At 27.7% G+C, this 115,343-nt stretch carries 139 protein-coding genes, 1 tRNA gene, 3 pseudogenes and 1 riboswitch (1 of these 144 only partly in view); of the genes and pseudogenes, 37 read left to right on the top strand and 106 right to left on the bottom strand.

Annotated features, from left to right (window positions below):
• Positions 1–188 carry the 5' end (the start) of an IS3 family transposase gene (locus ACOBWH_RS01385; RefSeq protein ID WP_424527367.1) on the bottom strand. The gene continues 613 nt to the left of window position 1, outside the view, so the window shows 188 of its 801 coding nt (coding positions 1–188); it begins with the start codon at positions 186–188; its stop codon lies off the left edge, out of view.
• A gap of 32 nt (positions 189–220) precedes the next feature.
• Entirely contained in the window at positions 221–496 is a 276-nt protein-coding gene (locus tag ACOBWH_RS01380; RefSeq protein WP_424526013.1) for a transposase, read from the bottom strand.
• A 343-nt stretch (positions 497–839) separates the two neighbouring features.
• Here ACOBWH_RS01380 and ACOBWH_RS01375 point away from each other — a divergent pair, with 343 nt between their 5' ends.
• The 10 genes and pseudogenes from ACOBWH_RS01375 to ACOBWH_RS01330 all read left to right on the top strand — a co-directional run bounded on the left by ACOBWH_RS01375 (position 840) and on the right by ACOBWH_RS01330 (position 8,072).
• A complete protein-coding gene (locus ACOBWH_RS01375) occupies positions 840–1,655 on the top strand; it encodes a M60 family metallopeptidase (RefSeq protein ID WP_424526752.1) in 816 nt (271 codons plus the stop codon).
• Positions 1,656–2,138: 483 nt separating this feature from the next.
• The gene (locus ACOBWH_RS01370) at positions 2,139–2,288 is read left to right on the top strand and encodes a hypothetical protein (protein WP_424526751.1); all 150 of its coding nucleotides are present in this window, start codon (positions 2,139–2,141) and stop codon (positions 2,286–2,288) included.
• Positions 2,288–2,539 (top strand): hypothetical protein, encoded by a 252-nt coding sequence (locus ACOBWH_RS01365; RefSeq protein ID WP_424526750.1) that lies wholly within the window; start codon positions 2,288–2,290, stop codon positions 2,537–2,539. The genes ACOBWH_RS01370 and ACOBWH_RS01365 overlap by 1 nt, the downstream gene beginning before the upstream one ends.
• Before the next feature lie 734 nt (positions 2,540–3,273).
• Positions 3,274–3,714 (top strand): DUF3627 domain-containing protein, encoded by a 441-nt coding sequence (locus ACOBWH_RS01360; protein WP_424526749.1) that lies wholly within the window; start codon positions 3,274–3,276, stop codon positions 3,712–3,714.
• A gap of 153 nt (positions 3,715–3,867) precedes the next feature.
• Positions 3,868–4,071 (top strand): DUF2649 family protein, encoded by a 204-nt coding sequence (locus ACOBWH_RS01355; protein WP_424526748.1) that lies wholly within the window; start codon positions 3,868–3,870, stop codon positions 4,069–4,071.
• Positions 4,071–5,084, top strand: coding sequence for a hypothetical protein (locus tag ACOBWH_RS01350; protein WP_424526747.1), 1,014 nt, complete (start codon positions 4,071–4,073; stop codon positions 5,082–5,084). The genes ACOBWH_RS01355 and ACOBWH_RS01350 overlap by 1 nt, the downstream gene beginning before the upstream one ends.
• On the top strand, positions 5,077–5,475 hold the full coding sequence (locus tag ACOBWH_RS01345; RefSeq protein ID WP_424526746.1) for a hypothetical protein: 399 nt from the start codon (positions 5,077–5,079) through the stop codon (positions 5,473–5,475). Before ACOBWH_RS01350 ends, ACOBWH_RS01345 begins: the two co-directional genes overlap by 8 nt.
• Complete coding sequence (locus ACOBWH_RS01340; protein WP_424525843.1) at positions 5,475–5,711, top strand: hypothetical protein; 237 nt, start codon at positions 5,475–5,477, stop codon at positions 5,709–5,711. Before ACOBWH_RS01345 ends, ACOBWH_RS01340 begins: the two co-directional genes overlap by 1 nt.
• An 11-nt stretch (positions 5,712–5,722) precedes the next feature.
• On the top strand, positions 5,723–5,992 hold the full coding sequence (locus tag ACOBWH_RS01335) for a hypothetical protein (protein ID WP_004027877.1): 270 nt from the start codon (positions 5,723–5,725) through the stop codon (positions 5,990–5,992).
• Positions 5,992–8,072: pseudogene (locus ACOBWH_RS01330) on the top strand (spiroplasma phage ORF1-like family protein). Before ACOBWH_RS01335 ends, ACOBWH_RS01330 begins: the two are co-directional and overlap by 1 nt.
• Before the next feature lie 22 nt (positions 8,073–8,094).
• Here ACOBWH_RS01330 and ACOBWH_RS01325 read toward each other — a convergent pair.
• Positions 8,095–8,541, bottom strand: a complete 447-nt coding sequence (locus ACOBWH_RS01325; RefSeq protein ID WP_424526745.1) for a lipoprotein — start codon at positions 8,539–8,541, stop codon at positions 8,095–8,097.
• A 119-nt stretch (positions 8,542–8,660) separates the two neighbouring features.
• Between ACOBWH_RS01325 and ACOBWH_RS01320 the strand changes: the two genes are divergently transcribed.
• Both ACOBWH_RS01320 and ACOBWH_RS01315 read left to right on the top strand, forming a co-directional pair.
• Positions 8,661–9,239 (top strand): UPF0236 family transposase-like protein, encoded by a 579-nt coding sequence (locus tag ACOBWH_RS01320; RefSeq protein ID WP_424527365.1) that lies wholly within the window; start codon positions 8,661–8,663, stop codon positions 9,237–9,239.
• Between the two features lie 382 nt (positions 9,240–9,621).
• Positions 9,622–10,149, top strand: coding sequence for a putative mucin/carbohydrate-binding domain-containing protein (locus ACOBWH_RS01315; protein WP_424526744.1), 528 nt, complete (start codon positions 9,622–9,624; stop codon positions 10,147–10,149).
• A 134-nt stretch (positions 10,150–10,283) separates the two neighbouring features.
• Here ACOBWH_RS01315 and ACOBWH_RS01310 read toward each other — a convergent pair whose 3' ends face one another.
• The 5 genes from ACOBWH_RS01310 to tpiA form a co-directional block, all read right to left on the bottom strand.
• Positions 10,284–11,231 (bottom strand): hypothetical protein, encoded by a 948-nt coding sequence (locus tag ACOBWH_RS01310; RefSeq protein WP_424526743.1) that lies wholly within the window; start codon positions 11,229–11,231, stop codon positions 10,284–10,286.
• Positions 11,218–11,490: a lipoprotein gene (locus ACOBWH_RS01305; RefSeq protein WP_424526742.1), complete on the bottom strand. Its 273-nt coding sequence runs from the start codon at positions 11,488–11,490 to the stop codon at positions 11,218–11,220. The genes ACOBWH_RS01310 and ACOBWH_RS01305 overlap by 14 nt, the downstream gene beginning before the upstream one ends.
• Positions 11,491–11,529: 39 nt before the next feature.
• Positions 11,530–11,736: a hypothetical protein gene (locus ACOBWH_RS01300; RefSeq protein WP_424526741.1), complete on the bottom strand. Its 207-nt coding sequence runs from the start codon at positions 11,734–11,736 to the stop codon at positions 11,530–11,532.
• Positions 11,730–11,993, bottom strand: a complete 264-nt coding sequence (locus ACOBWH_RS01295) for a hypothetical protein (RefSeq protein WP_424526740.1) — start codon at positions 11,991–11,993, stop codon at positions 11,730–11,732. The genes ACOBWH_RS01300 and ACOBWH_RS01295 overlap by 7 nt, the downstream gene beginning before the upstream one ends.
• A 453-nt stretch (positions 11,994–12,446) precedes the next feature.
• A complete protein-coding gene (tpiA, locus tag ACOBWH_RS01290) occupies positions 12,447–13,184 on the bottom strand; it encodes a triose-phosphate isomerase (protein WP_424526739.1) in 738 nt (245 codons plus the stop codon).
• A 111-nt stretch (positions 13,185–13,295) separates the two neighbouring features.
• Between tpiA and ACOBWH_RS01285 the strand changes: the two genes are divergently transcribed.
• Positions 13,296–13,652: a rhodanese-like domain-containing protein gene (locus tag ACOBWH_RS01285; protein WP_424526738.1), complete on the top strand. Its 357-nt coding sequence runs from the start codon at positions 13,296–13,298 to the stop codon at positions 13,650–13,652.
• A gap of 21 nt (positions 13,653–13,673) precedes the next feature.
• Here ACOBWH_RS01285 and ACOBWH_RS01280 read toward each other — a convergent pair whose 3' ends face one another.
• The 4 genes from ACOBWH_RS01280 to ACOBWH_RS01265 form a co-directional block, all read right to left on the bottom strand.
• A complete protein-coding gene (locus ACOBWH_RS01280; RefSeq protein WP_424526737.1) occupies positions 13,674–15,053 on the bottom strand; it encodes an APC family permease in 1,380 nt (459 codons plus the stop codon).
• 81 nt (positions 15,054–15,134) lie between these two features.
• Positions 15,135–16,070: a DNA-binding protein WhiA gene (gene whiA, locus ACOBWH_RS01275; protein WP_424526736.1), complete on the bottom strand. Its 936-nt coding sequence runs from the start codon at positions 16,068–16,070 to the stop codon at positions 15,135–15,137.
• Positions 16,071–16,139: 69 nt separating this feature from the next.
• Positions 16,140–18,527 carry a preprotein translocase subunit SecA gene (secA, locus tag ACOBWH_RS01270; protein WP_424526735.1) on the bottom strand — a complete coding sequence of 796 codons (2,388 nt, stop codon included), beginning with the start codon at positions 18,525–18,527 and terminating at the stop codon, positions 16,140–16,142.
• A gap of 102 nt (positions 18,528–18,629) precedes the next feature.
• The gene (locus tag ACOBWH_RS01265) at positions 18,630–19,097 is read right to left on the bottom strand and encodes an Lrp/AsnC family transcriptional regulator (protein ID WP_424526734.1); all 468 of its coding nucleotides are present in this window, start codon (positions 19,095–19,097) and stop codon (positions 18,630–18,632) included.
• A 259-nt stretch (positions 19,098–19,356) separates the two neighbouring features.
• Between ACOBWH_RS01265 and argF the strand changes: the two genes are divergently transcribed.
• The 3 genes from argF (at position 19,357) to ACOBWH_RS01250 (ending at position 22,601) form a co-directional block, all read left to right on the top strand.
• Positions 19,357–20,424, top strand: coding sequence for an ornithine carbamoyltransferase (gene argF, locus ACOBWH_RS01260; protein ID WP_424526733.1), 1,068 nt, complete (start codon positions 19,357–19,359; stop codon positions 20,422–20,424).
• A gap of 340 nt (positions 20,425–20,764) precedes the next feature.
• A protein-coding gene (locus tag ACOBWH_RS01255) for an IS3 family transposase (RefSeq protein ID WP_424526732.1) occupies positions 20,765–21,873 on the top strand; the annotation gives its coding sequence in 2 pieces (ribosomal slippage) (positions 20,765–21,005 and positions 21,005–21,873; 1,110 coding nt in all).
• Positions 21,874–21,938: 65 nt separating this feature from the next.
• The gene (locus ACOBWH_RS01250; RefSeq protein WP_424526731.1) at positions 21,939–22,601 is read left to right on the top strand and encodes an agmatine deiminase family protein; all 663 of its coding nucleotides are present in this window, start codon (positions 21,939–21,941) and stop codon (positions 22,599–22,601) included.
• A gap of 34 nt (positions 22,602–22,635) precedes the next feature.
• Here the strand turns inward: ACOBWH_RS01250 and ACOBWH_RS01245 are convergent, their stop codons facing one another.
• The 12 genes from ACOBWH_RS01245 to ACOBWH_RS01190 form a co-directional block, all read right to left on the bottom strand.
• Positions 22,636–23,871, bottom strand: coding sequence for a phosphoglycerate kinase (locus tag ACOBWH_RS01245; RefSeq protein WP_424526730.1), 1,236 nt, complete (start codon positions 23,869–23,871; stop codon positions 22,636–22,638).
• Positions 23,872–23,936: 65 nt separating this feature from the next.
• Complete coding sequence (gene trxB, locus ACOBWH_RS01240; RefSeq protein WP_424526729.1) at positions 23,937–24,878, bottom strand: thioredoxin-disulfide reductase; 942 nt, start codon at positions 24,876–24,878, stop codon at positions 23,937–23,939.
• Positions 24,862–26,067: a prolipoprotein diacylglyceryl transferase gene (locus tag ACOBWH_RS01235; protein WP_070406379.1), complete on the bottom strand. Its 1,206-nt coding sequence runs from the start codon at positions 26,065–26,067 to the stop codon at positions 24,862–24,864. Before ACOBWH_RS01235 ends, trxB begins: the two co-directional genes overlap by 17 nt.
• Positions 26,068–26,085: 18 nt before the next feature.
• Positions 26,086–27,009 (bottom strand): HPr(Ser) kinase/phosphatase, encoded by a 924-nt coding sequence (hprK, locus tag ACOBWH_RS01230; RefSeq protein WP_424526728.1) that lies wholly within the window; start codon positions 27,007–27,009, stop codon positions 26,086–26,088.
• A gap of 39 nt (positions 27,010–27,048) precedes the next feature.
• On the bottom strand, positions 27,049–29,013 hold the full coding sequence (gene uvrB / locus ACOBWH_RS01225) for an excinuclease ABC subunit UvrB (RefSeq protein ID WP_424526727.1): 1,965 nt from the start codon (positions 29,011–29,013) through the stop codon (positions 27,049–27,051).
• Between the two features lie 100 nt (positions 29,014–29,113).
• A complete protein-coding gene (locus ACOBWH_RS01220; RefSeq protein ID WP_424526726.1) occupies positions 29,114–29,392 on the bottom strand; it encodes a hypothetical protein in 279 nt (92 codons plus the stop codon).
• Positions 29,393–29,786: 394 nt separating this feature from the next.
• Complete coding sequence (locus ACOBWH_RS01215; protein WP_424526725.1) at positions 29,787–30,452, bottom strand: hypothetical protein; 666 nt, start codon at positions 30,450–30,452, stop codon at positions 29,787–29,789.
• Positions 30,421–30,594 carry a lipoprotein gene (locus ACOBWH_RS01210; RefSeq protein ID WP_424526724.1) on the bottom strand — a complete coding sequence of 58 codons (174 nt, stop codon included), beginning with the start codon at positions 30,592–30,594 and terminating at the stop codon, positions 30,421–30,423. Before ACOBWH_RS01210 ends, ACOBWH_RS01215 begins: the two co-directional genes overlap by 32 nt.
• 13 nt (positions 30,595–30,607) lie before the next feature.
• On the bottom strand, positions 30,608–31,108 hold the full coding sequence (locus tag ACOBWH_RS01205) for a hypothetical protein (RefSeq protein ID WP_424526723.1): 501 nt from the start codon (positions 31,106–31,108) through the stop codon (positions 30,608–30,610).
• Positions 31,109–31,129: 21 nt separating this feature from the next.
• The gene (locus ACOBWH_RS01200; RefSeq protein WP_424526722.1) at positions 31,130–32,584 is read right to left on the bottom strand and encodes a hypothetical protein; all 1,455 of its coding nucleotides are present in this window, start codon (positions 32,582–32,584) and stop codon (positions 31,130–31,132) included.
• A gap of 223 nt (positions 32,585–32,807) precedes the next feature.
• Positions 32,808–33,506 (bottom strand): hypothetical protein, encoded by a 699-nt coding sequence (locus ACOBWH_RS01195; RefSeq protein ID WP_424526721.1) that lies wholly within the window; start codon positions 33,504–33,506, stop codon positions 32,808–32,810.
• 108 nt (positions 33,507–33,614) lie between these two features.
• Positions 33,615–34,847, bottom strand: a complete 1,233-nt coding sequence (locus ACOBWH_RS01190) for a hypothetical protein (RefSeq protein ID WP_424526720.1) — start codon at positions 34,845–34,847, stop codon at positions 33,615–33,617.
• Positions 34,848–35,118: 271 nt separating this feature from the next.
• On the opposite strand from ACOBWH_RS01190, the gene ACOBWH_RS01185 reads away from it, so the two are divergent.
• Complete coding sequence (locus tag ACOBWH_RS01185) at positions 35,119–35,367, top strand: hypothetical protein (protein ID WP_424526719.1); 249 nt, start codon at positions 35,119–35,121, stop codon at positions 35,365–35,367.
• Between the two features lie 531 nt (positions 35,368–35,898).
• Here ACOBWH_RS01185 and ACOBWH_RS01180 read toward each other — a convergent pair.
• Positions 35,899–36,927: a ribose-phosphate diphosphokinase gene (locus ACOBWH_RS01180; RefSeq protein ID WP_424526718.1), complete on the bottom strand. Its 1,029-nt coding sequence runs from the start codon at positions 36,925–36,927 to the stop codon at positions 35,899–35,901.
• Between the two features lie 137 nt (positions 36,928–37,064).
• Here ACOBWH_RS01180 and ACOBWH_RS01175 point away from each other — a divergent pair, with 137 nt between their 5' ends.
• The gene (locus ACOBWH_RS01175; protein WP_424526717.1) at positions 37,065–37,292 is read left to right on the top strand and encodes a NifU family protein; all 228 of its coding nucleotides are present in this window, start codon (positions 37,065–37,067) and stop codon (positions 37,290–37,292) included.
• Here ACOBWH_RS01175 and ACOBWH_RS01170 read toward each other — a convergent pair.
• From ACOBWH_RS01170 to ACOBWH_RS01150, 5 genes are all read right to left on the bottom strand, one after another.
• On the bottom strand, positions 37,285–37,626 hold the full coding sequence (locus ACOBWH_RS01170) for a hypothetical protein (protein WP_424526716.1): 342 nt from the start codon (positions 37,624–37,626) through the stop codon (positions 37,285–37,287). The genes ACOBWH_RS01175 and ACOBWH_RS01170 overlap by 8 nt on opposite strands.
• A gap of 226 nt (positions 37,627–37,852) precedes the next feature.
• Positions 37,853–38,449 (bottom strand): hypothetical protein, encoded by a 597-nt coding sequence (locus ACOBWH_RS01165; protein WP_424526715.1) that lies wholly within the window; start codon positions 38,447–38,449, stop codon positions 37,853–37,855.
• A complete protein-coding gene (locus tag ACOBWH_RS01160; protein ID WP_424526714.1) occupies positions 38,449–38,778 on the bottom strand; it encodes a hypothetical protein in 330 nt (109 codons plus the stop codon). The genes ACOBWH_RS01165 and ACOBWH_RS01160 overlap by 1 nt, the downstream gene beginning before the upstream one ends.
• Positions 38,779–38,786: 8 nt before the next feature.
• Positions 38,787–39,218, bottom strand: a complete 432-nt coding sequence (gene rpiB / locus ACOBWH_RS01155; protein WP_424526713.1) for a ribose 5-phosphate isomerase B — start codon at positions 39,216–39,218, stop codon at positions 38,787–38,789.
• Positions 39,219–39,284: 66 nt separating this feature from the next.
• Positions 39,285–39,572 (bottom strand): hypothetical protein, encoded by a 288-nt coding sequence (locus ACOBWH_RS01150; protein ID WP_070406368.1) that lies wholly within the window; start codon positions 39,570–39,572, stop codon positions 39,285–39,287.
• A gap of 142 nt (positions 39,573–39,714) precedes the next feature.
• On the opposite strand from ACOBWH_RS01150, the gene rpsT reads away from it, so the two are divergent.
• Positions 39,715–39,966: a 30S ribosomal protein S20 gene (gene rpsT, locus ACOBWH_RS01145; protein WP_070406367.1), complete on the top strand. Its 252-nt coding sequence runs from the start codon at positions 39,715–39,717 to the stop codon at positions 39,964–39,966.
• Positions 39,967–40,043: 77 nt separating this feature from the next.
• Here rpsT and ACOBWH_RS01140 read toward each other — a convergent pair whose 3' ends face one another.
• The 41 genes and pseudogenes from ACOBWH_RS01140 to ACOBWH_RS00940 all read right to left on the bottom strand — a co-directional run bounded on the left by ACOBWH_RS01140 (position 40,044) and on the right by ACOBWH_RS00940 (position 75,267).
• The gene (locus ACOBWH_RS01140; RefSeq protein ID WP_424526712.1) at positions 40,044–41,528 is read right to left on the bottom strand and encodes a hypothetical protein; all 1,485 of its coding nucleotides are present in this window, start codon (positions 41,526–41,528) and stop codon (positions 40,044–40,046) included.
• A gap of 29 nt (positions 41,529–41,557) precedes the next feature.
• On the bottom strand, positions 41,558–42,523 hold the full coding sequence (gene holA, locus ACOBWH_RS01135) for a DNA polymerase III subunit delta (protein WP_424526711.1): 966 nt from the start codon (positions 42,521–42,523) through the stop codon (positions 41,558–41,560).
• 179 nt (positions 42,524–42,702) lie between these two features.
• Entirely contained in the window at positions 42,703–43,266 is a 564-nt protein-coding gene (locus tag ACOBWH_RS01130) for a ComEC/Rec2 family competence protein (protein ID WP_424526710.1), read from the bottom strand.
• Positions 43,267–43,799: 533 nt separating this feature from the next.
• Complete coding sequence (locus ACOBWH_RS01125) at positions 43,800–44,618, bottom strand: ComEC/Rec2 family competence protein (RefSeq protein ID WP_424526709.1); 819 nt, start codon at positions 44,616–44,618, stop codon at positions 43,800–43,802.
• A 43-nt stretch (positions 44,619–44,661) separates the two neighbouring features.
• On the bottom strand, positions 44,662–45,225 hold the full coding sequence (locus ACOBWH_RS01120) for a hypothetical protein (protein WP_424526708.1): 564 nt from the start codon (positions 45,223–45,225) through the stop codon (positions 44,662–44,664).
• Positions 45,226–45,289: 64 nt separating this feature from the next.
• Positions 45,290–47,905 carry an ABC transporter permease subunit gene (locus tag ACOBWH_RS01115; protein ID WP_424526707.1) on the bottom strand — a complete coding sequence of 872 codons (2,616 nt, stop codon included), beginning with the start codon at positions 47,903–47,905 and terminating at the stop codon, positions 45,290–45,292.
• Positions 47,889–48,860 carry a spermidine/putrescine ABC transporter permease gene (gene potB, locus ACOBWH_RS01110; protein ID WP_424526706.1) on the bottom strand — a complete coding sequence of 324 codons (972 nt, stop codon included), beginning with the start codon at positions 48,858–48,860 and terminating at the stop codon, positions 47,889–47,891. Before potB ends, ACOBWH_RS01115 begins: the two co-directional genes overlap by 17 nt.
• A 9-nt stretch (positions 48,861–48,869) precedes the next feature.
• Positions 48,870–49,922, bottom strand: a complete 1,053-nt coding sequence (gene potA / locus ACOBWH_RS01105) for a spermidine/putrescine ABC transporter ATP-binding protein (protein ID WP_424526705.1) — start codon at positions 49,920–49,922, stop codon at positions 48,870–48,872.
• Positions 49,923–49,945: 23 nt separating this feature from the next.
• Positions 49,946–50,479 (bottom strand): helix-turn-helix domain-containing protein, encoded by a 534-nt coding sequence (locus tag ACOBWH_RS01100; RefSeq protein WP_070406360.1) that lies wholly within the window; start codon positions 50,477–50,479, stop codon positions 49,946–49,948.
• Positions 50,480–50,594: 115 nt separating this feature from the next.
• Positions 50,595–51,416, bottom strand: a complete 822-nt coding sequence (locus ACOBWH_RS01095; RefSeq protein ID WP_424526704.1) for an HAD family hydrolase — start codon at positions 51,414–51,416, stop codon at positions 50,595–50,597.
• A 44-nt stretch (positions 51,417–51,460) separates the two neighbouring features.
• Positions 51,461–52,612, bottom strand: coding sequence for a methionine adenosyltransferase (gene metK / locus ACOBWH_RS01090; RefSeq protein WP_424526703.1), 1,152 nt, complete (start codon positions 52,610–52,612; stop codon positions 51,461–51,463).
• 105 nt (positions 52,613–52,717) lie between these two features.
• Positions 52,718–52,823: riboswitch (SAM riboswitch) on the bottom strand.
• Positions 52,824–52,867: 44 nt separating this feature from the next.
• Positions 52,868–53,140, bottom strand: a complete 273-nt coding sequence (locus ACOBWH_RS01085; protein ID WP_424526702.1) for a hypothetical protein — start codon at positions 53,138–53,140, stop codon at positions 52,868–52,870.
• A gap of 167 nt (positions 53,141–53,307) precedes the next feature.
• Complete coding sequence (locus ACOBWH_RS01080; RefSeq protein ID WP_424526701.1) at positions 53,308–53,811, bottom strand: hypothetical protein; 504 nt, start codon at positions 53,809–53,811, stop codon at positions 53,308–53,310.
• 16 nt (positions 53,812–53,827) lie between these two features.
• Positions 53,828–54,628, bottom strand: a complete 801-nt coding sequence (locus ACOBWH_RS01075; protein ID WP_424526700.1) for a TIGR00282 family metallophosphoesterase — start codon at positions 54,626–54,628, stop codon at positions 53,828–53,830.
• 12 nt (positions 54,629–54,640) lie between these two features.
• Positions 54,641–54,961, bottom strand: a complete 321-nt coding sequence (gene ylxM / locus ACOBWH_RS01070) for a YlxM family DNA-binding protein (protein ID WP_424526699.1) — start codon at positions 54,959–54,961, stop codon at positions 54,641–54,643.
• Complete coding sequence (gene ftsY / locus ACOBWH_RS01065; protein WP_424526698.1) at positions 54,961–55,947, bottom strand: signal recognition particle-docking protein FtsY; 987 nt, start codon at positions 55,945–55,947, stop codon at positions 54,961–54,963. The genes ylxM and ftsY overlap by 1 nt, the downstream gene beginning before the upstream one ends.
• A gap of 28 nt (positions 55,948–55,975) precedes the next feature.
• Positions 55,976–56,425, bottom strand: coding sequence for a zinc-binding dehydrogenase (locus ACOBWH_RS01060; RefSeq protein ID WP_424526697.1), 450 nt, complete (start codon positions 56,423–56,425; stop codon positions 55,976–55,978).
• Complete coding sequence (locus ACOBWH_RS01055; protein WP_424526696.1) at positions 56,379–56,894, bottom strand: alcohol dehydrogenase catalytic domain-containing protein; 516 nt, start codon at positions 56,892–56,894, stop codon at positions 56,379–56,381. The genes ACOBWH_RS01060 and ACOBWH_RS01055 overlap by 47 nt, the downstream gene beginning before the upstream one ends.
• 103 nt (positions 56,895–56,997) lie before the next feature.
• Positions 56,998–57,756, bottom strand: a complete 759-nt coding sequence (locus ACOBWH_RS01050; protein ID WP_424526695.1) for a hypothetical protein — start codon at positions 57,754–57,756, stop codon at positions 56,998–57,000.
• Positions 57,757–57,906: 150 nt separating this feature from the next.
• Positions 57,907–58,338 (bottom strand): SsrA-binding protein SmpB, encoded by a 432-nt coding sequence (smpB, locus tag ACOBWH_RS01045; RefSeq protein WP_424526694.1) that lies wholly within the window; start codon positions 58,336–58,338, stop codon positions 57,907–57,909.
• A 17-nt stretch (positions 58,339–58,355) separates the two neighbouring features.
• Positions 58,356–60,473 (bottom strand): ribonuclease R, encoded by a 2,118-nt coding sequence (gene rnr, locus ACOBWH_RS01040; RefSeq protein ID WP_424526693.1) that lies wholly within the window; start codon positions 60,471–60,473, stop codon positions 58,356–58,358.
• A gap of 76 nt (positions 60,474–60,549) precedes the next feature.
• The gene (gene secG, locus ACOBWH_RS01035; RefSeq protein WP_070406349.1) at positions 60,550–60,846 is read right to left on the bottom strand and encodes a preprotein translocase subunit SecG; all 297 of its coding nucleotides are present in this window, start codon (positions 60,844–60,846) and stop codon (positions 60,550–60,552) included.
• An 84-nt stretch (positions 60,847–60,930) separates the two neighbouring features.
• A complete protein-coding gene (locus ACOBWH_RS01030; RefSeq protein ID WP_424526692.1) occupies positions 60,931–61,782 on the bottom strand; it encodes an HAD-IIB family hydrolase in 852 nt (283 codons plus the stop codon).
• A gap of 14 nt (positions 61,783–61,796) precedes the next feature.
• Entirely contained in the window at positions 61,797–62,627 is an 831-nt protein-coding gene (locus ACOBWH_RS01025; protein WP_424526691.1) for a Cof-type HAD-IIB family hydrolase, read from the bottom strand.
• A 99-nt stretch (positions 62,628–62,726) separates the two neighbouring features.
• Positions 62,727–62,990 (bottom strand): FoF1 ATP synthase subunit delta/epsilon, encoded by a 264-nt coding sequence (locus tag ACOBWH_RS01020; protein ID WP_070406346.1) that lies wholly within the window; start codon positions 62,988–62,990, stop codon positions 62,727–62,729.
• Between the two features lies 1 nt (position 62,991).
• Positions 62,992–64,389 carry a F0F1 ATP synthase subunit beta gene (atpD, locus tag ACOBWH_RS01015; RefSeq protein WP_424526690.1) on the bottom strand — a complete coding sequence of 466 codons (1,398 nt, stop codon included), beginning with the start codon at positions 64,387–64,389 and terminating at the stop codon, positions 62,992–62,994.
• A gap of 15 nt (positions 64,390–64,404) precedes the next feature.
• Positions 64,405–65,262 (bottom strand): ATP synthase F1 subunit gamma, encoded by an 858-nt coding sequence (gene atpG, locus ACOBWH_RS01010; protein ID WP_424526689.1) that lies wholly within the window; start codon positions 65,260–65,262, stop codon positions 64,405–64,407.
• Between the two features lie 15 nt (positions 65,263–65,277).
• Positions 65,278–66,849: a F0F1 ATP synthase subunit alpha gene (gene atpA, locus ACOBWH_RS01005; RefSeq protein WP_424526688.1), complete on the bottom strand. Its 1,572-nt coding sequence runs from the start codon at positions 66,847–66,849 to the stop codon at positions 65,278–65,280.
• Between the two features lie 17 nt (positions 66,850–66,866).
• Entirely contained in the window at positions 66,867–67,412 is a 546-nt protein-coding gene (locus tag ACOBWH_RS01000; RefSeq protein ID WP_424526687.1) for a F0F1 ATP synthase subunit delta, read from the bottom strand.
• A 6-nt stretch (positions 67,413–67,418) separates the two neighbouring features.
• Positions 67,419–67,946: a F0F1 ATP synthase subunit B gene (atpF, locus tag ACOBWH_RS00995; RefSeq protein ID WP_424526686.1), complete on the bottom strand. Its 528-nt coding sequence runs from the start codon at positions 67,944–67,946 to the stop codon at positions 67,419–67,421.
• A gap of 49 nt (positions 67,947–67,995) precedes the next feature.
• Entirely contained in the window at positions 67,996–68,283 is a 288-nt protein-coding gene (gene atpE / locus ACOBWH_RS00990) for an ATP synthase F0 subunit C (RefSeq protein WP_040094327.1), read from the bottom strand.
• Between the two features lie 51 nt (positions 68,284–68,334).
• On the bottom strand, positions 68,335–69,153 hold the full coding sequence (locus ACOBWH_RS00985; protein ID WP_424527363.1) for a F0F1 ATP synthase subunit A: 819 nt from the start codon (positions 69,151–69,153) through the stop codon (positions 68,335–68,337).
• Positions 69,143–69,523, bottom strand: coding sequence for an MG406 family protein (locus ACOBWH_RS00980; protein WP_424527361.1), 381 nt, complete (start codon positions 69,521–69,523; stop codon positions 69,143–69,145). Before ACOBWH_RS00980 ends, ACOBWH_RS00985 begins: the two co-directional genes overlap by 11 nt.
• A gap of 49 nt (positions 69,524–69,572) precedes the next feature.
• Positions 69,573–70,196 (bottom strand): uracil phosphoribosyltransferase, encoded by a 624-nt coding sequence (gene upp, locus ACOBWH_RS00975; RefSeq protein ID WP_070406339.1) that lies wholly within the window; start codon positions 70,194–70,196, stop codon positions 69,573–69,575.
• 107 nt (positions 70,197–70,303) lie between these two features.
• The gene (locus tag ACOBWH_RS00970; protein WP_424527359.1) at positions 70,304–71,092 is read right to left on the bottom strand and encodes a MupG family TIM beta-alpha barrel fold protein; all 789 of its coding nucleotides are present in this window, start codon (positions 71,090–71,092) and stop codon (positions 70,304–70,306) included.
• Positions 71,093–71,136: 44 nt separating this feature from the next.
• Positions 71,137–71,421: a MupG family TIM beta-alpha barrel fold protein gene (locus ACOBWH_RS00965; protein WP_424526685.1), complete on the bottom strand. Its 285-nt coding sequence runs from the start codon at positions 71,419–71,421 to the stop codon at positions 71,137–71,139.
• A 5-nt stretch (positions 71,422–71,426) separates the two neighbouring features.
• A complete protein-coding gene (locus ACOBWH_RS00960) occupies positions 71,427–71,759 on the bottom strand; it encodes a PTS lactose/cellobiose transporter subunit IIA (RefSeq protein ID WP_424526684.1) in 333 nt (110 codons plus the stop codon).
• Between the two features lie 19 nt (positions 71,760–71,778).
• Positions 71,779–72,570, bottom strand: coding sequence for an ROK family protein (locus tag ACOBWH_RS00955; RefSeq protein WP_424526683.1), 792 nt, complete (start codon positions 72,568–72,570; stop codon positions 71,779–71,781).
• Positions 72,554–72,688 carry a hypothetical protein gene (locus ACOBWH_RS00950; RefSeq protein WP_424526682.1) on the bottom strand — a complete coding sequence of 45 codons (135 nt, stop codon included), beginning with the start codon at positions 72,686–72,688 and terminating at the stop codon, positions 72,554–72,556. Before ACOBWH_RS00950 ends, ACOBWH_RS00955 begins: the two co-directional genes overlap by 17 nt.
• Positions 72,689–72,748: 60 nt before the next feature.
• Positions 72,749–73,783 carry a Gfo/Idh/MocA family protein gene (locus tag ACOBWH_RS00945; protein WP_424526681.1) on the bottom strand — a complete coding sequence of 345 codons (1,035 nt, stop codon included), beginning with the start codon at positions 73,781–73,783 and terminating at the stop codon, positions 72,749–72,751.
• Positions 73,784–73,793: 10 nt separating this feature from the next.
• Positions 73,794–75,267: pseudogene (locus ACOBWH_RS00940) on the bottom strand (glycoside hydrolase family 1 protein).
• 73 nt (positions 75,268–75,340) lie between these two features.
• Between ACOBWH_RS00940 and ACOBWH_RS00935 the strand changes: the two are divergent.
• Complete coding sequence (locus tag ACOBWH_RS00935) at positions 75,341–75,541, top strand: hypothetical protein (RefSeq protein WP_424526680.1); 201 nt, start codon at positions 75,341–75,343, stop codon at positions 75,539–75,541.
• Between the two features lie 35 nt (positions 75,542–75,576).
• Here the strand turns inward: ACOBWH_RS00935 and ACOBWH_RS00930 are convergent, their stop codons facing one another.
• Together ACOBWH_RS00930 and ACOBWH_RS00925 are read right to left on the bottom strand one after the other, a co-directional pair.
• Positions 75,577–77,694 carry a PTS sugar transporter subunit IIC gene (locus tag ACOBWH_RS00930; RefSeq protein WP_424526679.1) on the bottom strand — a complete coding sequence of 706 codons (2,118 nt, stop codon included), beginning with the start codon at positions 77,692–77,694 and terminating at the stop codon, positions 75,577–75,579.
• A 54-nt stretch (positions 77,695–77,748) separates the two neighbouring features.
• On the bottom strand, positions 77,749–78,039 hold the full coding sequence (locus ACOBWH_RS00925; protein ID WP_424526678.1) for a PTS sugar transporter subunit IIB: 291 nt from the start codon (positions 78,037–78,039) through the stop codon (positions 77,749–77,751).
• Positions 78,040–78,187: 148 nt separating this feature from the next.
• On the opposite strand from ACOBWH_RS00925, the gene ACOBWH_RS00920 reads away from it, so the two are divergent.
• A complete protein-coding gene (locus ACOBWH_RS00920; protein WP_424526677.1) occupies positions 78,188–78,379 on the top strand; it encodes a hypothetical protein in 192 nt (63 codons plus the stop codon).
• Positions 78,380–78,433: 54 nt separating this feature from the next.
• Here ACOBWH_RS00920 and ACOBWH_RS00915 read toward each other — a convergent pair whose 3' ends face one another.
• From ACOBWH_RS00915 to ACOBWH_RS00890, 6 genes are all read right to left on the bottom strand, one after another.
• Positions 78,434–79,051, bottom strand: a complete 618-nt coding sequence (locus tag ACOBWH_RS00915) for a hypothetical protein (RefSeq protein WP_424526676.1) — start codon at positions 79,049–79,051, stop codon at positions 78,434–78,436.
• Positions 79,052–79,058: 7 nt separating this feature from the next.
• Positions 79,059–80,465 (bottom strand): glycoside hydrolase family 1 protein, encoded by a 1,407-nt coding sequence (locus tag ACOBWH_RS00910; RefSeq protein WP_424526675.1) that lies wholly within the window; start codon positions 80,463–80,465, stop codon positions 79,059–79,061.
• 162 nt (positions 80,466–80,627) lie between these two features.
• Positions 80,628–81,170: a DUF402 domain-containing protein gene (locus ACOBWH_RS00905; RefSeq protein WP_424526674.1), complete on the bottom strand. Its 543-nt coding sequence runs from the start codon at positions 81,168–81,170 to the stop codon at positions 80,628–80,630.
• 288 nt (positions 81,171–81,458) lie between these two features.
• Positions 81,459–81,534 (bottom strand) — tRNA-His (locus ACOBWH_RS00900).
• Between the two features lie 340 nt (positions 81,535–81,874).
• Positions 81,875–82,165 carry a hypothetical protein gene (locus tag ACOBWH_RS00895; RefSeq protein ID WP_424526673.1) on the bottom strand — a complete coding sequence of 97 codons (291 nt, stop codon included), beginning with the start codon at positions 82,163–82,165 and terminating at the stop codon, positions 81,875–81,877.
• On the bottom strand, positions 82,117–82,344 hold the full coding sequence (locus tag ACOBWH_RS00890; RefSeq protein ID WP_424526672.1) for a hypothetical protein: 228 nt from the start codon (positions 82,342–82,344) through the stop codon (positions 82,117–82,119). The genes ACOBWH_RS00895 and ACOBWH_RS00890 overlap by 49 nt, the downstream gene beginning before the upstream one ends.
• Positions 82,345–82,750: 406 nt before the next feature.
• Between ACOBWH_RS00890 and ACOBWH_RS00885 the strand changes: the two genes are divergently transcribed.
• Both ACOBWH_RS00885 and ACOBWH_RS00880 read left to right on the top strand, forming a co-directional pair.
• A protein-coding gene (locus ACOBWH_RS00885; RefSeq protein ID WP_424526671.1) for an IS3 family transposase occupies positions 82,751–83,859 on the top strand; the annotation gives its coding sequence in 2 pieces (ribosomal slippage) (positions 82,751–82,991 and positions 82,991–83,859; 1,110 coding nt in all).
• A 95-nt stretch (positions 83,860–83,954) separates the two neighbouring features.
• Positions 83,955–84,560: a YigZ family protein gene (locus ACOBWH_RS00880; protein ID WP_424526670.1), complete on the top strand. Its 606-nt coding sequence runs from the start codon at positions 83,955–83,957 to the stop codon at positions 84,558–84,560.
• A 33-nt stretch (positions 84,561–84,593) separates the two neighbouring features.
• Here the strand turns inward: ACOBWH_RS00880 and ACOBWH_RS00875 are convergent, their stop codons facing one another.
• From ACOBWH_RS00875 to ACOBWH_RS00840, 8 genes are all read right to left on the bottom strand, one after another.
• Positions 84,594–87,659, bottom strand: coding sequence for a 2-oxo acid dehydrogenase subunit E2 (locus tag ACOBWH_RS00875; protein WP_424526669.1), 3,066 nt, complete (start codon positions 87,657–87,659; stop codon positions 84,594–84,596).
• A 167-nt stretch (positions 87,660–87,826) separates the two neighbouring features.
• Positions 87,827–89,503, bottom strand: a complete 1,677-nt coding sequence (locus ACOBWH_RS00870; RefSeq protein WP_424526668.1) for an MATE family efflux transporter — start codon at positions 89,501–89,503, stop codon at positions 87,827–87,829.
• 108 nt (positions 89,504–89,611) lie between these two features.
• Positions 89,612–90,322, bottom strand: a complete 711-nt coding sequence (locus tag ACOBWH_RS00865) for a hypothetical protein (RefSeq protein WP_424526667.1) — start codon at positions 90,320–90,322, stop codon at positions 89,612–89,614.
• A 168-nt stretch (positions 90,323–90,490) separates the two neighbouring features.
• Positions 90,491–90,646, bottom strand: coding sequence for a hypothetical protein (locus tag ACOBWH_RS00860; protein WP_424526666.1), 156 nt, complete (start codon positions 90,644–90,646; stop codon positions 90,491–90,493).
• A gap of 46 nt (positions 90,647–90,692) precedes the next feature.
• Positions 90,693–90,938 carry a hypothetical protein gene (locus ACOBWH_RS00855; RefSeq protein ID WP_424526665.1) on the bottom strand — a complete coding sequence of 82 codons (246 nt, stop codon included), beginning with the start codon at positions 90,936–90,938 and terminating at the stop codon, positions 90,693–90,695.
• A gap of 84 nt (positions 90,939–91,022) precedes the next feature.
• The gene (locus tag ACOBWH_RS00850; RefSeq protein ID WP_424526664.1) at positions 91,023–92,288 is read right to left on the bottom strand and encodes a PTS fructose transporter subunit IIC; all 1,266 of its coding nucleotides are present in this window, start codon (positions 92,286–92,288) and stop codon (positions 91,023–91,025) included.
• Complete coding sequence (locus tag ACOBWH_RS00845) at positions 92,263–93,231, bottom strand: fructose PTS transporter subunit IIA (protein ID WP_424526663.1); 969 nt, start codon at positions 93,229–93,231, stop codon at positions 92,263–92,265. The genes ACOBWH_RS00850 and ACOBWH_RS00845 overlap by 26 nt, the downstream gene beginning before the upstream one ends.
• Positions 93,232–93,361: 130 nt before the next feature.
• Positions 93,362–94,270 (bottom strand): type I phosphomannose isomerase catalytic subunit, encoded by a 909-nt coding sequence (locus tag ACOBWH_RS00840; RefSeq protein ID WP_424526662.1) that lies wholly within the window; start codon positions 94,268–94,270, stop codon positions 93,362–93,364.
• A 111-nt stretch (positions 94,271–94,381) separates the two neighbouring features.
• Between ACOBWH_RS00840 and ACOBWH_RS00835 the strand changes: the two genes are divergently transcribed.
• Positions 94,382–94,876 (top strand): hypothetical protein, encoded by a 495-nt coding sequence (locus ACOBWH_RS00835; protein ID WP_424526661.1) that lies wholly within the window; start codon positions 94,382–94,384, stop codon positions 94,874–94,876.
• On the opposite strand, the gene ACOBWH_RS00830 is transcribed toward ACOBWH_RS00835, so the two are convergent.
• The 7 genes and pseudogenes from ACOBWH_RS00830 to ACOBWH_RS00800 form a co-directional block, all read right to left on the bottom strand.
• On the bottom strand, positions 94,866–95,072 hold the full coding sequence (locus ACOBWH_RS00830; protein ID WP_424526660.1) for a hypothetical protein: 207 nt from the start codon (positions 95,070–95,072) through the stop codon (positions 94,866–94,868). The two genes, ACOBWH_RS00835 and ACOBWH_RS00830, sit on opposite strands and share 11 nt — an antisense overlap.
• Entirely contained in the window at positions 95,072–95,203 is a 132-nt protein-coding gene (locus tag ACOBWH_RS00825) for a DUF3137 domain-containing protein (protein ID WP_424526659.1), read from the bottom strand. The genes ACOBWH_RS00830 and ACOBWH_RS00825 overlap by 1 nt, the downstream gene beginning before the upstream one ends.
• Positions 95,204–95,222: 19 nt before the next feature.
• Positions 95,223–95,774, bottom strand: a complete 552-nt coding sequence (locus ACOBWH_RS00820; protein WP_424526658.1) for a hypothetical protein — start codon at positions 95,772–95,774, stop codon at positions 95,223–95,225.
• Between the two features lie 165 nt (positions 95,775–95,939).
• The gene (locus ACOBWH_RS00815) at positions 95,940–96,554 is read right to left on the bottom strand and encodes a LemA family protein (RefSeq protein WP_424526657.1); all 615 of its coding nucleotides are present in this window, start codon (positions 96,552–96,554) and stop codon (positions 95,940–95,942) included.
• Positions 96,555–96,814: 260 nt separating this feature from the next.
• On the bottom strand, positions 96,815–97,561 hold the full coding sequence (locus ACOBWH_RS00810) for a UPF0236 family transposase-like protein (RefSeq protein WP_424526656.1): 747 nt from the start codon (positions 97,559–97,561) through the stop codon (positions 96,815–96,817).
• Positions 97,562–97,577: 16 nt separating this feature from the next.
• A pseudogene (locus ACOBWH_RS00805) lies at positions 97,578–97,676 on the bottom strand (single-stranded DNA-binding protein); the annotation flags it as partial.
• On the bottom strand, positions 97,676–97,864 hold the full coding sequence (locus ACOBWH_RS00800) for a hypothetical protein (protein WP_424526655.1): 189 nt from the start codon (positions 97,862–97,864) through the stop codon (positions 97,676–97,678). The pseudogene ACOBWH_RS00805 and the gene ACOBWH_RS00800, both read right to left, overlap by 1 nt.
• 846 nt (positions 97,865–98,710) lie before the next feature.
• Here ACOBWH_RS00800 and ACOBWH_RS00795 point away from each other — a divergent pair.
• The 9 genes from ACOBWH_RS00795 (at position 98,711) to ACOBWH_RS00755 (ending at position 103,149) form a co-directional block, all read left to right on the top strand.
• Complete coding sequence (locus tag ACOBWH_RS00795; protein ID WP_424526654.1) at positions 98,711–98,890, top strand: hypothetical protein; 180 nt, start codon at positions 98,711–98,713, stop codon at positions 98,888–98,890.
• Position 98,891: 1 nt separating this feature from the next.
• Positions 98,892–99,110 (top strand): hypothetical protein, encoded by a 219-nt coding sequence (locus ACOBWH_RS00790; RefSeq protein WP_424526653.1) that lies wholly within the window; start codon positions 98,892–98,894, stop codon positions 99,108–99,110.
• 75 nt (positions 99,111–99,185) lie between these two features.
• A complete protein-coding gene (locus ACOBWH_RS00785; protein WP_424526652.1) occupies positions 99,186–99,584 on the top strand; it encodes a hypothetical protein in 399 nt (132 codons plus the stop codon).
• The gene (locus tag ACOBWH_RS00780; protein WP_424526651.1) at positions 99,584–99,985 is read left to right on the top strand and encodes a hypothetical protein; all 402 of its coding nucleotides are present in this window, start codon (positions 99,584–99,586) and stop codon (positions 99,983–99,985) included. The genes ACOBWH_RS00785 and ACOBWH_RS00780 overlap by 1 nt, the downstream gene beginning before the upstream one ends.
• Positions 99,985–100,566, top strand: a complete 582-nt coding sequence (locus ACOBWH_RS00775) for a hypothetical protein (protein WP_424526650.1) — start codon at positions 99,985–99,987, stop codon at positions 100,564–100,566. The genes ACOBWH_RS00780 and ACOBWH_RS00775 overlap by 1 nt, the downstream gene beginning before the upstream one ends.
• 207 nt (positions 100,567–100,773) lie before the next feature.
• Positions 100,774–101,634 (top strand): recombinase RecT, encoded by an 861-nt coding sequence (locus tag ACOBWH_RS00770; protein WP_424526649.1) that lies wholly within the window; start codon positions 100,774–100,776, stop codon positions 101,632–101,634.
• Entirely contained in the window at positions 101,628–102,101 is a 474-nt protein-coding gene (locus ACOBWH_RS00765; protein ID WP_424526648.1) for a hypothetical protein, read from the top strand. The genes ACOBWH_RS00770 and ACOBWH_RS00765 overlap by 7 nt, the downstream gene beginning before the upstream one ends.
• Positions 102,101–102,874, top strand: coding sequence for a DNA-methyltransferase (locus ACOBWH_RS00760; protein ID WP_424526647.1), 774 nt, complete (start codon positions 102,101–102,103; stop codon positions 102,872–102,874). The genes ACOBWH_RS00765 and ACOBWH_RS00760 overlap by 1 nt, the downstream gene beginning before the upstream one ends.
• A 98-nt stretch (positions 102,875–102,972) precedes the next feature.
• Positions 102,973–103,149 (top strand): hypothetical protein, encoded by a 177-nt coding sequence (locus ACOBWH_RS00755; RefSeq protein ID WP_424526646.1) that lies wholly within the window; start codon positions 102,973–102,975, stop codon positions 103,147–103,149.
• Between the two features lie 271 nt (positions 103,150–103,420).
• On the opposite strand, the gene ACOBWH_RS00750 is transcribed toward ACOBWH_RS00755, so the two are convergent.
• From ACOBWH_RS00750 to ACOBWH_RS00740, 3 genes are read right to left on the bottom strand one after another with little or no spacing between them, the layout of a single operon-like run.
• Positions 103,421–103,900, bottom strand: a complete 480-nt coding sequence (locus tag ACOBWH_RS00750) for a hypothetical protein (RefSeq protein ID WP_424526645.1) — start codon at positions 103,898–103,900, stop codon at positions 103,421–103,423.
• Positions 103,843–104,499, bottom strand: coding sequence for a hypothetical protein (locus ACOBWH_RS00745; protein ID WP_424526644.1), 657 nt, complete (start codon positions 104,497–104,499; stop codon positions 103,843–103,845). Before ACOBWH_RS00745 ends, ACOBWH_RS00750 begins: the two co-directional genes overlap by 58 nt.
• 46 nt (positions 104,500–104,545) lie before the next feature.
• Positions 104,546–104,884 (bottom strand): hypothetical protein, encoded by a 339-nt coding sequence (locus ACOBWH_RS00740; protein ID WP_424526376.1) that lies wholly within the window; start codon positions 104,882–104,884, stop codon positions 104,546–104,548.
• A 144-nt stretch (positions 104,885–105,028) separates the two neighbouring features.
• On the opposite strand from ACOBWH_RS00740, the gene ACOBWH_RS00735 reads away from it, so the two are divergent.
• Both ACOBWH_RS00735 and ACOBWH_RS00730 read left to right on the top strand, forming a co-directional pair.
• Positions 105,029–105,799: a DUF3800 domain-containing protein gene (locus ACOBWH_RS00735; RefSeq protein ID WP_424526643.1), complete on the top strand. Its 771-nt coding sequence runs from the start codon at positions 105,029–105,031 to the stop codon at positions 105,797–105,799.
• 146 nt (positions 105,800–105,945) lie between these two features.
• On the top strand, positions 105,946–106,413 hold the full coding sequence (locus ACOBWH_RS00730) for a lipoprotein (protein WP_424526642.1): 468 nt from the start codon (positions 105,946–105,948) through the stop codon (positions 106,411–106,413).
• 28 nt (positions 106,414–106,441) lie between these two features.
• On the opposite strand, the gene ACOBWH_RS00725 is transcribed toward ACOBWH_RS00730, so the two are convergent.
• From ACOBWH_RS00725 to ACOBWH_RS00685, 9 genes are all read right to left on the bottom strand, one after another.
• Positions 106,442–106,564: a hypothetical protein gene (locus ACOBWH_RS00725; protein WP_424526641.1), complete on the bottom strand. Its 123-nt coding sequence runs from the start codon at positions 106,562–106,564 to the stop codon at positions 106,442–106,444.
• A gap of 86 nt (positions 106,565–106,650) precedes the next feature.
• Positions 106,651–109,347, bottom strand: a complete 2,697-nt coding sequence (locus tag ACOBWH_RS00720; RefSeq protein WP_424526640.1) for a hypothetical protein — start codon at positions 109,345–109,347, stop codon at positions 106,651–106,653.
• Positions 109,347–109,481, bottom strand: a complete 135-nt coding sequence (locus ACOBWH_RS00715) for a hypothetical protein (protein ID WP_424526639.1) — start codon at positions 109,479–109,481, stop codon at positions 109,347–109,349. The genes ACOBWH_RS00720 and ACOBWH_RS00715 overlap by 1 nt, the downstream gene beginning before the upstream one ends.
• Positions 109,482–109,727: 246 nt before the next feature.
• Positions 109,728–110,675 (bottom strand): hypothetical protein, encoded by a 948-nt coding sequence (locus tag ACOBWH_RS00710; RefSeq protein WP_424526638.1) that lies wholly within the window; start codon positions 110,673–110,675, stop codon positions 109,728–109,730.
• Positions 110,676–110,782: 107 nt separating this feature from the next.
• A protein-coding gene (locus ACOBWH_RS00705; protein WP_424526637.1) for an IS3 family transposase occupies positions 110,783–111,891 on the bottom strand; the annotation gives its coding sequence in 2 pieces (ribosomal slippage) (positions 110,783–111,651 and positions 111,651–111,891; 1,110 coding nt in all).
• Positions 111,892–111,968: 77 nt separating this feature from the next.
• Positions 111,969–112,388, bottom strand: coding sequence for a hypothetical protein (locus ACOBWH_RS00700; RefSeq protein ID WP_424526636.1), 420 nt, complete (start codon positions 112,386–112,388; stop codon positions 111,969–111,971).
• Between the two features lie 3 nt (positions 112,389–112,391).
• Positions 112,392–112,862 carry a hypothetical protein gene (locus ACOBWH_RS00695; RefSeq protein WP_424526635.1) on the bottom strand — a complete coding sequence of 157 codons (471 nt, stop codon included), beginning with the start codon at positions 112,860–112,862 and terminating at the stop codon, positions 112,392–112,394.
• Between the two features lie 66 nt (positions 112,863–112,928).
• Complete coding sequence (locus tag ACOBWH_RS00690) at positions 112,929–113,063, bottom strand: hypothetical protein (protein WP_424526634.1); 135 nt, start codon at positions 113,061–113,063, stop codon at positions 112,929–112,931.
• A gap of 145 nt (positions 113,064–113,208) precedes the next feature.
• On the bottom strand, positions 113,209–113,835 hold the full coding sequence (locus tag ACOBWH_RS00685; protein ID WP_424526133.1) for a hypothetical protein: 627 nt from the start codon (positions 113,833–113,835) through the stop codon (positions 113,209–113,211).
• A 404-nt stretch (positions 113,836–114,239) separates the two neighbouring features.
• Here ACOBWH_RS00685 and ACOBWH_RS00680 point away from each other — a divergent pair, with 404 nt between their 5' ends.
• Together ACOBWH_RS00680 and ACOBWH_RS00675 are read left to right on the top strand one after the other, a co-directional pair.
• Positions 114,240–114,542 (top strand): hypothetical protein, encoded by a 303-nt coding sequence (locus ACOBWH_RS00680; RefSeq protein WP_424526633.1) that lies wholly within the window; start codon positions 114,240–114,242, stop codon positions 114,540–114,542.
• Between the two features lie 17 nt (positions 114,543–114,559).
• Positions 114,560–114,712 (top strand): hypothetical protein, encoded by a 153-nt coding sequence (locus ACOBWH_RS00675; protein ID WP_424526632.1) that lies wholly within the window; start codon positions 114,560–114,562, stop codon positions 114,710–114,712.
• Positions 114,713–115,343: the final 631 nt, after the last annotated feature.

The raw sequence follows: 115,343 nt of genomic DNA, 5'->3' as shown, positions 1-115,343 counted from the left end.
CGTGACAATATAATATTTTGTTGTGCTAACATAACTTTAATTTTTCTTGTACCATAGTTTTTTCTACTTTTTAAGAAAATACTGATAATAGTATTATCAATATGTTGGGCTTGACTAAGTTTATTTGATTTTAATTGATAATAAAATGTTGATCTAGCAACTTTTAGTGTTTTACATAAATTAGTAATTTTATACTTTTCTTTGTTATTTTTTATAATTACTATTTTTTGCCTATTATCAGTGCTGCTTGCTTTAAAATATCATTTTCCATTCGTAATTGTTTGTTTTCTTTTCGCAACTGAATAAGTTCATTTTCTTCAACAAAGCGATTGTCTTTAGCTTTAAATGATCCTGAATTGTTAAATTCATGCACTCATTTTCAAACAGTGGATTTACCAATTTGATAGTCATTAGATAATTGACCAGATGTTTTGCCTGATTTATAAAGACCAACAATTTGTTGTTTAAATTCATCGGTATAATGATTCTTTGCCATATAATTACACCTCCATTGTAACTTAATTATAATCTTTTACTCTACATTATTGTTGTCCAATTTATCTTAACCCATCCAAAACTATAATTTTTTAAATAGTAGAGAAATTGCTGATCAAGAAAATCGTATTTTTAGTCATTCAGAATTTAAACCAACAGGTTATTATTTACAAGGAAAACATACTTATACAGTAACATTAAACCGGGATTTAACAAACGATGAATTAGGGCAGATTAAGCTATCAATTGGCCAATGAGGACAATACAAAAACATAAATCAAAACCAAAACAGTGTTTTTAGTCATATTTTAATTCCAACAAAAGCTAACTTTGTTACTTTTTATTTGGAGACTGATGGTGTTCTTTATCTTGCTGATAATAATCAAACTAATTTACAAGTAACTAGCGTAACAGCAGAAAATTCTAATGCTGTTATTAAAATGCCAACTTTTAAAATAAATAAATCTAATCAAAATAATTTTATTAATGATGTTTTAAACACAAATTCACCTTTTGTTGAATTTGTTTCTAATCACTTTATTGCTACAATGCAAACAGAAATGATTATTAAAAAAGTTCTGCCTCGTTTAAAACAACATTTTAATGCTATTTTAGCAGGATGAGACAAAACATGAAAATATACTAATGAACTTCTTGGCTTAAATGAAGCAAATGATGGAATCAATAAAAAATATTCACAATATATTCATATTGCTAATGAAGACGACAGTGGTGGTTATGCTAATGCAAGTAATAATCGAATAATGTTTCAAAACAGTACTTCTGCTGGACAAAATTTATTTTTAGATAAAATTTCTGATCAATGAGCACTATGGCATGAAACTGGTCATACTTATCAAAGTTCACAATATAAATGAAATAATTTAACTGAAGTTACTAATAATATTAGTGCCCTGTATGTCCAAGAACATTTTAATGTTCCATTGCGAATTTTTAATTATATGGAAGAAATTGAATTATTTTTCCAAACTCCAATTAAAGAACGAGATTTTAATAAGATAAAACAAGAGCCTTTATGAGTTAAACTAGCAATGTTTTGACAATTAAGAATGGCATTTGGAGAAAACTTTTATCCACAATTAAATCAAACTTATCGAGCAATGCTCAATACTGAAAAAAATGGACTTTATAATGACTAAATTAAAATTCAACAATTCATTATTCATGCATCAGAAATATCAGGATATAATTTATCACCATTCTTTGAAGTGTGAGGTTTACGACCAACTAAAGAAACTGAAAATATTATTAATAAAGGATCCGTTGCAAAGATACGGGTTTTAGTTAAAAACAAGATATAATCTTGTTTTTTCTTTTATACATAGAAATTATTAATATTAAAGTTATTATTTTTTAAAAATTTTAAGGAGTTGAAATTATGCAAACAAAGCAATATTTTATTTTGCAGTCGTTAGTGAAAAAGTATGGTAAAGATATTGTTATTAATATTGTCAATAAGATTGCAAAAGATATTAAAATTAAAAAGTAAAAGAATAAATTATTCCGCGTAATTTATTAGCGGATAATTTATTCAATTAATGTTTTTTAAATGGAGCAAAGCGACAACGAGCGGAGCGAGTTTGCAAATTTCAATTTTTTAATTTATTGAAAGGAGATATATTATGCCAGTTTGATTAACGACAATATTTAGTGTTGTTATTATATTAGGTATTTTTGCTTGAATTGGTTTGTCAATTTATCAAAAAATTCGCCAAATTCGAGGTAAGAAAAAAGATAAAAAAGAAATTGAAAACAAGGAGGATACGAAATAATGTTAGGGATGTATTTAACAACAGCAATTATTTTTTTAGCAGTTGGTGATAAGCCTACTATTTCAGATGGAATGGGTTCTATTTGAAGTGGTTTAGGACAAGCAATGATGAAAGTTAAAGATGCTGTTTATGCTGTATTACCACAATTAATGACTTTTTTAGGTGATGCGTGAATTATTTTAATTCCATTTGGTATTTTTGTTATTGTTAAGATATTAAACTTTTTCCGTGTTATGGTTAAAGGATTTTAATATTTAGTATAACTGATCATATATTTTAGCTATGGCACACTAGCTTTTATGTGAATTGTATAAATAATTTTGTTGTTTATTTTTGCATTATACACTGTCTACAAATTTATTTTTAAATAAATTTAATTGTTTTGGTTATTATTGATAATGTTAACTGAAATGAATATGACTATATCGCCAATAGTAGTTACATTTATATTGTTTATTGTTCATAATATTGAGTTTATTAGTAGGATTTAATATAAATAATGTTGTAAAAAATATTTCTTTTTCTAATAAAATATTTATAAATTTGTTAATTTATTAAAAATTCAAATAATAAAGTTAAAAGTTATTATTAAAACTATTATTATTGAAATAATTGTTTTAATTGGTGATACCATTCATAATAAGCAAAAAATAGATGGTATCACGTTTGTAAAAAATATTTCTTTTTCTAAAAACTTGTAGGCAGTATATAGTGTAAAAATATCAACTTAATTATAAAAGTATAATTTTATATTTTAATAACTATTAATTATAAATTAAATAGTATTTTTCAGTGTGCCAATTTTTACTATTTTATATATTTAACATTGTTAATAACATTGTTTATTAAACATTAAATAAACAATATATTAGCATTATGTATAACATTGTTAATAATCAATGTTTTTATCAATAAATAAGCAATATATGAACATTAAATATAACATTGTTAATTAGAAACAATGTTTATTAAGGAGTTGATAAAATTGAGTAATTTTATTAAGAAAAATAAAAATATAGAAAATTATTTTATTCGTAAAGAGTTAATAGTTTTTGAAACAGATAAAGCAAGTTTTATAAATTTGCCTAATCATAATAAACATATTGGTTTTTGATTAAGTAATAAGTTTATTTATCTTAGTAAAAAACATTCTGATCAAGTAGCTATTGGTTTGATTTATTATAATTCTTATCCTATTGTAAAATATGATGAAAATTTAAAACGCCATATTTGAAAATATTTAACTGGAACAGAATTAATTAATTTGTATAATCAATATAAACAAAATTATTTTAAAAGTATGCACAAAGCATTATTTTCAAATGAACCTAAAAAAGTAAAAGTAAATAATAACAATAATAATTTAACAAATTGAAGTGTTGAAAAAGAGCAAGAATTAATTAATGATTTAGAAAGTTTAAATTAAATGAGTTTATATGACTATTGAGTTCAATTTGTTAGTTATATTATTGGTTCAAATGCCCCTGAATTTTTATATGTTATATCGTTTGTATTATTTATCGTTTTATTTTTTTGGGATATTTTTTAAACTTATTCAAAAAATGTGGAGTTTTTAAAAATGCAAAATGATTGAGAAAAATTAAAAGAGTTTTTTATTCATATATTTTTGTTTATAGATAAAATAAATGTTGAAAGTATTACAACTTGGTCTTTGACTCAAAATGAATATTTAACTCTGATAGTTGGTGTTTGAATTGTTATTTTGTTTTTAACTTGGTTTTTGTTATGAATGATTTTTAAAATAGTTGGGTATTTTAAGTAATGAAAAAGTTTATATTTTTCTTAAAAAATTATTGTTATATTAGCGGTTCAATGAGTTTGTTTAGTTTAATTGATTTATTGCTTTGAATAATTTCATTAAATTATACTGGTTTAGTATTCTGATTATTGTTTGCTTTGCAATGTGTTTATTTTGTATGATGAGTTTGAAAAAACATATTTTATCAGTTAAATGCTTTTCGGTTAGTAAATTTTGTTTGAGATAATCCGTTATCGGTAATTATTGGTAAATTAGGAACGGGAAAAACATTACTTTTAACTTATTTATCACAAACTATGAAACTATTAACAGATAAGATTTATAGTAATTATTCGTTAGAAGATGATAAAGTTAAAGTTTTAACATTTAAAAATTTAGATTTTACAGATAGAACAAAACCGGTTCTCTCTGATGATAGTGTTATCTTATTTGATGAAAGTTATTTATATATTGATGGAACTAGTCCCCATGATGAGAAAAAAGTTCACAGTGGTAAAATTCCGTGAATTGTTTTAGCAAGACATTTTGGTAATCGTGCTTTGTTTACAGCTCAGCGTGAGGGTATGATTTGAAATAATATTCGCCAATTAGCAAGTGGTATTATTATTCCAATTTCACTGAAAAAACCGATTGCTAAAAAAGGATTTAATTTTTTTAATCGTTTCTTTATTATGCGAATTGGTATTTTTCAAGATATTACTGATTATGAAATTTGAAAAACAAAATCAGTAGAACGAACAGCAGAAGGTAAACGAGCAAAACATAAGTCGGATGTTGGGTCAGGAATTCGGTTTTTTAAAATAATTATTCTGTTAGAATTTGCACAGAAATATGATAGTCAATGATTAAAGTTTGTTCGTGATTTAAAAAATGATGAAATAGTTAATTATAAAGAATATTACTGATCAGAAATTACTAAATTGAGTGTTAAAGAGCGTTTAGAATTGTTTGATATTGATATTTTAAAAAAGAATTTAAAACCTAAAAAAGAAAAAGGAAGTGGTAAAGATGATTAATTTATTATCAGAAAGTAGTAATTGAGATAAGATTTTTAGTTTTATTTTTGATGTATTTTTGTTTATTTTTGATGTTATTTGAAATACAAAATTACCAATGACAAATACGACAATTGCTTATTTTATTATCTTTTTTATGGTTGTTAAGTTATCTATTTATGCAATTCACGGTACAAGAACTCAATACAACGAATTAGGTTCAACAGTACAAACAGGTGTATCAAATATTTATTCTGCAACTGCTCGTGGAGTTTCAGATACTAAACAAGGTATGCAAAAACATATTAAAGATCGTAAACAGTTTAAAATTAATCGTAAAAAACAACAATTATCAAATTTAGTAAAACAAGCAAAAACAAGAGAACAAGGATATCGGAGAGTGAATAAATAATGATTAAATTAGTTTTATTGGTGGCGGCAATCGCTATTTTTGGAACAGGATTTATTACAGTCATTATAAATCAATTAACATCAGCAAAAAATATTATTATGGATTTATATAACTCAGATACTTTTTTGCTTTCGTTGTTTGGTAAAATGGCAATTTTGTTTAGTCATCCATTAATGTTAACAATATCAAGTTTATATATTGTTGGGTTTATTGTTTCAAAAACATTGTATAGTTAGGAGTTGAATTTATGAAAAGTAAAATTTTAAAGTTTTTAAAAGAAAAATGATGAAAAATATTATTATATTTTTTGGTAATTAGTTTGGGAATGTTTGTACCTTTTCTTTATATTGATATTAAAGAATTTCAATTATTTTTGAGTAAATTTGGTTCAGTTTCTTCAATTATGTGTATCGGATATATAATTTTTTGAATTTTAACTGCTGCGGGAATTATTGATTTAATATTATGAATTAAGAAAAAAATTAATAAAGATATAGTTAAAGGTGGTAAAGAATAATGCGTAAGTCATTATCTTTATTTGCCATATCTATTTTAGGGATTTTAGGGTTAATTATTCCTTTTATTACTTTAACAGCATTCAAACCTTTAAATCAGCAAAATTATACTGTTAAGCAACAAGCAATCGGTATCAATGAAACTGATTTTATTAATACGATGTTTTTACGCAGTAGTTTCTTTGAAAATTGGTCAGAAACAAATTACTTTATTAACCCTACTTTAAAAACATCACGATCATTAACTTATAATAATAAATGATATTTAGATTTTTTAAAGGATAGTTATTCAACGGGAATTTCATTTGATAAACCTAGTAATGATTTTATGGACTTATATAAAAATTGAGATACTTATATTAAACAGTATAACATTGATAAGTTTTATAATGTTGACAAAAAACAATTTTTAAAAGAATTAACAAATTTTATTTATTCTTTTACAAATAAATATAATTTAACACAAATGTTAAATAAATTAAAAACAAATATAAATGATTTACAATCCGTTAATTTAATTGAAAATAATTGAAAATTAATTGATAGAAATAGTTTTGATAATGAGTTTAATAGAGAAAATAATAAATCATATTTATTTCTTAATTTATTTGATGTAGGTAGATATGGTATATATTTAGCAAAAAATAATGGTAATATATCACAAAGAAAAAATAATATTTGATATTTAGAAACATATAATCCAAAAGATTTTGTAATGTTTAACACTGCAAATATAAAATCGCTTTATCGTTGAGATGGAAACAGTGAACTACAAAAACCAACAATTAACAAAACTACTAGTGAAATAACAGATTGAAGTGTTGAAAATCAAAATAAAGTTAAAGATTTTTTAAATAAGTATTTAGATATTATTATTCAAGAAAATATTAGAGTTCAACAAGGTGGAAATCCAAACTATGATGATCCAAATTTAGGTAGTGAAAGAATAATTTTTGATTTTGAAATTATTAATAATTTGGATAAGTCTAGTACTGGTACTATTTTAACTAAAAAATCAATTTATCGGATGATTTTAACGATTGATGAACATAAAAATATTGTTGCAGGTAGTTTAGAATTAACACATCTTAAACAATATTGAAATGGTTATAATTATAATCAAAGTAGTACTCCTAATACTGGTAAAAAGGTTTTTGAATGGATGAAAGGTCAAATTGATATTAATAAGTTTTTAAAAGCATTTTTTGCACATGCTTTGGTGCCTGTATTTCAAAATCGTAGTAATTTTATTGAAAGTGGGTATATTGATAATTTACAATATGATACGGTTTTAATTGATGAAAAAAAATACTAATAAAAATCAATTTGAAAGATTATTAAATAGTATGTTTACAGTTTCTCAAAATTTTTATAAAGATTATTTACGAACGATTTTTGATTTAGAAAATAATACTTATGTACAAGGATATAATAAAAAAATATAGTTTATTAGCGAACAATGGTTTTAAAATTTATCCGCGTTATTTTTATTTTTCAGATAAATATAATCAGTTGAATATTAAATTATATTCAGCATTTAAAAATCGATTTTATAATACAAATTATGGTAATGTATTTAATTATGATTTTTCAGTTGCAAATAATTATAATATTAATCAAAATGAGGGTTATATTTTTGAAGGTGCTTTAAAAGAAAAATATGGTTTAAAATATAAGAAAATTGAAGAACAAAAAATTGGTTATAATGTTTTTGAATTACAAGCACAAAAAGAAAATGATATCTATCGTTATTATGATTTTAATTTTGGAATTTATAATTGACAAGAAATAAATAATGGTGGATTATTTCCTGATGGACAGTGATGACAAGCACAATATGAAAGTTGTAGTTGATATAATTTAGCGTGTCATATCAGAAATGCTGCAATTTGAATTGTCAATAATATTCCTGGGGTAAAACAAGTAAATGAATTAGCAAGTGGGGTTGGTAAAATTTTTCAAACAATATATAGTTTTTTTAGTCAAACATTTGAGGTGTGAAAATTTAGTCCAGCATTATATAACACAATAACAAATATATTCCTATTAATTATATTTATGAAATTTGTAAGATTAATATAAAAAAGGACTTTTGTTAGTCCTTTTATTTTTTTCAATCTGTTATTTCACCAGTAGTTTTGTTAATTGTTGGTTTTTGTAGTTCACTGTTTCCATCTCAACGATAAAGCGATTTTATATTTGCAGTGTTAAACATTACAAAATCTTTTGGATTATATGTTTCTAAATATCAAATATTATTTTTTCTTTGTGATATATTACCATTATTTTTTGCTAAATATATACCATATCTACCTACATCAAATAAATTAAGAAATAAATATGATTTATTATTTTCTCTATTAAACTCATTATCAAAACTATTTCTATCAATTAATTTTCAATTACTATTTTCTGGTGGTTGTTGTGGATTATTAGGTTCTGGTTTATTACCCCCGTTTTCATTGTTATTTGGTTTTTGACAACTAATTAATGTGGTTGTACTTGTTGCTGTTAATCCGATTGTTCCTAAAATGCTAAGTCATTTTTTCATATATTTATTCCTTTTTGTGAAATGTTATAATTTTTTTAATTATACTATACCTTTTTTAAAGTAGGTGTAAATTTATGAAATATATTAACTAATAATTTTAATTTAATAACACTGTTAGAATAATTTCATTTAATACTGGAAAAGAAAATAATAAATCTTTAAATAATAAATATTGTTATTTTTTTCTTAATAAGAAAACTCGGGGTGCAGAATTTAATGCGTTCTTTATTAAAAAACAAATTCAGAAGTTTTTTAAAAATTATGAAAATATTAAATTAATTATTGGTGGGGATAGTGCTAAATGGATTAAAAAAACTGCTAAAATTTTAGATGGTATGTTTATATTTGATAGATTTCATACAATAAGAGAATTAAAGAATAATATATATTGTGGTAATCGTAGTAAAGAATCCTTTAAAAATTATTTATACGCAAAAGAATTATTTTTACAAGGAAAATACGACGAATTTATAACTTTTTTAAAATCATTACAGAATGAAAGAATTAAATTAAAATATTTTATTAATTTAAAAAATGGTATTTTAAATCAAAATAAAGAGTGAAATATTGGCGTATCTGCTGAAAGTGATGTTTCAAGAGTTGTAAAATCTTGTTTGGGATATGGGAATAAAACATTTTCATTTTCAACATTTAAAAATATTTTGGATTTAAAAATTATGAGATTTAATTTTAGTTAATTTAAAATAATTTAATTTTAGTTTTTAAACTATTTTTTAGTATGTTAAAATATGAAATTATTTTTTGTATTTTTATTTTTTGTGTTATTATGTTTTTATAAAAGAAAAAAGTTTCTTGTTTTTAAATAAATTAAATAATACCCGTTTATATGCAACACTCCCTTAATAAATATCAACAGTTAACAAAACCAATTTGAACTAATATCATTGATGCATCAACTAGAGAACATCCAATTGTGCAAAAAATTATACCAATAAAAAAATAACATCTACCAAAGAAATTGTTACAAAAAATGTAACAATAAATTTTGGTGATGAATTTAAAACAATTAGTGAAATTAAAAAAATTTTTACACTGCCTGACTTAACTACAGATGAAAAAGTGACAGTAGCTGTTGATTATAATTCATCATTAAATTCATTTTTAAAAAATAAAAATAATTTATTTGTTGCTGTTGAGTTGCAAATTGCACAAAAAAATAAAATTCCAAATGTTCAAAGATATTTGTTTAAATTAAACAAATTAAATAATACAATAGTATTTCAAGGAATAGATGATGAATATAAAGGAATTCTCGGTTTACATTCACAAAATAAATTAATTAAATTTTATGGTAATGCTGAAGAAATTCATTATCGCTTTAACCAAGAAATGTACTATACTATTAAAATAAAAAATAGTGTTGGTGAGTTAATAAAAAATATTGTTATTACTGGTAACCAAAATTTCGCTGAAATTATTAGAAAATATGATTTAACCGATGGGATTAAATATGATGAAAATTATCAAATTTCCATTATTCCCGCCGAAGGAAATCGTGTTCGAATTTTTAATAATGACAAATATCAACCATTAAATGGCAGAAAAACATATATCATTAAAAATGATAATTTAGTTGAAAAAAAATAAAAATAAAAAAGGGAAAAATTAATAATAATCTTCCCTTTTTTAATTAAAATAAATATTGGTCATACTAGGGTTTTCATAACATAAAATTATCTTTTATAAAAATAATATTAACTTTATCATTATTACAACACATTTTAATTATTAGAATCAATTTCAAATTGAGTAGATACTATATAATTTGCTTTCTTTGTCATTACTCTTGCTGCTGAATCACTAATCTCAAATAATCGTGATCCCGCTTTAGGAACCAAAGTTATAATTCCTTTACTATAATCAGCAGTAATAATATTAATTTCATCATATAAAAGATCACTATATTTATTAATAAATTCTTGTCCTAAAGTTTTAATAACCACTTTTTTTCTAATAAGATTAAAATTATCATTTTGCAAAAGTGTGTAATTAATTTTTATTTTTATTACAGGGTTTGGATCTGTAACATCCCCCATTTCTATTTTTTCATTATTTACATTTAAATAATATTTATTTTCACCAACAATAAATTTAAAATGAACTTTAAATGAAGATGGACTAACAATATTATTTTTGTCATAAATTAAAGAAAAAGTTCCTTCACTTTCAAATAATTCACCTTTATATTTTGCTTTAAGTAAAATTGTAGCAAAGGCTTTTTGATAAATTGAGAAGGCACGGTTACGATCACCAATATATTCCATAATTGTTGCTGCCAAAACCATAGGTTTTCACTGTTCATGTTGTTCATTTTCCCTAAAAATCTTATAAACTTCTTTATTAATTGTAATTGTTCCCAATTCAGTTTCTTTAATTAACTGATCAAACATTAGATTTTCATTTATGATATTAACTTCCCCAGTAAAGTCTTTTCCTTGCTTGGCAGTAATTATTGCAGAATGCCCATCTGGTTTTACTGAAACATCAACATCATTAAGAGTAAGAGCAGTTCCATTTAATAAATTAATTGATTTTAAAACTAAATTTTCATCATACACCAGCATATCTTTTGAGCTATATGTCAATGATATTACTATTAAAATCTTTGTCAAATCATTCGTTACTCATTCTAAATTAATTTTTTTGTTAAATAATCTAATTTTTTTCATTCGGTAAATAATGAATGACAGCACTTTGCATTCCGGGTAAAATATCAACATCAAATTTGTGAACATTAATGTTCTTATCATATTCTTTTAAAGCCTCTTTTATTCCAAAAATTGTTGGGATTGTTTTTATTGTCTTAAGTTCTCTGGGAACATTATCATTAATATTTTCTTTACTAATTTTATTTGTGCAGCTAACTGGAAATAAACTTGCATTCCCAATTAAAGTAATACTGCCTAAAATGGTCAGTAATTTTTTCATTTCTTTTTCCTCCTTGAATTTGAATAATAAAAAATATTATTAACCAAGGGGCGGAAATTTCCCCTTTTTAAATTCATTTAATAATTCTGTTTTTTGGAAATTATACGAGAACTCATGTTCAATAAATTGCTTTTTATCACCAATTAATAAGAATAACATTAAAAGTAAATAAATATTAAAAAACTTTAATATTTTATACTCTTCTAATAACATTGCTAAAATAAAACTATTATTAATAATTAACATTTTAAAAAAATTAAGTTAAGAATCGCAGAAATACTAGCTAATAAATAAACAGCACAATATAAAATTATTAATTTAAAATAAAGTTCTTGATAAATAGACCCCAAATGATCAAATAATCAATAAACTTGAAAATTAATAATAATGTTATAGGTAAAATAGATAAAGTTAACAAGCCATAATATTACAAAGTAATACTTTTTGGCAAAAATAACTTTTAACTCTGATAATTGTAAATAAGATTGGTACTTCTTATTCATATAAAAATTATTTAAAAGAACACAACAATTAATAAGAATAATAGTAACACTAATTAAATAAACTGAATCTAAAATTAAAAGAATAAATGTTAATTTATGAATTGGATAAGTATTATATAAAATGGCAAATAAAAATAAATAAGCCAATAAAAATTTTAAAAAATATTAAACACAATTTTTTAACATAATTTACCATCTTTTACCAAATTACCTTTCTCAAAAGTGATATTTTTTCTATTATACAAAAAAAGTTTGAAAAATTGTTTAATTTCTCAAACTTATTCCTATTTTTAAAAAACTATAATTTTAGTAAATTTAAATTATAGCTAAAATAGTTAAGATCTAATTAGTTTTTTCAAAATAAAAAAGTTATATTTTAAAAATATAACTTTTTTATTTTAATTTACAATATTTAAAAAATGATAAAAATTATTCATCATTTCTTATTAATAATTATTTTACTAATCCTAAAAAAGTCTGTGGTTCTAAACTAGCACCGCCAACTAAAGCACCATCAATATCGGGTTGTGCTAATAATTCTTTAATATTATCTGGTTTAACACTACCACCATATTGAATTCGAATTATATTTGCTACCACTTCATCATAAAGCGCAGCAATTTTAGCACGAATTATAGCACAAACTTTTTGAGCAATTTCGGCGGTTGCTGTTTTTCCAGTTCCAATTGCTCAAATTGGTTCATAAGCAATGACAACTGTTTTTGCATCTTCCAAATCAATTCCTTGGAATGCTTTTGTAATTTGATTTTCAACAACTTGTTGCGTTTCATTATTTTCATATTGGTCTAATGTTTCACCACAGCAAATAACTGGCACCATCCCCTTTGCTAATAATTTTTTTGCTTTTAAATTAACAGTCTCATCAGTTTCATTAAACATTTCACGACGCTCAGAATGACCAATAATAACATGTGTTATTTTTAGATCTTCTAACATATCAACTGAAATTTCACCGGTAAAAGCCCCAAAATCTTCATAATGACAGTTTTGTGCCGCAATAATCAAATTATTAGCATGTTGCTGTGCAACAACTAAATTAACATATGGTACTGCTATTCCCGCTTCTACTGTTAAATTACCACAAACAGGATTAACTTGATTTAAAAATTCAATTGTTTCACTACTTGTTTTATGCATTTTTCAATTTCCAATAATAATTGGCTTTCGCATTTTCTTCCCTCGTTTCTATATAACATTTTAATTATATACTTAAATTTTACAGATTTCGTAGTAAAATAATAAGTTTCTTAATGTTATAATATATCACAAAGAGGTGAAAAAATGTTTTTTTCAGCATTTCAAATGAAATACAATACAAAATCAATTAAAAAATTACCAAAAATTAATGATTCTGAAAAATGGTTAATTATCGATGTTCGACCAAAAGAAGAATGATTGGAAAGTCATATTACCAATAGCATTAATATCCCTCATCATTTATTTCGTCTAATTTATTCAAAAAAAGTTATTAAAGATAAAAAAATTCTTTTTATTTCAAGTGCTGGCCATTCCCATCTTGATTTATATCAATTATTAAAAAAACATAATTCTAAAGTTTACATTCTTATGGGGGGCTGAAAAAAAGTTCACCAGACCGATAAACTTGATAAAATCTTAACTTATAACCCTATTGATTAATTTTATTCATCACTGGGGTTTTTATTTGGTATGGAACTGGGGATTTGTTTTGTTTAATAACAATTCATTAATTCCTCATAAAATTAAACTTCCTCCAATAATAATTGCTAAGCTATATAAAGTATTATGATTACTTTTAAAAGCAACAAAACTATAAATAATGTAACAAATTGAAACGAGCAACAAGAAGATAGCAAAGCCAGCATAGTAATACATTCCTTTTACTTTCGTTACTTCAACCCGTTTTGTATAATGATTTACTCATACAGCAACAATTAAACTAATATAGCAAATAAAAGCAACAAAACTAACTGCATTGGAAGATATATCTAATAAATAAAGTGGGTCATCTTTAATTCCTAAACTAGTTCCCATAATGATTAAATTAAAACTAACCGTAATTGCCATTTGAATTAGGCCAATTTGGTGATAACTTAATTCTTTTTTGCCAATATAAACAAGACGTTCATCTTGAACAGTTTGGCCTAATGCTGGTGAAACAAATGTTAAACCATTAATACTCATTAGTGCGGTAATAACAATAAATCAGGTCAAAACACGTGCAATTGGTCCACCAATAATATTATTAAATAAACTAAAAACACTTCCATCGTTTGTCCCTAAGAATAACGAAATAACTTGAATTAAATAAAAAACTGTAATAAAAACCATCGCAACAAATAGTGCTTTTGGCACAACATTTTTGTTAGAAACTTCTTTTTGTAATCCTGCGGCATAAATAAATCCATCAAAAGAAAATAACACGGGTAAAAGGCCCATAAAGAAATTCCCAAATTTTAATTCTTTAAAACTATCAAACACATTTCCATTCATTGGAATAATGAATCCAATAATTAAACTTACCAATAGTGGAATAAATTTAACAAAAGTTCCAATGGTCTGTACTCATTTTCCAACATTTCGTAAAAAAATATTTAATAAGTAAAACAAGATTAAAAGAATACTACCCACACTAATTGCAATTGCGTTTTGGGTTCCCTTTGTAATACTCTCAATTTCTAACGCATCAAACATTGCGTTAATACTAAAAATTGGGAAAATTCCTAATAAAATTGGAAAATAAAAAAAAATAAAAAAAATTGAAAATAAACTTCCAACCTTACGGCCAATTAAAACATTGGCTCATGATGCTAATGTTCCATTCCCGCTCTTTGTGTTAATAGAAGCAATTTCAATAAAAACCATAATCATCGCAATTCCTAAAATACCAACTAAAATTCATAATGCAATTGCTAAATATGGATTTTGGGTGAAATATAAAACGTGGCCCTCAGAAGTATCATTTTTTAAATAAATCCCAATTCCGATTGTAATTCCAACAGCCGTTGAAAAAACAGTTAAAAATTCAAAGAACTTAACATGTTTTTTCGTTTTTCCCATAATTTTTTCCTCCATTTTTTCAAATAAATAACCTTTAATAAACATATCTTATAAAAAAATATAAATAAATTATAACATAGCTTACTTTTGATTTTCGTAATATTTTTTCTTAATTTCGCGGAAAAGATGATTAACTCCTGATTTTGAAATTTCTAAATTATGCTCACTCTCCAATAATAGTGAAAGATCTTGCAATGATGCATCCGGATAGACAATCCGTAAAAACGCAACTTTTCTTGTATTATCATTTAATTCATCAAATAAATTATGTTCTAACAAATAATTAATCATAATAACTTGTTCCTCTCCAGCTTTCATTGCTTTTTGCTGGTTTGAAATTTCAATGTTATTTAACCGATTAATACTGTTTACCATGTCCCGCGAAATGCGCGTATTTTCAAATGCTAAAACACTATTAATTGCATCAATTAATTTTAGAAAATCAGAAACTAAAATTGATCTTTTAAGATAGCAGACATATTTATCGTGGCGGGTAACTATCTTAAAAGGAAAATGAAATTTGTGTAATAATCTGCGAAAAGTTTGTGCTGAAACCTCATCAATAAACTGCACTTCTAAGTGATAGTTGCTTGTTTCAGGTGAATTAACACTACCACACGCCACAAAAATTCCCGCAATGTAAGCACGTTGCTGGCGTTCATTTCAATCAGCAGGAATTGTAATAATTTTTTGGTTGGTATCAGCATCAAAAATATTTAAGTTTTTTAGAATTTCTGCGGCACGTTCTTTAATTCGTAAAATAAACGTTTTATTTTTTTTTAATTTTGTTGTCTGCATAATAATAATGTCAATTTCAACTTGATATAAATTTTTAAGAAAGGAATAAATTGTACGAATAATTGCGTTACTAATTGAACTAACTTCAAAATTAAAATAATGGTTGCTAATATTTAATGTCATATTATATTTAACAAAACCACATAAAAAAGCTTTTTGACAAACTGGGTCAAATTCTTTTTTAATAATTTCCTCTTTAACTTCTAGCGCGAAACTCATTTTAATCCCTCTTTTATCTAATTTAATAGTACAGAAAAAACCACTAGCTTGGCATAGTGGTTTAGACAATTAACCTTTTTGTTTAAATTCACGAACTTCTTGTTCAGAATCTTGCATTGGTTCAACGCTCCCATCCTCAACTTTTCGGATTACAACATTTGCTAATTTAATAACAACTTCATGAGCAATTGATAATTGCATATGTTCAAACAATTTTGCTGCTTCTTCAACATACGCATGAAGCGGATTAGTTTGCGCATAACTACGTAAATAAATCCCACTTCGTAATTTACTTGCTTGGTCAATATGCTTTGTTCAATATTCATCAAAAGAAGAAATAATTGCATTCCGTTCAATCTGATTCATCACATCAGCAGGAACATCCTCTGTCCGTGCTTGATAAAAGACATTCATTTTTTCTGCAAGATATTTTGCAACTTCTTCGCGGGTCATTTTTTCCATTACTGTTTTATCTAATGCATTATTTGCAACAACTTTATCGTTGACCCCTTTAATTAACTCATCATAACGAATAAATCATTCACCATGTGATTCATTTCCAAACATTTTTGTTAAATCATATGCTGCTGAATATTGCATCTTTTTAATAATTGGTTTTAAATCAGAAGCAGTTAAAATTTGATCACGACGAGCATACATTGCTTCACGATGTTGTGCTAAAACATTATCATAATCTAAAATATGTTTTCGTTGATCAAAATTCATCCCTTCAACTTTTTTTTGCGCATTTGAAATTGCTCTTGTTAACATTCGTGATTTAATAAAATCTGACCCTAGTCTTGCAAAAATGCGACGTAATCGATCACCACCAAAACGCATCATTAACTCATCATCCATTGCGACATAGAAACGTGAAAATCCAGGATCTCCTTGTCGTCCTGAACGCCCACGTAACTGATTATCAATCCGACGCGCTTCATTTCTTTCAACCCCAAAAACAGCTAAACCGCCAAGGTTAGTAACTCCTTCCCCTAATTTAATGTCAGTTCCCCGTCCTGCCATATTCGTTGCTAAGGTAATGGCCTTTTTTTCTCCCGCTTGCGCAATAATATCCGCTTCGCGTTCATGGTTCTTAGCATTTAACATTTCAAACTTTAAATTAGCATTGCGTAAATAATGAGAAACAATTTCTGATGATTCAACCGAAGTTGTCCCAATTAGAATTGGTTGTCCTTTTTCATGCAAAGTCAAAATTTCTTTCATCATTGCTTGCATTTTTGCATCACGATTAGCGAACATATAGTCTGCTTCATCACGACGAATTAATGGACGATTAGTTGGAATTTGAATTACTCGCATATTATAAATTTTTACAAACTCTTCTTCTTCTGTTTTTGCCGTTCCGGTCATTCCACTTAATTTATTATATAAACGGAAAAAGTTTTGATAAGTAATAGTTGCCATCGTTACTGTTTCTTGTTCAATTTCAACATGTTCTTTTGCTTGTAATGATTGTTGTAAACCATCGCTATATGCACGCCCCGGCATTAATCGTCCGGTAAACTGGTCAATTAGAATAATTTCATTGTTTTGAACAACATATTCAATTCCGTTTTTAAAAACAAAATTAGCCTTCAAAGCATTTAAAATTAAATGATATAATTCAGTATTTTTAATGTCAAATAATGAATTAATTGAGAAAATCTTTTCTGCTTTTAAAATTCCTTCTGGAGTTAAATAAACTTGTTTTGTTTCTAAATCAATTTCAAGATCATTTTCTCGTGACAATGATTTTGCAAAATGATCGGCTGCTTGATATTGTGGAATTCGATTTTGGCGACCTCCCGAAATAATTAATGGTGTTCTTGATTCATCAATTAAAATTGAATCAGCTTCATCAATAATAGCATAGTTTAACCCGTGTTGTACTTTATCACTAAAGTTTTTAACCATATTATCACGTAAATAGTCAAATCCTAATTCAGCGTTAGTTGTATAAGTAATATCACAACTATATGCTGCTCTTTTTTCGTCTTTATTTCCACTACGAGTGTTTAACCCAACTGTTAAACCTAAAAATAAAAACACTTGACCATTAATCTCTGAATCCCGTTTTGACAAATATTCATTAACAGTAACAATATGAACTCCTTTTCCAGTTAAACCATTTAAATATGTTGGCATTAACGCAGTTAAGGTTTTTCCTTCTCCGGTTTTCATTTCAGCAACATCACCCTCATGTAGAACAATTCCTCCAATTAATTGGACACGATAAGCATACAAACCTAAAATACGGCGTGCTGCTTCTCGTGCCACCGCAAAAGCCTCAATTAAAATATCATCTAATGTTGCACCCTGCGCTAATCTCTCTTTAAATTCAGCTGTTTTTGCTTTTAATGCTTCATCAGACAATGCTTGCATTGTTCCATCTAAGGCTATGATTTTATCTGCTATTTTTCCATGTTTTTTTACAATATTACGATCGCTAACTGCCATGTAACTATCTCCTCTATTCTACACAATTATAAACAATTATTTTTATTTTATCATAAAAAATAATGTTCGCATAATTATTACACAATGTTAACAATTGTTTTTTTAGCGATAATTTTTATCCTCTGGTTTTCATGAATACGAGTCTCATAAAATCTCACTAATTAGATGATACTTAACATCTAAAATACCAGGATAACTCTCTAATTCACTAATAAAATTAATTATTTCTTTTCCTGATTGAAACCAACATTGAATTGCAAAATCTTGGTCATGCCAATGACGTGATAAATATGAAACATAAACTTTATTATGTAATCATTCTTGTAAAACTTTAATATCAACATCCTGATTAATTTTAAAAAAAATATCAACAAAATTAACATAACCGAAAGCATTTAGGTTGACAATGCAAACAGGTTTAACAATGTTTTGCGTCATTAACTTATTAATTCGCATTCGAATTATTTTTTCAGAGATATTAATTGTTTTACTAATTTTACGCACTGAAATGCGACTATCTTTTTGTAACTGACCAATAATATCCCGATCTATTTCATCCAATCTAATCATACTATTACCTCTCAATTTAAATTAAAAAAAACAAAATAACCTGATTTCATTCTAATAGGTCCTTATTTTAACTATTATTTTATAATTAAAATATTAATGCTACTGATTAAAATCCTTTGATGTCCTTTTTTATGCCTTAATCTTAACTTATTTCCGAAAAAAATCCATTTTTTGCCTAATTAATTACAAAGTAATTGGAATTTTAATTTGTAAAATATTATTAGAAAAATATAATAAAAACAAAGAAAGGAGAATTACAATGAATCAATTACGACATTTTATTGATACCCAAGATTTTAGTAAAAATGAAATCTTAGATTTATTAACGCTAATGAAAAAACTAAAAACTGCGCGTTATAATGGAGCAATTCCGCCCTTATTACAAAATAAAACATTAGCAATGATTTTTGAAGAACCTTCAACAAGAACAAAAGTTTCTTTTGAAGCAGCAATGACATTATTAGGGGGGCATGCTCAATATTTAAAACCCGACGAAATTCATCTTGGTCAAAAAGAGTCCCTTTATGATATAATTAAAGCTTTATTACACATGACCGATGGAATTTTAATCCGCGCCTGAAAACATGAAACAGTGGAAGCAATTGCTAAAAACGCTGATGTACCCGTTTTTAATAGTTTAAGTGATTCCAATCATCCAACGCAAGCTTTATGTGATTTATTTACCATCCTTGAACATACTGATCCAATACTATATTTAAATAATGACTTTAGCAAATTAAAAATTGTTTTTATTGGTGATCAAACTAATGTTTGTAGTTCGTTAATGCACATTACTACAAAAATGGGGATGAACTTTGTCCATATTGCCCCTAAAAAATACCAATCACCAGCAGCATGAATTGATATTGCCAAAGCAAACATTAAGGAAAACAATGGTGGCAGTGTTTTAATCACCGAAGACTTAAATTATGTTAAAGATGCCAATATTATTTATACCGATTTATGATGATGAGTTGACCAAGAAGATGAAGCAAATGAACACGTAAAAGCCTTTAAACCAACTTATCAAATTACTAATGCCTTAATGGCAAAAGCGGGACCACAAGCAAGATTTATGCACTGTTTGCCAGCTTCACAAAATATTGAGGTTATGGATGAAGTTATCGATGGAAACCAATCAATTGTGTTCCAACAAGCTGAAAACCGTTTAACAGCTCAGCTTGCCTTATTAGTTTATTTTATCTATCCATGCCTTGATATTGCCACAACAGCTACAAAAGCTTATCATGCTGGTGACATCACTAGTTGATTAGATGATATCCAACGCCCATGAAAACAACGTTATACTTTTAATCATCAAGAATAATCCTTATGAAAACAAAAAAATTAAAAATAACTGATATTATCCTTTTTACTTTTAGCGCATTTTTGTTCTTGACTCATTTGCTGCCGCTGCTAAAATTGGATGATCATCAATTATTTATTGATTTTTATTAGCAATCTTTTATTTTCTTCCCTATGGTTTTATTAGTGCTGAATTAAGTTCAACCTTTGGTGCTGAAGGCGGAATGTATGTTTGAGTAAAAAAGCATTTGGGCAAAAATGAGCTGCACGAACAAACTGTGGATAGGTTACAATAACTTGGACCATATTTATGTAGACTGTAAAAAATAAGCTAAAATTATTAGGAAAGCAGGAATATAAAAATGGCAAAAAACCAGTACACCGATGAATTCAAGAAACAAATCGTAATGTTATATAAAAATGGTAAAAGTAATATTGAAATTGTTAACGAATATAAAATTTCAAAGGCAGTTCTTTATCAATGAGTAAAAAAAATTGAGAATTCTGGTTCTTTTAAAGCAAAAGATAACAGAACACCAGAAGAAAATGAGTTAATTGAACTAAGAAAACGAAATAAGCAACTAGAAATGGAAAATGATATTTTAAAGCAAGCAGCACTGATAATAGGCAAAAAGTAATATTAATTACTAACAATAAAGACAAATATTCAGTGAGGAAAATGTGTCAAATATTAAAAATAGCAAAATCAAAGTATTATTATCAAATTAATAAGATCACTAAAACTGAAATTAATATTTATGAAAATGAAGTTATCAGTGCATTTAAAGAAAGCTATAAAGTTTATGGTGCTAGAAAAATTAAAATTATTTTAGCAAGAAAGAACATTATTTTATCTCGACAAAAAATTAGAAGAATTATGGCAATAAATAATTTAGTATCAAAATATACTAAATTAAAATATCGCAATCATAAATCTCCTGTAAATAATGATCAAATTAGTAATATTCTAAATCGTGAGTTTAGTAATAAAAGACAAAATGAAGTTATTGTGAGCGATTTAACCTATGTTCAAGTTGGTTCAAAATGACATTATATTTGCTTACTAATTGATTTATTTAACCGTGAAGTAATTGGCTATAGCGCTGGAACAAATAAAACTGCTGAACTAGTTCAGCAGGCATTTTATAAAATAACATGACCACTAAATCAAATTAGGTTGTTTCATACAGATCGTGGTAATGAATTTAAAAATAAAATTATTGAAGAAATTTTATTAACATTTAATATTAAAAGATCATTAAGTGCAAAAGGTTGCCCTTACGATAACGCAGTAGCTGAAACAACCTATAAAGCTTTTAAAACTAAATTTATTAATGGTCGAAAATTTAAAAATTTAGAACAATTAAAGTTGGAACTATTTAATTTCATTAATTGATACAACAATATTCGAATTCATGGTAGTTTGAATTACTTAACTCCAGTTGAATTTAGAAATCAGAAGTCTACATAAAAAGTGTCCTAAAAAGTGTTGCCATTCCAAATGATGATAAAATTGCCGCTGAAGTATCTTCTTATTTGAAAATTGATCGTTACCGTACTTCATTTGTTTTAGAAGGAGGTAGTATTCATGTTGATGGCGAAGGAACTTTATATACTACTAAAGAATGTTTATTAAATCCTAATCGTAATCCACATTTATCAAAAATAGAAATTGAGGTAGCTTTAAAACAATACTTAAATGTTAAAAAAGTGATTTGATTACCTTATGGAATCTTTAATGATGAAACAAGTGGTCATGTTGACAATATGTTATGTGTTGTTAAACCAGGGACTGTTCTCTTAGCCTGAACTGATGATCAAAATGATCCCCAATATGAACGTAGTCGTGCTGCCCTTAAATTTCTAGAAGCAACAACCGATGCAAGGGATCGTAAAATTAAAGTAATTAAATTACCAATTCCAACACCAATGTATACAACAAACGAAGACACCAGTGACATTATTGACAAAGAACATGTTAAAACACGATTAGAAAATACCCGCTTGGCTGGTAGTTATGTTAACTTCTATATTGCAAATGGAGCAATCATTTTACCAATTTTTAATTTGGCAACAGATCAGCAAGCAATAGATATTATTGGTGCTGCTTTTCCTCACTATAAGATTGAACCAATTTATGCTTATGAAATTTTATTAGGTGGTGGAAACATTCACTGTATTACACAACAACAAATTTAAAAAATAAAAAACGACAATACTGTCGTTTTTTATGTTATTTATTTTGAACAGCTTCAATTCCCGGTAATAGTTTACCTTCCATATATTCTAAACTTGCTCCACCACCAGTTGAAATATGAGTAAATTTGTCTTTATACCCTAATTGAATTGCAGCAGCAGCTGAGTCACCCCCACCAATTAAAGTAAAGGCATCGTTTAATTCAGCAATTGCAGCACAAATCACTTTTGTCCCAATACTATAGTTATTAAACTCAAACACTCCCATTGGTCCATTTCAAGCGACTGTCTTAGCACCAGCCAACTCTTTTTTAAACAATTCAATTGTTTTTGGTCCAATATCTAAGCCCATATACCCGTTATCAATTTCAACACCATTAGTAACTTTTGCTAGAACATCAGCAAATTCTGGCGCTTCTAAAGCATCAATTGGTAAAATAATTTTCCCATTAGCTTTTGCCAAAAATTCTTTTGCAATATCAATTTTATCAGCTTCTAACAATGAATTCCCGATATTATGACCTTGTGCGGCAAAAAAAGTATATGCCATTCCTCCACCAATTAAAATCTTATCTGCTTTTGTCAATAAATGTTCAATTACCCCAATTTTATCCGAAACTTTTGCACCACCAATAATTGCAACAAATGGTCTAACTGGATTATCAACTCCTTGTGATAACATCTTTACTTCTTTTTCAACTAAAAATCCTAAACACGATTCACTAATATTTAAGGCAATTCCAACATTTGAAGCGTGAGCACGATGTACTGTTCCAAAAGCATCATTAACAAAAACATCACCTAGACTTGCTCAATATTTTCCTAATGCTGCATCATTTTTACTTTCTCGTTTTGCTTTTGCATTGCCATTATCATCAACATTAATTTGACCATCTTTATCAAGAATGTCAGCAAATCTTGTATTTTGAAATAAAATAACATCTTGTGCTTGCATTTCATTGATTGCTGTTTCCAATTCTTTTCCTTCAAAAGCATTAACAAATTTAACTGGCTGTCCTAATTTTTGTTCTAAAACTTTCGCAACAGGAGCCATATCACGTTTTTTTAAATCATCTGTTGTTTTTACTTTTCCTAAATGTGAAAATAAAATAACTTTTGCATCATGCTCTAATAAATATTTAATTGTTGGTAATGCGGCTGTAATTCGATTATCATCCGTTACTTGGCCATCTTTCATTGGCACATTAAAATCAACCCTAACTAAAACTTTTTTCCCATTAACTTCTACATCTTTTAATTCTTTTTTATTCATAATAAGTACTTCCTCGCTTTCTTTTTTGCTTTATCTAATATATATCTTATCGTAAATTCTTCCTTTTAATAGCAATTATCAAGATATTCTAAAGCAAATTGAGCTGCTTTTGCTCCATCACTAACAGCCGTCGCAATTTGCCGTAATGTGGTATTTGTAACATCACCAGCCGCATATAATCCTGGTACTTTTGTTAAACATTTATTATCCACAATAAAGTAACCATTTTCATCTAACACATCTAAATTTTTTGCAAAATCACTAATTGGAATTGCTCCAATATATGGAAAGACTGCACTAATTTCTAACTCTCTTATTTCATCAGTTTTAACATTTTTTACAACAATTGCTGTTACACGATTTGCATCAATATCTTTAATTTTTGTTACAATGCTATCAACAATAAAATTAATTTTAGGATTAGCTTTTGCTTTATTAACAATGTTAATGTCTGCACGAAATTGATCACGACGATGAACTAAATAAACTTTATTAACAAACCGCGCTAAATACATTGCTTCTTCAATTGCAGCATAACCACCACCAACAACAACGACATCTTTTCCTTTGTATAATGCTCCATCACAAACAGCACAGTATGAAACACCACGACTATTTAACTCTAATTCTCCAGGAATTCCCAATTTTCGTTCAACAGTTCCTGTTGCCACAATTACTACTTTAGCAAATAATTTACCTCCCGATAATAAATCTAATTCAAATAAATTATCTTTTTTAGTAATATTTGTTACTCGTTCCGCTAAGTAAGGAATGTTTAGTTTTTGGGTTTGTTCAAACATTTTTAATGCCAAATCTGGACCTTGAATACTATCAAACCCAGGATAGTTCTCAATTTCACTGGTTTTTGTTACTTTTCCTCCGGGGGCCCCTTTTTCAATCATTGCAATTTTAGCCATTGCTCGGGCTCCATAAATTGCTGCAGTTATACCCCCTGGTCCTGCGCCAATGATTAACATATCATATATTTCATTAGTATTGTTTTTCATACAATCATCCGCCTTTTCTTCATTTCATAACAGCTATTCACTGTGCAAACAATATTAAAATTAGGCCAATCCCAATCATTAAACTAAGAATAACATAATCAAGGACACGCATATTTTTAATAAATAAATCATGATCATCACGTTGTGTTTCTAAAACTATCCGAATAATATTATAACCAGCAATATACATTCCTGTTTGAACCCCACAACGTAAAATTTTTAATCGATGTGGATTTTCTACCTTTTCTAACTTCCGTCCATCAGCCTTTAAAATTTGTTTAAGGCGTGCCCCTTGATATTTAAAATTAGTTTTTATTACTTGTTTTTTTGTCATCTTATACTTATTCTTAAAATAGATTTTTTTTAAATTTTCTTCCTGTGATAGATTATTTACTATCATTGGATCGGGTTTAATATCATAATATCATTTTGCTCAAATCCCTTTTCACGATAATTTCGTAAAATCAGGTTCTTCTTTCTTGAACCGTCAATAATAACTATAACGAAATATTAACGGTAATGCAAACACAATTAAAATTCATAATAAAACATTAGCAAATGATTCATATAAAAAAATCGGTTGAAAATATTGTACATTATTAAAATCAGTTGGATTAACACGACCACCACCAATTCCAACCGCATCAGTTGGATGAAAATTATTTGGAATTGGATTAGGAACATATCATTTAAACAAATTATCCCGAATAAAACTTGGCAGTCACATTAACTGCTCTCGTGCAACAGCGGCCCCCAATAACTCATGATTAAAAAAATTACCTCACCGACCAATTGCCTGCGCCAATAAAATATTTGGAACAATTAAATCAGCATAAACTCAAATTGAAATATTGTGTTTTCGTGATTCAAACCCAAATCAAACTCAACCTGTAATTAAACCAAAAATTAAACCTCCATGAATACTCATTCCTGGTTGCCAAAACGCAAACAAAGTAAAAAAGAAAATTGGATTTTTGACATCATATTTTCCAAAAAAACTAGCTCCTAATAAAGCAATTGGTGAAATAACAAAGATTCCTAAATATAATCCTTGCGTTGGAATATGACGCTTACGAAAATTAACTCACGACAAAATAATTGTAATTGCAAAACCACAAAAAATTAAAAATCAATATGGTCGAAATCAATTCCCATACGTATCATGGGCAATTCATGTTGCTAAATTCACAAGCCCCTACTCCTTTTTCTATTTTGAATATTTCTTAAAACGATCTTGTAATGTTTTCATCGAAGAAATTCCTGCTGCTTCTAGTTTTAATTTTGAAACAGCTGTTTCAACTAATTCACTAACATTTCGTCCATACGTAACAGGAATCGTTACAATTGGAACTTGCGTATCCAAAATTTTAATATATTTATATTCTGAACCAAGACGGTCAATTGATTTATATTGTTCATCCTCTAAGTGAATTAATTCAATTACTAAATCAATTGCCGTTTCGTCTAATAAAACTTGTAAACCATAAATTTTACTTAAATCTAAAATTCCTAATCCACGAACCTCAATTAAATTTTTTAACATTTCATGTGATTGCCCATATAATTTATTGTTTCGTTGTTGAATAATAATACGATCATCACCAACAAACAAATGGTTTTTTTTAACTAACTCTAATGTCATTTCCGACTTTCCAATCCCAGATTTCCCTTTTAATAAAATTCCTTTTCCAAAAATATTAATTAATGACGCATGTTCTTCTATTATTGGAGCAAAGTGCTCATCAAAAAATTCTAGTACAACTTGATACAAACGACTTGTGGTAATATTTTTTGCTAAAACAACTGGGCAATTATGTTTTTCCGCAATTGTTAATAATAATTTATCAGTAAATTTTTCCGTTAAAATAATCATTGGAATGTTTTCGTTCAAAATATATTCATAACGTTCTTTTTTTACCGCATCACTTAATGTATTAACAAATAATTGTTCTTTATTCGATAATAAGACTACTCGACGATTAATATTATTTTTTTCAAAGTCAAATCCTGCTAATTCTAAGCCCGGGCGACTAAGACCATAAACTTTAACCTCACGGTTAAGTCCCTTTGCTCCTGCTAAAATTTTATACTCAAATCTATCAACAATATCTTTTACAATAAACTTTTTCACCCTAAGTTCCTCCTCGTAGTTTAATACTATCACAATTTCTTATTCTGCTTCAATTTCAATGATAATATCGCGTAATTCCGCTGCTCGTTCAAAGTCAAGTTTTTTACTTGCTTCATACATTTTTTTTCGTAAATCGTGTAGTAATGCTTCTTTTGCTGTTTTATATTCTTTTGATTTTTTATTTTTAATTTTTTGTAACTTATCATCATGGCGTTTAATGTTGGTATAATCACGAATACTTTTAATAATTGTTGTTGGAGTAATATGATATTTTCGATTATACTCTTCTTGAATTTGACGACGACGTGTTGTTTCCGCCATTGCTTTTGTCATTGCATCAGAAACATTATCCGCATATAAAATAACATGCCCACTAGCATTCCGTGCTGCTCGTCCTATTGTCTGAATTAAACTACGTTCATTACGTAAGAAACCTTGTTTATCAGCATCTAAAATACAAATTAGTGATACTTCTGGAATATCAATTCCTTCCCGAATCAAGTTAACCCCAACGATACAATCATAAACACCTTTCCGTAAGTCTAATAAAATTTGACTTCGCTCTAATGTTTTTAATTCACTATGTAAATAAGCAACTTTAACATTTTGTTCTTGTAAATAACTTGTTAAATCTTCTGACATCCGAATTGTTAAAGTTGTAATAAACACCCGTTCATTTTTTTCACGACGACTTTTAATTTGTGCAATAATATCATCAATTTGACCAACCGTCCCTTTGACCTCAACAGTTGGATCTAATAAACCAGTTGGACGAATAATTTGTTCAACTACTTTTTGATCAACTAATTCTAATTCATAATCACCTGGTGTTGCTGAAACATAAATAACATTCTTTAATTTTTGATTAAATTCATCAAAATTTAACGGGCGATTATCTAGTGCACTCTTTAACCGAAATCCAAAATTAACCAATGTTTCTTTCCGACTGCGATCAGTATTATACATTGCCCGAATTTGTGGTAATGACATATGGGATTCATCAATAATTGTTAAAAAATCATCACCAAAAAAATCAATTAAAGTATATGGAGCTTCTCCCTCATTTCGTAAATCTAAATGTCGTGAATAATTTTCAATCCCAGAACAAAGGCCACTTTCTCGTAATGAATCCAAATCATATTCTGTTCGTTGTTTTAATCGTTGGGTCTCAATAAGTTTTCCTTCCTGTTCTAATTCTACTAAACGAACTTTTAATTCTGCTTCAATCCGTTTGATTGCTTCTTCTAACCGTTCTGGTGAAGTAATATAATCTTGTGCTGGGAAAATTGTTAAGGTTGATAACCGCTGTGTCACATCTCCAGTTAACCCATCAATATACGCCAAGTCTTCAATCTCATCACCAAATAAATCAATGCGAATAAAAGTTTTAATATTTCATCCTGGAACAATTTTAATAACATCTCCTTTTGCACTAAAACTCCCTGGAACTAATTCAATATCATTGCGAACATATCCTGATGATACTAAAAAATTTGCTAAATCTTTTTTACTAATTTTTTGGTTTCGATCAACTTGAAAAAAAGATTTTTTATATTCATCAGGATCTTGTGCTCCATAAATTGCGGCAACCGAAGCAACAACAATCACATCTTTACGCGTCGTCAAAGCATTAAAAGCACTCAAACGCATCATATCTAATTCCATATTTTGTCGTGCATCCTTATCAATATATAAATCTTTGCTGGGCACATATGCTTCTGGTTGATAAAAGTCAAAGTTTGAAACAAAATATTCCACTCGGTTTTCCGAAAACATTTCTTTTAACTCAACATATAATTGCATTGCCAATGTCTTGTTGTGAGCCATTACTAATGTTGGCTTTTGATAATTTTCAATAACATTTGCCATCGTAAAAGTTTTTCCAGTCCCAGTTGCTCCTAATAAAACTTGATGTTTTTTATTTGCAAATAAATTTGTTGTTAATTGTTCAATTGCTAATGGTTGATCACCCGCAGGTAAATAATTAGCTGTTAATTTAAACATCGTGACACTCCCCTTATACCGCTTTTCTGTTCTGTTTTAATTATATCAATCTTCGCTTTAAATATTTTAAAAATAAAAAAAGTAAAATTAATTTTACTTTTTATCCATTCGTAATATTAGCAACCGGAATATCAAATCCTGCTCAATAAATATCAATTGTTTCATTAGTTGTAAATTTCATAACTTGAATATTCATTTTATAAGTTCCTGTAACTTTACCACCACTTGGGGTAATTGTTACTGTATATTTTCCTTCAACTAAATTACCACCAGCACTCCCACCAGCTGGTCGTACATCAATTGTTGTATCTAAAGTAACACCATTACGATATTCGCGTGGCATTCATTTTAAAACAGCTGCCTTAACTGCTGTTTCCAAGTCGTCTTCTTTATAATTACTATTTAAAAACGACGGTGCTGGAATTTTATTTAAAAATTTTGTTAAGTCTAAGTTAACAACTGGCTTATTTAAAACTCCAATTATAATTTCTAATTTTTATAAACTGTTGTAGCTCCACTCTTTGCTGACGTGATAACTTTATATGGTTTTACTGCCAATGCTTTTATATCATCAGTTTCATTTTCAACAGTATATTCAATTTCGATTTTATTAACTGCTGGTGCAACAAATGCTTCAACATAACTTTTAACTGCCGCTTTTAAATCACTAACTTTATTGTCAACAGTTAAATCAACTGAAAAATATTTTGTTGGAATTGTTTCTAAATTAAATTTAAAATTAGCTTTATCAACAACATCAACTTTAAAGTTACCTAATCCTTGAATTGTTTTAGCCCCTTTTTTGCTTCCAAAGTAAGTTCATAAGTTCCCACCGCTAATTTTCCCCCAGCAGTTCCACCACTTGGTCTCGTTTTAACAACTAATTCAACTTCAGCAGGATCAATTTTAATATTACTTTCCTTATCTAATTCAGCAATAACAACTTTTGCAATATCTGGTTCACTATCATCAGTTGTAAAAAAATCTTTTTTAAGTCAACCAAAAACAACAGCACTTAAATCAGGTAGCATTGAATAACCATACTCATGAATTTTTGCTTTTCCACTAATTTGATAGTAACCCATTAGCATTTTCTTTGCAGCAGGACTAACTGTTGCTTTTTTATACATTGCAGCATCAATAAAATCTGATGTTGGCACTAAATTTTGTGCGGTTTGAAATAATGTTCCATCTTTATTAGGCATAATTCTAGCAACAGCACCATTAACTCCCGAAGGTTTATCCTTACTATTTCCTAATAAAGTAATCGTATATAACGCTACCGCTAGCGAATTAACAGCCGTTGTCCCTTCATCATTGTTTGTTCATGGATTTAATGAAGGTTCTTCTAAGGAAGGATAGCGTTCTCATTGGTTCTGAAGAATATTTTGATAATTATAATAAAACTTATTGTCAGCATAAAAAGTTATTAACAGCATTAATGACTGCTGGCGCCGCTGTCTTAGCAACTTGATTATTACCAGGAAAATCACCAAAATCATTTGTTTTACAACCAACAACATTAACTCCAACTGCTGCTGATAATGAAAAAGTTGTTAATAATGATAATAATTTTTTCATTTACTATCCCTCCTTAATCAATTGAATTCCGTTCCATTTTTTTAATTTGTCTTTTGCTTAATTTTGTATAAGAGTATTTTTCACTAATATTTGTAAACAATATTTCATTAACTTTTGCTTTAATTTCTTTTTTCTGCTCTTTTGTTAAAATCAATAACACGCTTCTTTTATGAGCATATTCTGCCGTGCTTTCAACTTGTGTCATTGCTTTATAAATAACACTCATTCGGCGTGTTCCATAATGGGCACGTAAGAATCGAATATGTAATGTCACTAATGTTATAACAACCATAACAATAGCCATTGCTAATAAGACTAAACAGTTTTTAATAATATCTGCTTGATAATATCATAATTGGCTAGCCCCTGATGCGATTCCATAAATAATATTCCCCATATTATGCGTTGCATAAGTAAATGGCATAATATTTGACAATGCATTGTAGAATGGATTTGACATAAACGCTGGGAATAAAATTCATCCACAAGCAAAATTAAACATTAAAACAACCATATTTAATACCCGTGAAGAAACTTAATCGGGAATTGACAACCATATTCCACCAATAATAAAGGTAAAGATAAACCCGACATAAAGCGAGAATAAATATAGTAATCAAAATGCTGATCCTAATTGTCAAAATCCAATTGGTAATAACATTAATAGTAAAATTGAAACTTGAATAAACATGTTAACTTGTAAAATTAGCATTTTACATAAATAATGTTGATAAAACCTAGTATTAGGGGTTCGTGACCGACGATTATAAATAATCGTTGAGGCAAAGATTCCAATGAAAGTTGCAATTAAAATAAATGCTTCTCCCAATCCAATTCCATATTGACTATATTGTTTTCCAACTAAAGTATATGGCATTTTAAAAATATTTATTAAATTAGAACCTGTTTCAGTAAAACTTTTTGATGCTGCTGAAAATTCAGTGTAATTCATTTCTTTACGGTTAAAATTAACTTGATGTGTTAGAAAATCAATGTCAAATGCCGGTTTAGAATTTGGATTGTTAATTTGAAATAAGTCATTAACAATTGACATTAACGAAATTGGTTGAATTCCCGTTAAGAACCGATAAATTTCATCAGCAATTTTTGAACTAATATAGTTTCCTGAAATTGCAACATCCAAAATATTTTTTAAAGCAATCGCTCTTTTTTGTACTGGAATGTAGTCACTTAATTTAACGGGCAGCCCCGCAATTACCATTGGTGGAACCAATGATGGATCAAGAAATTCAAATAGAAAGCGATTAATATCAGCTTCTTGAATTGTTCGATCATTAGGATTTGTTGAATTTGGTGGATAATAACTAAAGATTGTAAACAAAGTTGTCGCCATTAACTGTGGTAAAATTTGGGCACTTAACGCTTTTGTTAAATTTCCATAAAAATTACTAATCATCCCACTCGCGAAATTCTGACGAAATGTTCCTCAAAAAGTAATTCTGTTTTGGACAAATCAACGTAGTTCCTTGATAATAATACCATTTAATTCTGTTGCTGGTAAAACATGAGTTGGATCCCCATCTTTACAAACATTATTACTATCGAAACCAGCAAAACAAGCATAATTTGCTTTATTCATGTTAACAATTAATGAAGCTAAATGTTGTGTAAATCCTTGTGGGATTCGGATTTGAACTCAATATTTACTATCTAGTTCACTAACTTTTTCTCCTGAATAACGAACATAATCTCCTAAAACTTTTCCAACTTTTAAATCATAAATAAAACGATTAGTGTCAGCATTATAGAAATTTAATTTTGTTACAGCTTCATCAGAAATACTTGTATAATAACCTATTTTTCCGACCATTTTTGCTTGTGAAGTACAATCAGTTTGATTATTAACAGTATAATCAAAGGAAATTCCTTCTGCTTTTAATAACGAATCAGTTCCATCGATTGATGGTGGCAAGTTTTTAACATCTTTATAAATCATACAAACATTAGCATCTTGATTAACAATTGCCATTGGTATTCTTTGCAAATTTTGATACGGATTAAAGAAGGCTCAAATATAGAAAAACCCATAAATAAAAGTCATAAAGCAACCAACAATTGCAATTACTTTATTAAATGGTTTTTCAACAAAAAAGCACGTAATTCGTTTTTTAAAATATCACTGAATTTTGGTTTAATATCAGTGTTATTCTTTTTATTGATTTTGTACTCATCGTTTTTCATCTCTAAGCCTCCTAATCTATTCCTTCGCGGTTATCATCATAAACATAATTTGTTTTTAATTTAACTAATTCCGCATTATATTTTGCAAATTTAAATTTATTAGTAATTTTATCTTTTTGCTGTTCAATAATTGAACGCAATTCACCTTCTAGATTTTCAATTTCATGATTAATATCCGTAATTTTAGTATTAATTTTATGAATCTTAATATTGTATATTTCATCTTTTGTAATTTTTGATAACTTATAATTTTTATCTTTTTCCACATTTAATTCTTCTAACTGACGTTTTAATTTAACAATACGGTCTTCAATATGATGATTAACTTGTGTTTTATTTGCCTCTAAATCTTTAATATCATTTGCTAATATTAATAATTTTTCTTGACAAATTGCAATTACTCTTGATTCTGGTTTTGTTTGTTTTAAATGATTTAAGTGTTCTTTTTCTAAATTATATTGAACAATTAATTTATTAATTTTTTTATCGCGTGGATTATCAAAAACTGTTTTCTTTGTATTACTGTTTAACTCACCAATTTTCTTTTGTAGATATGCTAATTGTTGTCGTAAAGTATATACTTTTCTTAATTTTAGTTTTGAACTATTATCACTAATTGTTTGTGCCGCAAAAGTATATTTGTCTTTTAAATTATCAAATTGCTCACGTAATTTTAAAATACGTTCATAGTTTGGATTAGTTTTCAACATTTCAATTTCTTTTCGTGCTGCTTTAATCTTTTCACCTAAAGTTTCTAATTTTTCTTTTAATTTTTGTGACTTACGAATATCATAACTATCATTTGTAATTTCAGATTTTTAAGTTAAAATAACATATTTTTGCTTAATTATTTCAAAACGATTTCGATACACTTCAAGCATTGCTTCTAATTTTTTAATTCGAACAACAGCGAGGTCTTTATACAATGAATTAATTTTATCTTCTAAATCTTTAATTTTTTGTTCACGATGTTTTTCATCAATATATTCTTTAATTAATAAAGCATATTCTACACTTAAATTATTAATAACACGACGACTTCTAACAAATTCTTTTGTTGCATCAATATTATCCATTGTTTCATAAATTTCTTTTAAACTAAATGTTCCAAACATTTCAATTCGACGATAAATGTATGCTGTTCCTAAACCAATTCCTAAAAAGACTACTAAGAAGACCATTAACGCTCCAAAACATCCTAAAATTTCATATTGTTGATATCATTTTGCATTAGGCGTATAACTTTTTTTACGATAAATAAATGTTTGCGTAATAGCTCCAATTCATAATGAAATTGAAATAAAATATAATCCTAATCCATATCCATAAGTTCCAAATTCATAACCTTGGATATGTTTATTAACACTAGTTGATTTTGATACATTATTTAAAAAATATTGCGTTACAGATAATAATTTTGTTTTATAATCTGAGAAATAAACACGTTGCTCTCATCTTGGATCATTATCCTTTGGGCTTCCTAAATCAGGAAACATAATTTGAAAAGTAAGTGGCAAAATATCTGCCATTTTTAATTCAATCATTCCACCAACAGAAATCATAACATCATTTTTAATATGGCCAAACATTTTGTTAACAGACTCATATAATTTAGGATTATTTTGTTTTAAATGTTGTAATGCTTTATATAAGTTTGATGGCTCATTTGGTTTTGGTCCAGAACATACTGTCCCATCACAATCATATGTACTAATATTTTGAACAACAGCCATTATAAAATTATACATATTTTTTGGAATAATATAGTATTCACCAAAATGTGAACTACCACCACCGTTTGAACTTTCGCCATGATCTTGACGTGATGCTAATCAAAACATTGTTTCTGGTGCTAATGTTGCTAAAATACTACTTGCTAAACTCCCAAAACCGGCTTGTAACATATTCATCATATTTCCAATCATAAAACTATGTTCATATGTTGCTCAAAATTCCATTTTATTTGCACTGAAATAATCCATTGTTTTAAAGAAATCATTCTCATCATCATCAGTGAAATTTGATTCACCAATTTGAGCTAATCCTCGCATTAATTTATAAGTATTTAAAGAATAGTCAGTTGGAATTTTTAATTGTACTCAGTATTTACTATTTGGTGCAAAATTAGTTTCTGATTCTTTTAAATATTTAATTGCAAAGAATCATTCTTTTATTTTTTTAAAATTTATAAATAAATTCTATTTTTTGACATTGTTAAATATAATTACATTTAAAAACTATTTTAAAAAAATTATTATAAATACAACCAGATTATTAAAAAATATGGTATTGTAAAAATATATGTAAAAAATGAGGAACAAAATGAGTACAAACAAATTAACAACCACTTCAACCCTATCACAACAAAAAAAATATACTATAGAAAACCAAAAAATTTTAAATGAATTATTAGCAATGCGTTTAAATACACCAACAATCGAAAGACTATTGCTTTTTAAGAAAGGCCTAACACAAGACCAAAAGCAATTGCTTTTGTCAATTAACAAAAAATTTAACTCCAGAGCAAACTTTAATATCATCAAAAGCAAAAAAGAAAACTCCGAACAGTAAAATCAATAATAAAGAAGAAGAAATTGTTGCAATTAAACGACAACATGTTAAGCACCCTTCACAATTAGAATATATTAATGAACATAAACATAAACGAATTACACAGAAAATTAAGAAAACTAATTACGCGGGTCGAACAATCCCAAAACAAGAAAATATTTATCAAATACTAATTAAAAAAGAAATAAAACGAACAGTCAAAAACGAAACTAGCAAAACAAAAAAACTAGTTTAGAAAAGAAGGAAATTAAAATAGAATAACCAGTCAACAATAAAAAATATTAAATTACGAAAAATAGCCCCTTCTTCGACTATGATCCTGGGTATGTTCGACAATATAGTCGGGCAACACTATGATCTTTAGCTAAAACAAATTATAAAACTTGAAATAAAGTAAAATAACAATATATAGTAGTTGTTTTAAAACTACTATTTTAAAATTAAAAAGTTTGAGTTCTATTTTTTAACACAACTCAAACTTTTTAATAACTATTTTAGTATGTTATTTTTATTTAATATATTAAATGACCACTATTTTATTCCTTTAATTTTTTCTACTAATTTTTTAATTTTTTCATTACATTTTAGATAAACATCAGATAAACTACGTTTTTCAATCATTGCTCTAATCATTTGTGAAATTAAATCAGCAATTGAAATAACTTCTAACCCAGCAAATAAACGTTCTTCATTAATATCAATGGTATTAGTAACAATGACTTTTTTAACAGTCCCATCATTAATGATTTCAGTTAGCCGTTCTTTTGCTGGTGGTGAAAAAACACCATGACAAGCTAATAAATATACTTCTTTTGCACCATTTTGTTTTAAAGCTTTAGCGGCATTGCAAATTGTTCCTGCCGTATCAATCATATCATCAACAATAAAACAAATCCGATCTTTAACATCTCCTAAAACAAATTGAACTTCACTAACATTTGGTTTTGGTCGACGTTTATCGATTACCGCAATATTCCCCGCTAAACTTCCTAAACGATTAGCAACATCACGAGCGCGAACTAATCCACCATAATCTGGTGAAACAATAGTTACTTCTTCAGTAATATGATTTTTTTCAATTTCACGAATGATTGTTTTTACTAATTCTTGTGTTGATCGTAGATCATCAACAGGAACATCAAAAAATCCCATTGATTGTGGTGAATGTAAATCAACAGTCATCACTCTTGTTGCTCCCGCCGTTGTTAACATATTGGCAACTAATTTACAAGTAATTGGTTGACGGCCACGCGCTTTACGGTCTTGTCGCGCATAACCAAAATAAGGAATAATTACATTAATACTTTGTGCACTTCCACGTTTTAAAGCATCAATTGCAATTAATAACTCCATTAAATTTTCATTAACTGGCCATGATGTTGATTGAATAATGTAAACATCTTTACCACGAACGGAATTCATTGCTCGTACTAGAATTTCTCCATCAGCAAAACGAACAGTTTCCATTTCCTCTCTTACAACACCTAACATATTACAAATTTCATCTGCTAACTTAACTCCAGCAGACAGACCATATATACTAAAACTTTTTTCTTCCATTAGTCCTCCTATAAAATTTTGGTATGAGATAAAAATTCAAATTGAATCCTTAATTATATTATATACTTATCCATAATGAATTAAACAATCTTTTATTAGAAAATAATAATGATATAATAAATAAAGAAGGTGATAAAATGATACAAACAAATCAAGCAAAAGATATTATCGATAATCTTCGTCCCTATATTAACCAAGATGGTGGAGATATTGAATTTGTTGAAGTTAAAGATAATGTTGTTTACGTTCGATTAGCTGGGGCGTGTGTTGGCTGTGGATTAATTGATTCAACAATTAAAGATGGTGTTGAACAAATTGTTAAACAAGAAATGCCCGACATTAAAGCAGTAGAAGTTATTATGTAACTTCTTTTTTTATTCGCAAATATTCTTGTAAAACAATTTTTTGATCAACCTGCTGTGGAACAACCATTCCTACTAATTCAACCATTTTTTCTTCCACTTGTTTTGAATAATAGTACTCACCACTAATAAATTTAGCAGTAAAGCAAACAAGAATGATTAACCCAAAGGAACTAATGGCACATCCTAAATATAAGAATAAAAGCGTTGTTTTTAATGTTTTTAAAAACGCATCATTTTCAACAAATGGTAAATTTCAATTTAACTCTAAATTATTAAAAATACCAAAATGATTATTAGCAAATACACGAATTAAAAACTGAACTAAAAAAGTCATTAAAGAATTTAGGGCAGAAAAGCAACCAGTTACCGGACGATTTTGAATACAATAATTTCACATAATTGCTAATGAAAACAAGACACCAAATAATATTCCTAAAGCAAAACCATTTAAAAGTTGTAATCCTAATAAAACTTCTGGGACCGAAATTGTTGCTGCTAAAATAAAATATCCTTCTCATACAGCAAATGCTAGTATTAACGATTTTTTAATTCCTACCTTCTTAACAAAAAAAATGATAAATTAATACTGCACCAATAATTTGTGCAATTCATCAAATTTCTTGTACCGAATGAATATATTGTTCGACAATTGTTTTGTTATGATACTTGACTCAAGTTTCTTGGGCTAACAATAAGTTTAAAAAATCACCTTGACTCAGTTCTCTTAAAATTGTTACAAAAAATAACAAAACAAAAATAATAACTTTTCATCACGAAAACCTACTAAGTTGTTTTAACACTGGTGGTTGAAAAGCACCAACATTATTTTTAATTTCTGGCAAATAAAAGCAAAAGATCATTGCAAATATTAATAAACTAAAAATAGTACCAAAGATAAAATAATGCAGCGTTAAAGGATTTTGACTAAAATTTTTTACAAACATTAAAAAATTTGCTCCTGCCATATTAGCTAACAATACAACCGACAAGTTTAAAGCAATTGTTAAAAATGGATTAGTTCGAAATAAATAAACTTCATTAAAGGTTAAATATCATATTGAATTGGTTGAAACACCAAAGCCAAACGCAAGTGTACAAACAATCATTGCTTCTCAATTCCGTGGCAAGATTAAAACTAATAAAATTCCCAAAAACATTAATCCATATGAAATCCAAAATCAGAGTTTTCGACTACGAATCAAAGCAGTGATTCAGGCTCCCGGGATAAAAAAACTGCCGCATAAAACAAAGTACTAACTGCAAACAAAATTGCAATTGAAATAATATTTTTTGTAAAATCAAAAATAATAAAATTATAATTTAAAGTTAACGCACATGATAAAGCTAATCAAAAACAAAAATGTTGAACAATAAAAGCTCATTGTCAAAAAGATTTTGCTCCTTTTTTAACCAACCCAATAAAATAACTAACCATTACTAATATCGTTAAAAAAGGATACAAAAGTAAATTATCTCAATTATTCATAAAAATAATTACAATTTATTAAGTTTATCAACACGAAACGCATGACGTCCCGCATCAAAAGTAGTATTTAAAAATGTTTCAACAATTCAAGTTGCATTTTGATTAGCAATCATACGGGCACCCAACGCTAAAACATTTGCATTATTGTGTTCACGTGCTAATTTAGCCAAAATTGTTTCATTACACAATGCTGCCCTTACCCCTTTTACTTTGTTCGCTGCAATTGAAATTCCAATCCCCGTTCCACAAATAACTATACCAAAACTATCTTTTTCTTGCATCACTTTCTCACCAACTGCCTGACCCAAGTCTGGATAATCAACTGCTACATCACTATCTGTTCCCAAATTAATAATCTGATGTCCTTGAGCTTTTAAGTACTCAACAATTACGTTTTTCATCTCAACACCAGTATAATCATTTCCAATAAAAACTTTCATAGTTTCTTTTCTCCTTTGCCTATATTTTAACTATAACACATCTTGCTCACAAAGAGAATTTAGAACCTAATTTTTTGTAATAACATCAAGCAATTTATTTGGACTCATTGGTGTCACGGTCACAATTAAACGGTGTTGCTTTTCAACAACAACATACAAATTACCCTCTAAATCATCTAATTTAATATATAAATTATGCCTTGTTTCAATTCGTTCAGAAGAATTGTCAATCATTTTAATAATTTTTTCTTTAATAACCCAATCATTTTCTTCTTTAAAAAGTGGAATTCGCTCACGAATTCGTTGTAAACAATGAAAAGAAAAGCCAAGTTTATGTTGATAATAATAACCCATATTTGTTGCTCCTATTACTTTTATTATACATATAATTAAGAAAAAATTATAAAATATCGAGAAAAAGCATTACTTTTCTTTACACCTTTTTATCTATTTGCTATAATTCCTTTGTGTCTTAAAAAATGAAAGGAGACCTAACATGGCTAATATTAAATCACAAATTAAAAGAGTAAAAACAAATGCGAAAGCTAATTTAGCAAATAAATCTTTTAAATCTTCAGTAAAAACCGCAATTAAAAAAGCAGAGATTGCAATTAATACAAATGAAGCAAACGCAACAGAACTAGTTAACACAGCAGTTAGTTTAGTGGATAAAGCAGTTACTAAAGGAATTTATCATACTAATAAAGCCGCTCGTGTTAAAAGTAAATTAATGCTTAAAGCAAATTAATCACATATCCTTTTTAAAGAAGACAACAGTATTAAAAATAAAAAGTTTTCATAATTAATTATGAAAACTTTTTATTTTTAATTATCTTTCTTCCCGTCTGAATCATCTTTTTCAAAAACATTATCATCCTTAAATTCATCATCAAAAAGAGTTGGATCCATCTCGTATTTTTGACCACTCATCATTGCTGTTACTGCTTTTTGATACTCAGTATTGGCACGAATCAATTTATTACGATCTACTTTTGGTGCTAAAACAGCTAAAATAACAACCAGAATTCCTGCAATCAAACCAATAATCATTGAAATAACTGTAAAAATTCGTAAAATTTGATATGTTGTATTATTATACACCTCATTTATTAAACTCTTAATTGTTTCAGCCAAATCAGAATCTGGTAATAATAACCCACCAGTGATTGCTAATCCAGGGTCATTTTTAACAATTACCCCATTGTTAGGAACTGAAATTTTATTAAAATATTTTTCAACCATATTTGGTAACAAAACTTGGATTAATGATAATGCAGAATATAATAAAATGACGATTGATAACACAACTGGTCAAAAACGAACAACATAATTATCTCGTTTAAAACGTTTTTTTCCTAGTAATTCATAACCCAAGAAAATTCCCGGTAAAATTGATAAGATACCAGAAAATGTTTGTAAACCTGCGGACTGCATTATGGAAAAGTTGTACTGTGAACCAAAAGGAAATGCTTTCTTACTAAAATTATTATTTCCATTATGTAAAGCAGTATCTGCTCCTCCACCAACAATAATTCCAGAATTTGTTTCTGGAAGTGTATAAACAATTACTTTTGTATTTAAATGAATATTTAAATAAGAAGTTAAAAATCACAAAATTACTAATAAAAGCGAAGCTAAAATCACAACACCAGCAACAATTTTTTTCAAAAGTGGCATATATTTTGGTTTTGAAGTATAAAAATAAAAGCGAGGATCCAATCGCGGTGGAACTGGCATATTAGCCATTTGTTGCATCATCTGCGACATATCAAAATTATTTGGATCAGGAAAATTAGCACCCATACCTCCCATTGCACTTGTGCTACCAACCGTCGGCCCGGTTTGATCATGTAATTCAGCTAATTCTTTTTCATTAGATTTAATTTTTAATTTATCCTGTGCATTTTCAATTGCTTTTTCGTCAGTAAAATCAGCTGTTGCATCAATTAATTCATTTGTGATAACATTTTCTCTAGTAATATAACTTTTTTCAATTTCAAAATTTTGAACAATATATTGAACAAACTCAACATATTCTTCATCTAATGTGTTAAAAGTAGCACCATCAACTTTCTCAATTGTTTCTGATTCATTGGTAATATCGGCTAAGACTTGTGCAAATGAAAGGGTAAACTTATTATCATTTAAATTTGCATTAAATTCTTTCTCTAGTGTTAATAGATTACAAATTTGCTGAATTACTAATTTTTTAAAATCTGGATTAACGATTACTTGCGCCTTTATATTATCATCATTAAATGTATTGTATAATGTATAAACTATATGAGCATATAATTTATTTTCTTTCATTTGTTTCCCTCGTCTTTCTTTGCTATAGTTTAATTTATATCAAATAATTTAATTAAATACAAATCACTACTAATTTCTTTCCTTATTATACCCTTTTTTATATTATAATCAATTCAAAATAATTCCTTAATGATATTATTTGCTTTTTCAATACTAAAATTATGCATATGTTCAACAATTTTTTTAACCCGAAAAGGATGAATTTGTAAGATTTCAGCAATTTGTGATGGTGTTTTCTTTAAGGTAGATAATACGATAATATCTCTTGCAAAAATAACACTATTAGTAATTAAAGCTAGCAAAGCAATACTGCTTAGTCCACGCTCTTGTAAATAATGATAATTGATTAAAAAATTATTTAAATCGTTTTTTAATAAATCATCAACTAATTTAAAAATGTCAGTATCCAAATATTTTGTCATATTATTTTCAATTAAATCATCAGTTATCACTTTATCAATTAACAATAATTTCTTTAGCTCATTTTTAATAATATATAAATTATTTGGCAAATATTCAACAATTTTATTAATTAAATTTTGCTTAATTGTCCCGTTATTTTTGGCAACATAATTATCAATAAATCTTGTTAGTTCATTATACGATAAATTAGTTGCTTTTAAAACACTAGTTAACTCCAACATTTTTTTTGTTATTTTTAAACGATTACTAATATTATTTACTGGACAAATAAAAATAATAAAAGTACTTGGATTCGGAGTTAACAAATATTCCATTAAATGCGTTAAATGTTCCTTATTATCAATCTTTGCTTTAATTTTTTCTTCAGTAATAAAATAACTATCATTAATAATGATAATTCTTTTTTCAGAAAACAATGGTATCGTATTAGCATCATTTAAAATCCCTAGTAAAGAATCTTCTAAAAAATTATACTCTTGTAAATCATACTCATCATCTGGATTAATTTTTTTTAAAACCTTATTTTTCTGCATTTTAATTAAAAAAGCATCTTCACCATATATCAAAAACATCTCCTGAAACTCCTTTAAAATATGCTAAAACTATGTTAAAGTAATCTTATCATAAAAGAAAACAATTAAAATATCAACTTAAAATAATTTAAGCATTGGTTGTTTATCAATAATATTAAATTGAAGATTTTGTTTGTCACCAGTAAAATAAATTTGACAGTTAACAGTTTGTAAATTTTCTAAAACTGCTGCAACAGGGTACTTTTGTTGTTTTGTTTTTTCACCGGAAATAAAACAAAATCTTGGCTGTATCCTTTGTAAAAAAGCAAGCTAGAACTCGTTGCCGAACCATGATGGGCAACCTGTAATAAATTAATAGTACTTAAATCTTGGTTTAATAAATTAAGTTCAACTTTTTGACTAATATCTCCTGTCAATAGAATTTTAATATTATTAATTTTAACTAAAACAACTAAACTATTATTATTCTCATCAGCATCGTTAATACTTCGATGTAAAATCGTAAACTTCATTCCGCCAAATCAAATAGTTTTTAAGTTAGTGTTATTTTGAATAATTTGCTTAACTAAAAAATAGTTTTGAACTTCAAATAGATTATTATAATGATCATCATGTTGATGCAAAATAAAAACTGCATCAATCCAATTAATCCCTGCTCATCTTAAATAATTTCTTACTAATTGTTTTGACCGTCCCCTGCCAACACCAACATCATACAAAACAGTTTTTAAAGCTCGATGATCCTGAAGAACAATTGTCTGACCATTACCAACATTTAACATTGTTATAGAATAATTAACACTAAAAAAACTATTTTGAAAACTAGCACAAAGTAAAAAAAATATTAACATAAAAGTAAATAACTTTTTTCATCATCGAATGCTATTGATAATACTTAATAAAATAAGATAATATAAAACAATATAACCGATATTAACAACACCGACATTCTACATTAAATTAATTTTTGTACAAAGAGCAACATAGTTACTTAATAAAAAGTAAATGAATTGATAAATAAAATAACAAGGTGGCAATCAGACAATTAAAAATGAGAGTAAATAGATTACCACTAAAATTGGTGTTAATAACAAATTAAACAACATGCTAGCAAAATTTAAATGATAATTAAAATAGATTGTTCAACCAAGTAATACAACAAAAATCATAAAATTATAATAAAATAATTTTTGATAAAAAGCATAATGTTTTGTTTTTGTCTGAAAAGTAAAAATAAATAAAGTTACGGTAAAGCTGTATCAAAAACCACTTGACAAAAAACTATACGGGAAAAATAATAAAACTAAAAAAACATTTAGTCCTCATATTTGATGTAATGATAATTTTTTTGCAAAAAATGAGTATTAAATAATGAAAGGGTTAATAAAATAACAGCTTTAACACTTGCAAAAGAATAGTTCAAAAGATACAAATAAAAAAACAGGAAACCATAAATAAAATAATAATAAATCTTTCTTCGAAAGATTCGTTTAAACAATCTATCTAAAAAATAAAATAAAATATTAATATGATATCCAGAAACAATTAGCAAATGAATGACCCCCATTTTAACAAAATCATTATATAAATTAAATGTTGTTTTTGTTTTTTGACCAAACAAAATTAAATAAATTGTGTCTTTAGTTAAGTCATCATAATTATTAAAAAAATTTGTAATCTTAGCAAGAATACTAGTTCCCGTTTTAACTTCAATTACTTTTGTTAAATTAAACTGATAAAAAATATTGTTAGCATTTAATCAATGATGAAGATTTAATTCATAAATATTAGGTGATGAAGTAATCGCAGAATAATATCCTTGCAAATAAACTTGGTCATGCAACTCAAAATTAAGTATTGTTTTTAAAAAATATTGTTTTCAACCAATTTGTAAATAATAAAATCCGACCCCCTTTTTTTGAATTTGCCCAGAAGCAATTTGATTTTGATAAAAATTTGGATGCTTTAAATAATAAAATAAAATTGCTGATATAATAATTGCTAAAATTAAAACTCATAAGTAAATCTTTTGTTGCTGTCAAATTAAAATAAAGATTAGGATAAAAATAATTAAAATGGTATAGTAACTATTTATTAATAGTAAATAATTAAAAAGAATTATTCCTCCAAGCAAAATAAAATATTCCTTCTTTAAAAAATGACATATCTTTTTTAAATTAAAAAACACAAAATAACCTAATAATATTAAAATATTTTAAATAACTACCGCTTAAATATTGTTGTAATTTGGTAATAATAATCGTCGAAGAATTTATCCTATCTTGTAGCATTTTTATAACTTCTGGTTGGAGAAAATTTGGAATTGAAACTTGAGCTAAAAGCTGCTTTGTCACTAACTGTCGTGGATATCATTTAATGTACTGTGCTTTTGGAACTAGACCAATTGTTGTTATATGTTGATATTTTTTTTGTAACGTATTTTTATTAATTGGCACAAAAAAATTAAAATCAAATTGATAATTTAATAGAATTGCTTCAATTGTTCAACCAACCACCTCAGCAGAAAGTCAAACAGAAGCTGGAATTATTTTTGGTTGACTTAAGGGTAAACTATATTTATTTATAAAAATTATTTTATAATCATATTTTCGAAAATCTTTTTCTACAAAATTATTACCATTTATTCGTCAAGCAAATAAAAAATAAATTAAGGTAACTAAGATACCAAATAATATTGTAAAAATAAAATATCCTTTCTTTTTAACAAGAACCACCCGCATTCAACTTATTATATAATCATTACCTTTTTATTTTCCTTGCAAGAAAAAAAGAGATAAAACATCTCTAATTTTTTCCAGCAATTAAAATATTATATTTATTTAAAAGATACGCGTCTAAGTCAGTTAACATAAATGGGCCATCTGAAATTTGCGGCTTAGCAATATACTGTTGAAGAATTTGATCAAATCTTGCTACTGGGACATAATCACGACGATAGTTAACCATTGCCCCCGAATCAGGATTATGACCATTACTATAATAGTTATAATTATTTTCATAATCCATTACTTGTTGATAAGGTGAAGTATAATTTGCTTCTTCTGTTAATGCTGTTGAATTTTGAACAACATAATTCATAAACTTATAGGCTAAATCTTTATGCCGATCATTTTTTGCTAATACCATATTGTCACTTCAAATATTTGTTCCTTCAGTTGTTTGCGGTGTTCACTGTGTTGTTGCTCGTGGGCGAGTAATAATTAATTTTGTCCCACTAGCTTCTTTTCTATTATTTGCGAATAATGTGTCAGCATAAATAGCATCACCATTATACATAAAAGCAAAGTCAAAGTTTCCATCACCAACAGCATTAAGCAACTCATCGTTCATTAAAGCAACATTATTATATTTTAACAGTGTTGTTAGCTCATTATAATCTACATCAACTTGACTTTGCGTTTTTGGAACTGGTTCAAAATAGTTTTTTTCATTCGCTAACATAAATAAATTTCGTGGATCATTATTTACTAGAACTCGTTTCTTAGCTGCCGCTGCTTGTCATAGAATATCTCATGAAATTCCATTTGAATAAACATTGTTGTAAGTAACTTTATTAATAGCAATTTGATCACGATTTGTTGCAGAATCTCATTTTTCACGTTGATAACCAAATTTACCTTTTGCTTGTCCTGGTAAATTAACATTTGCTTTGGAAAAAATGTCTTGTAAAAAATCTAAGTTACTTTTTGTTGGATTAACAACTAACGAAACTTCTCCTCAAAAGTATGGTAAACTGTAATTTACAATTGTTTTGATATCAGCATTAGATTGGACCGCTAATTTGTCAGTAACCTTAACTTCGTTTTTATTTAAAATATTTAACAAACCATTATTTAATGACGCCGCATATGTTTTATCAAAACATTTTGATTGCGTTGGATCAATATTTGTCTCAATACAATTTTTATAAAATTCTGGATTTATCTTTTTGACTGCGGCAATATCAACATTCAAATCATTAAAATATTGATTACCAATTGTTCATTTACCTGAATTATTTTCATCATATGTTGGATTAGGTTTAATAATATTAAAGTTTTTATCAACACTATTTAATTTTTGATAGTCAATCTCTTCTAAGCGTCCTTCTTGTGCTAATTTATTAACCATATAATCACTTGGAACCATAACATCATAATGTGTTGTATATAGTTTGTTATACAATGTTTCATTACTATCATAAACACTATATTTAACTTTAACATTATATTTCTTTTCAAAGTTACTAATTAAGTCCGAAGTAATATAACCACCTCAGTTTGCAACTGCTAAGTCATAAATATTATTACTAATATAAACTCCTGTTAATAGTCCAATTGAACCAACTGAAATGATTGCTAACGTTGCGAGTTTTCAACTACGAGCAAATCAACAAAATTTTTTTCGTGACATCTTATTAATGTTTTCTTTAATTTCTTGTCGTTCAATAAAAGTTTGTTTTTTATTTTTAATTCATACTAAAGTTTTGTCATATTTTTTTTCTAATTTAATAATTTTTCAACGTAAATGTTCTTTTTGTTTTTCACTTTGAAATGTTTTGGTATTAAGTTGATGATAGAATAACACTAATTTCTTTTCATAACGCATAATATCTTTATCTTTGTAGGTTCCTTTTAACATTTCACGACGTAAGCGATTGTAATTAATTTTATAAATGTTTCAACCGTTTCAACCAATAATAACAAAAGCAATAATTGCAATGCAAATTGTTCCAAATGCATTAATAAAAGGTTTGATCCGTTTCATTGTGTAAATGAATGTTGCAACGTTAACACCATCACCCCCCGTGAAATATGAAATAATAAAATCATCAAAACTCATTGCAAAAGCAATTGCAGCAGCAGCAATTATTGCTGGTTTTAAAATTGGCAAAATAATTTTTCGTAATGTTTGTGATGGTTTTGCTCCTAAATCTAATGATGCTTCAAGTAATTTTGGATTAACTTTTCGTAACCGTGGTAAAACGGTAATAATTACATAAGGAACATCAAACGAAATATGAGCCATTACTAAGGTAAGCATCCCAAAGTTAGCTCCCAACACAATAAATAACATCATTAACGAAGCAGCCGTAATAATATCAGCATTAATTAATGGAATATTAGTAATTGATAATATCATTTTTTGTGTAATTTTGCGGGCACGACTTAAACCAATCGCTGCTAATGTACCAATTACAACCGAAATTACTGTTGCAATAACAGCGGTAAAAACAGAAACAATAATACTTTGAAGAAATGGTTGCTCATTGGCAAGTTGCTTATATCAACGATCAGAAAAACCATTAAAGATACTCATACTCTCTCCACTGTTAAATGAAAACAAAATTAAAATCATAATTGGAACATAAATAAACAACATAATTAATGCCATATAAGATGATTTAAGAAATTTTTTCATTACGACGCCCCTTTCTTGTTTCAAAATATCTTGATAATAAGTTTGATAACACAATAATTAGAAAAACAATAATTTCTAAAATAACTGAAATTGCGGCACCAATTCCAAAGTTTTCTCCTTTAAAGAAATACGATTCAATTACATCAACAATTAAATTAATACGACCATTCCCCATAAACTTCACAATAATCAAAGAGGTTGCTGCTTGAACTAATAACAACGTTCCTCCAGCAATAATTCCTGGAATTGATTGGCGAAAAACAACTTTTCAAAATGTTTTAAAACCATTTGCCCCCAAATCTTTTGAAGCTTCAATTAATGATTTATCAATTTTATCTAAACTGTTATAAATTGGCAAAATTACAAACGGTAAAAAAGCATATACCATTCCGATTACAACTGAAATTGGGGTTCCCAATAATCCTGGGACAATAATATTAAATAAAGTTTGTAATCCAATAATTTTTAGTAACATATTAATTCAAATTGGTAAAGTTACCAGAATTCAAATATTTTTTGATAATAGTTTTGACTTACAAAAGGCCATTACATAAGCAACCGGATACGCGATTACAATTGCAATTAGCGCCGCAATAAATGAATAACCTAGTGCTAATAATAATGCAATTACAAATTTTCGTTCTGATAAAAAAGTTACAAAATTTTTAAAATTAATTTCAAAAACTAAACTATTTCCGGTTGGTTGAATAAATGAATATAATAAGATAATTAGTAATGGAACAACAATTAATAAAATCATAATAATGATGTAAGGTCATAAAATTGGATTTAAACCTCGCTTAAATCATTTACTTTGTTTTGTTTGATAAGAAATATTAAGATATTTTGTTCGACATCAAACCGCAAAATGCTGACTAAGTGATTTAATACGACTAGTTTGTTTTTTAAATCAAGTTTTAACTTTCCCTGGCGGTTTTTCTTTGTTTGTCATCATATCCTCCTCTTAATCATCAATCTCTTTTCACATAACATGAATATCTTCAACATTTCATGAAATATCAACTTTTTCAGCATCTGAAACTTTATCAGTTGAATGAATTAAATACTTTCGCTCTTTACATTCAACAATGATTTCTCAATGAACACCCTTAAAATTAACACTAGTTACTACACCAGTGAAAAATCCTTTTCCAACTGGAACAATATCAATATCTTCAGGGCGAATCATAATATCAATTTGATCTTCTTTTTCACCAAAACCACGGTCAACACATTCAAATTTTTTTCCATCAAATTGAACAAAATTATCTTTTAAAAAAATGGCATTTGAAATAATATTTGAATCACCAATAAATTGCGCTGTTCAAATATTTTCTGGTTCATTATAAATTTCAGTTGGTGTTCCAACTTGTTGAATTGCTCCATCATTCATTACAATAATTCGATCAGACATGGTTAATGCTTCTTCTTGGTCATGAGTTACTAAAATAAAAGTAATGCCAATTTCTCCTTGTAGTGCTTTTAATTCAGCTTGCATTTTTTTTCGTAATTTTACATCTAACGCTGCCATTGGTTCATCTAATAATAAGACCTTCGGTTTATTAATTAAAGCCCGCGCTAAAGCTACCCGCTGACGTTGTCCCCCCGATAATAACTCAACTGACTTATCTTCAAAACCTTCTAATCCTACTAAGAGAAGAAACCTTTTAACTTCCTTTTCTAAAATATCATATTTAGTTCGCTTAATCTTTAAACCATAGGCAATGTTATCAAAAACAGTTAAATGTGGAAATAAAGCATAGTTTTGAAAAACTGTATTAACTTCTCGTTTATGAACAGGAGTTTTAAGATAGTCTTTCCCTAAAAATAATAATTCACCACTATTTGGTTGCTCAAATCCAGCAATAATTCTTAATGTTGTTGTTTTTCCGCATCCTGATGGCCCTAATAATGTAACAAATTCCCCTTCTTTAATGTTCAAATTAATTCCTTTTAAAACAACTTTACCATCATATTGTTTTGAAATGTTACGTAATTCTAAAATATTTTTTTCCAATTTTTTTCTTCCTTTCTACTAATTTAAAATGTTGGTGGTGTTGATATTCACAATACTTCAACAATATCAGCTGTCTCATTTTTTAAATAATGTTGGTTATTCCCATATAAATAAAAACTATCTTTTGCCTGTGCTTTTTGCGCTTTTTGTCCGGAGTAAACCATTACTGTTCCCTCTAAAACATATCCAAAAATCTCACCTTCAAATGGTAAAATTCGTTCAGATTCACTATATGGTTTAATCTGAATTAAAATTGGCTCTAATTCGTTTGCCTGTGCATTTGGAACTAACCATTCAATACGATAATTATCTTGTTCAACTTCATAGTGGTCATCTCCTTGGTAAACAAACTTTTTGTTTTTTTCTGGTTTAAAAAAATCTGCTAAGTTGGTGCCTAAAACTTCTAAAATATTTTGAAGTGTTTCAATACTAGGCGAAGAAATATCTCGTTCAAGTTGACTAATAAAACCTTTTGTTAATTCACAGCGATTAGCTAATTCCTCAATTGTTAAATTGTTTTTCTGACGTAACAACTTAATCCTTTCACCTAATATCATATGCACCCCTCCTTTTTGTAATTTTGTTTATTTATACTAAACTTTTTGTTTTTTAATTACAACCATAATAATTATAGGGAAAACAAAAAAAATATCAATACTTTTTTGATATTTTTTACTTTTTAAAATACTTATTAATTGCTTTCGCAACCCCCGAACGACGATAATGGGCTGTTACATCATCTGAAATGTCTTTAATATGGTTCTTTGCATTTCCCATTGCAATTCCAAGGCCAGCTCATTTTAACATTTCATAATCATTTGAACTATCCCCCATTGCAATAACTTCAGATGGTTGAATATTATATATTTTTGTCACATACTCTAAAGCATCTTTTTTATCACTATTTTTTGGACTAATTTCTAAATTTAAACTTTGATTCATTAAATATGATGAATCAAAAACATTGAATTCATATTTTACTAAAATTTTTGCTTTAAATTTTAAAACATTTTCTTTTTTCCCACTAACAACAAACTTATACGCTTGTTCATGTAAAGTATTACTATTTTTTACTAAGATTCTTTTTCGCTTTGTATGAATACTCATCCATTTTACCATAAAGCCACGGTTAGTATTAACATAGGCTAAATGATCATTAGCAACCGAATAAGCTCATAATTGAATTCGATATTCATTAGCAATATTAAAAACCGTAATTAATTCTTCATTTGTAAAAGCATTTTGTTGGATAATTTTTTCTTTTGCAAAATCATAAATAATCCCACCATTAAAACCAACCACTGGCATTTGCTTTTCGATAATTCCTAATTTTTTTGCCACTTTCCGAATTGCACCAATACTACGTCCAGTTGCAATAATAACTTTAATGTCATTTGCTAATGCTCATTTAATTGCAGCAATATTTTGTTTTGAAATACGATTTCGACTAGCCGTTGTTCCATCTAAATCAAGAGCAATTAACTTATATTCCATTAGTTTTTTCTCCTTATTTTCTTTATTTTAATTATATCTAAAAATTAAGAAACCAGTAGATATTTTACTAAACTTTGGACTTTATCTAGTTTTTCTCAAGGTATTTCACTATGATAACGACCAAAGTGACCATAAGCTGCTGTCTGCTGATAAATTGGTTTTTGTAATTCTAATTTTGTAATCATTGCTTGTGGTTGAAAATCAAAGTTTTCTTTAATGGCAGTTAAAATTACATCATTAGAAACTAAGTTTGTTCCAAATGTCTCAACAAAAATTGAAATTGGTTCAGCAACCCCAATCGCATAGGACAATTGAATTTCACAACGTTCTGTTAATCCTGCTGCAACAATATTTTTAGCAACATAACGGGCCATATAGGCAGCTGAACGATCAACTTTTGTCCCATCCTTTCCAGAAAAAGCACCTCCCCCATGACGAGCATAACCACCGTATGTATCAACAATAATTTTACGACCAGTTAAGCCAGCATCGCCCTTTGGCCCACCAATGACAAAACGCCCAGTTGGATTAATTAATACTTTAAAATCTAAGTTCATTTTAAATTCTTTTACAACTGGTTCCATAATTTCGGTAATGATAAATTCTTTAAATTTTTTTACATCAATGTCTTCATCATGTTGAAATGACATTAGAATTGTATCAATAAAAATATTTTTAGAATTTGTTAAATCTAATGTTACTTGTGATTTCATATCAGGACGTGCTCCTTGAAAAATTCCTTCTTTTCGTAGAATACTTGCTCTTTTAACTAGGGCGTGGGCTAATGAAATAGCCAACGGCATGTAATTGTCTGATTCATTGGTTGCATAGCCAAACATAATGCCTTGATCACCAGCACCAAAATTATCAACTCCTTGCGAAATATCTGGTGACTGTGTTTTAATTAAAACCTCAATTTCACAAATTTCTCAATCAATTCCTCATTCAGCATTATTATAACCAATTTCTTTTAACACTTTGCGCGCTACTGCTGCATAATCAACATTTGCTTTTGTTGTAATTTCACCGCCAATAATAACACGATTAGTTGTAACGAAACACTCACAAGCAACGCGTGAAAACGGGTCTTCTTGTAAACAAGCATCTAACACAGCATCAGAAATTTGATCACAAATTTTATCAGGGTGCCCTTCTGATACTGATTCTGAAGTAAATAAAATTCTTTCTTTTTTCATACCTTTTCTCCTTAATCATAAATAAAACCACATCATAATAATGTGGCATTAATAGCAATATGTTTACACTTAAATTAATAGTTAACTTTATTCAATAACTAACAAATCTTATTGGTAGCATATCATCTTGCCCTGCTAAAAGCACCTTCTAATTAAATATAGGGTTGCTAGTGGATCATCGTTTAGCGTACTAACCACTTCTAAATAAGTTTTATGTTGTTACTTGACAACATATTTATTATAACTTAAAATTAACTAATTTTGTTTTAAATTAATAATTTTTGTAAAAATTTTATCATCAATATTTTTATCAGTAAAAAGATAATGTTTTTCTGTTGCAATATTGACAGTGTTAATCATTTCATTGCTAATTAAGTTTGCTTTTTTAATATTATAAAATTTATCATTTTCTGCTTGAATAATTAAAGTTGCTAGTTTTATTTTATTAAGTTGTTTAAGAAGTTTTTTATTTAAATTATTAAATTGTAAAATTTGATTTAAAAAATAAGTTTGTTCTTTTTGCAACATTAATTGATTATAATTTTCATTTTGACTTAAAACTTGATAATCAATATGAATTTTAAGTAATTTATCTAAATTAAAAATAAAACCAAACCCAATTCCAATTTTACTACTAATTGAGAAACGAATTCCTTTCTGATTAGTAACTGGATTAACTAAGATAACTTTTTCAATTAATGGTTGTTTTTTAACAATAAGCCAATTAAATTACTAGAAAACCCTTCTAATAACAAAATAATTTTCTGTTGTTCGTATTTATTTTTTAATGCTATAATAACATCAAAAATATCATTAACTAAAACCCCAACATTTTTAATACAAGCTGGCACATTATCTTTAACATTTCGTTGGTTAAAAATAATAATGCTTATTTTATTTTTTAATAACTTGTCATTATTAATTAATCCCGCAAAATTTTCTTTTGCGCCATATAAGTCATGCACTGCTAAAATAATATATTCACTATCTTTATTAATTGCTCCCAATGTTGTTAATTCATACTGATCAGCAGTAAGAAAATGCTTATTCTTAATATATTCTGGTAATTGAATTTGTCCTGGTTTCGCTTTTTTATTTAACAGGCGGTAAAACCGAAAAAACAAAAAACAACAAAGAAAAATCCCTAAAATGGTGCAAACAATAATAATGATAAGATCTGTTTTAATAAAACTAGCCATTTAAATTTCTCCTTTTTTATCCTAAAAAGTCTGCTTCGTTTTCAGGACGAATTAAAATTCGTTCAATTTTAACTGCTTTATCTGTTTTGTCATCAACTTCTAATAAAACAGCAGAAAAAATTAATTGATCATCATTTTCTGCTGGTTCAAACCGTACTGGTAATCCCGTTTTTTCTTTAATAATAATTTCATCTGGATTAGCACCAATAATTGAATTATAACTACCACACATTCCAACATCAGTAATATATGCTGTTCCTTGCGGTAATAATCGATTATCTGCTGTTTGCACATGCGTATGTGTCCCAAAAAAACCAGTAATACTGCCATCGTAATTCCAAGCAAATGCCAATTTTTCAGCACTAGCTTCTGCATGAAAATCAACAAAATGTAAATCACTATCATCATTTGCAATAATTTCTTCAAAAATAGTATACGGATTATCAACAGGGTCCATAAAACTACGCCCCATTAAATTAGTTATCCGGATTTTCTTATTATCAACTTTAATCGTAACAGTCCCGTTCCCCGGTGTAAATGAATTCATATTTGCTGGTTTCAATAAATCATTAACTTCCTCAATATAGTTTAATACTTCGGGATTACGAAAAATATGATTACCAGATGTAATAATATTAATACCATATGATTTTAATTCATTGTAATGATACTTTGAAATCGATTTTCCATGAGTTGTATTTTCACCATTTGCAATAACTAAATGTACTTGATATTTTTTTACTATTAAGGGCAAATATTTATTGACTGCTATTCGGCCAACCTTCCCATAAATATCACCAATCATTAAAATTTTCATTAGAGTTTCTCCTTAATCATTATCAATTTCTTTTAACTTTTTTATTAATGGAACACATTCATCAACTTTATCAAACTGTTGACAAATAACTTCACATTGTTGTTGTTTATATCCTAATTGCAAGTTTTTCTCAAATTTATGCAAAGCATTTGTAATTTTTAATAATGAATCATAAACTGCGTTACGAGAAACATTTTTTTGTCCAGCAATTTCACTTAAAGAATAATCATCAAAAAAATATAATTCAAAATATTCAATTTGCTTAGGGGTTAGTAACGAACTATATAAATCATATAAAATAATTAATTCATTTGATTTTTCTAAATCTTTCATTATGCCTCATCCATTTCGTCATGATTAAATAAATCCTTTGTTAGATTATAAATATATTGTTCAATATCAAACTCTTGTAAATCTTCTGGTTGCTCACCAAAACCAATTAATTTAACTGGAATATTTAATTGGTCTTTGATTGCTAAGACAACACCGCCTTTAGCAGTTCCATCCATTTTCGTTAAAACAATCCCAGTTACATCTGTTACTTCCGAAAAATTCTTTGCTTGTGAAATGCCATTTTGGCCAGTCACTCCATCAATCACTAATAATGTTTCATGCGGAGCATCAGGAATTTCACGTTTAATAATACGATTAATTTTATTTAACTCATTCATTAAATTAACTTTATTTTGTAAACGACCAGCAGTATCAATTAAAACAACATTAACTTGCTCATTTTTTGCCTTTATTAAACCATCATAGATTACGCTGGCTGGATCCTGTCCTTCTTTAACTGGTTTAACAATATTAACATTTAAACGTGCTGCTCATTGATTTAATTGTTCAACTGCTCCAGCACGGAACGTATCACCGGCAACTAATAAAACGGTTTTACCTTGGTCAAGAAATTGTTTAGTTAATTTAGCAATTGTCGTTGTCTTTCCAGAACCATTAACACCAACCATTAAAATAACATTTAAACGGTTGTCTTTTAAATTTAATTGGTTTTGTTTACTTTTGGGATCATTATATAAATCCATAATTACTTCAACCAAATAGTCATTAGTATCATCAATACTTCATCCTTTTTGCACTTTTTTTCGAATCTGATCAGTAATTTGCAAAACCATATTCATTCCCATATCACTAGCAATTAAAATTGTTTCTAAATCTTCTAAATATTCATCATCATATTCTTTATATTTATTTGCTAATTTTTTAATATCACTTGAAAAAGTTAACCTTGTTTTACGTAACGCCTTTTCTAATTTAATTTGTTTTTTTTCTTCTCGTTTTGCTTTTAATCTTTGGAAAAAACCCATTTTTAACTTCACCCTATTCTATTTCTTGCTATAACTTCACCATAACTTTAAACATATCTTTGTCCATAAAAGCTTCATACGCTTGTAAAACTTGATTTTTATTAAAGGCTTTTGTCACTAACTGCATTGGTGAAATTTCTTTTGTTTCAATTTTTGCAACTAATTCATCAAGGGTGTAAACATTTAAAATCCCAGTGTGAACAGTAATGTTTTGGTATCATAATTGTTGTAAATTAAAAATAACAGATTTATTAAAAACACCTATTGTAATAATTGTACCATTAAAATTAACCATTTGTTGAGCTTGTTCAAAGGTTCCACGATCATTACCAACACATTCAATCACCAAATCATATTTAATATCAAAACTAGTTTTGGTACTATTATATCCCTTATGTGCTCCTAGTTTTTCAAAATAATCTAATTTTTTACTATGATGACCATATACATCAACGAAAATCAACTTTTTTAATAACATTTTCATAACCCGTTGGTAAAACATCACTAAACATTAACGCATCCGCTAAATTCATTGCTGAAGAAATTTTGATTACACTATTATCACCATATGGTATACGAACAAATTCAGCATGCGTCCCATTAATTTTTGTTCCCAAAATAAAACCACCATTAACACACTTGGCAAAAGTTTTTCGAAGACACCACTGACAAATGTTACAATGAATAATACATCCAATCGCAACACGATCACTAACCTGAAGATTAATAACACTACCCCCAACAGCGGTAATAACGCCAACTCCTTCATGTCCCATAATTGTATCAGGAGCAACACTATCATCTTGGCCCAAATAAGGACGATAATCGGCATGCGAAAAAGTAAACCCTTCAATTTTTACTATAATATCCGTTGGTTCAATAATAACTGGTTCCATAGTTTCTGTTCATTCAATTTTATCTTTTCCTTTGAAAATTAACGCTTTCATATTTTTGCCCTCTCTTCTTTCTACCTATGATTATACCCAAATAATAACAATATCAAACAAAAAAAGAACAAGCTAAAACAACTTTAAATAACATTGTTTTAACTTATTCTGAAATTTGTAATGTTCCTTGTGCAATTTTTAATGCAATATTGGGATCAACTAAATCAGTAAATAATCGTTGATGTGGCATTTTAGTGTTAAAATACTGACGAGAATTTTTTCGAATCAATTCTTGATTCTCATCACTTAAATTTACAAAAACCCATGCATCAGTACAAACTGGTAAGTTATTAAACATAATAACTTCTGCAGCATACATTTCTGCTAACTGGACACTATCTTTAACACCATCATCAAAAGGAACTAAAAAATTATCTTCTAAATCATAAATTTTTGCTTCCGAAGGATCATTTGCAATTCCAATCCCAACTCTTACTTCTTTTACCGTTTGATGTTTTTCATATAAAGTATAGTTAATAATTTTAACAGTCGTATTAATATAATTAGCAATTTCAATTAAATAATCCAAATCACCATCATCTTCATATAATGCTAAATAAATATCTTCATGGCGATGAATCCCAACAATATCTTCTGCCATCTTTAGTGAATTTAAAATTATTTCTTCTAAACTAGTCACAATTCATTGGTAGGTTTCTTTATCATATGTTTTTTTTATTTCTTTTTCATTAATGAAACGAACAACAACGGATGACAACGACTGATTATTATTTTCTTTGACATAAAAAGGTGGCAATTGTAGATTTGACAAAGCAACTCGATTACGATATTCATCAATTCGGTTTTTACTATAAACATATTCTTTTAATATTTCAATCGTTTGCTGTGGATCTCATTTCATATTGTTTACCCCTTAGTTAGAAAATTTACCATATTAATCATACTACAAAATGCAACTAAAAGAAAGATACTAGGTAACTGAAATATCAACCTACAAATTGCTTTAAAATAAAAAAATACCACCCAAAAAAATATCTTTTTAATCTGTTTATTAACGTTGCTGACGTAATCGTTCATTATCACGTTGCTTAATTAATTCTCGTTTATCATAATTCTTTTTCCCACGAACCAGACCAATTTCTAATTTAGCATAGTTATTTTTTAAATATAACTTTAATGGTACCATTGTTAATCGCTCTAATTTAATTCGCTGCAAAATCTTTTTAATTTCAGATTTATGTAAAAGTAGTTTTCTAGTACGATCAGCATCAGGAGCATAAGCTGTTGAAAATTTATACTGCGCAATCACCATATTAATAACAAACGCTTCATTTTTACGAATAATAACAAACGCTTCATTAATAGAAACATCATTATTTCGAATTGATTTAATTTCACTTCCTGTCAAAGCAAGGCCCGCTTCATAAGTTTCAAAAATTTCATAATTATATCGTGCTTTTTTATTAATTGTAATTATTAACATTGTCCTCAACTCCTTGCTTAGTTAACTAATTCAAAATCAATTTGTCGTAATTTCTTACTTGCTTTCTTAACTCTTACTCGTACTTTTTGTCCTAAAAAATATTCTTTTCGTTTTCGTTCTCCAATTAATTTTAAACTTTTTTCATCAAAAAGATAATAGTCATCATTCAAATCCGTAATGTGGACTAATCCTTCAATCGTATTTGGTAACTCAACAAAAATCCCAAATGCCGTTACACCAGCCACAATCCCATCATATTGATAACCAATTTTATCCTCCATATATTCAGCTTCTTTCATTTTATTAACTTCTCGCTCACATTCCGTTGCTCGTAACTCTGCTAATGATGACTGTTGACTAGCGTGGCCAACCAACATACGTGTTTGTTCTAAATCAGTAACTTTAACTTTTACTTGAAACAAATATTCTTTTAATAACCGGTGCACAATTAAATCAGGATAACGACGAATTGGTGAAGTAAAATGTGTATAACACCAAGAGGCTAATCCAAAGTGGCCATCATTAATTGGACTATACTTTGCTTTTTCCATACTGCGTAAAACTAATGCTGAAATAACTTTGAAGTTTTCTTTGTCTTTTAATTTATTCAGAATTTGTTGTAAATCTTTTGAATGAATATTTTCCATCTTGCCTTTAATATTTAGTCCTAAATAAGATAACTGGGTATATAAATCAAATAATTTTTTTGGTTTTGGTTTATTATGCACACGATAAACAAATGGTAAGTCCATTCAGTAAATAGTTTCAGCAACTGATTCATTTGCACGAATCATAAAACTTTCAATTAACTTTTCAGCATCAGCGCGCTCGCGGGCAATAATATCTTTAATTTTGCCATTTTTATCAACAATAAATTTTGGTTCATCTAAATCAAAATCAACAACACCATCTTGTTGTTTTTTTCTTACTAAAATTTGGTACAACTTATGCGCCAAAGAAAGCATTTTTGTTAACTCAAGGGGAATTTGATTTTTTTCATTTTGAAAAAACTTATTGACTTCTTCATAAGTTAACCGTGCTTTTGAAATAATAACCGCCTCATAAATGTTTGAAGTAACAACATGTCCTTCTCCATCAATTTCTATTTCACAAGTTAATGTTAACCGTGGTTCAAAAGGATTTAATGAACAAATTCCGTTACTTAATTTTTCTGGTAACATTGGCACAACCCGATCAATTAAGTAAACAGAACAACCCCGGTCAAATGCCTCTTTATCAAGTGCACTGTTCAATGGAACATAGTGGGCAACATCAGCAATTGCAACTGATAGTAAATAATTTCCTTTTGCATTTTGCTTAACTAAAATCGCATCATCAAAGTCTTTTGAATCATTACCATCAATTGTAACAAACATTTCATTTTGCAAATCACGGCGTGATTTATTTTTTAATGCTTCTGTCACATCAAGGTCTTGTTTAATTTGGTTAGCCTCACGTAAGACTTGTTCATTAAATTTAGTAGGAATATTAAATTCATGTAAAATTACTAAAACATCAACACCAACTTGATTAGCATTTCCAATAATTTCATTAATCTTAACTTGCATTAAATTTGTCTTACTATTAATATTAACAATACTACCTTTGATAATTGTATTTTCAATTGCTTCTTTGAAATTAATAATTTCAGCTCGATACTGTGTTAATTTATTATTTAAAATTTCTAGATACTTCTGATTATTACGATTTTTTTTAACAATTCCGACAACATATTCATTATTTCGTTTAACAACTTTAATAACCTGTGCCTCAATTTTTTTGGCATTATTATTATGTTTATGTTTTTTTAAAATAAATAAAACAGTATCTTGGTCTAATGCATTATTCAAATCATCTTGCTTAATAAAATATTCTTCTTGGCCATCGGCAACCTTAACAAAACCAAATCCTTTTTTATTAACGCTAACAATTCCTTGCAAATAGACTTTTGGATCTAAATAATAAAAGCAATTGTGATTTGTAACCGCAATAATATTATCGTTTTCTAGTTCAACTAAGGTTTTTAACATCATTTTGTTATCATCAACATTATTAATTGCCAATAGTTGTGCCAATTCAATTGTATCAAGTGGTTTTGCTTGTTTTCTTAAGATTGCAATGATTTGGTCATGCATACAACTTCCCCCTAAATGAAAAAAGAGACATTTTTAAATCTCTTTAAAATTAATGCCATTATTAGTAATCTACTTTTTAAAATAATACTTTGGTCAATAAACTTATTAATAATGTAATAATTAATAATGTTGATCCAAAGCTTAACATAAAAATTGATAATGTGCGGTCTAATCCTCTTTCTTTACTATTAGCAAATAATTCATCATTACCACCATTTAAAGCACTTAAGCCAGTTTGGGCTTTTTTATTTTGTAGCAAACCAATAATAATCATAATAATTGAAACAATTAATGCAACAATTTCAAAAGCATAAATAATTGTATTAGCTGTTTGTGAATCAATTGCTAAAAGCATTACATTTGATAGGCTCATTAAAACCGTCCTTTCTAACTTAATTTATGTCCTTATTAATCATACTATAATATTAAAAAAATTATAGCATTTTAACGGTAATTTTTAATTATTTTGTTCAATTTTATTTAAATAATGATAAATTCCACCAGTATTATTACTACCAGTAACATCAAAAGCTAACTTTAACACTTCCAGCGGTGCATGTTTCATTGCAATAGCATATGGTAAAAGTTTAAAAGCAAAACAATCATTATAGTTATCGCCAAAGTACAAAACATTTTCAATTTTAATATTTGTCTCTTGGGTTTGATTTAAAATATCAACTAAATGTAAAATTGCTTGGCCTTTGTTTGACTGAGAATGAACAATATCACAACCATAATCAGATAATCGTTCAACATTGATATTTTGAATTTGTCTTAACACCTGAAATATTTCTGCAAAAACTGTTGTTGAAGTATGCTTAGCAACAATTTTATTTGCGCGTTTAATTTTATCAAGTTGAAATGGTCTTGCTATTTTCATTCCATCTAAAAAAGCACCTGGTTCAGATTTTATTTTTAAAAGCATTTCCCCAGCACAATATAAAGTGTCATCATTTTCATATGAAATGCTAAACTCACACTGATATTTTAATAAAATTGTGACAACAGTTTGAACATCATTAATAGACATTAAATTACTATAAGCAATTTTGCTGTTTTTTGCATCATAAACTAATGAACCATTTGCCCCAATTACATACTGTGAGTAATCCTTAATTTTTAATGCGGTTGTATAATCATCAAAACCCAATGGCATTCGTCCTGATGCAATTGAAACATAAACCCCTTGTTCTTGCAAAACAATTAACTTATTTTGGACCATAACTGGCAACTCTTGTTGATCTGTAATCAATGTTCCATCAACATCAGTGACAATTAACTTAATTTTATGATTATTAATTTTTAACATTTGGACCTCATTTTCTATTTTAAGATAGTGTGATAAAGATAATCAGCAATCCCAGCATCATTATTATCTTTCCTTGTAACAGCTGTTGCAATTTCTTTTAGTTGTGGCGTTGCATTAGCTAATGCAATACCATATTTTGCATTTTTAATCATTTCATAATCATTCATTTGATCGCCAAAACACATTATTTCATCTCAATCAATATGAATATTTGCATTATCTTTCAACGCTGCAATTAATCGTAAAATTCCTTGCCATTTATTAACGTTCTTAGGAATAATTTCAATAAAACCATAACCTGTAACCTCGGTACGTAAGGTAGGACTAACTACAATTTGTTGTCGTAACCAATTTTGTTTTTCCTCATCATGACAAGAAATAACAACTTTTCGCATTTGTGGAATGTTATTTCAATCAAGTAGTTCTGGTTTGATATCACTATTTCGAAATAAAAAAGTATCCTCTTCAATAACATTTTTTCGCGAAACAAAAGCTTTTTGTTCATCAAGAGGAGCTAAGTAAAAATCATAACCAAATGTTTTTACAATTGCCATTGCTCATAACGTATCTTCATATGAAATTACTTCATCATAAACATACTCTTTAGTTTTCAAATTTAAAACAGCACCACCATTACTACCAACAACATACTGACAATTATCAACAATTCCTAACGCCATAGCATAATCATATAAACTACTTGGTACTCGTCCTGATGCAATTGTTACTAAAATCCCAGCAGCTTGGGCCTTTTTTAATGCTTCAATATTAGCTAATGGAATCATTTTTTCTTTATCCGTTACCAATGTTCCATCAATATCACAAACAATCATTTTTACTGGCATAGGAATTCCCACTTTCTATTACCTATTACTTATTATCTTATCGTGTTTTTACTATAATTAACATAAAAAATCTCAAAAAGAGATTTTATTTTTTCTTATTTAATTAATAATTTCAACTTCATCAGTTAGAATCTTAACAAATTCTTGTTCAACTTGTAAAATTCCTCCACCAATGCTTAATTTATGTTCTTGATTATTAATTTTATATGACATTTCCGATGGGATAAGCGTTGAAACAAGAGGAATATGACCATACAAAATTCCCATATAACCAGTAATTGTTCTTACTGTTACAATATCAACTGGATTATCAACAATTACCCCTTGTGGAGTAATAATTTTTAAAGCAATTTGATTAGCCATCTTAACTATGTTTTAAAGCTTCTGCTGCTTTAATAACCTCATCAATTGTTCCAACATATAAAAACGCTTGCTCTGGTAACTCATCATATTTTCCCGCTAATATTTCTTTAAAAGCACGAATTGTTTCAACAACAGGAACATACTTTCCTTGTTTTCCTGAAAATTTCTCAGCAACAAAAAACGGTTGTGATAAGAAGTTTCGAATTTTTCGTGCTCGCGCAACAGCCAACTTATCTTCATCTGATAGTTCATCCATTCCTAAAATAGCAATAATTGATTGCAATTCTTTAAATTTTTGTAAATTCTCTTGGACACCCCGCGCAACTTCATAGTGTTCTTCACCAACTACCAATGGATCTAATAGCCGCGATGAACTTCCTAATGGATCAACCGCTGGATAAATTCCTAACGCCGCAATTTCACGATCTAAAACAACTTTAGCATCTAAGTGAGCAAACGTTGTTGCAGGTGCTGGATCGGTTAAATCATCCGCTGGAACATAAACAGCTTGGACCGAAGTAATACTTCCTTTTTTGGTTGAAGTAATTCGTTCTTGTAATGCTCCCATTTCAGTTGCTAATGTTGGTTGGTAACCAACCGCCGAAGGCATACGACCTAGTAAAGCTGAAACTTCAGAACCAGCTTGTGTAAAACGAAAAATATTATCAATAAATAATAGAACATCTTGGTTTTTATCATCACGGAAATATTCCGCAATTGTTAACCCTGTTAAAGCAACCCGCATACGAGCACCTGGTGTTTCATTCATTTGGCCAAACACTAATGCTGTTTTATCAATAACATCAGCTTCAATCATTTCATAATACAAATCATTACCTTCACGAGTTCGTTCACCAACACCAGCAAATACAGAAATTCCGCCGTGTGCTTTGGCAACATTATTAATTAACTCTTGCACTAAAACAGTTTTCCCAACTCCGGCTCCACCAAACAACCCAATTTTTCCCCCTTTTGCAAAAGGGACTAATAAATCAACAACTTTAATTCCTGTTTCTAAAATCTCAGCAGTTGTTTGTTGTTCTTCATAAGACGGTGCTTCACGATGAATTGGTCGCATTAGTTTTGTTTTTGGTTGTAGTTTTTCATCAATTGCCTCACCAAGCACGTTAAACATTCTTCCTAATACTTCTTCACCAACAGGAACCGTAATCGGAGCTTTTGTATCAATAACTTCCATTCCCCGTACCATTCCTTCCGTTGGTCCTAACGCAATTGTCCGCACAGTATCATCACCAATATGTTGAACAACTTCTAACACCAATTTAGTTCCATTATTATCGACCATAATCGCATTATACAATTCGGGTAAATATTCTTCGGCAAACCGCGCATCAACAACAGGTCCTAATACCTGTACTACTTTTCCATTTTTCTCCATTTTTCTAATAACCTCTTAATTTTCTTGTGCGCCTGCTCCGGCAACAATTTCAGTAATTTCTTGAGTAATTGCTGCTTGACGCTTACGATTATATAATAATGATAACTTTTCTAACATTGCGTTAGCATTATCAGTTGCATTTTCCATTGCTACTCTTCGTGATGCTTGTTCAGAAACTTGCGACTCAACAATTGTTGAAAATAAAATTGTGTTTAAATACATTGGTACTGCATTTTCTAAAATTGTTGCTGGATCTGGTTCAAATTCAGTAATAACATGGAGATGTTTAGTTTCTTCTGTACTACTTGCTTTAACAATTGGCAACAATTGTAAAATGGTTGGTTCAAAAGTAACATTGTTAATAAATTTTGTATAAGCAATTTTAATTTCATCATAAGTATTACTATTGAAACCAGATAGAATTTCTTGCGCAAATTCACGAGCATCATCATAAGAAAAATTAATATCAATATCTTTTCTTGTATGCATAATTTTAAAATTTTTATGAAGATAAAATGATTCTGCTTTTGAACCAATTGCAATAATACAATCATTTGATCGCAATTCTTTTAAAACTAATTTATTAATATTAATATTATAACCACCACACAAACCAAGATTTGAATTAACAACAATTCAACAAGTTTTAATACTAGCTTTAGTTGGGTCTTTTTTTTGATAAATTGAATCATCCGCTTTACTAATAATATCGTTAAAAACTGTATAAACTTCAACAAAATATGGTTTTGCATTTGAAATTCGTTTTCCAATTTTTTTTAATTTTGCGGTAGCTACTAACTTCATCGCTTGTATTATTTTTGAAGTTAAATTAATTGAAGTAATTTGTTTTTTTAAACCTGTTCCGACTGCCATTTTGAATAACCTTTTTTATCGTCCCAGTGTATTTCATTCTTCAATTCGCCCAAATCGTTCTGGATTATAATCAACAATTTTGTTAGTAACTTTTTTCACAACACTAATAATTTCATGATCAACATTTACCACTAAAGTTTCACTATAAGCTTTTTCTTTCGCTAATTCAGCATAACATTCTTTTGCTTTTGTATTAAAATGTTCAATAATTTCTTCTTTAAATTCCTGAATTTTATTAACTGGAATTCAACGAATTCTTTTTTTATTAACTGCTAATAAAATAATTGCTTGGTCAATTTGTGAAAGGGGGGCGTATTGTTTTTGTTTTAAAATTTCAATTACCCGTTTTCCATGTTCTAACGCTTCCTTGGTTGTATCATCTAAATCCGAACCAAATTGTGCAAAAGCTTGTAATTCACGATATTGTGCTAATTCTAATTTTAAAGAACCCGCTACTTGTTTCATTGCTTTGATTTGTGCAGCTGACCCTACCCGTGACACTGATAATCCAGCATCAACAGCAGGACGAATTCCAGCATTAAATTGATCATTATTTAAAAATATTTGACCATCTGTAATTGAAATAACATTTGTTGGAATATAAGCAGAAATGTCACCCGCTTGCGTTTCTACAATTGGCAGGGCTGTAATACTTCCACCCCCATATTCTTTTGTTACTCGTGCTGCTCGTTCTAATAAACGGCTATGTAAATAGAAAACATCCCCCGGATACGCTTCACGACCTGGTGGGCGGTGCAATAACAAGGCCATTGTTCGATAAGCAACCGCATGTTTGGAAAGATCATCATAAATAATAATAACATTATCTCCCGATTCCATTCATTCTTCTCCAATTGTCACACCAGTATAAGGTGCTAAATATTGTAATGGCGCTAATTCACTTGCTGTTGCTGAAACGACAGTTGTATATTCCATTGCTCCTGCCGCACGTAATTTTTCAACAATTTGAGCAACAGTTGACGCTTTTTGCCCAATTGCAACATAAATACATTTTACATGTTTCCCTTTTTGATTTAAAATTGTATCAATTCCAATTGCTGTTTTTCCTGTCTGACGATCACCAATAATTAATTCCCGTTGTCCTTTTCCAATTGGAATCATAGCATCAATTGTCATAATTCCTGTTTCCATTGGTTGGTCAACTGATTTTCTGGTCATAACTCCTGGGGCAATTCTTTCAACTGGTCTTGTTTTTGTTGCTTTCAATGGTCCTTTCCCATCAATTGGTTGACCTAAAGCATTAACAACACGTCCTAATAGGACATCACCAACAGGAGTTTCAACAATTTTTCCTGAACGACGAACTTGGTCACCTTCACGGACAGTTGTGTCATCCCCCATTAAAACAGCACCAACGGCTCCTTCTTCTAAGTTTAAAACCATTCCATAAATTTCATTTGGAAAAATTAATAACTCACTCATCATCGCATTATCAAGGCCATCAATTAAAGCAATTCCATCTCCAACTGTTACAACAGTTCCTTCTTCATGAATTTCAATTTTCTTTCCATATTCCTTAATCTGTTTTTTAATTATTTCAGAAATTTCATTTATATTTAAAGCCACTTCTTCCACCCCATCTTCTATTTATTATGTATTGCTTTTTGACGCATTGTTTCTAATTGTCCAGCAATTGATCCATCAATAATTTCATGTTTAATTTTAACGCGAACACCACCAAGTAATGATGGATCAATTTTGTTAACTAACTCAATATGGTATCCAAATTTTTTACTTAATTTATTTTCAATTGTTTCAATTTGTTTTTTTGTTAATGGCTGTGTTGAAAAAATATTCCCATATTGAACATCATAACTAATATTAATAATTTTTCGTAAACGCTTAAAAATTCTTCGTACATAGCAAAAGGCTTCTCGATCAATTAATAAAAAAAGCGCATTTAGAATTAATGGATCGATCGCTTTCTGAAATGGTTTTGCTAAAATTTTTTTGCGTTCTTCTTTAAGAAGATCAGCATTCATCATTAATTTAATATAATCTGGACTCCGTTTAAATAATTCCACAATCATATTACTTACTTCTAAATAATGATCAAGTCTTTTTGTTTCAACAGCTAAATCCATTAAAGCCGCGGCATAATTATCAACAAATTTCTCACTAACTAACATAATATTCTAATCTAAATCCTTAATGAAATCTTCAACTAATTTCTCATTTTTTTCTTTTGTGATTTCTTTTTCTAATAATTGTTCCGCTGCATTAAACGCAATATTAATGATCGATTTTCGAATATCATCTTTATATTGTTCTTTTTCTTTTTGTATTTCTTTATGAGCTTGTTCATTTAAACGAACTACTTCCACTTTTGCTGTTTCTAATACTTGATGTCGCTTTGATTCTGCTTCAGTACGAGCGTCAGCAAGAATACCATTAGCTTCTACTTTTGCTGTTGTTAATAATTTTGAAGCTTCCTTTTGGTCCATTGTTGCTTTTGCTTGCTTATCAGCAGCATCTTGAATTAATTCACGAATTTTATTACGACGAGCACGCATTGCCTTACGGAATGGGTTGTATACTCATTTTGATAATAAAATTAGTAAAATAACTGTTGCAATAACATGGGCAATAAAAATTCATAAATTCGGAAATAGTTGATTAATAATTTCTGCTGGTTCAATTGGTTTTGACATTAATCATAACATAAGACATCCAAACCTTTCTGTTTTAAAATTCTTTTAATATTATCAATTCTTAACCAGTAACAAATGCTAAAATAATTGCAATAACTAATGCATAAATTGACCCTGATTCTGTAATAGCAGCAGCAATAATATATTGGGTACGAACTTTCCCCTCAACTTCTGGATTACGAGCAATCGCTTCAACTGCTTTCCCCCCAGTGTATCCTTGTCCAATTCCTGAACCACAACATCCAATCGCAGCTAACCCTGCTCCTAATAATGACATTCCTTTGGTAAAACCATCATTAATTCCTGCCATTAATCATACGCCAATCATATTTGACATTAAATCTAACATATTGTAATTCTCCTCTTCTTTAAAAATATATAATTTTATTTTAATACTTTTTTATCCATTTAAGTGGACATTTTGAACATTTTTTCTTTTTTTATGTTTTTTTAATTTAATTGTTTTTTCTTTATCTGATTCTTCAACCGTGCGCATTTCCATTGCTCAATACGCAATTGTTAAAATAGAAAAAATATACGCCTGAATTAAACCATCAAAAACATCAAAATAAATGCTTAAGAATGGTAAAAATACTCCCGCTAATAAATCAACTGGCCCAATATAAGGAATTTGCCCTCAAATAAAGCCCATCAAAGCAGTAAACAAAGCAATAATAACTGTTCCTCCCAAAATGTTTCCAAACAAACGAAACGAAATTGAAATTAACGGCACAAATTGCGTTAATAATTCTAATGGATTAACAAATTTTTTAAAATACATCATTTTTTGATATTTAATCCCAAAATAATATATCCCAATAAAAGTAACTAATCCCATTGATAATGGTACTGTATAAGCGGTTGCAAGTGAATCAAATCCAACAACACTCATTAAATTACCAATGCCAATATACAATAATAAGTACATAACATAAACTGTTAAGAATTTATATTTTGGTCCCATTAAATCCACAACTTGTTTTTCAACTCATTTAATTGCAATTTCAGTAAAAAGGACTAAGCCTGTTGGAACATCAGTTGGACCAATTTTTTTTAACCGTTTATAATAACCAATTGATAAAAGCATAATAATAAAAGTAGTTAATACTATCGTTATTAGTTGTGGTAATAAAATTGTATAACTTCATGCTTCCATTCCAGTTTTATTTGGATCAGGAACCAAATTCATTGCAAAAAGTTGATAAAAATTAGCTTTCATCACCATTTATCCCTTCCTTTCTGTGCTTATGACTTGGAAATTTAATATTAACAAATAATGACGACAATGGGCAAAGACTAATCCCCACAATTACCGTATATATACTAAAAAAACTAGTATTCTTAGCATAAATGACTATTGGTATAGCATAAATAACTAAGCGAACTAGGTACAATAAGATAAAAAAGTACTTATTTAAACTTATACTTAACAATCATCCCGCAAAGCAAATGATTAAGAAACCTATAAGAGAAAACAAATACCCTAAGACTAATCCCGAGTATAAAGTTCAGTTTTGTTTTAATGTCAAATATATAATCGCCAATATCGCAAATATTCCCAAAAACATAATTAAACTTATTATTGACATTTTATATTCTACACCTTTAAAATATTTTTTTCAATGTAATTTATTTTTTTTATTTAGTTCCAAAAATACGGTCTCCTGCGTCACCCAGACCGGGAATAATATAACCATGTTCATCTAATCGTTCATCTAAAGCAGCAACATAAATATCAATATCAGGATGGTGTTGTTCAATATATCCTTTACCTTCTGGTGCAGCAACTAAGCATACTAATTTAATATTTGTTGCACCTCATTCTTTTACTTTTTGAATCGCAAGATTAGCACTACCTCCCGTTGCTAACATTGGATCTAAAACTAAAACATTTGCTTTCATAATATTTTCTGGTTTTTTAGCAAAATATTCATGGGGTTCTAGTGTTTTTTCATCACGATACATTCCAATGTGACCAATTTTAGCATTTGGAACTAAATTAATGATTCCATCAACCATTCCTAATCCAGCTCTTAAAATTGGAAACAAAACAATATCATTCGCAATTTTATATCCCTTTGTTTTTGCTACTGGTGTATCAATTTCAAATTCTTTTAATTCAATCTCACGAAATATTTCATAAGCCATTAATTGTGCAATTTCATCTAAATTTTCCTTAAACACCTTTGAGTTACTTTCTTTCTTCCGCATCCTTGTTAATTTATCTAAAATTAGGGGATGTTTTATTACCGTAAATGACATTAATTATTTTTCCTCCTTAATTTATTAGATTTTAACATAAATTAAGAAAAGATACCAAGATTTAATAAACAATTAACAACAAAAAATAAAAAAACCTTAACAAGTCATTAAGATTTTTTTACTAAATTAAAACTAAACTCACGATTGGGCATTAAACAGTCAACAATATTTCATTCACTTTTGTCCAACTGTCCAACTCAATTTCGAATTCCATCATTTACCATTTGTTTGCTAATAATTTGTAATTCTCCGCGATAATTCTGTGCCTTATTATTTAAAATGACAATATCACCTTTCTCAAAATATTTTCCCTCAAAATGACGAGGAGGAATATCATGATCATGATATTTTAATCGAGAAAAAGTACTCCTAATCATATATTCTGCCAAATCCGGACGAACAAAATGGACACTTTGATCACTTAAAATTGTTTTTTCTGCTGAAGTAATTTCAATCGATGATTTTAAATTTAATGTTATTTTATTTAAATTAATACTATTTAATATCATCAATTCTTCATCATTTAGAAATTGGGTTGAAACAATAATATCATCAACACCCAGGGCAACAAAATGACGAATTTGAAAATCTAATGATAAATCCCGGTGCATTTCAATACTTGGTAATTTATCATTATGTTGTCAAGGACCTTGGGCATCAGAACGTTGTAAAGCAACAAAGGCCTGTGATAAAATCCCTGCTGCTTTCAAGGTTCTTGTTTTTTCAACAAAGTATGACAATGAACTAGCAGTATAACGTTGCGGATAAAAATTTCAACATGCTACTAAATTACTCTTCTTTGCTTGTAATGAAAGTAAATACGGGATTTCTTGGGCTGGATTTGAACTATTTAAAATAATTTTAATATCCGCACAATTATGTGTTAATTTTGCAATTCCTTCGGCACTAACTCCGACATCAAATCGAATTCCTTTTAATTCTAATTCTGTTGTAAAAAATGCATAATTTCTTCGCGATTATTTTTATCCAATTTAAATTCATCATAAACCATATTATCAACATCCCCATAAACTTCCATACCTAACTTGTTAGCTATTTTCGTTAAGGTGATAAAACGCTGAAATAACTCTTTGTCACCTTTTTTAATATTAATTAAAGTAGTAAAAATAACTTTAATCTGTGCTTTTGCACACTTTGTTAAATACCCTTCTAACTCATAGTTTGCTTCAATCAAATGTGGATATAAACTAATACCAAGACGCATAATAATTAATCTAAAACCTTTTTTGCTTGTAATTTATCATATAAATCGATAAATTCTTTTGCAAGTTCAATAACCATCTGCGCTGTCATCATTTGATCTTCGGCATGAATAAATAAAGCCGGAACTTGGTGTTTAACACCTTGGGCTTCTTGTTGAATAATACTCATATGTTGTTTTTCGGCCTCAATAATGTTTTGTTCTGCTTCAGTAATTAAATTATTTGCATTTTCAATGCTTCCTTCTTTTGCTGTTTTAATCGCAATTAAAGCATTTGACTTTGCCATTCCAGCAAAAGTAATAATACCAAATGATACTTCCTCAAAATTTACTTGTTCCATAATAATTTTCTCCTTTTCTTTATTTTACCTCATTCATCTTTGAAAGAGCATAATATCCTGTTCCATACATTCCTGCTTTATCTTGTAAATTAGAAATTTCAATTTTAAAAGTTTTTAACATAAAATCACCAATTCGCGCTTTAACTAAATTTTCAAGAATTTGTTTTAATTTTACACCCAAATTAGTAACCCCTCCTGCTAAAATAATCACCTCGGGGTTTAAAATATAAAGCATTGTAACAATGTGGTATGCCAACGGAATTAATCCTTCCGTAATGGTTACAATTGTAATTTCATCATTTTTATCAAACAACGGTTTAATATCAACTAATCTTAAATCACGTTGTAATTCATTTTTTAAAGTAGCTAACAAACTTTCTGACTTTTCATCAGCCACTTGATTAATTAATCTTGTTAGTCCTGTTGCAGATGAAACTGGTTCAATGCAATGCGGTAATCCACAAGTACAAGGAAAGCGGTCTTGGAAATAACCGCCATGACCAAATTCACCAGCATAGCCATTTGCACCAGTTCATAGTTTACCATCTAAAACAATTCCACCACCAATACCAGTTCCTAAAGTATATAATAATAATGATTCTTTTTTATCATAAATTCGATCTCAATATTCAGCTAATGCGGCCGCATTAGCATCATTAATAATATGAACTGGTTTTTGAAAAATCTTTTCTGCTTCGTCTTTAATATTAAAATAATGCCAATTTAAATTACCTGCTAAAACAACAATTCCCTTTTTTCATCTAAAAAACCAGGAATAGCAAAACCAATTTGTCCTATTGTTGTCAATCAATTTGATATTTAATTAATTGTTCATCAATTTCTGTTTTTAAATTTTGCAAAATTGCTCCTTTTTTTGTTGCAACTTTAAATTCACAAAAAATTGCTTTTTTGCTGAAAAGACCGCACATTTCGAACTAGTCCCCCCCCTAAATCAATTGCCAAAACATTCATAATAATTTCTTCCCTTTCTATAACTCAATAATTTGTCTATCATTAGTATTATTAGTTAATTCTAGAATTTTAATAATTTCTAGTGAAATAGCTTTTGTGACAATGTCTGATTCTATTTTTTGGTTTTTTCATAGTTCGTAAATATGTTCAATTTCAAAGCATAACCCCTCGCCATTGGTTACTAATTGTTTATCAACATTTTTAATTAAATTTCCTTGTAAATCATAAACTTGATAAGTATATGCCATATGGCACGAATCTTTATGATAATCAACATTATATTTTTGTAAATTACCGCCTAATTTAATATAGCCTGCTGTTCCTAAAATTTGAGCAGATAAATCACTTGATAAATTATCACTTGATAAAATTGTTGAAATGCCATTATTTTTATGACGAAGATTCAAAACAGAAGTTGAAATCGCAGGATGTGTTAGATAAGCATTATTTAAATGGGTTATTAATTGGACTGGTCCTAATAAATCAAGACCAATAAATAAAGCATACATCCCTCCGGCGAGATGTAACCCAACAAATCTTGGATCATTTGGAACTGGTTGCGGTTTCTTACCACTAGTTGAAGCCTTAGCATGACTAGCATTTAAATATTCAATTGTCCCAATTAAACCAGTTTCAATATCTTTACGCATCAAACGATAGACTGGCGAAAAACCAGTTTTAATACCATCAAATAATAAAACATTATTATTCCTTGCCAAATCATATAATTCTTTCGCAGTTTGATATGATAAAGTTAACGGTTTTTCACAAAAAACATTAATTTTATTAGTTAACAATTGCTTTGCAATTTCATAATGGGTTGCATCACTTGTTCCAATATAGGCTAAATCAAAGTTTGCTGCATCTTTAAGAACATCATCTAACGATTGATAAACTTTTTGAATTTGATATTCAGTCTGGTAGTGCACCGCTTTCTCATATGTTAAATTATAAATCCCAAATAATGTTATTTTATCGTGATACTTTGTATTTTTTAAATCATCTAAAAATCATTTTACAATTCGCCCTGCGCTAATAAAGACTATTTTCATTTAAACCTCCCTATTGATACCAAAAATCTCATATTGATAATTCCGTTTTTAATAGCTCTGTTAAGGTCTCATCATCATTAAAGGTTAAATTTTTCCCCTGCGAAGCAATTACCCATTTATACCAAACATAAAATAATTTCGGTATCCGTGTTTTAACTTTGCTATTAAAATCAACTGAAACTAGACCATAGTCTTTTCGATAGCCACCACTTGGTGAAAAAATGTCACAGTAAGTTCATAATGAATATCCAATTAAATTAACACCCCCTTCAAAACTTCTGCCAAATGGAGACTTAAATAACGAATGCGATCTTTATCAAGAATTAATTGTCCCGTTTTATCATCAAAATCACCCATCCCGTTTTCAATAATCATAATGGGTTTCTGATATTCTTTTCATAAAATTTCAGCCCCCGTTGCTAGCATTGATGGATCAATAATCCAGTCCCATTTTGTATATTCAATATTTTTTGGAAAGACTTGTTTAAAACCAGAAACAAAGAAAGTATGACTCTTTTGATGAAGTAATTTTAAATCATCTTTGTTTTGATCGTTTGTAATATAACAGGGGCGATAATAATTTCACCCAATTAAATCTAACCGGTTTTTTGCTAATAATGCTAAATCTTGTTCTGAAATAACAAAATTAATTTTCTCATCTTGTAATCATTGAAAAAAACATCTGGATAAGTTCCTTTTAAGTTTGGATCTAAGAAAAAGTTTTTACATCATGCATTATATTTTTCCACTGCAGTTTCATTACCGGTTTGGTATTGGTGTGGTGGTACTCAATCATGATCAATTCCTAATAAAGCATCTTTTGCAATATAACCAGCTTCTTTTGCTAATTCGAATTCTTCTTTGGCAATCGCCGCACTAAGATTTAAATGATGAATAGCTTTAACAAAAGCTGTTTTGTTATTTTTTGCTGGTGGTAAATAGTCACTTAAATATCCATCTAAAGTAAAACTTGAATTTTCATCATTAACAAATCATAAATCACTATATTTACCTAAATAACGAAAAACAATTTTTACATAATTCCGAAATCATTCTATCACATCCCGATTCTCAAAACCACCTTGAATTTCTGCTCACATTGGAGTATCTCAATGATATAAGATTGGGATTGGTTTAACCCCATTTTCAAGTAATGTTTTGAAAACATCATCATAAAACTTAAGTCCTTCTGGATTAAAATCTGTACTATTTTTTGGGAAAATTCGTGTTCAATCCATATTATAAACAAACCCTTGTAATCCCATCCGTTTCATAATACGCGCATCAGTCTTATATTTACTATAAAAATCAGCTGCCACTGCAATTGAATTAATTTCACGTTCTGCTTTTCCTAATGGCGGAATTGAAAAATTACGTTTTGTAAACTCATCTCAAATTGAATCTGTTCGTCCTCTTAAATTGCGGCCATCTTCAATTTGAAAAGCACATGTTGATGCAGCAAAAATAAATTTTTTTTCAGTCATAATTTCCCTCTTTCTAAACCTTATTGTTGTTTTCTCAATTTTATTTCGTTAAGATTATATAAGGTGATTAAAAATGTCGACACAATATATTGTCATAATTATAGCGGTAATCTTCTTTGTTATTCCTTTTATTGTTTGAACAATAACAAGATTTCGAACAAAAGTATTACAACGTTATTCAGCATGACACAAAATCGCTTTAATTGTCTCTTATAGTGTTTGTCTTAGCATTTTTCTAATTTTATTAACTCTAGCAGTAACTGTTTTTGCTTAAAATAATTTATCAAAAAAATTGAAAAGCACCAACCACTAATTAGTTAGCAGTAGGCGCATTATATTATTTCTTAGCAGAACGATGTTCTGCTTTTTTTGCTTCACGAGCTTTTTTAAGATCAATTTTTGCTTGATTTTTTTCTGCTTTTGCTTCTGCTTTAACTTGATTCCGATATGTTTTATCATGTAAGTATTTCATTTCTTCTTCATATGCAACTGGATCAGTTTTTTTAATTTACGATAATATGTCATATTATCTAACAAAATAAACGGAATCCAAATTGCTGTCGAAACAACAAAACATATTAATGCAATAAGAATTGCCATTGGATCAACTGTGGCGAGAATCGCTCCTAAGAATCACGGTGTCGTCCAAGGAACAGTAACATAAACAACATTAATAAGATGTAATGGTCCTGTTGCAACTCACCCAATTAACATCGCTGTCATTGGTGATAAAATAAACGGTGCCAAATAAGTCGGATTTAATACTAACGGAAACCCAAAGATAACTGGCTCATTAATGTTAAAACATCCAGCAGGTAAAGCATATTTAGAAACCTCTTTTAGTTCACGACGACGTGATAGAATCAGAACCATAATTAGTAATCCTAATGTTGCTCCTGAACCTCCAATATTCATATAGATATCAAAGAATGGTTTCTCAAATATTCCAACTTGATCATTTAAATTCGTTCTTGCTGATAACCCCGCTGAAATTAATGCGGTATTAACACCAATAATCATTCATCAAATTGGTTCAAAAATAGCAGCCATAATGTTTGAACCATGAACTCCAAAAAAACAGAAGAATGAAATAAAGAAAACATAAATAACAGCTAAACCTAGTCCACCGTTACCAGTTGCAAAACCAATAAATCATGAAGTAAAGAACCGATAAATTGCTGTTCCAAACCCAAATGCATTAGCTCCAATTGGAACAGTTACATAACGTTCTGAAATTGTCAAGAACGCTTCACCAACAGCATTTGTTGAAAAGAACATATTTACTGATAAAAATTCAATGCCTTTATTACCACCGATGATACCAGCATGGTTACCACCTTGTGCTAAAATAAATTGTCCTAGTGAATTTCACCCTGTTGAAGACATTAATCCACCAGCATTCTTTGGATCAAAGTTAGCGAATCAGGCTTCCATTGTTGCTTGATTTCCTACTCCAAAGTTACCAAAAGCTGCTTGAACAGCTGTGATATCGGCTTGACCAAAAATCATTGCTCAACCTGTTCCTTTTGCTGTAAAGTCTCAGCCACCATTAATTTTTTGAAAAATTTCCACACCATAAGTCGATGATAAGAAATTAGCAAAATTGTTAAGTGTTACATTCCCACTCATATTTGCATTTCATAAGTTTCCTGAAGAAACTAATGTATTTCATTGTTCAACCTCAAAACCAATATTTGGTAGGGCAATTGCTGGTGCTAAAAATAAAATATTAAAAACACCAATAATACTTAAGGTAAAAACCATTGGTAAAAATACCGCAAATGATTTTCCAACAGCTGGTGGTACACCAGCAGGTAATTGAATCTCTAATTTTTTCATATTTCCAAACCAGACAAAAAGTTCAGTTGTGGCGATCCCAATAATTAAAGCAGTAAATAATCCTTTTGAATCCATAAAGAATGAAACTTGTCCCATACTTGCAATAATAAATCCGGCAAAAGATGCTAAACCAGCAATAACCGGTGATTTATAATTTCTTGATAAAGCTAAAAAATAGCCTAATAAGAAAGCAAAATATAATGACATTGCCCCAATTGTTGCAATTTGAATTTGCCCAAAAGCTAAAGCCCCGATTTGAGATACTTTTCCCCAACTAGTTGTTGTGTCAGCAATTAATGTCCCAATTGAATCTCAACTATATCCTGCTGCTCTGGCAAAAAGTCCTAATAAAGATACTTTCCCAGAACCAGCACCCCCAAATATAATCGCATCAATTAATAAACCGATCCCTCCGGCAATAATCAACGGAATCATCGTTCCAAATGAATCACGAATTGCTGATAAGTGTCGTTGGTTTCCTAATTTTGACATTGTTGGTAATGCTTTATTATTCCACCAAGTTTTAAAAGCTACCTTGTGCTCTTTTTTAACCTTATCAGGAGTAAACTTATCATTATTTTTTTCCATTATATATTGAATTCCTTCCTAATTCTTTCTTAATGATAATCTAAAATTAAGCAATTATAATTTTAAAGCTAATTCTAAGGCCTCTTCCCCTTTTCCTAAAGCATAAATCTTAGGATCAATAACTGAAACAGGTTTTTTTGTCATACTTTTAATATTATTTTCAATATATTTTACTTGTGGACCAAGTAAAATAACATCTCAATCTTCTAAAACCGATTGTGCTTCAGCCATTGCTTTTGCTTCTATTTCAACATCAATATCCATATTTTCAGCCGCTTCCTTCATTTTTTTAACTAAAATTGAAGTACTCATTCCAGCTGAACATACTAGTAAAATTATTTTCATAACAACGCTACCTTTCTATTGAAGTTACCTTCTTTTTTATTATATACTAGGAAATAATAATAAAGCAATATTTTTTAAACTTTCTATAAAATTAAGAAAATTATTCTATTTTTTGATATAATAATAAGATAGAGAGGCAAAAAGAGATATGACACCATCTTTTTATATTTATTTTGCATTTATTCCTGCTGCTGTCTTTTTTATCATTTGAATGATAATTCGTGTTATTGAAAAACACTTTCATCGGTATTTATATTATAAAAACCATATTCTTTTTATTTCTGGTGCAGTTTATAGTTTAGCAGTGTTAATTATTATTATTGTTTCTTTTTTTTATTAAATAAATTAAAAAAAGATATATTTGACATTGTCAATTAGTATATCTTTTTTTAATTTACTTTGAAAATAAGCGAATACTTCCCAAACGTTCTTTTCAACTACTCATTTTAATTTGATAATTCTCTACTTGTTTTGGTGATAATACTGCTAGGTTTTTCTTTAACTCATACATTTGCATATCAAAACGAATAACCTCTGCTTTAATATAATTATTTCGCATAATTTGTTCTAAGTATCCAGTTTTTGCTTTTAAACTTTTAACAATTTCTAAATAAATAATTTTTGTTGTTTTACCTTTATTTTTACTAACAAAACGAAAATTTTTGCTAATCCAAGCTTCTGGGGTAAATCATTTTAAAGTAACTTCTTTATTTTCATGAAAAGCAGCTAAATGCATTTCTCGTTTTTTATCCTTTGTTCCGGCACGATAAAATGCGTCATCTTCTAAATCATAATAAGTTAAATTTCCGTTCATATCTTTCGCTAACATTGTTAGTAATGTCTGAAAAGTTTCATCCAATGGTTTCTTTACTTTTACAACACGAATTAACTTTAAAATCCGTGATGACTCACTATAACGAGAAAAATAAACTTGTTGATTAAACTTGGCATGATTATCATCATATTCTTTTCGTAACGCATCCAAATGCTCTTGGTTTGTAATCTTCATCATAAAACCTTTAAATTAATTCGCTATCATATTCAAAAGTACCTATCTTAGCCACTTTTGCAATAAAGATTGCTGATTTTTTTAAAACTCGTTTTGCATTATTTTTTAAATCTAATTGAACAAAACCATAACGATTTTTATAAGCATTCATTCATGATCAGTTATCAATATAAGCTCAAGAATGATAACCAAAACAATTTGATCCTTTGCTAATTGCCTTATGAACTCATGCCAAATGTTCTTTGACAAAATCAATTCGATATTGGTCATTAATAACTCCATTGTCTAAAAACCGTTCTTCATTTTCAACTCCCATACCATTTTCAGAAATATAGACAGGAATATTACCATAATTTTCTTTTAAATTCATTAAGGCCAAATAAATTGCTTTTGGGAAAATCTCTCACCCACGGTAAGGATTCATCCGACGTCCCGGCATTTCATATGGTTGATAAAAGTAATGTGGTGTAATTGCTCCATTGGCAAAATCTGGAATAAAATCAACACATTTTACTCGCATTGGCTGATAAAAATTAATTCCCAAAAAATCAAGTTTCAAATTTTGGTCCTTAATTAAGTCTTCATCTCCGGCTGTAATGTTTCACATAAAATGATATTTTTCCGCCACTTCTTTTAACTCTTGGGGATAAATGTTTTTAACCATCGGGTCTAAAAAGCTATTAGTTGTGAATAAATCATATCATTTTGCTGCTTGCAAATCTGCTTTGTTTTGACTGCGAGGAATCGATGGTGAAATACTTAAAATCGCTCCAATTTGTCCTGGCAATTTTAAATTACGATATTCTTTAACTGCTTTTAAGTGAGCAATTAAACTATTCCATTGTGCTTGCATCCCTGCTTGCATATTAACTTCATTTGGTCGATGTCAATCATATCAATATCCACCTTCAATAACAACAATTGGTTCGTTGAAAGTTGTAAACATTTTAACACGATCACCAAATAGTTCAAAGCAAGTTCTAGTATAAAAAACAAAAGCATCAACTACTTCGCGTGATAACCATCCACCTTTTTCTTGTGCTCAATGTGGCATATCAAAATGAAATAAGTTAATAATTGGTTTAATGTTATTTTTTAACATCTCATTGATAACATTATTATAAAACTCAACCCCTTTTGGGTTAATTGTTTTACCATCTGGAATTAATCTAGTTCATTGAATTGATGTTCGTAATGAATTAAAATTTAATTCTTTCGCAATTTTAATATCTTCTGAATAACGATGGTAAAAATCATTTAAACACAATTGCTGATTGAAAAAACGATATTTTTCAATTTTAAATCAATGATCTCAATTTGAAGCGGATTTACCGTCTTCAAAAAAAGCACTTTCTGTTTGTGGTCCTGAAAAGGCACTCCCTCATAAAAAATTTTTTTCAAAATTATACTGTCCCATCAGAAATCTCCTCTCTAAATACAAGTCTTATTATATCCATTATATTTAAAGAAACAATACAAACAATAAGAATTATTTTAATAAAAAATAATCTCTTCCCTAGTTGACTTTGTCTTCCTATCCCCAAATTATTTGTTGTAATTAAAAAAATCCATAACGGATTTATTTTCTAATTTTTGGTTTTAATTCTAAATACTGTTTTCACAATTCCAATGCTCGTTCATGCTCAAAAATAAATTTTTTATTTTTAATTAGATATTTTAAATTATCAATTTCTGTTCAAATCACATTAATAATATCACGTGTATATTTTCAGGCAATTCGATTTCGATTAAATTCTTTTAAATCTAAAATTTTATAACTTCCATCAGTAAAAACTTTAATATCTAAATCATAATCAATATATTTAATTGTCTTTTGATCCATAATAAATGGTGATGCAATATTGCAATAATAATTAATCCCGGTTTCTTTGAACATACAAATGATATTACTTCAATTTTTGCGATTAAAAATCCAAATTGCTGGCTCATTTGTTTTTCATTTTCTTCCGTTTAATTCAGTCACGGTCACATCTTCATTTACTAGGACAATATATTCTTCTTCTAATAATAAAACAACAGCTGATCCTCAACTACGATAAACCGAACCATTATGTTTGTAAGCATGTACTAAAACGCTATCTCCAACTTGTAACGTGTCCATTATGCTGCCTCCCTATTAATCCATTAATAAAAATTACAACAAAAAACAATTAAAAATAACACAATAAAAAGATGTCTGTAAAATTATAAGTTGCCATAATATAAAATTTTGTTTTTTGATATTAATTAATTTAAAATAAAAATTATTTTAAATACGTCAACACACTAATTATAACAGTTATATTTATTAAGTAAATAAAAAAAGCAGTAACTAGCGTGAAAAAAAGCCTTGGTCATTTAACAAATTTACCAAAAAAAAAAAAAAAACTACTCACCTGTAGTTAAAAAATGGGGCGGCTGATGGGACTTGAACCCACGAGTGCCGGAGCCACAATCCGGAGCGTTAACCTCTTCGCCACAACCGCCACGTGTGATTAAACAAATAACCTTATTTATTATAACTTAAAACAAGAAAATGTAAATAGAAAATTTCCTAAGTGTTTTTATTTTGTAATAATTTTATAATAACTATCAAGCAAAAATTTCTAGACTTACGTTTTAATTTTGGAAAAAATAAAAAATAAAAAACTCTCTTATATAATTAGTTTACTAATATCTTATCTTTATTCATAAAAACCTTTCTTACCCTATCTTGTACTTTCCTTTTAAGAGAAAGTATTTTATTTGGATAAGAAAGGTTTTATTAATGTTTTCAATAGTTTTAAAAATATCAGGATGGTTAATTTTATTTTTTAATATAATTAATTAAAAATCCCATCAACTTTTTAAATAATTTGTCGCAGATGAAATATAATGTCCAACAGTTTTTACCGATTCACTAGTAAAATATTTGATATTATCTCAATGGTGATAAGCATAATAACCACCATAAATAACGGCTCCAATTGCTAATGAAATACCCAACGTTTCAGCCGCTGTTCCCAATGAACCCACAAGAATACCATTTTCAAGTGTTGCTGTTTCTGCAACCGCTAAACTATCTGCTGCTAATCAATCACCAAAGCATTTTCAGCTGCAATTTGATTTTCTAGTCAAGCGACAAAATTTGTTTTAGCTGCTGTCAATTCTAATCACACGTCAAGATCAACATATTTTGGAACTGTAGATAATCATTGATCGACAATCATGTCTTCTACTGCTGTAGCACTTGCCACAGTACCAACACCGCTACTAATAATTCCAATTGAACCCAAAAGACTTAATAATGTTCCCATAATTTTTCCTTCTTTCCGATATTAAATTTTTATTATACATTTTTGATAGATTAGATAAAGTTATATCAAAACCTTTACCTAGTTTTTTTATAACTCTACTTTAATAAAAAAACAATAATGTTTTAGAACAGTATTGCTCTTTTATCTGTTTGATGTGAAAATTTATGGTAAATATTTTATTCGATAATAACTTTATATTTTTAATTATCCAAAATGATTTTAATTAAAATATAACTTTATTTAGAGTTTAAATTTCTTAAGTGCATGTTTTATTTTGTCTAATACTTTTTTATAAATGTTTTATAATAATTTAAATATATTATGGATAGGTTACAATAACTTGGACCATATTTATGTAGACTGTAAAAAAATAAGCTAAAATTATTAGGAAAGCAGGAATATAAAAATGGCAAAAAACCAGTACACCGATGAATTCAAGAAACAAATCGTAATGTTATATAAAAATGGTAAAAGTAATATTGAAATTGTTAACGAATATAAAATTTCAAAGGCAGTTCTTTATCAATGAGTAAAAAAATTTGAGAATTCTGGTTCTTTTAAAGCTAAAGACAATCGCTTTGTTGAAGAAAATGAACTTATTCAGTTGCGAAAAGAAAACAAACAATTACGAATGGAAAATGATATTTTAAAGCAAGCAGCACTGATAATCGGCAAAAAGTAATATTAATTACTAACAATAAAGACAAATATTCAGTGAGGAAAATGTGTCAAATATTAAAGATAGCAAAATCAAAGTATTATTATCAAATTAATAAGATCACTAAAACTGAAATTAATATTTATGAAAATGAAGTTATCAGTGCATTTAAAGAAAGCTATAAAGTTTATGGTGCTAGAAAAATTAAAATTATTTTAGCAAGAAAGAACATTATTTTATCTCGACAAAAAATTAGAAGAATTATGGCAATAAATAATTTAGTATCAAAATATACTAAATTAAAATATCGCAATCATAAATCTCCTGTAAATAATGATCAAATTAGTAATATTCTAAATCGTGAGTTTAGTAATAAAAGACAAAATGAAGTTATTGTGAGCGATTTAACCTATGTTCAAGTTGGTTCAAAATGACATTATATTTGCTTACTAATTGATTTATTTAACCGTGAAGTAATTGGCTATAGCGCTGGAACAAATAAAACTGCTGAACTAGTTCAGCAGGCATTTTATAAAATAACACGACCACTAAATCAAATTAGGTTGTTTCATACAGACCGTGGTAATGAATTTAAAAATAAAATTATTGAAGAAATTTTATTAACATTTAATATTAAAAGATCATTAAGTGCAAAAGGTTGCCCTTACGATAACGCAGTAGCTGAAACAACCTATAAAGCTTTTAAAACTGAATTTATTAATGGTCGAAAATTTAAAAATTTAGAACAATTAAAGTTGGAACTATTTAATTTCATTAATTGATACAACAATATTCGAATTCATGGTAGTTTGAATTACTTAACTCCAGTTGAATTTAAAAATCAGAAGTCTACATAAAAAGTGTCCTAAAAAGTGTTGCCATTCCATATTATAATGTATTAGGTACATATATACAGTACCCAAAGGAGTGCGAATGGAAGAAGAATAACTACATGTATATAATTAAAAAGAACAAAATTTTAACTAAAGAACTAATAATTCACAATGTTAAATTCCTTTGTTTCGCTAGTTACGTTCAAACAGAGACAGATGTTATTAACTTCTTAAAAAAGTATAAAAATAAAAAGGCAAACCATAACGCATATGCATATGTCATTGGCAGTAGACGTGAAAATATTTATAAAACTGATAATGGTGAAGCGCGACATATCGCTGGAAAAACTATTTTGGAAAACATTATTAACAAAAATTTAACAAATATTATTGTCTTAGTTCATCGGTATTATAATCCCATTTATAATTTACCCGAAGACTGAATTAAGAATGGGTATGCAACCATCACCCGTATTATTTTAACTTCCGCCCAATTAGAAAAAATAAATGAACAAATTAAAATTGGAATTTTATTACGCCCACTGAACGAAGTATTCGTGCGAGAACTTTTAGACAAATATGAAATCAATATTGTATCTAGACTAATTTATCGTGGTGACTTAATTTTTACTATAATCATCGAACGTAACAACAGTGTTTTAATTGAATTAGATAATTTAATTATTAAAGGAATAATATATAGTTATAAAATTTTAAAGAATTAAAAAATCTTATTAATATTTATTAATAAGATTTTTTTATGATAAAGTAATTAATTCTGGTGATTCCAAAATTTCTTTTAAACGTGTTAAGAAAATTCCCGCTTCAGCTGCATCAATAATTCGTTGATCAACTGTTAAAGCAATGTTCATCATTGAACGAATTACTAACTTATCACCTTTAATAACAACTGGCTTACGAACAATTCGACCAATTCCAATTACCGCTGAGTTTGGATAAAAAATCGTTGGTGTCGCATTAACAGCACCGACAGTCCCATAGTTTGCAATTGTAATCGTACTTCCTTGTAATTCATAATCATACAATTCACCTTGACGTAAACGTTCAATTGTTTCTTGAATATTAATTGCAATTTGTTTTAAACTCATTCGTTCTGCAAACTTAATAACTGGAATAACTAAACCTTCACTAGTTTCTGTTGCTAAACCAATATGTTGTGAATTTTTAATAACAATTTGATTTGTTTTTGAATCATAATATGAATTTAATTTTGGATACTCACTTAATGCTAATGAAACAGCTTTAACAAGAAAACTCATTGTTGAAAAACGAACCCCAGACTCCGTATTAACGTTTTTCAATTTTCGTTGTTGATCAATAATTAAAGACATATCAATTTCAGCATTAATTGTTAATGGTGGTACATGCGTTTGTGACATAATCATTGATTGAATAGCTGGATATCTTGTTGCTTTAATTTCTTCTCTTGTTTCTAATCCTTGTGGTTCAATATTACTATTCGTATTAACAATATTTAAATTATTGTTTAATGGTTGAACTAAATTTCCATAAGTATTGGGAATTGAACTTGTTTGGTTATTAAACTTTTTAACTTGTAAGTTATTACCATTAGAAGTATTTTCAATTCCTTGGTTAAGAATTTGTTTATTATTTAAATTAAATTCTTTCAGCATTTCTTTTACCATTGGATCTGGTTCGTTCATTATTTTTAACATTTGTTGTACTAACATATATTGCATCATTTTATCCAAGTTGTTAGTATTATTGTTTTGGTTCATATTATTATTTGCTTCTCGTAAACCTTGGATTTCACGTAGCAATTCATTTTGACGATTATTTTGTTCTTGATTTGATAGTTTTTCTTTTAAAACAGCTAACTCAACAAGCATGTTATTATCACTTGTTGATTGTTGAACTGGTGGACACTGATAGTTATTTGTGATTGGCGGTACAGTAACTGTTCCCTGTTTTCCATCAAAGTTTACCTGTCCATATGGTGGTTGATTTTTATTTTGAATAGCAGAACCTTGTTGATAATTTGTTGATGATTGATCTGGCTGATTCTCATTACCATAATATTCATTATCCAACATTTCGTATTGTGATTCAATTTCTTCAAAAGAAGGACGACGATAATTATTAATTTCCCCTAATACTGAATCAACTTCAACATTCCCTTTTGCAATTTGTTCCATTCTTTTTTTAATTAATTCGCGTTGGTTTCTTGTTTTTAAAATTTTTTCACGTTGTCCCCCATCATTTAATTTTTCATACAAACGATCACGATAAGATTTTAATGGTGAAAAATAACCTGGTTTTTTCGGAGTTGCCTTTTCCGAGTCCTTAGGATCAATCGTATAGCCATCAGCTGAAATATAAACTTCATCAGATAAGTCTTCATCCTTAGCACGATAATCCGGTTGGTCATAACCATAAGCGCTACTTCCATTATGACTACTTAACATTTCTGGGGTTGCATTCCTTTTAATTAAATCATTCATCCTTCCTTGCACAATATTACGTAAAATTTTTGGTCGCCCATCTTCATCTAAAAAATCCATTGAATTTTTTGAATTATCACTTTCTAATGACAATTCATGAAAATCATTTTTATTATGTAACTGTTGACGACGTTGATTCACAAGATTACGAAAACTACTATTCTCCGCTTGACCCCCAAAAAGAACTGCTGCATTAGCTGGCATTTCATCTTGCTGTTTTGTTTCATTTACTAAATACTTAGCATATTCTTTTGCTTGATTTTCTTCTTCTAATTTTTTTTGCCCAATTGGAACAGCATTAGCAATAATATTTTGCCCAGTTGATCGTGTATTGACACCAAAACTGCTAACTGATGAATCAAAGTTATTTTCTTTCATAACATCATTTATATTAGGCATATTAACCATCGTATTATCTCCTCCACTCTTCACATTTTGATTACTCGGTTGTTTAATTGTATCAATTGAAGGAATTTTCGCACGGTTATTAATAATATGATCATCATCAATTTTTAAATCTTTAAAAGAAAGTCGACGAGTTTTTTTAGGGCCAAATGTTAGCTCTGTTTCATCTCATCTTTTGATTTCAGTTGGTTTAGTTTCTAAAACTGTTTCTTGTTCACTTGCTGGTGTTGTTTGAACAGTTGCATTAGAACCAAAATCTTGCCCTTGTTGACCCATATTATTTTGTGATTGTGCAAAATTATTCGCAATTAAATTAGAATTATTAATATTTTGTCCTGGCTGATTAAATTCCATTTCTTCTGATAATGATTGACTTAAATTATTTTGTTCAAAGCCTTGTTTTAAACTTTCATTTAGAAAAGGTTGTTCATTAATTAACTCTGCTTTAGAAGTAATATTCATTTCATTGGCCATAGGTTGCATTGGTCTACCGCTACTTTGTCCTTGTTGTTGACCTAATAATGGTGGTGTAAAAGCGGGATTTAAAGTATTTGGTTTAATAAAATCAGCACCAGAATAATCATCCTCTTCTATTTCTTTTCATTTTGTTCCAAATTCACCATTTTTTGTTGTTGTAAATGTAACACCCTTTTTATCTAAATGACTAAATTCATCACTTTCAAGATGTTTAAAATAATATTTTTCAATTTCAGCTTCTGTTGTTAATAAATGGGCAATAACAGCATTTCTCTTAATTTTGCTGCCGGCTTTAATTGGTTTAACAATGACTCCATCCATTGGGGCTTTAATAATAGCTTCACCATTGTCGCTTTCAATCAAGGCGATATCATCCCCCGCTTTGACAGCAACATCTTGATATAAGAATTCTTTTAAAATTACTTTTTTTTCTAAAAATGATACTTTAATTTTTTCCATTGTTTCAATTTACCCCATTCAAAAAAATTTAATTTGTTTTATTAAATTTTGCCTAGCCGTTTTTCTACCCATTTTTATTACAAAATAATTATATCATATATTCCCTATTTTTACCTGCCAAAATTAAAAATAATATTATACACAAAAAATAAAAAAATGCAAAATTTTTAAATTTCTTTTGCATTTTCTTTTAATTCTTTTACTTTATTATCAAATTCAGTAATATGTTTTGCTGCCGTTAGATTTTTAACTCATTTTTTGCGACTTAAAATTACGATTGCTCAAATTGCTTTTAAACTATCTACTGTTTGCATAATTAAAACAATATAAACAATATCTAAATTTGATGTAAAAATTAAAATTGCTAATAATGGAACAGGGAATAATCATGTAAATAAAGCATCTAAGATAAATGCATTCATAACTGCCCCACCGGTTCTAATAATCGCGTAACTTGTTGCAGCAATCATCAAGCAAGGATATCAAAGTCCATAAGCAAAGAGCATTCAATGGGCGATTCTAAATGTTTCTGGAGTATTATTTCTAAATAATAATTCTGATAAAAATCAACCCCCCGCAACTAAAATTAAACCTGAAATAATTCCAACAAAGAAGGCTAAAATCACTAAATGTTTTCCATTATATTCTGCTTCTTCTAAATTATTAGCTCCCAACCGGCTTCCAACCAGTACCGAAGTTCCAGCCGAGAACCCATGATATAATGGTGTGTACAAAGCAGCAATTATTGTTGAAAAAATTGCATTTGCTGTTAAAGCATCTAAACTATAATATGCTCGTAGTTTAACTTGTAAAACCATTCCAACTGATCAAAAGATTTCATTTAATACAATTGGCCATGCTTTTTGAAAAGCACGGCGGGTAACATAGCCATCAAAGCGATATCAATTACGCGGAATAAATTCATAGCGTTTATATCAAAACAAAAGAATAATAAAAACAAGCTGTAATATTCGTGAAGCAGAGGTCGCAATTGCTGCGCCCTGAACACCAATTCCTTTAAAGTCGCCAAGAAAATGTGGCTCAATTAAAAAAGGATTCATAAAACAATTTGTACTTAAAGCAATAACTGAAATTCAAACCGCTAAACCAGCGCGTCCCGTTTCTCGAAGTGTTGTAATAAAAGCAATATTAATTGCTAATAGTGGATATGATAAAGCAATAATTTTAAAATACTCTGCTCCTTCTTGCGTTGAAATTGTTGCTGCTTGATATTCAAAGTACTTAAACCATTGAATTGCTAAATCTTTATCACCTGGTTGTAATTGTTTAAAAACATCTGGTGGTGGAGCATATTTAGGTGTTGTCGTAAAACTAATTAACTGATAACCACAAAGTTGCGATAAAATTAACACAACAAAACAAATAATTAAACAAACATAAATTTTTAATAAGGTAACTTCTTGTAGTTCCTTGTATTTTTGCGCTCCAAAATATTGTGCATTAAAAACACCAAATCCATAACAAGTTCCACTTAAAATAGCAAACATAATAAAATAAAGTTGATTTGAACCAGCAACTCCATTCATTGCTAATTGGCCTGCCGTATAATGAAACCCAACATAGTTTCCTAAGCCTCATTGTTCTCAAACTTCTTTTACATTATAAACATCATCCGCTCCAAAAATAGCTTTAATCTCATCAGCTAAATGTTGAAAACCATGCACGTTACTTTTAATTGAACTTGCAAAAAAATTATCAACTAAATCTGTTGACTCCATAATAATCTCTTGCAGTGTTGCTAATAAAATTAAAACTAAGGCTGTCGCATATCACTTTTTGGAAGCAAAAAATTTTGGTCGTCTTTTGCTTTGAATTTGTGTCATTGTATTCCCCTTTCCATCCAGCTTAAATTACACTGCAAATATTATAATATAAAAAAATAAAAAAAACATTATTTTTTTATTTTTTTTTGAACGGTATTTTTGGTATAATTAATTATTTAGTAAATTACGATATGTTCATTCATCTTTTAAAAACCCCATTTTATTGTTCTTTGTTCGAATTAATTGTGCTGTATGGTTATTAAAGTTAACTTGATACCACTGTCCACAAGCATTTAGCATTAAATGACCGCTAATTGTTCCCAATACCTCTAAAGTAAATAACGGAATAATTTGAGATGGATAACCACCCAGTCAATCACGAACATTAGTGCCACCAAAACTTCAACCACCTTTACCCATATATTGAAAATTCTCATTTAAAACTGCTGAAAATAGGAACGCAGTTAGAGCATATATTAAAAACATTATTAAACTTCCTAAAATTTGTTTTTTATCATAACTTGGTGTTCCATAAAGATGCATTCACCAACAAACAACAATAATTAAAGCGTGATTCCCATAATGCGCTCAATAATAATAATTCCCAAAAGCATAAGCATCTGGTGGAAAAACTAATGCCAAGATTGGTAATCACACTCCCCACGGCGCATAATATGAATACAACCTTCTAGTTACTTTATTATTTTGCGGACACAATAATAAGATTCCATAAATTAAATTTAATCATTTACATAACTCTAATGGTACAACATCCGTTCAATTATCGGCACGAATTGTTGAACCACTAGAAATTGTTTCATAAACACCCGGAATAACTAATCTGAGTTTAACTCAAGCTTTGTAAATTGGTAAGTGCAAACGATCAACAGTTCCAGTGTCAAAAAATGCACATATATAAGATATTATTATCATTAAACATTAAACCTGGAATAACTTTATAATAATAAATAACTTTTAACAATCAAAAAATTAATCACGCAAAAATTAAATAACTACCCAGACCATAACGAAAAGCGTTTTTTGCTGCTAACTTAGCATTAAACTTTGGCAACAAAACACTATTAATAATAAAACAACAACCATACTTAAACCAATTCCAAATTCAATCCCAAAAGAAACAGGTCCCTTGGGTTGTGCTCATTGACTACCTAAAGGGTCAAAAAACCTCATGGCCCCTTTCATCCACCAAAACTATAACTCATGAAATTCATTAGTGCCTCCATTTTTACTATTTTTGTTTTTTCTTTTCCGTTTTTTTCTTAATTTCTAGTTTTTTTGCTTTCTTATTCTTACGGTTTTTATGAATTTTTTGTCATAAACTTTCAACCGCAACCTTTTCACTATGATTTTCAATTTGATCTGTTTTTCGTTTAAAGAACAAAACAAGTCCAACAACAACTGTTAAAATTACAATGACAATTAATAATGCTGCTCATCACGGAAAAACATCAAACAATGATTTTACCATTAACATTATTTAGTTTCCTCCTTTGTAATATCTTCCATTATACACAAAAATAAAAAATTAATAACATACGTTATTAATTTTTTTATTTGTTTAGTTTCGCTTTGAAGATTGTTTTTTAGCAATGTTATTTTTGTTTTCTTTTTTAGCTGCTTTGATTTTTTTATCAGCAGCAACTTTATCGGAACGTGTTTTTAAAACAAATTGTTTCATTGAAATTGTTTCACCTGTACGTTTTTTATCTGCAATTTGTCAAAATCCGTACATAAAGGCAGTAATTAACGCTCCAATCGCCATAAATAAGAATGCTAATAATGTTCATCCTCAAGCACTAGCTCAACCATAAACTCCAGTATCACCATTTCCACGACCTAAAGCTGACAAGAATCCAACAATTGGACCACCATGACCCGCTAAATCAGCAATACCCACTGCTCCAGCTAAACCACCCGCAATTGCTGAACCAACAATGTTACTTGAAATAACACGTTTTGGATCATTTACTGCAAACGGAATAGCTCCTTCTGAGATTCCGATGCAACCCATAAAGAATGCTGTTGAACCCATTGTTCGTTGTTCTTCATTATAGAATGGTTTAAATATTCATGTTGCAATTCCCATTCCCATTGGTGCAACTGGAATAGCAACTGCCATTGCTCCCATTGGAGTATAAATTTTCGAACCAATTAATCCAGTACATGCTAAGAAAGCAACTTTATTAACTGGTCCTCCCATATCAAATCCAGCCATTGCTCCAATTAATAAACCAAAGGCTAATCCAATTGCTACATTAGCAGCATTTGTAGTATTTCCTCATGTTTTTGAAATTCAATCTTGGAATTTTCCCATTACTCATCCAACTGTTGAACCAATTACGAACATCATAATCATTCCATAAACAAATCCAACAACAATTGGAATAAAGAAGATTGGCATTACTGGTTTTAAACCTTTTGGTACGTTTCACGTATTAATCCATTTAACCGTATAACCAACAGCTAATCCCGCCGTAATCGCTCCAATAAATCCGGTCGGAGTATTAACTGCTTCAATCCCGGGCAAAGGATAAAAGTTAGCAGCATTGTTACCAATAAATGATACAACAATTGCTGGTGCAATTGCAGAACGACCAGCAATTGAGTTAGCAATAAATGCTCCTAAAACAGGAATCATTAAGGTAAATGCTGATGCCCCCAAGATATTTAAATAATAGAAAAAGTTTTTAGGATCAGTTAATGGATCAGTATAGAATAACTCTCCTCAATGTGCTGTTTTTCCTGTTGGGCCAGGAATTCAACCCATTCCTTTTGAAGAACCATGAAAGTTCTCATAGTTAGGGCCATAAATTGCTTTGGCCAATCCAAGTGAGATGGCAATAAAAATCCCCCCCCAAGATAACAATTGGCACCATATATGAAACCCCTGCCATCAAGTGTTTCATGATTCCAACTTTTTGACCATTGTTACCGGCACTTTTTGTTGCAAATTCTCCAACTGGTTCGGTTTTTCCCTCTTTTAAAGCAACGTTAATAACTCCTTCAGGGTCTTTAATTGCTTTAGCAACAGGACAAATATATACTTTTTTCCCACCAAATCTTGCCATATCAAGACCAATATCAGTTGCCGCAATAATTACTTCCGCACGTTTAATTTCTGCTTCAGTAAAATCATTGCGAATTCCTTCTGCCCCATGCGTTTCAACTTTAATGTCATATCCTAATTTTGGACCAGTTTGATTTAATTTATCAGCAGCTAAGAAAGTATGTGCTACTCCCGTTGCACAAGCGGTCATTACTAAAATCAACGGTTTTTCGCCAGTTGGTTTTAGTGGTTTTTTAGGATCATTTTGATCAGAACCACCCAACAGTGCTGCTTGAATCTTAGCCTTATTTGTTTCAACTTTCATTTCTTTTTTAAAGTTTTCATCCATTAATTTCCGTGCAACTTCACTTAAAATTCCTAAATGAATATCACCTGATTTAGCTTCAGGAATTATTAAAGCAATTGCAACTTTTGTTGGTTTTCCATCCATTGCTTTTCAATCAACAGAATCTTTGAAACGAATAAATAAGACTGCTTCCTTTTTAACTGCTTCAATCCGTGCATGCGGAATTGCAAAACCATCTTCAAAACCTGTCGAAGATTCTTTTTCACGAGCCTCAAAACCCTTAACAAGTTCGTTCGGGTCAGAAACATATCCTAATGTTTCAGCCAACTTAGCAAGTTCTAAAAAAGCATCTTCTTTAGTTTTTGCAGTTGAATCTAAAATGATATGTTTCTCATTAAAAATTTCATTGTACATATAGTTTTCTCCTTTCTATAAGAAGTTTATTATATTAAACATTAAAAAGCAATAAAATACTTAAAAAAATCTATTTTTTTAAGTAAAATGGAACTTTTTTCTATATAAAAAAAAGTTTCGCCTAAACCATTTATTTTTTATAACTTAATAGTGCTTTACCATTAACAGTAACAGTAATCTTCTGATTTAAATCAACAATAATTGCTGATTCCCCGGCCTTAAGGTTTACTGTCCCAATAATAATTTCCCCTTCGACAACTGTTACTTGCCCCCATTTTGCGGATGATAAATCAAGTTCTTGCGTTTTTGTTAGTAAATGTAAAGTAAAATATTGATTATCAACCAAAATTCCTTCTATAATATGTTGTACTTGCTCATTTGAATCGGGAACTGTTGTCACATCAAAACATTCTTGCAAATGCAAGGGACGCAAGTTTCCATCTTTATCCATACGATCAAAATCATAAAAACGATATGTAACATCCGATGAACGTTGTAACTCAAAAACAGTTACCCCCGGTGTTATTGCATGTACTTTCCCCGGTGGAACATATAAAAAATCCCCCTTTTGAACTTTTACTTCGGTAAATAATTGCTTCCATGCTTTTTGTTCAACCATTGTAATTAATTCAGCTTTTGTTTGTGCTTGATGTCCATAAATCATCTTAGCATCAGGTGGACAATCAAGAATATATCAGCATTCTGGTTTTCCTAACATTCTATTATGTTTTAAACTGTATTCATCATCAGGATGCACTTGCACTGATAAATAATCATTTGCCGTTATAATTTTTGACAATAACGGAAAATCTTTTTCCGTAGTGCCAAAATATTCAGGATGGTTTTGATAAAAGGATTTTAAAGAAACCCCTTGTTCTTTTCCACTTGCAATATAACTCATTCCATTATCTAAAGCACTAATAACTCATGCTTCGCCATATAAATCATTTGTTGGTAATTGAAACCCAAAATCAGCCAACTTATGGCCACCTCATAATCGTTCCGAAAAAAACGGGGTTACTTTAATCACTTTATACATAAATGTCCTCCTCAAGTTTTCCATTTATATTTAACCATAAAAACCGAAAAAATAATATTATCTTATAAATTTATAGTAAGATATAACCAACTAGCAGAAAAGGAGTTCAGAATGGAAATTATTAATATTCGTAGTTATCTTAAAAAAATAAAATGACATTTATTATGGCTTCTTGCAACTTTGGGTTTGGTTACAATTATTTTTCTAATTATCTTTTTATTACAAAAAAAAATGTCCGCCCAAGATAAATTAATGTACTGCTCAATTTTTATTGTCATTAATCTACTATTATTATTTATTAACTATTTAATTATTAAAAACCCCTTTGTTTTTTCAAAAATTTATCACTATGATAATGATAAAAATAGATTAAGTTTAAGCTTATACTTTTATATTTTTGTTTTTATTATTACCCTTGTTTTTTTCTTCTTAACAATTGTTTCAATTCAATTAATTTTAAAAACAACTTTTAATAATGCAATTAAACAGTTATGATATGCTGGTTTAGGCTATGCTTTATGAAGTTGTTCTATTATCGGTGGTTTTAACACTGTTAATCTAATTATTTTAAACCGACCAATTCCCCCATCAAAAACTACTTCTTAAAATCATACGCTTCAATTCATTGTAATGATCTTAATAATCATTGTAGATCCTTACAAATAACATTAATAACATTCGTTATTGCTTCTTGGTAAGTTCCAACAAAAGAAAAGCCAAGTAAGCAGCCAGTTATATCATTAAAACTATTCACATTGTAATTGCTAAAAACAATTGTAATATATCGCCCATCAAATTGCATTAAGGGGATTTTTTATTGTCATTAGCTAATTTGATTAGGTTAACGATTACCTTTGGTGTTAATAACTTTCGAATTAAAATTTGATCATTTGCATTAACAGCAAATATTTTTTCGAATTCTGTTGATTCCAAATCAGTATTATCTTTTGATTTAAAGATTTTTAAAAAAAGTCCGCATAGCTTTAATTGTTGCAACTAAGTCTCATACTTCATTAACATCAATTGTTAAATATGGATAACAAGTATAAATAATATCTTTGCTTTTACCAGCATCAATTACTTCTTTTCTTGTTAAAGTTCCAAATGAATAATTCACATTTGTTGTTTGAAAATTAATAACATAATCTTGTCTAATTTCACTTTTTGATGGCACTCCAACATGAGGAAAAAGGTTAAACTCTTTTTTAACTGTATCAACTTGATATTTCTTTGTTGCAATAGCATCCATCGCTATTTGATAGAATTCTGCAAGAGGTAATTCTTGAATGATAAGTTTCTGTAATTTTATTGCTTTTCAATATTTAAATGTTAGGTATCCCGCACAACTTAATGTAACTAAACTTACAAGAATAAGAATAACTTGTCCAATCACTCCCAAGGAACTTAATACAGCTAAAAAGGAGAATCGAATATTAATAAAACTGATTATTAACAAAAATCATAATAAAAAAGTAATTGTCATTAAAAATCAATTTAAACACATATAGCGTTTTTTTAAAATACTTAAAATTAATGCTTGTTAGTTTATGTTTCATAACCAGTTCAGTAAATTTCTCTGTAACAACCGCTTCTAAAGATGTTATATTATTTTCCATTTGCTAATTTTAATTCCTTCATTAATTTAAAAAATAGAATTAGAAACAATTAATTATTGTCCTAAATCTATTTTAACATCTTGGCGATCAGCAACATCTGCTTCAAAATATAAGAACGTATTCAAACGTAATGAACTTGCCGCAACATTTGATGGCCAAGTTTTTAAACGGGCATTAAAATCACGAACTGCTGAATTATAAAAACGACGAGCAGCTGCAATATTATCTTCACAATCTTTAATTCCTGTTTGTAACTCAATAACACTGTTGTTTGCTTTTAAATCTGGATAATTTTCTAATAAAACATTAATTTTTCCTGCTTGACTAGTAATTGCATTATTAACCTTGTCTAATTCTTTCACATTTAAGTTTTGATTAGCTTGACTTCTTAATTCAACAATTGTTGTTAAGGTATCTTTTTCATACTTCATATATTGTTTTGTGCTATCAATTAACTTTGTTAACATATCAACTCTTCGTTTTAATTGTACATCAATATCTGATGCTGTTTCTTCAATTTTTTCTTTATTACGAATCAAATTATTTCTTGATAAAATAAATAAGAAAATTGGAAAAATTAAAATAAACCAAATATAAACAAAGAATTTGCCTAGAAAACTACTTTTCGCTGCAACTTCTGCATTATTTACTGTTGGATTATATCCCATTTTTGTTCCTCCTTTACGGGCCTCTTTGTAAGTTATTATATAAGAAAACAATAATAAAAACAAGATATAAACTTTTAAATAATAAAAAATAGTTGGAATAAAGTAAGTGTTTCTTTAGTAGACATAAATTTAATGCTTTTTGGTATAAAAGCATTAACAAAACTATGTCTTTTTAAGTTAATCTAATTAAACCATAAATATTTATATTCTGCAACAGCAAAAATGCAAATTATTAAAATTTGCTCCAAATTGTTAACCGGTTAGTTTTTTGAACTAAGAACTTTTCTAATTAATTTTGTTATTCCTCTCTCTTTTGATTTTAAGATTGGAACTGAACCTTGTTTTGGCGCATAATCATGATTCTCATTTGTTGGATGAAATCACATATTTTGGCGATAATATTCAGTTGCTTCTTTTACTTCTTCAATGTGTTCATTAATAATGAGTTGGATTGGATTTCATTGATTAACCTTTGCCATTCGCATCGATAACATATTTCGAAAAACAATTTCACTATATGCTTTTGCTCCATAAGATTTTAATACCTTAACATTATGTGAAATTTGTGATTCAGTTTGACAACCAATATAATATTTATTCTGATAATTTCTAATTCCATTAGCATTTGTAGTAATATATTTAATTAATTCTTTAACTTTGTCTTTTTTATCCTTTAAAAATGGGTATACTTCTTGCATTTCTTTTGTTAAAAATGGTTTTAAGTAATCTAAGATATGATCAACTTCCCCTTTTCGAACAAAAGCATATAAATCTTGATAGATTGTTTTTTTCTGTGTTTCTTCTATTGTTAGCACTTTTTTTGAATCTTTACTTAATTGACGAAAATTAAAACAACGGTGAACTTTAGTCATTAAATGAAACTCATCTAAGATATAGTCTGATTTAAAATATTCTACTATTTTTTTAATTCATTCAGCACCATCACCCATTACAATTAATGATTTTTCTGTTAAATCATAATTATTATTAATGAATTCTTTTAACAATTGCCGATATTCTTTTCACTGCTAATGTAAATCCTACATATGGTTTACCATTAACTGAACTACATAGTTCTAAATCTCTTGTTAGTCTTCCAACTAACGTTACTCTATTTAACATTATTGTTTACCTTCCTTCTTTGTTTTAATTAATTCTGTTTCAATTTTTTCAACTAATTTCTTACTGTCTTCATGACATAAGTCCGTTTTGGAGAATGGTCCAGTAATACGGATTATTTCTGAATGCTGTTTGTCTAACCCACAAGCATCACAAAATTCATAAGGATTATTTATCGAAGTTACATTCACCCTATCTTTAGTTGAATTCGAATTATTATTTGACGACAAAATAACACTTCCTTTCTCTTAACAACATAAATCGGGTGGGATTTGACCCACGTCTACTTAAAAAGTAGGTTTTAGTTCAAACTACCGATAGTTTATTTTCTTACTTGGTAAGAGTTATGTTGGTACTATCAAGTAGTCTTCGATTTCGGAATTTTTGTTTTTCATAATAGTTCTGTTCATAATATCGACGGCGAAGCATTCCACCTTTCATACCATATTGTTTTTTAATAATGTAGAATAAAGGATGAAGTAGGAAAAATCAACTCTTATTAAAGAGTTGATTTTTTTATTTGAAAATTAACTCTAAAAATTAAATATATTGGCTCTACAAGTGTTTAATTTTACAATTACATATTTTTTAAGGGAAGATTCCCCCGCAAGGCATTTTGCCGGTATGAAATCATTAGAGCTGTTAACTTGTTTTTTGCGATTTTGTAAATTATTAATAACTTTGATTAAGATAAACAGATAGTGCTGTATTCATAACTTTTAATTAACAAGAAAAAAATAAAATCGTGTGCGTAGAGGTTGAAGAACTTTTAAGAACTGGGCAAGGATTTCTTAATTAATCTACTAGTGGGGACTTGATGAGAAGGTACTTACAACTACAAGTAACTACAAATTGTAGAACATTGTAGTTAATATACCAACAATTACCAAAAATTACAGGAGGTATATATGAAAAAGTTAAATAAAAAAACTATTAATAAATTAAATGAATTAATGCTTAAAAGTTATTCAGTATCATTTGAAGATATGACTGATGAACATTGAGCATTAGGTAAACAGAATTAGGAGAATTAAATTATGAATAAAAGATATTTATTAGTAATTAAACAAGCATATAGCATTGATACTTTATCATTTTATACAAAAAAAGAAGCTGAAATTAATAGCAAAAATTATAACCTTTATGGAAATAAGGTTATGATTTTAGATTTAGAAGATAAAAATATTGAATGATTATGTGAAAAAGGATGTGAATAATATGAACTTAAAAGATTTATTAAATGAAATGTTTGATAATTACCCAGATTGTTATAGAGATTATGGTTTAGCAATTATGGATCGTTATGAAATTGAAGTTGAAAAGAAAAAATTAACACCTGAAGAAATTGATAATCTTACTCATTTATATTTTGATAAACCAAAAAATAATTATTATATTGTAAATGAAAGGAAAAAAGAAAATGAAAATACAAAATAACTTTGCTAATATGCAAAAAAAGATAATTTTATTAAGTTAATAGAAATAAGAAAAGAAAAATCATTTACTGAACATATGCAAGGAACACAATGATTTAAAAGTTTATATGAAAAAAATGCTAGTGTTAATATGTATACTAGAAATGGTTTATCATTAGTTAATATGGAAATTGATGATTGTATTCATAATCAAGAACCTGATTTTAGTCATATCAATAATTGTAAATATAAATTAGTTTTTGATGGATATCAAAGAATAAAAGTAAATGAATTATTAGAATACATTGATTATATGAATGAAAATATTGATGATGATAACTGATTTAATATTTCATCTTATTTGAAAGATAATGAAGATTGATTAACAAAATATTATGATTGAATTAAAGATTATTTAAAAGATGAAGAATATTGCATAATTTACTTTATTAATAAAGCAGAAACATTTAAAGCAAATAGACGGGAGTTGAAATAATGGCAAAAACAGTTAAAGAATTAATAAAACCTAATATTGATATAGAAACTGGTTGATTTAACCAAGAAATTAATTATTATGATTTGTTAACAGATATTTTACAAGCACATGAAGAAACAGTTAAAACTTATGCTGATATTATTCAAAAATTAGGATATGAACATAAAGCAGAAAAAGATAAGTTAATTAAAAAAATTGATAAAAAAGATAAAGAAATATTTAAATTAAAACAAAATGTAGCAGATTTAGAATGCAATCAATATACTTTAGAAGGAAAATTATTATATAAAGAAGATTTTGAAACTAAATTTATTGAATATAATTCTACTTTAGTTAAAGAAAAATATGTTTTAAAAGATAATTCAAAATATGACAAATTACCAAGTAAGGATGTGAAATAATGAGTGATATAGTTAAAAATATAGTAAATAATATTACATTTCAATTTCCTTTAAAAGGAGATGATTTTAAAAATGCAAGTCTTTTAGCGTATAATATTCAAAAAATTAAAGAAGAAAATAAACAAGAATTAACTGAGTATATTTTTAGACATATTAATCATTATGCATTAAATGGTTATCAAGATGTTCATTTAAAAGATATTCCAAGTGCTATTACTAAAAATAATTTTGTTTTTAAAGAATGATTAGAACCTGTTCAAAAATTATTAGATGAACATAATAGAATTGGTAAAATAATTACTAATTATAGAAATTATATTGAAAAATACAGAGTTGAAATTAATAATAATTTGACACAAGCTCGCAAACAAAAACAACAAGAATTTTTAAAAGAACAAGAATTAAAAAAGCAAGAATTAATTGAAAAAGCAAATAATTTAACTGTTGATATGGGTTTAGATATAGACCAAATTCAAGATGAACAAGTTCGTGTAATGGAAAAAATTGAAGAAATTGATAAATCACTTGATCCAAAACAATTAAAAAAGTTGGTATTAATATTATTAAAGATAAATTATTAATTAAAGATATTGAATTAATTGGTATTAATGATGATTTTTTACAAAATGCAGATAAATTAGAACTTATTAATTTAATTAAAAATTATTTAATTATTGATGAAAAAATTGTTAAAAATGAAATTAAAAACCAATGAGATAGTAATAAAGATATTAATTTAATTGGCATTAAAGGTATTAATTTTAAAATAAATAAAGGAGATAAATAATATGGCAAAAGAATTACAGCAATATATTAAAGGTGCAATTATTAAATATGAAATTAAAGTTAATGATAAATATTTAAAAGAAAATATTTTAGCACTTGAAGAATTAAAAATGAAAAATGGACAATCTTATATGCAATTAATTAATAATGCTGATAATGCTAAAATCACAGCATTAGGAATTATTAAATTAAGTAATAAAGGATTAATTTTTAGTAAAGATTTTAATATTATTCCATTTAAAAATAAATTAACAACTATTATTGATAGTAAAGTTTATTGTAAAAAAAATGAAGAAGCAGGTTATAGTCCAAGAAAAGCAATTATTTTTAAAGGTGAAAAATTTGAATGAGATACTTTAAATTCTTGCCCTAAATTACATGAGATTAATTTTAATGTAAATACTAGTGATTATAATGAAATTATTGGTGCTTATGCTTTTGCCAAAGATAATAATGGAAATTATCAAGGTATATTATTAAGAAAAGCAGATATTGACCGTTTAAAAAATAGTAGTCCAAGTGGAAATAGTGAATATTCACCTTGAAATAAATGACCAAAAGAAATGGTTGAAGCTAAATTATATCGTAAATTAGCATTAGAAATGGGTATTGATATTTCAGATATTGATTTAGATGAAAAAGAAATTAAAGAAGATGGTAATTTTGATTATATACCATTTAATGATATTACTGTCGCCAAAAATAAGAGGCAAATTAACGTTGAACCCTTATCAAATAATATAAATACCGCATCTTATACAGAAATAGCGGACACAAACAATAATGTAGTTAAAAAAGAAGATATATCAAATGTAGTACCAGTAGTTAATAATACCAATGATGAGGATGTATACGCATGATAAAAATTGGTATTGACCCATCAGGAACTGGTACTACCGCTATTGCTATTTTTGAAGATAATAAACTTATTAGAAAAGAATTGTTTGATGATAAAGATTGAAAATGTCATGCTACTTATATTATTGAAATTATTTGAGAATATCTATATCAAAATGAAATTATAAATATTGAAAATTGCTTATATACAAATGCTAATGGTTCAAAAGACCGCGATGATTTATTAAGATTATTAGGTGTTGTTGAAAAACAATTTTGAAATAGTATTAATTGAGTATCACCAAAACATACTAAATCAGTTGTTAAAAATATGGAAAATTTAAGTAAATATAATGATAATTGTTTATGAGAATTTGAAAAAGATGTTAATTTAACTTATGAATATGGTAAAGGTTGAAAATATAATAATGAAAAAATAAGTAATCATTTACGAGATGCGATTATTATTGCTAATTATGATGGTAAAAAATAATGAAAACTAATTTAGGTGAATTAATACTTGGTGATTCATTAGAAATATTAAAAACAATACCTGATAAAAGTATTGATTTAATATTAACTGATCCACCTTACCTTTACCCTGATATTGCTAAAAAATTAGAAAATAAAGAAAAACATATTGAATATAATAAAAGAATTATTAGTAACCCAAATACATCAAATGTTCAATATCAAATTAGAAAGAGAGAAATTGAATTTCTTGAGGGCGAATTTGTAAATAATATTGATATAAAGTCATATTTTAAAGAATGAATGCGAATTTGTAAAAAACCAAATATGATTATTTATTTATCAAAACAACAATTAAAAAAATATTTAATTGAAATTGAAAATTATAATTTAAAGTTTGAATTAATAATTTATAAAAAAACAAATGATGTACCTAATAATAATGCATATCGTAAAGATAAAGAATTATGTTTATATATTTATAATAAACCAATTTCTTATAGTAATGTTTGAAATCAAGATATGCAAACTGTTTATCAAATTACTAATAGTAATAATCAATATGCGGGTGAAATTAAACACCCTACTGTTAAAGATATTAATTTAATTAAATTACAAATTAATAAACATAGTAAAGTTGGAGATATTATATTAGATTGTTTTTTAGGGAGTGGAACAACTGCTATTGCTTGTGAACAATTAAATCGCAAATGAATTGGAATTGAAATAAATGAAAAATATTATAACTTAACAAAGGAGCGATTAAAATATGTTCAACCAACATTATTCTATTAAAATAAAATGTAATGAATGTAATAAAAATATTAATCACGGTAATATTGTTGCTAAAAATAATAAAGTAATGCATTATCTTTGTTATAAAAGGTTTAAAAATGAAAGGAAAAAAGCATCAAGTTGTAATTAGAAATATTAATGTTTATTTAAATAAAGAACAAGAAAAAGTATGAAATGAATTACCTGAATTATATACTAATAATCAACGAATACAGCATTTTATAAATTATTATATTGTAAATGAAAGGAAAAAAGAAAATGAAAATACAAAATAAAAATTTAGAATTAATATTAGAAAATAAAAAATAACCTTAATTGGTTATTTTTTAAATTTAATAATTAACTCACCAATTTTCTATAAAGTATTATATTTTGAAGTATATCTTTACCAAAATTTCCAAATGATATATTTCTTACGATTAAATTATTATCTTGTGTCGGAATATATCTTGTTCATTCAATAGCACCAATATAATTTATGGGTGTTTCAATAGCTGTAGTTAAAGTAATATTCTGTTGATACTTATAAATTGCTCATAATTTATATTAATATTTTGTTTTATTAAAATCTTTAATAAAATATTGTGACCCATCTGGAATAAAATCACTAATATCAACTACTTCTCAATCATTACCACCGCTAATTGAAATATCACCATTACCTAATAATGAATTACCATTAATAGTTTTAATATTTGTACCGCTTACTAATTTATCTTGTTTAGTATTAATATCTTGTGATGTTTTTACAATATATTTATTATTAACTTTATCAATATAATCTTTATTTAAATCACTATCTTTAATAACATCTGATGGAATTTGACCACCTTGTTTTGTTTTTCAAACACCATTTTCATTATAAATTGTATAATTATCAAATGGAACTGATAATTCATTATTAGAATTATATATCACTGATTTATTATCAATTTTAATATTTTTAAAATAATTATCAATATATTTTGCTAATAATTCTTGTGATATTTCAATTTGTCATATACCACTTTTTCAGTATCTACTCAAGGAATAATAGATAAAGTATTAGATCTAAATATACTATTTTTTCATACATATTTAGCATCAGCTTCACTTAACATAATTGGTCTATCTTTATGATTAGTATCAGGGCGACCAAATCAAGTATAATATTCATTTTTAAAACCATAATTATCAGAATTTATTTTAGTTATAGTTTGTGATTTATAAAACTTTGCTTTTTCTAATAAACTTATAACATCAGGGGAGAATTCAATTTTCATATTACTAGGATATGTATAACTTGCGACACCATCACTACTATTTTCACCACCACTAGAATATTCAATCCCAGTTCTTATTAAATATTGAGTTTGTAAACAACAAGCAATTTTTACATAATTAATGCGTTTTTTATCAATTTCACTATTTGGATCAAGTAAAAGAAACTCCGTTTCTAAACGATAACCACAAATACTATCTAATTGTAAACTTGCTCTTGTAATTCCCTCAATTAAATAATTTGAAATATTATCATCATAAAGTTTTTTCCCATATTGTGCTACTAATTTATCAAAACCCTCTCAATTTTTAAACTCTTCTAATGTTATTAATTTAAAACTTTCTAATTTTGTTATATCTGCCATAATTTCACCTCTTTGCATCACCATTATAAACAAAAAAAGTCTTTTTTTAGACTTTAATTGTTTTATTAGATAACTTAATATCTTTTTTAGAAATTGATTTTTTGGCTCTTTGTACTTTAACAATTTGATTAAACTCATCTTCACTAATAGGTTTATTTGTTTCTAATGTTTGTGCTCATTCTGTATTACCAAGACCCAAAGTATTAGCAGTTTGAATTAAACCTAAATGAATAGCATCTAATGTTTCTTGTCCTACTACTTTATTTGTAGATAATTTAAGTTTATTTTTCATTACTTTTTTAATTAAAAGTTCTAATCCTTTATAACCTAAAATACCACCAAAAGCAATTCCAACGCCAATACCAATTAAAATTTCATAACTCATATTTTATCTTCCTTTCTTTAATTTTACGACACCATCTTAACATCACCATAAAATTTGTCCACCACTTATTTAAAAAACGATATAAAACAAAATAAAAAAGTATATAATTCTACTATACTTTAAATTTAGAATTGAGGTTATCTTGTGAATGAATATTGATTATATTTAGATGATAGCGGTAAATTTACAAATATTAATGATAAACATGTTATATATGGTGGCTTACTTTTTAATAGCAAAGAAAAGCGTGATTATTTTATAAAGTGTTTTCAGGAAAAAAGAAAACTAATAACAAAAAAGAATGAATTAAAAGGCAATGATATAGTAAAGTTATATGAAAAACATAAAAAAAATATTCAAAAAAGAGGAAATATTGAACATTATTTATCGCAATTAAGACATACTGATGCAATATTTTGTGTATTTACATGTACAAAAGAATTGTATGAATCTGCAAAAGATGAAGAACATTCTAAATTAAAGCGAAATCAAATGATATCTGCACTTTTACAATTCTTAGTAAAAAAGGAAAAAATTAAGAGTAATTCTTATATTAATATTTATCTTGATGAATTAGAGAATGAAGAAAAATGAAACAAAGATGAAACAAAATTAAAAGAATATTTAAATTGAAATTATTCTGTTAATCGTATGATTGGATTTTTGCGAAAACAAAATATATGAATTAAGGAATTAAAACATTTAAACTCTATAAAAGATTGCATACAAGGTGCTGATATAATAGCAAACTTTTCAAATAAATATTTAAATTCATATAATGAAATATTTAAATTTTTAGATTTATTAAAAAATCATGAAATTAAAATTTTAAATTGTAAATTTCCAAAAATAGTTTATAATAATTGTATAAGCAATTATAAATGTAATTGCTGTCGGCCAGAGTCTAGTCGGTAAATACTTCTAGAAACAAAGTTGCTGGTGTGTTCTTAGAGAGCAGGCAAGCTGCCCGACAAAAAAGAGATTATTAAATCTCTTTTTTTATTTAACTAAATTAAAATAATATGGTATGATGGTGACAATAAGGGAAGGAAAATTCTACAATGAAGAAATTATTAAGTATATTAGGTGCAATTAGTTTAGCAGGAACAAGCACACTAGGATTAATTAGTTGTAAAGTAGATAATACAAGCGATTGTGATAGAAAAGATATCGGTAATTGACATCAAATATGTCCCAAAGATCAACCATTTAAAAAAGCTGATAATAAATATTATGTAGTAATTTGAAGAACATCACAAGAAGATAAATGAAAAATTAATTTATTTAATTTTGTAAATAGTGAAATTACAAATATTGCCTACTACGAAAAATATATTATTCAATATAGTATCAAACAAGGATATAATTCAGGATTAATGTTAGTTGAACAAAAAGCTTCAGGAAATGTACTAATTAAAAGATGAGAAGATGATACAAAAAAAAATAAATATTTTAAAAGTTTATATAAATGAAATGATAATTCTATTCCAACAGTACCAAAAATTGATGATAATGGGAATATAGTATAAAAATAAAAAAGAGATTAAATCTCTTTTTTTAATTTTGTTTTAAATTAATTGTAGTAGCAGGAATTGTTTCAATCGCAAATGTACCATTTGCACTATATCCCGAAAGATTATAATTTCCTCCTTTAACTCATAATTCATAGTTTACTCTCATTTTTAATTTAACACCATCATTATAAAATATAATTTGTGTTTTAAAATGATATCCTTCTTTTCTACCTCATGGATAATTTTTTTCTTCTAAATTACTAAAAATAGTATAACCATATAACCACTAGAATTTATATCTTCTATTTTTATTACATTTCTTATACCTAAATTTTTATCAACATAAACTGTTTCTGTTCCTTGAGCATTATTTCATATTTTTACACTTCCTTCATTTGTAAATGTAAAACTATCGTAATTTTCTTGTACTTGTGACCAATCAGTTGCCCCAAATTGTGAAAAATCAAATAATAAAACATCTTGTGAATATGTTTTTGTATCTGGAATAGGCATATTTGCACTACCATTTCATATACTTTTAGCAGTTAAATTACTATCTGCTTTTCGTAAATCAACCATTACTGGATAAAAATTAATACTTGGTGGTGGGTCAGGTAATTTAACAGGTCAATCGTGTACGATATCATCATCGATATATTGATCTAAATAACTAACTGAATATATTGTTAATCAATCACGAACTGAATTATTATATAAACTTGTTGTTTGTAAACTAACAAAATAACTCATAATTGAATATGGATCAAATAAATCAATATCATCAGAAAACATATATATACGACAAGCAGTTTTCCCTAAATTATAAAAACCAACTGCATCAATTATATATTTACCACTACCTACAATATCAGCTAATAAATTTTCACTTTCCATTGTTGGTAATGAAATAGTTTCTTCATTAATTAAATAAATTCTATCTTCATCATTAAATGATTGTGGTATCATAACACTACTAATTCAAGCATATTTATCAATTTCTGTTTTTTGACTTTTAGATCATTTTGATACTTGTATTTTATCTGTTAAAGTAAATGCTCAACTTGTATTACTTGCACTAGCACCAATTATATCATTTACCTCATCTTGGGTATTATATCTAAAAACATCAAGTGGTATATTACCCTGATTTTTTGCTTGTGGGCGAGTACTATCTTCAACAGTAGGTCAATAACTTTCATCATAAAATGTATAATTTGCCTTACCAATAAATAAAGGAATTCCTGTTTTAATATTTGGATATAAGTTATTAGTATTATTATCAATAGTTTTTCAATAAATCGGAATACCTAAACTTATTGCATTTAAAAATTTACCAACAATAGGGATATCACGCTGAGTTCATGCAATACTTTCTGTTATATCTATTGGTAAACTAATAATATGATTAACCATAACACTAAATAAATTTAACATATCTTTTAATTGACCACGATTTTTACTTGGGTTAATTGTATTATATCCAATATCAACATTATATTTAAAATAACCATTTGCTCTAACATCAAAATCTTTAATAACTTTATTACCTTTATAATTTAAAGCAACATCTTTAATTGTTAAATTATTTGGGTTAGTTGCTTGGGTTAATTTTCTATCTGTATTCAAATAACCCTCATAATTCTTTTTAATTTCTTGGTTAGATTGACCTTGTTTTCTTTTTAATCAATTATCATATTGACCATTAATAGCAGGAATACCATTTGTTAATAAATAAGTAGTTAATGGTTTAGATGATTTAGTTAATGAATCAGCAACTGGCATTTTTAAATCGTCAATAAATAATCTCCTTTGAGGATATATTTTTTCATTTCATTTACCTAAATTTTCAATAGGGCGACCAAAAATAACAGGAGCAGTAAAACCATTATTACCTAATAAAGTTAATTGAATACTTTTAATGCCATTATCGCCAGTAAATTTCTCATTAATTTCATAATCTTTTGGAATACCTAAATCATCTCATATTATTTTAGGAATAACATAGCCTTCACCTGGAGCGGAAAATTGTACGAATTGCTGAATAGTTTGCCCAGTAGTATTAATATAATCTTTAACATAACTAAAAGTAATAACTCAATATACTAATTCATTTAAATCATTATATTTTGGTTGCGCATTTGATATAAACATTAATAAATTATCATCAACATCTTCTTTATCAGATTGTAAAGGAACTAAATAAAATCTTAAAAAATCTTCTCTTTGAAAATTATAAGTAGTTTCAATAGTAATTGATCTATCAACATATCAGGCTGTATATTCACCAAAATATTCTTCACCACCAATTTTAGAAAATTCAACTGTATCATTTAAATCTACAATATGACATTTATAAGCATCACCTTTAAATTTTCTTTTAATAGCAAAATTATCTAATACTTTATTAATTTTAGTTAAATTAATAACATAAACATTAAAACCATTTTCATTATTAATTTTTTCTCAAATATCATTAATTGGATAATTATTCTCAGGTTCTTCTTTATTAATAAAAACTTGGTTTGTTTTATCTCATAAATAAGTTTTTTCGGTACTAGTAATATATAAATAACTAATTTTATCTGTTAAACTATTTTTAAAATCATCAATAGAATAGGTAAATCAATCTTTTTCTTTTTGGAAAAAATCATAATTTCAAATATCAGGGATATGTCTAGATCTAATTTTAATTGCATTTTTTCATTGTGCTATTATTCCTTCTTTACCAGTAAATATTTGCGACATTTGTGTAAAGTTTTGTGGTACACCATTATTAGGTTGAAAACCTTTATCAGTAATATTTACTAAACCAGTTTTAATAATAAATGGAAAAAAGAAATAATTACTTTTAATATCAAGTTCTAATTTAGTAAAATCAGCTCGGACACTATTATCCATTATTCTTTCATTTAAGTTTTTAAAAATACTATTAATATTAGGTAATTGCATTATTGTATATCTCCTTTAATATCTTCTTCTCTTGTTTGATTATCATCAACAATATAACTCATTTCTTGCTCTAATTGTTCTTTTTGCTCTGTTTTAATTTCTTCATACATCATTCTTGCTTTTTTAGTTGTCACCTTATCTTGCTTATGAATTGCCTCAATATGAGTAATAGTTCCATTATTTAATCGTTTATCAATAACATCAGCTTGTGTAATATCATCAACAATATCAATATCTATAAATTCTATTGTATAAGGTCTAACATTATCATTATTTGGATTATCATCATTTAAGTTATCTCATTTTTTATAATGTCTAAATATATAATCAAATAAACGATATAATTTTGGTAATCTTAATGTTCTTTTATTTTTTGTAGTTTAAATATCATTTTTACCATTCATTAAAGATTGAGTTTTATTAGTATAAGTTTCACCAGTAAAATTATCATAATCATATCCTGCACCATTAAATATCATTTTCATAGAATAATCACTATCAATAGTTATTTCAGTATAATTTTGTTGAGCATGAATTAAACCCATTCCACTATTACCAGTTAAATTAGCATAACCTTGTACTGTACTAGTAATAATAGCATGAGCACTTACTAATTCTTCTGAACCTTTACCGTTATCAACAAGTGAATGAGTAGTATCTTTTTGTCCTATAAAATGAGTACGGTTAATAATTCTTTCAATTCTTTTATAATAAATATTATCTTGTACATCTTTAATTAAATTAAATACAAGTAAACAATCAGGGGTAGCATCTACTGTTGTTTTTGTACCATGCACTAATTTAGGTAAATTAATAAATTCAACAATAGGTAATATATCAATACCAGTGTCGTATTCCATTGTAGAAACTGGTTTTAGTTTACTTTCTAATTCACCGTAAGTTTGTCAAATTCCAATTTCTAAATCTTTTGCTGTATAGTAAGTTACTTTTGCTTTTCTAGGATAAAATTGTACTCTTTGATATCACATATAATCAGATTGAGCAGGTAATATTCACATTTCAGCATATTGTTCTATTTCTGAATATTTAGCAATACGAACATTTGAACCAATCGGGGCAACATCAATCGTTAAATCATCAGTTTCTATTTTTAATAAATACATTACACTACGCCCGTATAAACTATTTGCTAATTCATTTTGATATAATTTTGAATAAACATAGTTTTTCTCATATCATTCTTCTATTCAATCTTGCGTATCATCATTATCACAATTAAACATTAAGCCTTGCCCAATAGTTAACGGAGCCGCTTTTCTATTAGCAATAATTCAAGGAATATCAATATAATATTTTTGTTCTTGCAATATTTTATATTTTCCTGTTTCTAAATAACTTAAATATTCAGGCTTATTAATTAATTCATTAAAATTTATTTCTTGTTTTGGAATGGCAACACTTTTTAGGACACTTTTTATGTAGACTTCTGATTTCTAAATTCAACTGGAGTTAAGTAATTCAAACTACCATGAATTCGAATATTGTTGTATCAATTAATGAAATTAAATAGTTCCAACTTTAATTGTTCTAAATTTTTAAATTTTCGACCATTAATAAATTCAGTTTTAAAAGCTTTATAGGTTGTTTCAGCTACTGCGTTATCGTAAGGGCAACCTTTTGCACTTAATGATCTTTTAATATTAAATGTTAATAAAATTTCTTCAATAATTTTATTTTTAAATTCATTACCACGATCTGTATGAAACAACCTAATTTGATTTAGTGGTCATGTTATTTTATAAAATGCCTGCTGAACTAGTTCAGCAGTTTTATTTGTTCCAGCACTATAGCCAATTACTTCACGGTTAAATAAATCAATTAGTAAGCAAATATAATGTCATTTTGAACCAACTTGAACATAGGTTAAATCGCTCACAATAACTTCATTTTGTCTTTTATTACTAAACTCACGATTTAGAATATTACTAATTTGATCATTATTTACAGGAGATTTATGATTGCGATATTTTAATTTAGTATATTTTGATACTAAATTATTTATTGCCATAATTCTTCTAATTTTTTGTCGAGATAAAATAATGTTCTTTCTTGCTAAAATAATTTTAATTTTTCTAGCACCATAAACTTTATAGCTTTCTTTAAATGCACTGATAACTTCATTTTCATAAATATTAATTTCAGTTTTAGTGTTCTTATTAATTTGATAATAATACTTTGATTTTGCTATCTTTAATATTTGACACATTTTCCTCACTGAATATTTGTCTTTATTGTTAGTAATTAATATTACTTTTTGCCGATTATCAGTACTGCTTGCTTTAAAATATCATTTTCCATTCGTAATTGTTTGTTTTCTTTTCGCAACTGAATAAGTTCATTTTCTTCAACAAAGCGATTGTCTTTAGCTTTAAAAGAACCAGAATTCTCAAATTTTTTTACTCATTGATAAAGAACTGCCTTTGAAATTTTATATTCGTTAACAATTTCAATATTACTTTTACCATTTTTATATAACATTACGATTTGTTTCTTGAATTCATCGGTGTACTGGTTTTTTGCCATTTTTATATTCCTGCTTTCCTAATAATTTTAGCTTATTTTTTTACAGTCTACATAAATATGGTCCAAATTATTGTAACCTATCCACCTGTCCATTTTGCTACTAATTCACCTCGTAATGATGGATCAGTATTTTTTAAACGAGATAAATCAAATCGTCTTCATTGTGTTTTTAAACCAATAGTATGATCAATTACTAAACGACCACGCTTAGCATTTTGATTTTGTTTTGGGTTTCCTTTTTCGTGATTTCACTCACTATCTCCATAAAATAATCGTTCTGGAATTGTATAAATTGCTACTGCATAATCAGCACTTTCCATATTAGGACTTGATTGTGCTGTTGCTGTTAAACGATGAAATGTATAATAATCAGGGTTTGATAAAATATCTTTAACTCTCATTTCTTGTGCTGATAATAATAAATGTCCTTCTGTTGTTAGATTTGCTACACCATTACCAATAACAAATCCTTCATGTAATCCTATAATTGATGCCATATTTTATTTTCCTTTCTGATATTCTTTTTGAACTAAATTTTTAATTCTTTCCTTAACAGGAATATCTTTATTTTCATCTAAACTAGTTTTAATTTTTTGTGTTAATTCTTCAATAAACATATTTTCATCTTTAATTTGAATTCCACCATTCATTAGATTTTTCATATCTAATATTGGTTTTTTCTCAACTAAATCTTTAAAATTAGTTTTAATATATTCCATATCTTTACCACTATTTAATAATTCTTCAACTATTTTACGATTTTCTTGTGGTACTTGTGATAACTCATATTCTCTTATTTTTGACTGATAACTATTAATTTTTTCTTCATATTGTTTTTCTGTTTCAGTTTTAATACGAGTTTCTGCATTTGATAAAACACTAGATAATACTTGCTTTTCTTTTTGTTCTAATAAAGCATTAATTTCATCTTGTGTCATATTTTCTTTATAATCATATTTAAAGTTTGTCATACTTTAATCCCTCCATTATTTTTTATAGAAAATTTCAAAAACTATCGTCACCATCTTACCATCATTTTAATTTTTGTAAACTTGTGGGTATTTTTTCTTAATTTCAGTTCTAGCTTCTTCAATTCCTTCTTTAAAACCTTTTTCATATTGATCTAAATATTCTTTTTTATTATTTACACCATAATCATAAGTTTCTTTCATTAATTCTTGAAATATTTTAGTATGTTCTTCACAAGCAGGAACACCAATACCATTTTAATTTTTACTTACTTTTTTAAAACACTCTTTACCATCAATTATCATCCAACAAATATTTTTATCCATTCGCATTTTTTCAATATTTCTTTTAATTTGTTTTTTTGCCATATTTTTTATTTTCCTCTCGTAATATTTTTAAAGCTTGTTTTTGAACTATTAATTCTTTTTGTTTTTCTATTTTTAATTTTTTATTTTCAGCATGTTTAGCAATATTAATTGATTTTTCATTTTCTCTTGCTTTAAAATATGCTTTCATTTTTAAAATAAATCAAATAAAAATAGTAAGAATAATAACTGGAATAATTTTAGTTGCAATATTAGTTAATAATCTTATCTTTGCATTTGGAATAATTTTAGGTGCTTTTTGATAAATAAAACTAGCACTAGACGGAATAATTAACATTAATAATGCATTTCCATAATTATTTTTTCAATCAACATTTTCTAAACCACATTTTAAAAATTGTAAATAATTAGGTAATTCTATTACTTGCGGTAAAATAGATCACAAAGCAACAATTATACTTAATAAAACTGCACTTGTTCCAGTAATTCCTTTATCAGTATCATAAGCTATAATTCCACTTTCACTTAAAAATTGCTTATCATATCTTTCACGATCTTTTTTATAATCTTTTGCACCTCTTGTAAAAAATAATAAAGAATAGTATCATTTTCATTCAGGTTTAGATAATAAAGTATTTTCATTATTCATATTTATTAACCTCGCTTTCCGAATTGTTTACTTAATAAAAATGGATTAGACCGCGTAAAATATTCGGTTGGTATAAATTTACCAAAAACTAAGAAAAAGATAGATATAAAATTCTATCTTTTTTAATTAGGTTAAAATTGTCGTTAACCTTGCTTAGTTTAAGAAAATAACAGCAAAACCAACCAAATAAAACTCTCCTACTTGGAATGTCGTAAAACCAAGCAAGCGAGGATAAACAATATAGGGGTGGCCGTACCGCTACGACATAATGGAGGCAATTCTTTTAGGCAATATAAAAGAGTTATTGTGGTTTGGGGATAAATCTTTAACCTGCAATGGTTAAAGGGTAAGTGTTCCACAATAAAAAATTTAGAAATCTTACTATTTATAAGGAGGATTTGAAAGTGTCTTTAAAAGAACTCTATTGAAAAGAGTTAAAAATTAAATTAACAAATAAGAGAGGATTAATTAATAAATGTCAGTGTTATATCAATGAGTACTTTACAAAATTAACTAAAAACAGAAAAGGCGGATGATATTGTAAAAAGTATGCTCGGCATTGCTTAGCAAAATTAGAATTTATTAATAAACAAAAAATAAGTTATAATATTTGATTTTTGACTTTAAAATGCAAAAATAACCATAAAATTATTAAAAAATTAATTTTTAAGAAAAATAAATGATGAATTATTAATATTAAAAATTAGAAAGGAGAAATTATAAAATGGTTGAAAATAATATCAAAAATACGATTAGCGATTTAATTAACGAAATTAAAGCAACAACAGAAAATAATTTAAGTAATTTAGAACAAATTATGGAAGCTTTAATTGACAAAGTTAACAATATTGAAAATATTTTAAATCAAATAAGATAAAAAATAAATTAAACCAACTAATGTTAATAAATAGTTGGTTCTTTATTTCTGATAAATAAGAAAGGAAAAAAATAATGAGGGAAAGTTGTCCTAAATGTAGATCAAAAATTGATGGTGATAATAAATATTTATGATGCAGTAATGATTATTGTATTTTAGCAAAAAAATCATATATTTTTAGAAAGAAAAAATAATGAATATAACAGAATTAATTAAATATGACAAACTTAAAAAAGAACTTGCTGAAAAAGATAAAGAAATTAAAAAACTAAAATCAAAACTTTTATTTACTTTGTGAAGAAGATAAACTTACATATGATTGAGAAAGTTTACAAACTGATGAAATAACAATTGAAATGCACTTAAAATATTGTGAAAGTAATAATCATAGATATTGCCTAATTAAAGATATTAATAATTTACCAAGTAAGTTAGAAAGTAAGGAAGATAAAATTAGTTGAAGATAAAATTAGTTGAAGATAAAATTAGTTATACAGTGACAGTGATAAATTATTTATCTGATATTAAATGACAAAAAGAGTCAAACAAAAATATAGAACCAGTTCGTTAAGAAGTGATTTTTTGGTTTAATTAATTATTTATTTTTAAAATACTATTAGATATTAATTTT

Source organism: Spiroplasma endosymbiont of Glossina fuscipes fuscipes (assembly GCF_049669535.1).
In the GTDB taxonomy this organism is placed as follows: Bacteria; Bacillota_I; Bacilli_A; order Mycoplasmatales; family Mycoplasmataceae; genus Spiroplasma.
This window is presented reverse-complemented; position numbering and strand designations above follow the sequence as displayed.